Origin of the sequence: Pseudomonas sp. RIT-562 (assembly GCF_026241895.1) — a bacterium.
GTDB lineage: Bacteria > Pseudomonadota > Gammaproteobacteria > Pseudomonadales > Pseudomonadaceae > Aquipseudomonas > Aquipseudomonas mandelii_F.
The window spans coordinates 55,902-162,322 of the sequence record NZ_JAPJIV010000015.1; the positions used below are offsets into that span (position 1 = coordinate 55,902).

96 protein-coding genes and 1 riboswitch (1 of these 97 only partly in view) are annotated in these 106,421 nt (G+C 60.5%); of the genes, 44 read left to right on the forward strand and 52 right to left on the reverse strand.

Annotated elements, in window-relative coordinates:
* A protein-coding gene (gene prmB, locus ORL50_RS18395) for a 50S ribosomal protein L3 N(5)-glutamine methyltransferase (RefSeq protein WP_266017062.1) crosses the window boundary here: on the forward strand, positions 1-403 show its end. 506 nt of this gene lie to the left of the window's left edge; only the last 403 of its 909 coding nucleotides appear in the window; its start codon lies beyond the left edge, outside the window; it ends in the stop codon at positions 401-403.
* Positions 404-474: 71 nt separating this feature from the next.
* Here the strand turns inward: prmB and ORL50_RS18400 are convergent, their stop codons facing one another.
* Entirely contained in the window at positions 475-1,266 is a 792-nt protein-coding gene (locus ORL50_RS18400; protein ID WP_266017063.1) for a hypothetical protein, read from the reverse strand.
* 99 nt (positions 1,267-1,365) lie between these two features.
* Positions 1,366-2,319 carry an alpha/beta hydrolase gene (locus ORL50_RS18405; RefSeq protein WP_266017185.1) on the reverse strand — a complete coding sequence of 318 codons (954 nt, stop codon included), beginning with the start codon at positions 2,317-2,319 and terminating at the stop codon, positions 1,366-1,368.
* Between the two features lie 129 nt (positions 2,320-2,448).
* On the opposite strand from ORL50_RS18405, the gene aroC reads away from it, so the two are divergent.
* Genes aroC through mtnC form a run of 5 tightly spaced genes read left to right on the forward strand, consistent with a single transcriptional unit; the run spans position 2,449 to position 6,597 of the window.
* Positions 2,449-3,540 (forward strand): chorismate synthase, encoded by a 1,092-nt coding sequence (gene aroC, locus ORL50_RS18410; protein WP_266017064.1) that lies wholly within the window; start codon positions 2,449-2,451, stop codon positions 3,538-3,540.
* 28 nt (positions 3,541-3,568) lie between these two features.
* Entirely contained in the window at positions 3,569-4,720 is a 1,152-nt protein-coding gene (locus tag ORL50_RS18415) for an MFS transporter (RefSeq protein WP_266017065.1), read from the forward strand.
* On the forward strand, positions 4,717-5,343 hold the full coding sequence (locus ORL50_RS18420) for a methylthioribulose 1-phosphate dehydratase (protein WP_266017066.1): 627 nt from the start codon (positions 4,717-4,719) through the stop codon (positions 5,341-5,343). The genes ORL50_RS18415 and ORL50_RS18420 overlap by 4 nt, the downstream gene beginning before the upstream one ends.
* A 20-nt stretch (positions 5,344-5,363) precedes the next feature.
* The gene (locus tag ORL50_RS18425; RefSeq protein WP_045059159.1) at positions 5,364-5,909 is read left to right on the forward strand and encodes a 1,2-dihydroxy-3-keto-5-methylthiopentene dioxygenase; all 546 of its coding nucleotides are present in this window, start codon (positions 5,364-5,366) and stop codon (positions 5,907-5,909) included.
* A 4-nt stretch (positions 5,910-5,913) separates the two neighbouring features.
* Positions 5,914-6,597: an acireductone synthase gene (gene mtnC / locus ORL50_RS18430; protein WP_266017067.1), complete on the forward strand. Its 684-nt coding sequence runs from the start codon at positions 5,914-5,916 to the stop codon at positions 6,595-6,597.
* A 184-nt stretch (positions 6,598-6,781) separates the two neighbouring features.
* Here mtnC and ORL50_RS18435 read toward each other — a convergent pair whose 3' ends face one another.
* Positions 6,782-7,060, reverse strand: a complete 279-nt coding sequence (locus ORL50_RS18435) for a DUF3509 domain-containing protein (RefSeq protein WP_045059161.1) — start codon at positions 7,058-7,060, stop codon at positions 6,782-6,784.
* A gap of 343 nt (positions 7,061-7,403) precedes the next feature.
* Here ORL50_RS18435 and ORL50_RS18440 point away from each other — a divergent pair, with 343 nt between their 5' ends.
* On the forward strand, positions 7,404-9,242 hold the full coding sequence (locus ORL50_RS18440) for a long-chain-acyl-CoA synthetase (protein WP_266017068.1): 1,839 nt from the start codon (positions 7,404-7,406) through the stop codon (positions 9,240-9,242).
* Between the two features lie 98 nt (positions 9,243-9,340).
* Complete coding sequence (locus ORL50_RS18445) at positions 9,341-9,859, forward strand: ankyrin repeat domain-containing protein (RefSeq protein ID WP_266017069.1); 519 nt, start codon at positions 9,341-9,343, stop codon at positions 9,857-9,859.
* 110 nt (positions 9,860-9,969) lie between these two features.
* Here the strand turns inward: ORL50_RS18445 and ORL50_RS18450 are convergent, their stop codons facing one another.
* Together ORL50_RS18450 and xthA are read right to left on the reverse strand one after the other, a co-directional pair.
* Positions 9,970-11,310, reverse strand: a complete 1,341-nt coding sequence (locus ORL50_RS18450; protein ID WP_266017070.1) for a substrate-binding domain-containing protein — start codon at positions 11,308-11,310, stop codon at positions 9,970-9,972.
* A 99-nt stretch (positions 11,311-11,409) separates the two neighbouring features.
* A complete protein-coding gene (xthA, locus tag ORL50_RS18455; RefSeq protein WP_266017071.1) occupies positions 11,410-12,222 on the reverse strand; it encodes an exodeoxyribonuclease III in 813 nt (270 codons plus the stop codon).
* A gap of 220 nt (positions 12,223-12,442) precedes the next feature.
* Here xthA and ORL50_RS18460 point away from each other — a divergent pair, with 220 nt between their 5' ends.
* From ORL50_RS18460 to ORL50_RS18490, 7 genes are all read left to right on the forward strand, one after another.
* Positions 12,443-13,093, forward strand: a complete 651-nt coding sequence (locus ORL50_RS18460) for a GNAT family N-acetyltransferase (RefSeq protein ID WP_266017072.1) — start codon at positions 12,443-12,445, stop codon at positions 13,091-13,093.
* Positions 13,094-13,158: 65 nt separating this feature from the next.
* Positions 13,159-14,892: an autotransporter assembly complex protein TamA gene (locus ORL50_RS18465; RefSeq protein ID WP_266017073.1), complete on the forward strand. Its 1,734-nt coding sequence runs from the start codon at positions 13,159-13,161 to the stop codon at positions 14,890-14,892.
* Positions 14,889-18,563, forward strand: coding sequence for a translocation/assembly module TamB domain-containing protein (locus ORL50_RS18470; RefSeq protein ID WP_266017075.1), 3,675 nt, complete (start codon positions 14,889-14,891; stop codon positions 18,561-18,563). The genes ORL50_RS18465 and ORL50_RS18470 overlap by 4 nt, the downstream gene beginning before the upstream one ends.
* Positions 18,564-18,774: 211 nt before the next feature.
* A complete protein-coding gene (locus ORL50_RS18475) occupies positions 18,775-19,248 on the forward strand; it encodes a MarR family winged helix-turn-helix transcriptional regulator (protein WP_266017076.1) in 474 nt (157 codons plus the stop codon).
* Entirely contained in the window at positions 19,245-20,708 is a 1,464-nt protein-coding gene (locus ORL50_RS18480; RefSeq protein WP_266017078.1) for an efflux transporter outer membrane subunit, read from the forward strand. The genes ORL50_RS18475 and ORL50_RS18480 overlap by 4 nt, the downstream gene beginning before the upstream one ends.
* A 15-nt stretch (positions 20,709-20,723) precedes the next feature.
* A complete protein-coding gene (locus ORL50_RS18485; protein WP_266017080.1) occupies positions 20,724-21,926 on the forward strand; it encodes an HlyD/EmrA/EmrK family protein in 1,203 nt (400 codons plus the stop codon).
* 164 nt (positions 21,927-22,090) lie between these two features.
* Positions 22,091-23,620, forward strand: coding sequence for a DHA2 family efflux MFS transporter permease subunit (locus tag ORL50_RS18490; protein WP_266017082.1), 1,530 nt, complete (start codon positions 22,091-22,093; stop codon positions 23,618-23,620).
* A 96-nt stretch (positions 23,621-23,716) separates the two neighbouring features.
* On the opposite strand, the gene lpxH is transcribed toward ORL50_RS18490, so the two are convergent.
* Together lpxH and ORL50_RS18500 are read right to left on the reverse strand one after the other, a co-directional pair.
* A complete protein-coding gene (gene lpxH / locus ORL50_RS18495; protein ID WP_266017084.1) occupies positions 23,717-24,445 on the reverse strand; it encodes a UDP-2,3-diacylglucosamine diphosphatase in 729 nt (242 codons plus the stop codon).
* On the reverse strand, positions 24,442-24,945 hold the full coding sequence (locus tag ORL50_RS18500; protein ID WP_266017086.1) for a peptidylprolyl isomerase: 504 nt from the start codon (positions 24,943-24,945) through the stop codon (positions 24,442-24,444). Before ORL50_RS18500 ends, lpxH begins: the two co-directional genes overlap by 4 nt.
* A 281-nt stretch (positions 24,946-25,226) precedes the next feature.
* Between ORL50_RS18500 and ORL50_RS18505 the strand changes: the two genes are divergently transcribed.
* Positions 25,227-26,927 (forward strand): glutamine--tRNA ligase/YqeY domain fusion protein, encoded by a 1,701-nt coding sequence (locus ORL50_RS18505; RefSeq protein ID WP_266017087.1) that lies wholly within the window; start codon positions 25,227-25,229, stop codon positions 26,925-26,927.
* 18 nt (positions 26,928-26,945) lie between these two features.
* A complete protein-coding gene (gene cysS, locus ORL50_RS18510) occupies positions 26,946-28,328 on the forward strand; it encodes a cysteine--tRNA ligase (RefSeq protein ID WP_266017088.1) in 1,383 nt (460 codons plus the stop codon).
* Positions 28,329-28,402: 74 nt separating this feature from the next.
* Here cysS and ORL50_RS18515 read toward each other — a convergent pair whose 3' ends face one another.
* Complete coding sequence (locus ORL50_RS18515; RefSeq protein WP_266017090.1) at positions 28,403-30,232, reverse strand: sigma-54-dependent Fis family transcriptional regulator; 1,830 nt, start codon at positions 30,230-30,232, stop codon at positions 28,403-28,405.
* Positions 30,233-30,610: 378 nt separating this feature from the next.
* On the opposite strand from ORL50_RS18515, the gene ORL50_RS18520 reads away from it, so the two are divergent.
* Genes ORL50_RS18520 through ORL50_RS18545 form a run of 6 tightly spaced genes read left to right on the forward strand, consistent with a single transcriptional unit; the run spans position 30,611 to position 36,550 of the window.
* Positions 30,611-31,705: an ABC transporter ATP-binding protein gene (locus ORL50_RS18520; protein WP_266017092.1), complete on the forward strand. Its 1,095-nt coding sequence runs from the start codon at positions 30,611-30,613 to the stop codon at positions 31,703-31,705.
* Complete coding sequence (locus ORL50_RS18525; RefSeq protein ID WP_266017093.1) at positions 31,705-32,802, forward strand: ABC transporter ATP-binding protein; 1,098 nt, start codon at positions 31,705-31,707, stop codon at positions 32,800-32,802. The genes ORL50_RS18520 and ORL50_RS18525 overlap by 1 nt, the downstream gene beginning before the upstream one ends.
* Positions 32,799-33,665, forward strand: a complete 867-nt coding sequence (locus tag ORL50_RS18530) for a carbohydrate ABC transporter permease (RefSeq protein ID WP_033057091.1) — start codon at positions 32,799-32,801, stop codon at positions 33,663-33,665. The genes ORL50_RS18525 and ORL50_RS18530 overlap by 4 nt, the downstream gene beginning before the upstream one ends.
* Positions 33,666-33,675: 10 nt before the next feature.
* Positions 33,676-34,476 (forward strand): carbohydrate ABC transporter permease, encoded by an 801-nt coding sequence (locus ORL50_RS18535; protein WP_266017097.1) that lies wholly within the window; start codon positions 33,676-33,678, stop codon positions 34,474-34,476.
* Positions 34,477-34,486: 10 nt separating this feature from the next.
* Positions 34,487-34,759, forward strand: coding sequence for a DUF2160 domain-containing protein (locus ORL50_RS18540; RefSeq protein WP_247291608.1), 273 nt, complete (start codon positions 34,487-34,489; stop codon positions 34,757-34,759).
* Positions 34,760-34,807: 48 nt separating this feature from the next.
* Positions 34,808-36,550, forward strand: a complete 1,743-nt coding sequence (locus tag ORL50_RS18545; RefSeq protein WP_266017099.1) for an ABC transporter substrate-binding protein — start codon at positions 34,808-34,810, stop codon at positions 36,548-36,550.
* A gap of 1,705 nt (positions 36,551-38,255) precedes the next feature.
* Here the strand turns inward: ORL50_RS18545 and nuoN are convergent.
* The 22 genes from nuoN to ORL50_RS18655 form a co-directional block, all read right to left on the reverse strand.
* A complete protein-coding gene (nuoN, locus tag ORL50_RS18550) occupies positions 38,256-39,719 on the reverse strand; it encodes an NADH-quinone oxidoreductase subunit NuoN (protein WP_266017100.1) in 1,464 nt (487 codons plus the stop codon).
* A gap of 7 nt (positions 39,720-39,726) precedes the next feature.
* A complete protein-coding gene (nuoM, locus tag ORL50_RS18555; protein WP_266017101.1) occupies positions 39,727-41,259 on the reverse strand; it encodes an NADH-quinone oxidoreductase subunit M in 1,533 nt (510 codons plus the stop codon).
* A 40-nt stretch (positions 41,260-41,299) separates the two neighbouring features.
* Positions 41,300-43,153 (reverse strand): NADH-quinone oxidoreductase subunit L, encoded by a 1,854-nt coding sequence (gene nuoL / locus ORL50_RS18560; protein ID WP_266017102.1) that lies wholly within the window; start codon positions 43,151-43,153, stop codon positions 41,300-41,302.
* Positions 43,150-43,458 (reverse strand): NADH-quinone oxidoreductase subunit NuoK, encoded by a 309-nt coding sequence (gene nuoK / locus ORL50_RS18565; RefSeq protein WP_007905077.1) that lies wholly within the window; start codon positions 43,456-43,458, stop codon positions 43,150-43,152. Before nuoK ends, nuoL begins: the two co-directional genes overlap by 4 nt.
* A 2-nt stretch (positions 43,459-43,460) precedes the next feature.
* Positions 43,461-43,964 (reverse strand): NADH-quinone oxidoreductase subunit J, encoded by a 504-nt coding sequence (nuoJ, locus tag ORL50_RS18570; RefSeq protein ID WP_266017107.1) that lies wholly within the window; start codon positions 43,962-43,964, stop codon positions 43,461-43,463.
* Positions 43,965-43,973: 9 nt separating this feature from the next.
* A complete protein-coding gene (gene nuoI, locus ORL50_RS18575; RefSeq protein ID WP_028623952.1) occupies positions 43,974-44,522 on the reverse strand; it encodes an NADH-quinone oxidoreductase subunit NuoI in 549 nt (182 codons plus the stop codon).
* Between the two features lie 9 nt (positions 44,523-44,531).
* Positions 44,532-45,539, reverse strand: coding sequence for an NADH-quinone oxidoreductase subunit NuoH (nuoH, locus tag ORL50_RS18580; protein ID WP_028623953.1), 1,008 nt, complete (start codon positions 45,537-45,539; stop codon positions 44,532-44,534).
* On the reverse strand, positions 45,536-48,250 hold the full coding sequence (nuoG, locus tag ORL50_RS18585) for an NADH-quinone oxidoreductase subunit NuoG (protein ID WP_266017111.1): 2,715 nt from the start codon (positions 48,248-48,250) through the stop codon (positions 45,536-45,538). The genes nuoH and nuoG overlap by 4 nt, the downstream gene beginning before the upstream one ends.
* Before the next feature lie 137 nt (positions 48,251-48,387).
* Positions 48,388-49,743: an NADH-quinone oxidoreductase subunit NuoF gene (nuoF, locus tag ORL50_RS18590; protein ID WP_266017113.1), complete on the reverse strand. Its 1,356-nt coding sequence runs from the start codon at positions 49,741-49,743 to the stop codon at positions 48,388-48,390.
* On the reverse strand, positions 49,740-50,237 hold the full coding sequence (gene nuoE / locus ORL50_RS18595) for an NADH-quinone oxidoreductase subunit NuoE (RefSeq protein ID WP_008020715.1): 498 nt from the start codon (positions 50,235-50,237) through the stop codon (positions 49,740-49,742). Before nuoE ends, nuoF begins: the two co-directional genes overlap by 4 nt.
* Positions 50,238-50,239: 2 nt before the next feature.
* A complete protein-coding gene (gene nuoC, locus ORL50_RS18600; RefSeq protein ID WP_266017117.1) occupies positions 50,240-52,024 on the reverse strand; it encodes an NADH-quinone oxidoreductase subunit C/D in 1,785 nt (594 codons plus the stop codon).
* A gap of 72 nt (positions 52,025-52,096) precedes the next feature.
* Positions 52,097-52,771 carry a NuoB/complex I 20 kDa subunit family protein gene (locus ORL50_RS18605; RefSeq protein WP_007946424.1) on the reverse strand — a complete coding sequence of 225 codons (675 nt, stop codon included), beginning with the start codon at positions 52,769-52,771 and terminating at the stop codon, positions 52,097-52,099.
* Between the two features lie 10 nt (positions 52,772-52,781).
* Positions 52,782-53,195 carry an NADH-quinone oxidoreductase subunit A gene (locus ORL50_RS18610; RefSeq protein WP_003223812.1) on the reverse strand — a complete coding sequence of 138 codons (414 nt, stop codon included), beginning with the start codon at positions 53,193-53,195 and terminating at the stop codon, positions 52,782-52,784.
* A gap of 551 nt (positions 53,196-53,746) precedes the next feature.
* A complete protein-coding gene (gene aceA / locus ORL50_RS18615; protein WP_008032724.1) occupies positions 53,747-55,072 on the reverse strand; it encodes an isocitrate lyase in 1,326 nt (441 codons plus the stop codon).
* A gap of 475 nt (positions 55,073-55,547) precedes the next feature.
* A complete protein-coding gene (locus tag ORL50_RS18620; RefSeq protein ID WP_266017122.1) occupies positions 55,548-56,309 on the reverse strand; it encodes a secretin N-terminal domain-containing protein in 762 nt (253 codons plus the stop codon).
* Positions 56,310-56,525: 216 nt separating this feature from the next.
* Positions 56,526-56,951 carry a GNAT family N-acetyltransferase gene (locus tag ORL50_RS18625; RefSeq protein ID WP_266017123.1) on the reverse strand — a complete coding sequence of 142 codons (426 nt, stop codon included), beginning with the start codon at positions 56,949-56,951 and terminating at the stop codon, positions 56,526-56,528.
* Positions 56,944-58,113: a ribosomal protein uL16 3-hydroxylase gene (locus ORL50_RS18630; protein WP_266017125.1), complete on the reverse strand. Its 1,170-nt coding sequence runs from the start codon at positions 58,111-58,113 to the stop codon at positions 56,944-56,946. Before ORL50_RS18630 ends, ORL50_RS18625 begins: the two co-directional genes overlap by 8 nt.
* Before the next feature lie 86 nt (positions 58,114-58,199).
* Entirely contained in the window at positions 58,200-59,570 is a 1,371-nt protein-coding gene (gene purB / locus ORL50_RS18635; RefSeq protein ID WP_017339599.1) for an adenylosuccinate lyase, read from the reverse strand.
* Positions 59,571-59,696: 126 nt separating this feature from the next.
* Positions 59,697-60,320, reverse strand: coding sequence for a high frequency lysogenization protein HflD (hflD, locus tag ORL50_RS18640; RefSeq protein WP_266017126.1), 624 nt, complete (start codon positions 60,318-60,320; stop codon positions 59,697-59,699).
* On the reverse strand, positions 60,317-61,450 hold the full coding sequence (gene mnmA, locus ORL50_RS18645; protein ID WP_266017127.1) for a tRNA 2-thiouridine(34) synthase MnmA: 1,134 nt from the start codon (positions 61,448-61,450) through the stop codon (positions 60,317-60,319). The genes hflD and mnmA overlap by 4 nt, the downstream gene beginning before the upstream one ends.
* 59 nt (positions 61,451-61,509) lie before the next feature.
* Complete coding sequence (locus ORL50_RS18650; protein ID WP_266017128.1) at positions 61,510-61,956, reverse strand: NUDIX hydrolase; 447 nt, start codon at positions 61,954-61,956, stop codon at positions 61,510-61,512.
* 223 nt (positions 61,957-62,179) lie between these two features.
* Complete coding sequence (locus tag ORL50_RS18655; RefSeq protein ID WP_266017129.1) at positions 62,180-64,405, reverse strand: NADP-dependent isocitrate dehydrogenase; 2,226 nt, start codon at positions 64,403-64,405, stop codon at positions 62,180-62,182.
* Positions 64,406-64,899: 494 nt separating this feature from the next.
* Between ORL50_RS18655 and icd the strand changes: the two genes are divergently transcribed.
* On the forward strand, positions 64,900-66,156 hold the full coding sequence (gene icd / locus ORL50_RS18660) for an NADP-dependent isocitrate dehydrogenase (RefSeq protein WP_266017130.1): 1,257 nt from the start codon (positions 64,900-64,902) through the stop codon (positions 66,154-66,156).
* A gap of 82 nt (positions 66,157-66,238) precedes the next feature.
* On the opposite strand, the gene cspD is transcribed toward icd, so the two are convergent.
* On the reverse strand, positions 66,239-66,505 hold the full coding sequence (gene cspD / locus ORL50_RS18665) for a cold shock domain-containing protein CspD (protein ID WP_266017131.1): 267 nt from the start codon (positions 66,503-66,505) through the stop codon (positions 66,239-66,241).
* Between the two features lie 225 nt (positions 66,506-66,730).
* Between cspD and clpS the strand changes: the two genes are divergently transcribed.
* The gene (clpS, locus tag ORL50_RS18670; protein WP_266017132.1) at positions 66,731-67,114 is read left to right on the forward strand and encodes an ATP-dependent Clp protease adapter ClpS; all 384 of its coding nucleotides are present in this window, start codon (positions 66,731-66,733) and stop codon (positions 67,112-67,114) included.
* A gap of 30 nt (positions 67,115-67,144) precedes the next feature.
* Positions 67,145-69,415: an ATP-dependent Clp protease ATP-binding subunit ClpA gene (clpA, locus tag ORL50_RS18675; protein ID WP_045062279.1), complete on the forward strand. Its 2,271-nt coding sequence runs from the start codon at positions 67,145-67,147 to the stop codon at positions 69,413-69,415.
* A gap of 244 nt (positions 69,416-69,659) precedes the next feature.
* Here clpA and infA read toward each other — a convergent pair whose 3' ends face one another.
* The 3 genes from infA to aat form a co-directional block, all read right to left on the reverse strand.
* On the reverse strand, positions 69,660-69,878 hold the full coding sequence (gene infA / locus ORL50_RS18680) for a translation initiation factor IF-1 (RefSeq protein ID WP_002553999.1): 219 nt from the start codon (positions 69,876-69,878) through the stop codon (positions 69,660-69,662).
* 111 nt (positions 69,879-69,989) lie between these two features.
* Positions 69,990-70,697, reverse strand: coding sequence for an arginyltransferase (locus ORL50_RS18685; protein WP_266017133.1), 708 nt, complete (start codon positions 70,695-70,697; stop codon positions 69,990-69,992).
* Between the two features lie 56 nt (positions 70,698-70,753).
* The gene (gene aat / locus ORL50_RS18690) at positions 70,754-71,434 is read right to left on the reverse strand and encodes a leucyl/phenylalanyl-tRNA--protein transferase (RefSeq protein WP_266017134.1); all 681 of its coding nucleotides are present in this window, start codon (positions 71,432-71,434) and stop codon (positions 70,754-70,756) included.
* A 467-nt stretch (positions 71,435-71,901) separates the two neighbouring features.
* Here aat and ORL50_RS18695 point away from each other — a divergent pair, with 467 nt between their 5' ends.
* From ORL50_RS18695 to cysG, 6 genes are all read left to right on the forward strand, one after another.
* Positions 71,902-74,313 (forward strand): DNA translocase FtsK, encoded by a 2,412-nt coding sequence (locus ORL50_RS18695; protein ID WP_266017135.1) that lies wholly within the window; start codon positions 71,902-71,904, stop codon positions 74,311-74,313.
* Between the two features lie 66 nt (positions 74,314-74,379).
* Positions 74,380-75,003 carry an outer membrane lipoprotein periplasmic chaperone LolA gene (gene lolA, locus ORL50_RS18700; protein WP_266017137.1) on the forward strand — a complete coding sequence of 208 codons (624 nt, stop codon included), beginning with the start codon at positions 74,380-74,382 and terminating at the stop codon, positions 75,001-75,003.
* A 142-nt stretch (positions 75,004-75,145) separates the two neighbouring features.
* Complete coding sequence (locus ORL50_RS18705) at positions 75,146-76,468, forward strand: replication-associated recombination protein A (RefSeq protein WP_266017138.1); 1,323 nt, start codon at positions 75,146-75,148, stop codon at positions 76,466-76,468.
* Positions 76,468-76,842: a fluoride efflux transporter CrcB gene (gene crcB / locus ORL50_RS18710; RefSeq protein WP_266017139.1), complete on the forward strand. Its 375-nt coding sequence runs from the start codon at positions 76,468-76,470 to the stop codon at positions 76,840-76,842. Before ORL50_RS18705 ends, crcB begins: the two co-directional genes overlap by 1 nt.
* 15 nt (positions 76,843-76,857) lie before the next feature.
* Positions 76,858-78,138 carry a serine--tRNA ligase gene (gene serS / locus ORL50_RS18715; RefSeq protein ID WP_266017140.1) on the forward strand — a complete coding sequence of 427 codons (1,281 nt, stop codon included), beginning with the start codon at positions 76,858-76,860 and terminating at the stop codon, positions 78,136-78,138.
* Entirely contained in the window at positions 78,139-79,533 is a 1,395-nt protein-coding gene (cysG, locus tag ORL50_RS18720) for a siroheme synthase CysG (protein WP_266017141.1), read from the forward strand.
* A gap of 142 nt (positions 79,534-79,675) precedes the next feature.
* Here the strand turns inward: cysG and ORL50_RS18725 are convergent, their stop codons facing one another.
* From ORL50_RS18725 to ORL50_RS18765, 9 genes are all read right to left on the reverse strand, one after another.
* Positions 79,676-80,677: a glutathione S-transferase family protein gene (locus tag ORL50_RS18725; protein ID WP_266017143.1), complete on the reverse strand. Its 1,002-nt coding sequence runs from the start codon at positions 80,675-80,677 to the stop codon at positions 79,676-79,678.
* Positions 80,678-80,767: 90 nt separating this feature from the next.
* Positions 80,768-81,769, reverse strand: coding sequence for a glycosyl transferase family protein (locus tag ORL50_RS18730; RefSeq protein ID WP_266017144.1), 1,002 nt, complete (start codon positions 81,767-81,769; stop codon positions 80,768-80,770).
* Complete coding sequence (locus ORL50_RS18735; protein WP_266017145.1) at positions 81,766-82,101, reverse strand: TusE/DsrC/DsvC family sulfur relay protein; 336 nt, start codon at positions 82,099-82,101, stop codon at positions 81,766-81,768. Before ORL50_RS18735 ends, ORL50_RS18730 begins: the two co-directional genes overlap by 4 nt.
* Positions 82,098-82,391, reverse strand: a complete 294-nt coding sequence (tusB, locus tag ORL50_RS18740; RefSeq protein WP_266017147.1) for a sulfurtransferase complex subunit TusB — start codon at positions 82,389-82,391, stop codon at positions 82,098-82,100. Before tusB ends, ORL50_RS18735 begins: the two co-directional genes overlap by 4 nt.
* Positions 82,391-82,747 carry a sulfurtransferase complex subunit TusC gene (gene tusC / locus ORL50_RS18745; protein ID WP_266017148.1) on the reverse strand — a complete coding sequence of 119 codons (357 nt, stop codon included), beginning with the start codon at positions 82,745-82,747 and terminating at the stop codon, positions 82,391-82,393. The genes tusB and tusC overlap by 1 nt, the downstream gene beginning before the upstream one ends.
* Position 82,748: 1 nt before the next feature.
* A complete protein-coding gene (gene tusD, locus ORL50_RS18750; protein WP_266017149.1) occupies positions 82,749-83,138 on the reverse strand; it encodes a sulfurtransferase complex subunit TusD in 390 nt (129 codons plus the stop codon).
* Positions 83,139-83,325: 187 nt separating this feature from the next.
* A complete protein-coding gene (locus ORL50_RS18755; RefSeq protein ID WP_266017150.1) occupies positions 83,326-84,030 on the reverse strand; it encodes a YoaK family protein in 705 nt (234 codons plus the stop codon).
* Between the two features lie 25 nt (positions 84,031-84,055).
* Complete coding sequence (locus tag ORL50_RS18760; protein WP_266017152.1) at positions 84,056-84,385, reverse strand: DUF6388 family protein; 330 nt, start codon at positions 84,383-84,385, stop codon at positions 84,056-84,058.
* Positions 84,386-84,404: 19 nt separating this feature from the next.
* Positions 84,405-84,653: a hypothetical protein gene (locus ORL50_RS18765; protein ID WP_266017154.1), complete on the reverse strand. Its 249-nt coding sequence runs from the start codon at positions 84,651-84,653 to the stop codon at positions 84,405-84,407.
* 161 nt (positions 84,654-84,814) lie between these two features.
* Here ORL50_RS18765 and ORL50_RS18770 point away from each other — a divergent pair, with 161 nt between their 5' ends.
* Positions 84,815-85,165 carry a hypothetical protein gene (locus tag ORL50_RS18770; RefSeq protein ID WP_266017155.1) on the forward strand — a complete coding sequence of 117 codons (351 nt, stop codon included), beginning with the start codon at positions 84,815-84,817 and terminating at the stop codon, positions 85,163-85,165.
* 98 nt (positions 85,166-85,263) lie between these two features.
* Here ORL50_RS18770 and ORL50_RS18775 read toward each other — a convergent pair whose 3' ends face one another.
* The gene (locus ORL50_RS18775) at positions 85,264-85,695 is read right to left on the reverse strand and encodes a GNAT family N-acetyltransferase (RefSeq protein ID WP_266017157.1); all 432 of its coding nucleotides are present in this window, start codon (positions 85,693-85,695) and stop codon (positions 85,264-85,266) included.
* A gap of 148 nt (positions 85,696-85,843) precedes the next feature.
* On the opposite strand from ORL50_RS18775, the gene ORL50_RS18780 reads away from it, so the two are divergent.
* From ORL50_RS18780 to ORL50_RS18815, 8 genes are all read left to right on the forward strand, one after another.
* A complete protein-coding gene (locus tag ORL50_RS18780; protein ID WP_266017159.1) occupies positions 85,844-86,290 on the forward strand; it encodes a hemerythrin domain-containing protein in 447 nt (148 codons plus the stop codon).
* A 126-nt stretch (positions 86,291-86,416) separates the two neighbouring features.
* Positions 86,417-88,144: a gamma-glutamyltransferase gene (ggt, locus tag ORL50_RS18785; RefSeq protein ID WP_266017160.1), complete on the forward strand. Its 1,728-nt coding sequence runs from the start codon at positions 86,417-86,419 to the stop codon at positions 88,142-88,144.
* Positions 88,145-88,335: 191 nt separating this feature from the next.
* Positions 88,336-88,869: a cysteine hydrolase family protein gene (locus tag ORL50_RS18790; RefSeq protein ID WP_266017162.1), complete on the forward strand. Its 534-nt coding sequence runs from the start codon at positions 88,336-88,338 to the stop codon at positions 88,867-88,869.
* A 73-nt stretch (positions 88,870-88,942) separates the two neighbouring features.
* Positions 88,943-90,079 (forward strand): sterol desaturase family protein, encoded by a 1,137-nt coding sequence (locus ORL50_RS18795; protein ID WP_266017163.1) that lies wholly within the window; start codon positions 88,943-88,945, stop codon positions 90,077-90,079.
* The gene (locus tag ORL50_RS18800; protein WP_266017164.1) at positions 90,046-91,065 is read left to right on the forward strand and encodes a helix-turn-helix transcriptional regulator; all 1,020 of its coding nucleotides are present in this window, start codon (positions 90,046-90,048) and stop codon (positions 91,063-91,065) included. The genes ORL50_RS18795 and ORL50_RS18800 overlap by 34 nt, the downstream gene beginning before the upstream one ends.
* A 151-nt stretch (positions 91,066-91,216) precedes the next feature.
* Positions 91,217-93,076 carry an amidohydrolase gene (locus ORL50_RS18805; RefSeq protein WP_266017166.1) on the forward strand — a complete coding sequence of 620 codons (1,860 nt, stop codon included), beginning with the start codon at positions 91,217-91,219 and terminating at the stop codon, positions 93,074-93,076.
* Positions 93,077-93,096: 20 nt separating this feature from the next.
* Positions 93,097-94,839 (forward strand): amidohydrolase, encoded by a 1,743-nt coding sequence (locus ORL50_RS18810; protein ID WP_266017167.1) that lies wholly within the window; start codon positions 93,097-93,099, stop codon positions 94,837-94,839.
* A gap of 108 nt (positions 94,840-94,947) precedes the next feature.
* Complete coding sequence (locus tag ORL50_RS18815) at positions 94,948-95,688, forward strand: TorF family putative porin (RefSeq protein WP_266017168.1); 741 nt, start codon at positions 94,948-94,950, stop codon at positions 95,686-95,688.
* Positions 95,689-95,907: 219 nt separating this feature from the next.
* Here the strand turns inward: ORL50_RS18815 and ORL50_RS18820 are convergent, their stop codons facing one another.
* A complete protein-coding gene (locus ORL50_RS18820) occupies positions 95,908-96,300 on the reverse strand; it encodes a hypothetical protein (protein ID WP_266017169.1) in 393 nt (130 codons plus the stop codon).
* A 119-nt stretch (positions 96,301-96,419) separates the two neighbouring features.
* Here ORL50_RS18820 and ORL50_RS18825 point away from each other — a divergent pair, with 119 nt between their 5' ends.
* Entirely contained in the window at positions 96,420-96,878 is a 459-nt protein-coding gene (locus ORL50_RS18825) for a GNAT family N-acetyltransferase (RefSeq protein ID WP_266017170.1), read from the forward strand.
* Between the two features lie 3 nt (positions 96,879-96,881).
* On the opposite strand, the gene ORL50_RS18830 is transcribed toward ORL50_RS18825, so the two are convergent.
* The gene (locus ORL50_RS18830; RefSeq protein WP_266017171.1) at positions 96,882-98,294 is read right to left on the reverse strand and encodes a M15 family metallopeptidase; all 1,413 of its coding nucleotides are present in this window, start codon (positions 98,292-98,294) and stop codon (positions 96,882-96,884) included.
* Between the two features lie 81 nt (positions 98,295-98,375).
* Between ORL50_RS18830 and ORL50_RS18835 the strand changes: the two genes are divergently transcribed.
* Complete coding sequence (locus ORL50_RS18835) at positions 98,376-99,047, forward strand: DUF2268 domain-containing putative Zn-dependent protease (RefSeq protein WP_266017172.1); 672 nt, start codon at positions 98,376-98,378, stop codon at positions 99,045-99,047.
* A gap of 1 nt (position 99,048) precedes the next feature.
* Here ORL50_RS18835 and ORL50_RS18840 read toward each other — a convergent pair whose 3' ends face one another.
* Positions 99,049-99,357, reverse strand: coding sequence for an NIPSNAP family protein (locus tag ORL50_RS18840; protein ID WP_266017173.1), 309 nt, complete (start codon positions 99,355-99,357; stop codon positions 99,049-99,051).
* Positions 99,358-99,436: 79 nt separating this feature from the next.
* The gene (locus ORL50_RS18845) at positions 99,437-100,333 is read right to left on the reverse strand and encodes a DMT family transporter (RefSeq protein ID WP_266017174.1); all 897 of its coding nucleotides are present in this window, start codon (positions 100,331-100,333) and stop codon (positions 99,437-99,439) included.
* An 82-nt stretch (positions 100,334-100,415) separates the two neighbouring features.
* Between ORL50_RS18845 and ORL50_RS18850 the strand changes: the two genes are divergently transcribed.
* Entirely contained in the window at positions 100,416-101,747 is a 1,332-nt protein-coding gene (locus ORL50_RS18850; RefSeq protein WP_266017176.1) for an aminotransferase-like domain-containing protein, read from the forward strand.
* A gap of 230 nt (positions 101,748-101,977) precedes the next feature.
* On the opposite strand, the gene ORL50_RS18855 is transcribed toward ORL50_RS18850, so the two are convergent.
* The 4 genes from ORL50_RS18855 to ORL50_RS18870 all read right to left on the reverse strand — a co-directional run bounded on the left by ORL50_RS18855 (position 101,978) and on the right by ORL50_RS18870 (position 105,879).
* Positions 101,978-102,751, reverse strand: coding sequence for an ABC transporter ATP-binding protein (locus tag ORL50_RS18855; RefSeq protein ID WP_266017177.1), 774 nt, complete (start codon positions 102,749-102,751; stop codon positions 101,978-101,980).
* A complete protein-coding gene (locus ORL50_RS18860) occupies positions 102,748-103,764 on the reverse strand; it encodes a FecCD family ABC transporter permease (protein ID WP_266017178.1) in 1,017 nt (338 codons plus the stop codon). Before ORL50_RS18860 ends, ORL50_RS18855 begins: the two co-directional genes overlap by 4 nt.
* Positions 103,761-104,774 (reverse strand): ABC transporter substrate-binding protein, encoded by a 1,014-nt coding sequence (locus ORL50_RS18865; protein ID WP_266017180.1) that lies wholly within the window; start codon positions 104,772-104,774, stop codon positions 103,761-103,763. The genes ORL50_RS18860 and ORL50_RS18865 overlap by 4 nt, the downstream gene beginning before the upstream one ends.
* Before the next feature lie 144 nt (positions 104,775-104,918).
* A riboswitch (cobalamin riboswitch) is annotated at positions 104,919-105,113 on the reverse strand.
* Between the two features lie 46 nt (positions 105,114-105,159).
* Positions 105,160-105,879 (reverse strand): SDR family NAD(P)-dependent oxidoreductase, encoded by a 720-nt coding sequence (locus tag ORL50_RS18870; RefSeq protein ID WP_266017181.1) that lies wholly within the window; start codon positions 105,877-105,879, stop codon positions 105,160-105,162.
* Positions 105,880-106,421 lie beyond the last annotated feature (542 nt).

Below are 106,421 nucleotides of genomic sequence, written 5' to 3' on the forward strand. Positions count from 1 at the left end.
CGAGCGCCATGGCGTAGATGAGCGCGTGTACACGGTGCAGGGTGATGGGTTTGACGGACTGCCAGGGCAGCGTTTTGACCTGATCGTGTCGAACCCGCCTTATGTCGATGCCGAAGATTTTGCCGACATGCCGGACGAGTACCAGCACGAGCCCGAGCTCGGCCTGGCCTGCGGCGACGATGGTTTGAACCTGGTGCGCCGGATGCTCGCCGAAGCGGCTGAGCATTTGACCGAGAAGGGTTTGCTGATAGTCGAAGTGGGCAACAGCCAGGTGCACGTCGAAGGGTTGTACCCGGAAGTCGACTTCGCCTGGCTCGACTTCGAGCGCGGAGGGCATGGGGTGTTCATGCTGACGGCCGAGCAGTGCCGGGAGCATCAGGCGCTATTCGCGTCCCGCGTCTGACCTGAGGACGCCATCGCTGGCTTGCCAGCGATGGCGGCATCACAGCCCCAAGCGCCTATCTATCTATCTATCTATCTATGTGTAGCAATCCAGATCAACAGCCCCGCCTGAAACACCGCAAACGCCACCAGGCATGAAATGGTAAACCGCAGTGCAGTGTCCTCGCGCCGGTACTTGCTGACCTTTTCCTCGTGCTGCTTGAGTTTGACTTCCTGCTCGGCCAGGTTCTGTTCGGCCTGCTGGAGCATCTGCGCCGCCTCCAGAACTTCCACCACCTGCACCTTCTCGCTGTTCCACTGCGCCTTCAAGTCGCTGACCAATACGCCCTTGACGCTGCCCTTGAGGTGCTGGGCATCGGCGTAGACCACTTCGAAACCATGCCCCTTGAGGAAATCATCACGCCGCAGGCGGGTGTCCTCGTTCAGCGCGTCCTTGTTATTGAGGTTGCGGCCGTTGACCGTGTACCCGGGCCAGCGCTGCTTCAGCCAGCTGATGCCATGAGTCGCCATGAAGCGGCCGACGCCACGGTTCATCGGTTCGATCTGCAAACCGTTGTCGGGCCCCAGGGCCACGCTTTTGTCCTGGTGATCGACCCACACATCCAGCAGATTCTGCTCTTTGCGCACTCGCTGGCCGGGCAGGGTGATGCTCATGCGCAGCAGGCTGCGGTCCTTGTCATGACGTTCAGCGTAGCCGAACTCGACAAAGCGCAGCGGTCGCCCGCCGGTGTTACGGTCGGTCTGCAGCGGTGCCAGGCGCAGCATCTGGCGATGCTCGGCGTGCACGTCGGCCCAAGGCAGCTCGACCGCTGGCGGTGCGTCCTGTTCGGCTGGGGTGGCGGGTGAAGTCGCAGTGTCAGTCATAACGGCAAGGTCCTGTCCAAGCTCGGCATGTCGCCAGGCTTAATGCTGGCGACACCGGCTTATCGGCCGTTTTCTGCAGGACTGGAGGGAAAATAGCGCTTAACTGGCACGAAGTCCGTCAATAAACCCGAGGATCCGTGAACCCAGCTCGGCGGCCAGCGGCAAATTCGGATCCTTGTACGAGGCCAACTGGCGCTTCACGTCGTTGGGCACGATGCGCATCACGTGGTTCATGCCCTCGATCAACGCCAGTTCGGCATCGGGCTTGGCTTGCTTAAGCAGCTTGGCGTCACCGACGCCGACCTGGATGTCGTTACTGCCCTGGATGATCAGGGCCGGCATCTTCAGCCTGGCAAACGCCGCCGCCGGGTCCTGGCGAAACAGTGAAATCAGATACGGCTGCACGCTCGGGCGGAAAATCACCTGCAATTGCGGCGGCACATTGGCGTCGGTGTGGCCAGCCTTGAGGCTGTCGAGCAATTCGTTGGCGCGCAACATCAAGGGGGGCGGCAGGCGGTTGCCCAATTGCTGACGCAGTACCTGGTCTATCGGCCGGGCGCTGCCAGACATGGAGATAACCCCGGCGACATCGATATCGGGCGCTGCGAGGCTGGCGATCAAGGCGCCTTCGCTGTGCCCCAGCAGAATCAGCTGACCGAATCGCGGATCGGCCTTGAGCTTGCGGCCCCACGCCTGGGCGTCGGACACGTAGCCTTCCACCGACAGATTGCGTTCGTCCGGGGTGGCAGGCAGGCTCGCGGCGACTCCACGCTTGTCATAACGCACGCTGGCGATATTGTGCTTGGCCAGCACCCAGGCCAGGCGCTTGAGGCTGTCGTTGCGCCCGCCGTCCGGGTTATTGCCGTCGCGATCGGTCGGCCCGGAGCCGGAAATAATCAGCACCACGGGCACCGGTGTGTCGGATTTGGGCAGCAACAGCGAGCCAAACAGTTCGCCGTTGCCGGTATCCAGCGAGATGGGACGTTGCAGCACAGTGGCCTGCACAAATCCGGTAAACAAGGTAAGACTCAAGGCTAGAACTCGCAGCATCATCACGCCATCATTCACAAAGGTGCCGGTTGGACTCGCGCGCACCCATAAGGTTCGAGGATGAACTACTTGGGTAGCCTGCGTATACTGGCGCGCATTACGTATTCAGGTTCAATTCACGGAGCGTCCTGCATGTCCGGCAATACCTACGGCAAGCTGTTCACTGTCACCACCGCGGGCGAAAGCCATGGTCCGGCGTTGGTCGCCATTGTCGACGGCTGCCCGCCGGGCCTGGAAATTTCCCTGGAGGATTTGCAACGCGACCTCGATCGCCGCAAACCCGGCACCAGCCGCCACACCACGCAGCGCCAGGAAGCCGACGAAGTCGAAATCCTCTCCGGCGTATTTGAAGGTCGCACCACCGGTTGCGCCATCGGCCTGCTGATTCGCAACACCGACCAGAAGTCCAAGGACTACTCGGCGATCAAGGATCTGTTCCGCCCCGCCCACGCCGACTACACCTATCACCACAAGTATGGCGAGCGCGATTACCGCGGCGGCGGTCGCAGCTCGGCGCGGGAAACTGCCATGCGCGTGGCGGCCGGCGCGATTGCCAAGAAATACCTGGCCACCCAGGGCATCGTCATTCGCGGTTACATGAGTCAGTTAGGCCCAATCGAAATCCCGTTCAAGACCTGGGATTCGGTGGAAGACAACGCGTTTTTCAGCCCTGACCCGGATAAGGTCCCGGAGCTGGAAGCCTATATGGACCAGCTGCGCCGCGATCAGGATTCCGTTGGCGCGAAGATCACCGTCGTTGCCGAAGGCGTGATGCCAGGCCTCGGCGAGCCGATTTTCGATCGCCTTGATGCCGAACTGGCCCATGCGCTGATGAGCATCAACGCGGTCAAGGGCGTGGAAATCGGCGCCGGTTTCGCCAGCGTTGCCCAGCGCGGCACCGAACACCGCGACGAAATGACCCCGGAAGGTTTCCTCAGCAATAACGCCGGCGGCATTCTGGGCGGCATCTCGTCCGGCCAGCCGATTGTCGCGCACCTGGCGTTGAAGCCGACTTCGAGCATCACCACGCCGGGCCTTTCTATCGACGTTCATGGCAATCCGGTGGATGTCATCACCAAGGGGCGTCACGACCCGTGCGTGGGCATCCGCGCCACGCCGATCGCCGAAGCGATGATGGCCATCGTGCTGATGGATCACCTGCTGCGCCACCGCGGGCAGAACGCCGATGTGCGCGTCAGCACGCCGGTGCTGGGTCAGCTTTAATGGCTGACCTGATGGCCGCTGCAGTCTGATGACGACAGCGGCGCTCCCGTACTGGCGGCTCTCCAGTTTTTATCTGTTCTATTTCGCCTTGCTCGGTTCGACAGCGCCGTTCCTGGCGCTGTACTTCGATCACCTGGGTTTTTCCAGTGCGCGCATCGGCGAGCTGGTGGCGATTCCGATGCTGATGCGCTGCGTGGCGCCGAACATCTGGGGCTGGCTGGGGGACTACACCGGCCGGCGCCTGGCCATCGTGCGCTTTGGCGCGGTGTGCACCCTGCTGTCGTTTGCGCTGATTTTCGTCAGCAAGACCTACGCCTGGCTGGCGATGGTCATGGCCTTGCACGCATTCTTCTGGCACGCGGTGCTGCCGCAGTTCGAAGTCATCACCCTGGCACACTTGCAAGGCCAGACCTCGCGCTACAGCCAGATCCGCTTGTGGGGTTCCATCGGTTTCATCATCACCGTGGTCGCGCTGGGACGCTTGTTCGAGTGGTTGAGCCTGGACATTTATCCCCTGGCGCTGGTGCTGATCATGGCCGGGATCGTGGTCAGCAGCCTGTGGGTGCCCAATGCCCAGCCGGTGCAGGGTGAACGCATCGCCGGCGAAGGTTTTGTGCAACAGTTGCGCAGTCCCGGGGTCCTGGCGTTTTATGCCTGTGTGGCCCTGATGCAACTGAGCCACGGCCCGTACTACACCTTCCTGACGTTGCACCTGGAGCAATTAGGCTACAGCCGTGGGCTGATCGGCCTGCTCTGGGCGCTGGGGGTGGTGGCCGAAGTCCTGATGTTCCTGGGCATGAGCAAGATTCTTGCGCGTTTTTCCGTGCGCCGGGTACTGCTGGCGAGTTTTCTCCTGGCGGCGCTGCGCTGGTTGTTGCTGGGCTCGTTCGCCGAATATGTGTGGGTGCTGCTATTTGCCCAGGTGCTGCACGCCGCAACTTTCGGCAGTTTTCATGCAGCTGCCATCCAGTTCGTGCAACGTAGTTTCGGTTCGCGCCAGCAAGGGCAGGGCCAGGCGTTGTACGCAGCGCTGGCCGGCACCGGCGGCGCACTGGGCGCTTTGTACTCCGGCTACAGCTGGAATGCCCTCGGGGCCACGTTCACCTTTAGTATCGCCAGTCTCGCAGCCTTCGCCGCTGCCGTTATCATAGCCACACGCATGCAAGAGGACAGGCCATGAGCCTTACCCGTGAACATCTCGCCCAGGAAATCATCGATGCCGGGCGCTTCCTGTATGGCCGCGGCTGGTCGCCGGCCACCAGCAGCAACTATTCGGCGCGCCTGTCGCCGACCGAAGCGCTGCTGACCGTGTCCGGCAAGCACAAAGGCCAGTTGGGCCTGGATGATGTGCTGGCCACCGACCTGTCGGGCAACAGCCTGGAACCGGGCAAAAAACCGTCCGCCGAAACCTTGCTGCACACCCAGCTCTACAGCTGGTGCGCGGACATCGGCGCGGTGCTGCACACCCATTCGGTGAATGCCACGGTGCTGTCGCGCCTGACCCCGCAGGATTTCATCGAGTTCGAGGATTACGAGCTGCAAAAGGCCTTCAGTGGCATATCGACCCACGAATCCCGGGTGCGAGTGCCGATTTTCGACAATGACCAGGACATTGCGCGCCTCGCCGCCAAGGTGCAGCCTTGGTTGGAGGCTCACCCCGATTGCGTCGGCTACCTGATTCGCGGCCATGGCCTCTACACCTGGGGCGCGCGTATGAGTGACGCGTTGCGGCAGATCGAGGCCTTCGAATTTTTGTTTGAGTGCGAGTTGAAGATGCGCTCGCTCTCCAACCGTAACGCATGAACCGTTAAGGAGTTGCCCTGATGAGCAGCCTGTCCGTTTACCACGTCTCAAGCCCTGACATTCCGAACAAGGTGCTAACGCATTTCGAAGACATCGCTTCGACCCTGGCCGAGCAGGGTGTGCGCTTCGACCGCTGGCAAGCCGCAGCGAAAATCCAGCCCGGCGCCAGCCAGGAAGAAGTGATCGCGGCTTACCAGGAACAGATCGACAAGCTGATGACCGAACGCGGCTACGTGACGGTCGACGTCATCAGCCTGAACAGCGATCACCCGCAAAAAGCCGAACTGCGCGCCAAGTTCCTCGACGAGCACCGGCATGGTGAGGACGAAGTACGCTTTTTTGTCGCCGGCCGTGGGCTGTTCACCCTGCACATCGACGATTACGTTTATGCCGTACTGTGCGAGAAGAACGACCTAATCTCGGTGCCTGCCGGTACCCCGCACTGGTTCGACATGGGTGAACATCCGCACTTCGTGGCGATACGCCTGTTCAACAACCCTGAAGGCTGGGTGGCTAACTTCACCGGCGAAGACATCGCCAATCGCTTCCCGCGACTGGAGGATTGAGCCGATGCCGATCAAAGCGATCCTCACCGACATCGAAGGCACCACCAGCGCCGTGAGCTTTGTGTTCGACGTGCTGTTTCCCTACGCTGCCAAGCACCTGCCGGACTTCGTTCGGCAACAGGCCGGGCGCGCCGATGTGGCCGAGCAACTGGACGCGGTGCGCCGCGACAGCAACGAGCCAGAGGCGGATGTCGAACGGGTCATCGAGATTCTCCTTGGCTGGATTGCCGAAGACCGCAAGGCCACGCCGTTGAAGGCGTTGCAAGGGATGGTCTGGGAGCAGGGCTACCAGGCGGGGCAGTTGCAGGGGCATGTGTACCCGGATGCCGTCGAAGCGCTCAAGGCATGGCATCAGGCCGGCTTTAAACTTTATGTTTACTCGTCAGGCTCGATTCAGGCGCAGAAGCTGATTTTCGGCTGTTCGGAAGCGGGGGATTTGTCTGCGCTGTTTAGCGGCTATTTCGACACCACTTCAGGTCCCAAGCGAGAGGCGCAGTCGTACCAGCGGATCACCCAGGCGATTGGCCTTGACGCTGCACAGATACTGTTTCTGTCGGATATCGTCGAAGAACTGGATGCTGCGCGGGCAGCTGGAATGGCTACGTGCGGTTTGGCGCGAGAAGGAGGGGAGTTGCCTGGTCACGTGACCGTCGACAGCTTCAAAAACATCGACCCGGCAAAATTCTAAAACAACTGCTGGAAGAACGTTGTAGCAGCACAAACACCTGTGGGAGCAAAGCTTGCTCGCGATTCTTTGGCGTCAGTTGAACAACCGTTCCTGACACATCGCAATCGCGAGCAAGCTTTGCTCCCACAGTATTTACAGCTTTAGAACATTTACAGCTCTAAACCCGCTGAAGCATTCGAACAATTTACGCCGAATGATAAGTCGGCAAAGCAAACCGTTGCTGGCTTTGCAGCATCGAAATCTGCGGTAGTTCGCTGGCCTGTTCAGCCAGGTCGCGGCGGATCGCACTGATCACCCACGACAACTGGTCACCAGCATGCAGCTGCTGGTAGGAAATCGAGCGTTTGAAGACTTTGCCTTCCTGACTGCGCAGTGTCAGCAGGATGCCGCCGTCGGGGCGTGGCTGAGTGTTCACTTCGAAGTTGGAGAACAGGGAGGTAAATTTTTCTTGGATCAGGCTCATGTCTATCAGCTCCGTTAGCACTTGATTAGCAAGCATGGAGAGGTAGTTGCACCCTTTGTGCCAGTATTCTAAATATAAAAAACCCTTATAAATCAATGAGATGAAAAATCTGGCATTTTTGCCTCTCGTGCAATCTGCATGAAAGGCCATCGTGCATCCTGCATTTTGCGAGATTGCTTCGGTTTCAACGGAACCATTCGCACATTCCGCGCTCACGCTGCCACCGAGGTGATAGGCGGATACAAAACATTGCAAAAACCGCGTGTACAGCCCCTGAACCACTCACGTACTTTCGGCCTCAGACACCGCCACCCGACAATAAAAAGATCGAACGGGAGCAACCATGAGCCGCGCGCTGAACCACACGATTACCTGGGGCATGATGCTCCGCAAACTGCCTTCCATCGCCAAGGCGCTACCTCGAGTGGTGCGGGGCATGAAGGCCGCCAACGTCAAGGATCCGACCCAATCATGTGGTCTCGGCTGGAGCTTCGAGCAAGCGACGCTGCGCAATCCCGACGGCCCGGCGTTACTTCAGGGCGATGTGCTGCTGACCTACGCCGAGGTCAACCAGTGGGCCAATCGCATTGCCCACCACCTCAGCTCCCAGGGCATCCGCAAGGGCGATGTGGTAGCGGTGTTCATCGAGAATCGCCCGGAACTGCTGGTGACTATCCTCGCGGTGGCCAAGACGGGTGCGATCAGTGCCCTGCTCAATACCTCGCAAACCCGTGACACCCTGGCCCACAGCCTGAACCTGGTGACACCTGCAGCCATCATCGTCGGCGGCGAATTGGTGCCGGCGTTTTGCGCGGTCAGCGAGCGCGTGGCGATCGATCCGGCGCGCACCTGGTACGTCGCGGATCAGGATACTTACCGCCACCCGGGTATTGCGCCCGATGGTTTCATCAACCTGATGGCGGCGATCGCCGACAGCCCCAGCGAAAACCCGGCGACCAGTCAGCAGATCTTTTTCGACGATCCCTGCTTTTACATCTACACCTCGGGCACCACCGGGTTGCCCAAGGCGGGGGTGTTCAAGCACGGGCGCTGGATGCGCAGCTCCGCCAGTTTCGGCATGATTGCGCTGGATATGGGCCCGGATGACGTCGTCTACTGCACCCTGCCGCTGTACCACGCCACTGGGCTGTGCGTGTGCTGGGGCTCAGCCATCAGCGGCGCGTCGGGGTTCGCCATTCGCCGCAAGTTCAGCGCCAGCCAGTTCTGGAACGATGTGCGCAAGTACCGCGCCACGACCCTGGGCTACGTCGGTGAATTGTGCCGCTACCTGGTCGATCAGCCGCCCACTGCCGAAGACAGCCAGCACCGGGTCACCAAGATGATCGGCAACGGCCTGCGCCCCGGCGCCTGGGCTGAATTCAAGACGCGCTTTGCGGTTGATCACATCTGCGAGCTGTACGCCGCCAGTGACGGCAATATCGGTTTTACCAACGTGCTCAACTTCGACAACACCGTAGGTTTTTCCCTGATGTCCTGGGAACTGGCCGCCTACGACCATGACACTGGCGAGCCTCTGCGAGACGGCAGGGGGTTCATGCGCAAGGTTGCCAAGGGCGAGCAGGGCTTGTTGCTGGCAAAGATCGACGACAAGGCGCCACTGGACGGCTACACCGACTCGCAGAAGACTGCAAAAGTGGTGCTGCACGACGTGTTTGAGAAGGGTGATCGTTACTTCAACACCGGAGACCTGTTGCGCAACATCGGCTTCGGTCACGCGCAATTTGTCGATCGGCTGGGCGACACCTATCGCTGGAAGGGCGAGAACGTCTCGACCACGGAGGTGGAAAACATCCTGCTGCGGCATCCGAATATTTCCGAGGCCGTGGCCTACGGAGTGGAAGTGCACAATACCAACGGGCGGGCCGGAATGGCGGCGATCACCCCGGCCGAATCCCTGGCGACCCTGGATTTCAGCGAGTTGCTGACGTTCGCGCGCGAGCACATGCCTGCGTACGCGGTGCCGTTGTTCCTGCGAGTCAAAGTAAAAATGGAGACCACCGGCACCTTCAAATACCAGAAGACCCGGCTCAAGGACGAAGGCTTTGACCCTGGCAAAACCGGTGACGATCCCATTTATGCCTGGCTGCCGGGAACTCACACCTATGTGCAGGTGACTGAACAGGTGCTGGCCGAGATTCACGACGGCAAATACCGTTATTAAATCTGGCTATGACCCTTGATCAAAAAAAGCAAGTGACAGCCCCGAGGCTGCTCGGGAAACTGTCGCCTTTTGCACCTACACAGAAAAGTGGAGCCACCATGTCAGACCAAAGCCGCCAGATGACCCCCGAAGAAGCCGCTGAATTTGCCGAACAGGTATTCAACAAGGCGCGCGAGGGCGATGCGGCCATGATGGCAGCGTTGCTGTCCAAGGGCCTGCCGCCAAACTTGCGCAACCATAAGGGTGACACCTTGTTGATGCTGGCTGCCTACCATGGGCATGTCGAGACGGTAAAAGTACTGCTCGAGCACAAGGCTGACCCGGAAATCCGCAACGACAATGGCCAGAGCCCGATTGCTGGCGCAGCGTTCAAGGGCGACCTGGCGGTAGTCAGCGCGCTGGTCGACGGTGGCGCGCAGGTTGAAGGCTCGTCCTTCGACGGCCGTACCGCACTGATGATGGCGGCCATGTTCAACCGAGTTGCCATCGTCGACTATCTGATCAGTAAAGGCGCAGATCCGAAGGCCAAGGATGCCAATGGCGTATCGGCGCTGGATGCAGCCAGGACCATGGGTGCGGTGGATACCACGGCGCAGCTGGAGAAATTGCAGGGCTGATTAGCCGCGTGCGGCCACCTGGAAAACTGCAAGGCTAGTTACGCGATTGCGGCCACTTGGGAAAATTGCAAGGCTGGCCACTCTGTAGCAGCTGCCACTGCATCCAGCCGTCAGTACACCCAGACCTCAACCCTTCGGTTTCTGATCCGTCCCTCATCGGCGCTGTTCGCCGCCACTGGCATCTGGGCGCCAAAGCCGCGGACCTCGCGCAGTACCACGCCGCTTTTAGCCAGTTCCCGGCGCACTGCCATGGCACGCAGTTTCGACAACAGATCGGCGCGCCCCGGCTCAGCCTTGGCATCGCCAAACCCCACCAGTGTCACCTGCCGATCGGTCTTGTTGCGCTGCTTTATATAGTCGAGCACCCGCGACAGGTCCTGGCGTGCCTTGCTGTCCAGCGTCGCGCTGCCTTCTTCGAAGCGAAAATTCACGGTCAGGCGCTGCGCATGGCGGCTGAGGGTTTGATATTCCTCCGGCATCAGCGCATTGGGTGCGACAGCCATGGCCTGGACGGTCTGCGCGATAAACCCGCTGGCTGCGACGATCTCCTGGCCCTGTTTGCCTTGGGCAAATTTTACCAATGCCTGGGCCCAGGGGTTGCCGCCCTTGGGTGGCAGGTAGAGGAACAGCCGGCGTGACAGCGGATAGTCTTCCGTGGCGATCAGGTTGTTCAACGGCAACATCGCCTGGGAAGCGCCATCGGCAATCGCCACGGCTTTGGCCTGGCGCACATAGGGCAAGCCGATGAAGCCGATGGCTTGAGGATCCTGGCTGACGGCGTCGGACAATTGCTCGCTCGACTCAAAGCGTTTTGCGCTGGTGCTGAGGGTTTTTCCACGGCCGCTGAGCACCAGTTCCTTCAAGGTATCGTAGGTGCCGGAGTGATCATCGCGGGCATAAAGATGAATGGTCCCACCACTGCCGCCGACTTCCTCCCACGTCCGGATGTCGCCACTGAAGATGCTCGCCAGTTGAGTGGTGGTCAGTTGTTTCAGCGGATTATGCGGGTGGAGGATGATCGCCAGGCCGTCGATGGCGATAACCTGCTCGGCGCCCGGGCTCTTGAGGTCGCCGAGGGACTGCAGGCCGGCTAGCTCGCTGTCCCTGATCGGGCGCGAGGAGGCGGCAAGATCGGCAGAGTCGTTCTGCAATGCAGTGAAACCGGTGCTGGAACCATGCGCAGCGATCTCCACCTCGACCCGACGGCCCTCGACAGTTTCGCCGACGATCCGTAGTTCGTTGGTCTTGTCCGGCGGTTCGCGATGAATCTTCAGCAAACCCTGCTCGCGCATCAAGCCTTCGACCAGCGCCGGGCCTAATGCCGCGCCAATGGTGTTGGAACCCTGGATGCGCAATACCGGGCCGTGCTCGGCCAGCGGTAATGCGCCAGCGAACACCGATGCGGGCATGAGCATGCCTAGCGTCAACAGCAACAAAACGCGCAGCATCATGCCGGCACCCTACAAGACAAAGGAAGTGCCGGAAGATTAAGTCAGTAGGGTTTCACAAAGATGACAGCAGGCTCACACCTACCGGGAAATGCTCAAGGATCAGCTCAATTCAAGCCAGATCGGCGCATGATCCGAGGGCTTTTCCATCCCGCGCAATTCATAGTCCACACCGGCATCCTTCACCCGTGGCAACAAGCCATGCGAAGCCATGATCAGGTCAATCCGCAGCCCGCGCTTGGGCTCATCTTCAAATCCGCGGCTGCGGTAGTCGAACCAGCTGAAGCGATCAGCGACGTCTGGGTTCAGATGCCGGAAGCTGTCCACCAGGCCCCAATTCTTCAACCGCGCCATCCACTCGCGCTCCTCCGGCAGGAAGCTGCATTTGCCGGTCTTCAACCAGCGCTTCATGTTGTCCGGGCCGATGCCGATGTCGCAATCCTCTGGAGAGATGTTGACGTCACCCATCACCACGACCGGCTGCTCGTTGCTGAACTGGCTTTCGAGCAGTTGCTGCAAGTCACTGTAGAAGCGTTCCTTGGCCGGGAACTTGGTGGGGTGGTCGCGGCTTTCCCCTTGTGGGAAATAGCCGTTCATGATTGTTATGGGCAGGCCATTGGCGTCGGCAAACTTGCCCCAGATGAATCGGCGCTGAGCGTCTTCGTCATCAGTGGTGAAGCCTTTGTGCAGCTCCAGGGGTTCCTGGCGAGAGAGCAGGGCAACCCCGTAGTGGCCTTTTTGCCCATGGAAATACACGTGATAACCCAGCGCTTGAACCTCGGCCAGCGGGAACTGGTCATCGTGGACCTTGGTTTCCTGCAGTCCGATCACGTCGGGCTGATGCTTTTCAATCAGCGCCGCCAGCTGATGCGGGCGAGCACGCAGCCCGTTGATGTTGAAGGAGACGATCTTCATGGTCGGCAGTCCTGGCGCAAAAGCGCGATGCTAACTGACATGGTTGCAGGGGACCAGCCGTTGGCTGCTTTTTCGGGTGCCCCGACCCAATTGGTCTATACATTGTTAGACCCAGCCCGACCGCTGTTTTCAACTCAGCAAGGAACTGTGCCCACGCCCAGAGGCTCGTACCAACAAGAGCGCCGCCATTTTGAGCGGTGCCCCGGGGAGATTTACCGTTATGCCCGAAACCTCGACCGCCATCGCCGATATCCACATGCTCGACAGTGGCTACTCTCGCGAAGCCCGCTCGCTGCTGTACCAGGCCTACCGCCATGAGCCGACGTTCAGCTATCTGTTCGAATCCGAGCGCCCCGGCTATGAACAGCGAGTGCGCGCTACCGTGCGTGAACTGGTCAAGCAGCATTTCCTCCAGGACCTGCCCGCCATTGGCCTGCTGGTCAACGACCGCCTGATAGGCATTGCCCTGATCGCGCCGCCGCAGCGTCGCCTGGGGATCACCGAAAGCTGGGCCTGGCGTTTGCGCATGGTGCTCAGCACCGGTTTCCGCTGCACTCGCCGCTATCTGGAATACCACGGTGCGGTGATGGCGTGCGTGCCGTCCGACTCGGTGCACCTGCTGCCATTGCTCGGCATCCACCCGCAATTTCAGGGCAAGCACTTCGGCGAACAATTGTTACAGGCTGTGCACAACTGGTGTGCCGTCGATGAACACTCCCAAGGAGTCGTCCTCGACACCGGTAACCCGCGTTACCTGGAATTCTACAAGCGCCAGGGCTATGAAGAGATCGGTGAAGTCGCCATTGGCCCGGTACGTGAACACGTATTTTTCCACGCCAATCCCCAAGTGTTGCAAACCGCAACCGCATAAAGGACGAACTTTGCGCGCAAACCAGGCTCTATCACGCTCCCAAGCTCGTGATAGCATCCGCGCCTATGAAGTTTCCAGGAAGAATTACCAGTAGCGTGCTGATGCTGTTAACCAGCTGCGCAGCGCTGGCGCAAAGTGAATTGGATGTGCGGGTCAAACCGTCCAACGATGAACTCAAGGCCAATATAGAGGGCTATATCGGCAGCCTCGGCGATCGTGACGAAGAAGCCTTGTTGCGCTTCAGTCGCGGTGCCGAGGAACAGGCGCGCAAAGCTGCCCAGGCCTTGGGTTATTATCAGCCGCAGATCGAAACGGACGTGGACGTAAAGGGCGGCAAGAACCCTCGGCTGATCCTCAACATCGATCCTGGCGAGCCTATCCACCTGCGTAATGTCACCATTCGAGTCGAAGGCCCGGCGGCGTCGCTCAAATCCTTTCGTGTGCCTAAAAGTGCTGCGCTGAAAACCGGCGCAGTGCTCAACCATGGCAATTACGAAGACGCCAAGCGCCTGATCCAGAACCAGGCTTCGCGTTTCGGTTTTTTCAGTGGGCATTTTTCCCGCCAGACTCTGTCGGTCGACCCGCGGGCCGGGGTGGCCGATATCGATCTGGTTTACCAGAGCGGTCCGCGTTACGCCCTGGGCAAAGTCAGTTTCGAAGGCGACACGCCGTTCGATGAGGATTTGCTCAAACGCATGGTGCCCTTCAAGGAAGGGGCGCCCTACGACTCCGAGCTGATTGCCGAACTCAATCAGGCCATGCAATCCAGTGGCTATTTTGAAAGTGTGCGGGTTGACGCCGCTCCCACTGCATCGAAAAACAATGTGATCCCGGTCGACGTCAAGCTCGACACCCGCAAGCCTCGCACCATGGGCCTCGGCCTGGGTTATTCGACCGACGTCGGCCCTCGAGTCAAGGCCAACTGGACCCGCCACTGGGTCAATCCCCAGGGCCACAGCTATGGCTGGGAAACCGAAATATCGGCACCGCGGCAGAACGTCGGGATTTTCTACGACATCCCCCTGGATCCGCCATTGACCGACAAGTTGCGTTTTGCCGGCGGCTACCAGAGCGAAGAAATTGCCGACAAGGACTCACTCAGCAAGCTGCTGACGATCGGTCCGGAGTGGCACAGCAAGTTGCCCAGCGGCTGGCAGCGCGTGGTGTCGCTGAAGTGGCAGCGCGAGGAGTATCGACTCGGCGACGACTCGGGCCTCAGTACCCTGCTGATGCCCGGGGTCAGTTATTCCTATCTGAAAAGTGACAACCGCATCGACCCGCACAACGGCTATCGCCTGCAGTTCGAGACCAAGGTGGCCAAGGAAGGATTGGGCTCGGACAACAACCTGCTGTACGGCACGGCGCTGGTCAAAGGCCTGACCACGGTGTTCGACAAACACCGCTTCCTTGGTCGCGTACAGGTCGGGGGCAGCGCCACCAACGGCTATAAATCGATTCCGCCGTCGCTGCGCTTCTTCGCCGGTGGCGATCAGAGCGTACGCGGTTACGACTACCAGAGCCTGTCCCCGGAAAACTCCGAGGGCGACCGGATCGGTGGCCGCTACATGGTCACCGCCAGCGCCGAGTACCAGTACTCGGTCGCGGAAAAATGGCGGGTGGCGACCTTCGTCGACCAGGGCAACTCCTTTAATACGCTCGAACTGCCAAACCTCAAGACCGGCGTCGGCATCGGTGTGCGCTGGATCTCGCCGGTGGGCCCGATCCGCCTCGACCTGGCCCATGCGCTGGATGACGACGGTGGCGTTCGATTGCACTTTTCCATGGGGCCCGAGTTGTGAAGCGTGGTTTGAAGATAACGCTGCTGGCCATTCTTGGTCTGTTGCTGCTGATTGTTCTGGCAGTCTCCACCGTGCTCGGTACGGCGGCGGGCAGTCGCTGGGCATTGGGTTTTGTGCCGGGCCTGAGCGTGGACAATTTCCAGGGTCGCCTGGGCGGACAATGGAGTGCCGATCACCTGGTGTGGCAGCAGGACAGCAGCCGGGTGGAGCTGAGCCGGGCAATCTTCGCCTGGTCTCCCTGGTGCCTGGCGCGTCGGACCCTGTGCATCGAGCAGCTGCAGGCTGATCAAGTCAGCCTGCAGTTTCCACCAGGTACCGATGAAGACAGCAGCGGCGCGCTCATGCTGCCGGACCTGGACTTGCCGCTGGCCATCGAGCTGGGCGATGTCAAAGTCGGCAGCCTGCTGTTCAACGGCAGCGAAGAACTCAGGGGCCTGCAGCTGGCCGCGCACTGGACCGCCCAGGGCTTGAAGATCGACTCGCTCAAGCTGCAGCGCGAGGAGCTGAGCCTGAATCTGTCCGGGCTGCTGCAACCCAGCGGCAACTGGCCACTGACCGCCGAAGGAGCCCTGACTCTGCCTGCGCCGGGCACTGGCCCGTGGGCGCTGGCGTTGAAAGTCGATGGCGACTTGCTGAAAACCCTCAACCTGAAGGCTGACAGCAGCGGCTACCTCAATGGCCAGCTGACCGGCGAGTTGCAACCGCTGGTGGAAAACCTCCCGGCCAAGGTGCGCATCACGGCTGATGGCTTCAAGGCCAGCGCCGATCTCCCGGACACCCTGCAACTCAATCAGCTCGAACTCTCGGGCGCTGGCGACCTGAAAAACGGTTACCAACTAATCGGCAAGGCCACGCTCCCGGCGGAACAAGGTCCGGTCGCACTGGCGCTGCAAGGCAAGGTCGACGCCAACGGCGCGCAGATCGCCGGCCTCGACCTGAGCGCAAGCGACCAGCAGCACCTCAATCTCACCGGTCAGGTGGACTGGAGCAAAGGCCTCAGTGCCGATGCAAAGATCGACTGGCTGGACTTCCCGTGGCACCGCGTCTATCCGCTGATTGATGAGCCGCAAGTGGCGTTGCGCAGCTTCAATGGCGAAGTCTCCTATACCGATGGCAAATACCTGGGCCACTTCAAGGCCGCACTGGATGGTCCGGCCGGGGCCTTCAGCCTGCAGAGCCCGTTCGCTGGCGACCTGAGCAAAATCTACCTGCAGCAAATCCAGCTGGAAGCGGGGCAGGGCAAGGCCCAAGGGCACTTGAACCTGCAATTTGCCGACGGCATCGCCTGGGATACGGCCCTTGATCTATCGGCAATTGATCCGGCGTACTGGGTCGCCGAGTTGCCGGGCACCTTGGCCGGTCCGCTGCGCAGTACCGGGGAGATGAAAAACGACAAGCTCAGCCTCAATGCCGACCTCGACCTCAAGGGCAAGCTGCGCGGCCAACCGTCGATCATCCAGGCCAAGGCCGATGGCGGCGGCGAGCAGTGGAACCTCAGCGCCTTGCAGATTCGCCTGGGCGATAACAGCATCAGTGGCAAGGGCAGCCTGCAGCAGAAGCTCGCCGGCCAGATCGAGATCAAGATGCCGCGGCTGGCCCAGCTGTGGCCACAACTGCGCGGCCAGCTCAATGGCCGGGTGGACGTCGCCGGTACGCTGAAGGCCCCGCAAGGCAAGCTCGATTTGCAAGGGACACAGCTGGCCTTCCAGGAAAATCGCCTGCAAAGCCTCAACCTCGATGCGACGCTGGATAGCGCGCAGCGGGCGAAAATCGACCTCAAGGGCAGCGGCATCCGCGCCGGTGACACTGCGCTGGGCACATTGACCGCCAGTGGCCAGGGCGATATCAAACAGCAGAAACTCAGCCTCGACCTGCAAGGGCCGCAACTCAAGCTCGCCCTGGGGCTGGACGGCGCGTTGGCTCAAGGCAATTGGCGCGGACGCCTGGCCACGGGTGATATCCAGGCTGGCGGTCAGGACTGGAAGCTGCAGGCGCCGGCGAAGCTCGAGCGCCTGGCCGATGGCAAGATCAACTTCGGCGCCCATTGCTGGCGTTCGGGTCCGGCCAGCCTGTGCGGTGAAGACCAGCGCCTGATGCCCGAGCCCAAGCTGCGTTATCACCTCAAGCAATTCCCGATCGACAGCCTGGCGCAGTGGTTGCCCAAGGACTTCGCCTGGAAAGGCGCGCTCAATGCCGACCTGCAGCTGGACCTGCCCGCGAGTGGGCCGAATGGTCAGATCAGCATCGATGCCAGCGGCGGCACCCTGCGAGTGCGCGACAAGGACCAGTGGCTGGACTTTCCGTACCAGACTCTGCTGCTCACCAGCAAGATGACCCCCAAGCGCATCGACACCGACCTGAATTTCGTCGGCGGCAAGCTGGGTGAGTTGCGGGTGCAGGCACAGATCAACCCGTTGCCGGCGAACAAGCCCATGAGCGGCACGTTCCGCCTAAGCGGTTTGGACTTGTCCGTGGCGCGGCCCTTTGTGCCGATGGTCGAGAAAATCACCGGTCGCCTGAATGGCAGCGGCACGATCGGCGGCACCCTGATGGCGCCTCTGGTCAACGGCAATCTGCTGCTCAGCGATGGCGAAGTGTCCGGGCCGGAACTGCCAATCGAGTTGCAGGCCTTGCAGCTCCAGGCAGTGATCGCCGGCGAAACCGTGCAGTTGAACGGCGGCTGGAAGAGCGGCAAGACCGGGCAGGGCACGCTCAACGGCAACATCGCCTGGGGCCAGGCCCTGGTGGTCGACCTGGCACTCAAGGGCTCGCAACTGCCCGTGTCCGTCGAACCCTACGCCAAGCTGGAAGTCGCCCCGGACCTGAAGATCTCGATGAAAGGCGATGAGCTGGCGGTTGCCGGCAAGGTGCTGGTGCCCAGAGGCGACATCACCGTGCGCGAGTTGCCGCCGTCGACGGTCAAGGTCTCCGATGACACCGTCATCGTTGGCCAGCAGACCGAGCAAGGCAAACCGCCGCTGGCGATGAAAATGGACATCGATGTGGAGGTTGGCTCCGACAAACTCAGCTTCACTGGGTTTGGCCTGACCGCCAATCTGCAGGGCCACGTGCATATCGGCGACAACATGGACACCCGTGGTGAGCTCTGGCTCAACGATGGCCGTTATCGCGCCTACGGCCAGCGCCTGACCGTGCGCCGCGCGCGGTTGCTGTTTGCCGGGCCGCTGGATCAGCCGTACCTGGACATCGAGGCTATTCGCCAGACCGACGACGTCATCGCCGGCATCCGCCTGAGCGGCAGCGCCGAGCAGCCGACCACGCAGATCTTCTCGGAACCGGCGCTGAGCCAGGAGCAGGCATTGTCCTACCTGGTGCTGGGGCGGCCGTTGAGTACCGATGGCGGCGACAACAACATGCTCGCCCAAGCGGCGCTTGGCCTGGGCTTGATGGGCAGTTCCGGGGTGACCGGCGGGTTGGCGAAGAACCTGGGTATCCAGGATTTCCAGCTCGACACCCAGGGCAGCGGCGACCAGACCGCCGTGGTTGCCAGCGGCAACATCTCGGAAAAACTCAGCTTGCGATATGGGGTGGGGGTGTTCGAGCCGGCCAATACCATTGCGTTGCGTTACAAGCTGAGCAAGAAGGTCTATCTGGAAGCGGCGGGTGGGGTCGCGAGCTCGCTGGATATCTTCTACAAGCGGGATTTCTAGTTTCCCCAAAATCAAAAGATCGCAGCCTTCGGCAGCTCCTACAGGTGTTCACAGAACCTTGTAGGAGCTGCCGAAGGCTGCGATCTTTTCGCATTTAATCTCCCATTTATCAGTCAAATACAAAGCATCCTAACTATTACGTTGACATTCGCTGCCTAGGCAGTAACATCTCGTCATACATTCTCTGCCTAGGCAGCTAATCGGTGGCCAGATGAAACACTTCACCCCGGACGACTTCAAGAACTGCCATCTCGGGCTCCTGCTCGGGCGCGCCGCGCTGCTCAAGGACCGGATCATCGACACCCACATGGAACCCCACGGCATCACTGCCGCGCAGTTCAAGGTGTTGATCATCATGGCCCAGTTCGGCGTCGACACTCCCGCCGAGCTGTGCCGGCACCTGTCCCTGGACAGCGGTTCGATGACCCGGATGCTCGATCGCCTGGAACAGAAGGGGTTCCTCGCCCGCCAGCGTTCGGAAGCGGACCGTCGTCAAGTGCAACTGGTACTCACCGCGCAAGGCCAGCAGCTCGCTGACCGCCTGCCGGACATCGGCGCAGCCGCCATGAATGAATTGGCTGGCGCAATCACCGGGCAAGAGCTGGCGACCCTGGAGCAGATCCTGAAGAAAATTTTGGTCGCGGCGGGTGACTCGATCACCTTGCTGCGGGTAGGTGATAAATGAGCAGCACAACCTCGCGCACCGGCTTGAGCCTGGTGCTGGCGGCCATGACCCTGGCAGGCTGTGCCAGTTACAGTGGCCTGAAGACAGAAGGCGTCACTGTCGATGCCAAAAGCCTCAAGGCCGGGCAGTCCCTCACCGGCGTCACCCTGTCACCGGCGGCCTGGCCAGCCAGCGACTGGTGGAAAAGTCTGGGCGACGCGCAGCTTGATGGGTTGATTCGCGAAGCCCTGCAAGACAGCCCAGACATGCAGATTGCCCAGGCTCGCGCGCATCAGGCCAGCGCCGCAGCCTATGCCGCCGATGCCGAGCGCATGCCGACGCTCGATGCCAGTGCTGGCGTCAGTCGCTCGCGACTGGCTCGGGATCAAGACCCGCAGGGGCAGGGCGGTGCTTACTCAACCGTTCGCAACCTGAGTGCCAGCTTCAATTACAACTTCGACCTCTGGGGTGGCCAGCGTGACGCCTGGGAAGCTGCGCTGGGTGAGGCCCGTGCCGCCGAAGTCGACCAGCAGGCGGCGCAGCTGACCTTGTCCGCCGACGTTGCCCGGGCCTACAGCGATCTCGGCCAGGCCCACATCATCCATGACCTGGCCAGCGAAGACCTCAAGCGCACCCGGCAGATGCTCGACCTGAGCAAGCGCCGGCTGAGTTCGGGTATCGACAGCCAGTACCAGTTCCAGCAGACCGAAAGCCTGGAAGCCAGTTCGCAGGCCAGCCTGATCGACGCGGAAAAGCGCCTGAACAGCGCGAAAATTGCCCTGGCGGTGCTGCTCGGCAAAGGCCCGGACCGTGGCAATGAAATCGCCCGGCCGAAAGTCCTTCAGGCCGGCGCCGTGGCGCTGCCATCGGTGCTGCCTGCCGAATTGCTCGGGCGTCGACCAGACCTGATCGCCGCGCGCTGGCGGGTCGAAGCGGCAAGCAAGAATATCGCCGCCGGCAAGACTCGCTTCTACCCCAACCTCAACCTGAGCGCCGCCGCCGGCTTCGAGTCGTTGCTGGGTGATGCAATGTTCGGTTCGGCCAGTCGGTTCTTCAACGTCGGGCCGACCATTTCTCTGCCGATTTTCGACGGCGGCCGCCTGCGCGCCGACCTCGATTCCCGCGACGCCGACTACGACCTGGCGGTGGCGCAGTACAACAAAAGCCTGGTGAAAGCCCTTGGCGATGTCAGCGACTCGATCAATCAGCTGCGCGATATCGGCCGGCAGATTGGCGCGCAGCAGCACGCCACCGACATCGCCCAGGATTCCTACAACACCGTGGTCCAGCGCTACGGTTCCGGTATCGGTAACTACCTGGACGTGCTCAGCATCGAGCAGCAGCTGCTCCAGGCCCAGCGTCAGCTGGCCAACCTGAATGCCGAGCAGATCGACCTGTCGATCCAACTGATGCAGGCGCTGGGCGGCGGCTTCCAGGGTGAAACCCTGGCGGCCGCCCCTTCAGCCACGCAGAACAACTAATTCAAGGTAACTGTCATGGCCACTGCCGAAAATACTCAAGCCCCTGATTCCCCGCAGGACACCGGCAATCCGCGCAAGCGCAAGATCATGTTGGTGATTCTGGCCATTGTCGTGGTCCTCGGCTGCGTCGGCGTCTGGGCTTATCACGAACTCTACGGGCGCTGGAACGAGAGCACCGACGATGCCTATGTGAACGGCAACGTGGTGGAAATCACCCCGCTGGTCACCGGCACCGTGGTCAGCATCGGAGCAGATGATGGCGACTTGGTGCATGAAGGCCAGGTGCTGATCAATTTCGACCCGAACGACGCCGAAGTCGGGCTGCAAAGTGCCCGGGCCAACCTGGCCCGCACCGTGCGCCAGGTTCGCGGCCTGTACAGCAATGTCGACGGCATGAAAGCCCAGGTCAACGCCCAGCAGGCGGAAGTGCAGAAGGCTCAGGACAACTTCAATCGACGCAAGAATCTGGCAGCCGGCGGTGCGATCTCCCAGGAAGAGCTGTCCCACGCCCGGGACGACCTGACCTCGGCACAAAACGCCCTGGCCAATGCCCGCCAGCAACTGAAAACCACCAGTGCGCTGGTGGATGACACCGTGGTCTCTTCGCACCCGGACGTGATGTCCGCCGCTGCGCAATTGCGCCAGGCTTACCTGACCAATGCCCGCAGCACCTTGATCGCGCCGGTCACCGGTTATGTCGCCAAACGCACGGTGCAGTTGGGCCAGCGAGTCCAGCCGGGCACTGCGCTGATGGCGGTGATTCCCCTGGATCAACTGTGGATCGACGCCAATTTCAAGGAAACCCAATTGCGCGATATGCGCATCGGCCAGCCGGTGGACATCGAGGCCGACCTCTATGGCAGTGACGTGAAATACAGCGGCACCATCGACAGTCTCGGCGCCGGTACCGGCAGCGCGTTTGCCCTGCTGCCGGCGCAGAACGCCACCGGTAACTGGATCAAGATCGTCCAACGGGTGCCGGTGCGGATTCACATCAACGCCCAAGAGCTGGCCAAACATCCGCTGCGCGTAGGGCTGTCGACCCAGGTCGAGGTGAACCTGCACGACCAGAGTGGTCCGGTACTGGCGCAACAGCCGCCGCAAAAGGCCTCGTTCAGCACCAACGTCTACGACCGTCAGTTGGCCGAAGCCGATGCGATGATCACCCAGCTCATCCACGACAACAGCGCCGCCGTCAGCAAGACCGCGCAACGCTGATCGCCATCACCTCGACCCTGTAGGAGTGAGCCTGCTCGCGATAGCGGTGGGCTGACCAACAAAGATGTTGAATGTAAGTCCGCCATCGCGAGCAGGCTCACTCCTACAGGGGTCAGCGGCGTCTGTAACAGGCGCGGCGCCAATCAGGTTTCAAAGGATTCGCGATGAGCAATAACGCGTCTTTCACGCCGCCCAGCCTGCTGCTCAGCACCATCGGCCTGTCGCTGGCGACTTTCATGCAGGTACTCGATACCACCATTGCCAACGTGGCCCTGCCGACGATCTCCGGCAACCTGGGGGTGAGTTCGGAGCAGGGCACCTGGGTGATCACTTCGTTCGCGGTGAGCAACGCCATCGCGCTGCCGCTGACCGGCTGGCTCAGTCGGCGATTCGGTGAGGTGAAGCTGTTTCTCTGGGCCACCATCCTGTTCGTGATCGCCTCGTTCCTGTGCGGTATTTCCACCTCGATGCCGGAGCTGATTCTGTTCCGGGTGATCCAGGGGTTGGTGGCCGGGCCGTTGTACCCGATGACCCAGACGTTGCTGATTGCCGTTTATCCCCCCGCGAGGCGCGGCATGGCCCTGGCGTTGCTGGCGATGGTCACGGTGGTGGCGCCGATTGCGGGTCCGATCCTTGGCGGCTGGATCACGGACAGCTACAGCTGGCCGTGGATCTTTTTTATTAACGTGCCGATCGGCATCTTTGCGGTGATGGTGGTGCGCCAGCAGCTCAAAGCGCGCCCGGTGCAGACCAGCCGCCAGCCCATGGATTACGTCGGCCTGATCACCTTGATTATTGGGGTCGGCGCCTTGCAGGTGATCCTTGATAAGGGCAATGACCTGGACTGGTTCGAGTCCAACTTCATCATTATCGGCGCGGCCATTTCGGTGATCGCCCTGGCGGTGTTCATCATCTGGGAAATGACCGACCAGCACCCGGTGGTCAACCTGCGCCTGTTTGCCCACCGAAATTTTCGCATCGGCACGCTGGTGCTGGTGCTGGGGTATGCCGGGTTCTTCGGGATCAACCTGATCCTGCCACAATGGCTGCAAACCCAGATGGGCTACACCGCCACCTGGGCCGGCCTCGCGGTAGCGCCGATCGGCATCCTGCCGGTGATCCTGTCGCCGTTCGTCGGCAAATATGCGCACAAATTCGACCTGCGCCTGCTCGCGGGGCTGGCGTTCCTGGCGATTGGCCTAAGCTGCTTCATGCGCGCCGGCTTCACCAATGAAGTGGACTTCCAGCACATTGCCCTGGTGCAGTTGTTCATGGGGATCGGCGTGGCGCTGTTCTTCATGCCGACGCTGAGCATCCTGATGTCGGACCTGCCCCCGAGCCAGATCGCCGATGGCGCCGGGCTGGCTACCTTCCTACGCACCTTGGGCGGCAGCTTTGCGGCGTCACTGACGACCTGGATCTGGATTCGCCGGGCGGATCAGCATCACGCCTATATGAGCGAAAGCATCAGCACCTACGAACCGGCCACCCGTGAGGCGCTCAATGCCCTCGGCGGTCCGGGCAACCCGGCCTACGCGCAGCTCGATCACGTGCTGACCAGCCAGGCGTACATGCTGTCCACGGTGGATTACTTCACGCTGCTGGGATGGGGGTTCATGGGCTTGATACTGATCGTGTGGCTGGCAAAACCGCCGTTTGCCGCCAAGGCCGGGCCAGCGGCCTCCGGCCATTGATTTAGCGGTGCCCGTTAAAAGATCGCAGCCTTCGGCAGCTCCTACAGGACTATGTGTACACCTGTAGGAGCTGCCGAAGGCTGCGATCTTTTGATCTCAAGAGGCTGCGAAATCGAACGGCGCTAACGCAAACCCATTCTCATCCACCTGCAACGCCCACCCCTGGCGATCCCAGTCCCCCAGCACAATGCGCCGGGCCGCCTGCTCGCCGATCTGCAGTTTGTGGATCGCCGGACGGTGGGTGTGCCCGTGGATCAAGGTCTTCACGCCATATTGCTGCATCACCCGTGGCACTTCCTCGGGGGTCACATCGACAATGTCATTGGCCTTCATGCGGGTCTGCGCCCGGCTTTCGCGGCGAAGCTTGCGCGCGAGTTTATGCCGGGTGCCGAGGGGCAGGTGGCGCAGGATAAACAGGGTGACGGGGTTACGCAGGTAGCGCCGCAGCTTCATATAAGCTTCGTCGCGGGTGCACAGGCTGTCACCGTGCATCAACAGCACCGGTTCGCCTGCGAGTTGCACGACGCTCGGGTCCTGCAACAACGTGCAGCCGGCTTGTTTGCAGAAGGCCTGGCCGAGCATGAAGTCGCGGTTACCGTGCATCAGGAAAATGGCCGTGCCGCTGTCGCTGAGATCGCGCAGGGCCTGGCAGATGGAGCGCTGGAAGGCGGTCATGGCATCGTCGCCAATCCACGCTTCGAAAAAGTCGCCAAGAATGTATAACGCACTTGCCGAGCGGGCCCGCCCGGCAAGCAAATCCAGAAACGCCCGGGTAATGTCCGGGCGCTCCTCTTCCAGATGCAAGTCTGAAATCAGCAATATCACTCAATGATCTCGGCTTTCTCGATGATCACGTCTTCTGCTGGTACGTCCTGGTGGCCGGACTTGCTGGTGGTGGAAACACCTTTGATCTTGTCCACGACTTCAGTGCCGGAAACCACTTTGGCGAATACTGCGTAGCCCCAGCCCTGGGTGGTCTTGGCGCTGTGGTTGAGGAAGCTGTTGTCAGCCACGTTGATGAAGAACTGCGCGGAGGCCGAATGCGGCTCCATGGTACGGGCCATGGCGACGCTGTACTTTTCGTTCGGCAGGCCGTTGTCGGCTTCGTTCTGGATGCTTGGGCGCTTGTCTTTCTTCTCTTTCATGCCTGGCTCGAAACCGCCGCCCTGGATCATGAAGTTACCGATGACGCGGTGGAACACAGTGTTTTCGTAGTGGCCGGCCTTGACGTACTCGATGAAGTTGGCAACGGTCAGCGGTGCCTTTTCAGCGTTCAGTTCCAGGACGATGTCGCCATGGTTGGTGGTCAGTTTGACTTGGGTCATGATCGGTACTCTTGATGAATTAAAGCTTCATGAGATAAAGCGTTTTCAATGAATTCGTGGTTTTGGGCATTAGCGCCTGCAACCGGTTCAGCCTGATGTTGGCCAAGAAACGCAGTTTAGCGCGACAGGCGCGAATTTCGAGGCTGTTTTTCATTTGCAGGCGATTAAATGCAGCCGTTTTCCGGCCTGCTCTGTCAGCAGCTTGACGGCATCGGCTATGATAGCGGCTTTGTTTTGTCAGGCCCCGTCTGCGGCCGCGCACTTGTACGTTCAAGGATCCTATGAGCAAGCCCACTGTCGAACCTACCTCGAATGCCAAGACCGGCCCTGCCGTGCCGGTCAATTTCCTGCGCCCGATCATCCAGGCGGACCTGGACTCGGGTAAGCACACGCAGATCGTCACCCGTTTCCCGCCTGAGCCCAACGGTTACCTGCACATCGGTCACGCCAAGTCGATTTGCGTGAACTTCGGCCTGGCCCAGGAATTCGGCGGCGTCACACACCTGCGCTTCGACGACACCAACCCGGCCAAGGAAGACCAGGAATACATCGATGCGATCGAAAGCGACATCAAGTGGCTGGGCTTTGAATGGTCCGGCGAAGTGCGCTACGCCTCGCAATATTTCGACCAGTTGCACGACTGGGCCGTCGAGCTGATCAAGGCCGGCAAGGCCTACGTCGATGACCTGAGCCCGGAACAAGCCAAGGAATACCGTGGCACCCTGACCGAGCCGGGCAAGAACAGCCCGTTCCGTGACCGCTCCGTGGAAGAAAACCTCGACTGGTTCGCGCGCATGAAAGCCGGCGAATTCCAGGACGGTGCACGGGTACTGCGGGCCAAGATCGACATGGCCTCGCCGAACATGAACCTGCGCGATCCGATCATGTATCGCATCCGCCACGCTCACCACCACCAGACCGGTGACAAGTGGTGCATCTATCCCAACTACGACTTCACCCACGGTCAGTCGGACGCCATCGAAGGCATTACCCACTCGATCTGCACCCTGGAATTCGAAAGCCATCGTCCGCTGTACGAGTGGTTCCTGGACGCGCTGCCAGTGCCGGCGCACCCGCGCCAGTACGAATTCAGCCGCCTGAACCTGAACTACACCATCACCAGCAAGCGCAAGCTCAAGCAGCTGGTCGATGAAAAGCACGTGTTCGGCTGGGACGATCCGCGCATGTCGACGTTGTCGGGCTTCCGCCGTCGTGGCTACACGCCTGCGTCGATCCGCAATTTCTGCGACATGGTCGGCACCAACCGTTCTGACGGCGTCGTTGATTTCGGCATGCTTGAATTCAGCATCCGCCAGGATCTGGATCAGAACGCTCCACGCGCCATGTGTGTGCTGCGTCCGCTGAAGGTGGTGATCACCAACTACCCTGAAGACCAGGTCGAAAACCTCGAACTGCCGCGTCACCCACAGAAAGAAGAGCTGGGCGTGCGCAAGCTGCCGTTCGCCCGTGAAATCTACATCGACCACGATGACTTCATGGAAGAGCCGCCAAAAGGCTACAAGCGCCTGGAGCCGAACGGCGAAGTGCGCCTGCGCGGCAGCTACGTGATCCGTGCCGACGAAGCGATCAAGGACGCCGCTGGCAACATCGTCGAACTGCGTTGCTCCTACGATCCGGACACCCTCGGCAAGAACCCTGAAGGCCGCAAGGTCAAAGGCGTGGTGCACTGGGTGCCGGCTGCGGCCAGCGTCGAGTGCGAAGTGCGTCTGTACGATCGCCTGTTCCGCTCGCCGAACCCCGAGAAGGCCGAAGACAGCGCCAGTTTCCTGGACAACATCAACCCTGACTCGCTGCAAGTTCTCACCGGTTGTCGTGCCGAGCCTTCGCTGGGCAATGCACAGCCGGAAGACCGTTTCCAGTTCGAGCGCGAAGGTTACTTCTGCGCGGATATCAAGGACTCGAAACCAGGTCATCCGGTGTTCAACCGTACCGTGACCTTGCGTGATTCGTGGGGCCAGTGATTCAAGGAAACGACTAAAGTGCTATCGATCTACAACACGCTCACCAAGAGCAAAGAAGTGTTCAAGCCGCTGGATGGCAACAATGTGCGCATGTACGTCTGCGGGATGACCGTGTACGACTATTGCCACATTGGTCACGGCCGCAGCATGGTTGCGTTCGACCTGGTGACCCGCTGGTTGCGGTTCAGCGGGTACAACCTGACCTACGTGCGCAACATCACCGACATCGAAGACAAGATCATCAACCGTGCGCGCGAGAACGGTGAACCGTTCGACGTGCTGACCGAGCGCATGATAACTGCGATGCACGAGGACGAGGCGCGCCTCAACATCCTCAAGCCGGACATGGAGCCGCGCGCCACGGATCACATCCCGGGCATGCTGAGCATGATCCAGACCCTGATCGACAAGGGTTACGCCTACGCCCCTGGCAATGGCGACGTGTACTACCGCGTCGCCAAGTTCATGGGCTACGGCAAGCTGTCACGCAAGAAGATCGAAGACCTGCGCATCGGCGCGCGCATCGAAGTCGACGAGTCGAAACAGGACCCGCTGGACTTCGTCCTGTGGAAGGCCACCAAGCCGGGCGAGCCAAGCTGGCCTTCGCCGTGGGGCGAGGGTCGTCCGGGCTGGCACATCGAGTGCTCGGTGATGTCCACCTGCTGCCTGGGCGAGACGTTCGACATTCATGGCGGCGGCAGTGACCTGGAGTTCCCGCACCATGAAAACGAAATCGCCCAGAGCGAAGCGGCCACCGGCAAGACCTACGCCAACGCGTGGATGCATTGCGGCATGATTCGCATCAATGGCGAGAAGATGTCCAAGTCCTTGAATAACTTCTTCACCATTCGCGACGTGCTGGCAAAGTACCACCCGGAAGTCGTGCGTTACCTGCTGGTATCGAGCCACTACCGCAGCGCGATTAACTACTCGGAAGACAACCTCAAGGACGCCAAGGGCGCACTCGAGCGTTTTTACCACGCCTTGAAAGGGCTGCCGAGTGTTGCTCCGGCTGGCGGTGAAGCCTTTGTCGAGCGCTTCACCCAGGTGATGAACGACGACTTCGGCACGCCTGAAGCCTGCGCGGTGCTGTTCGAGATGGTGCGCGAGATCAACCGCCTGCGCGAGAGTGATCTCGACGCGGCGGCGGGTCTGGCTGCGCGCTTGAAGGAACTGGCCAGTGTGCTGGGTGTGTTGCAGCTCGAAGCGGATGACTTTTTGCAGGCCGGTGCCGAAGGGCGGGTTGATGCCGCCGAAGTCGATGCGCTGATTGCTGCACGCCTGGCAGCTCGGGCTGGCAAGGACTGGGCCGAATCGGACCGCATCCGCGACCAGCTCACCGCCATGGGCGTGGTGCTGGAAGATGGCAAGGGCGGGACGACCTGGCGCTTGGCTGACTGATCGCGTTTTTAGCTACAAAACAAAACCCGCCTTGTGCGGGTTTTTGTTTTTTTAAAGTCAAAAGATCCTGGCTGCTAAGGCTGGCGTAACCGCTTGTACAAGGTATTGCGACTAACCCCCAACCGCCGAGCCAGATGCGAAATATTTCCCCCCACCGCCTGCAACTGCCGATTTAAATCCTCGACATTATCAAGATCCACCGCCAGCGGCTCCGGCGAATCCACCGGCTCCATCTCCAGATCGACAAAAAAATCATCCGGCAGATGCTCCGGCCGTACCGGCTGTTCCTCGGCCATGGCCAGCGCCACCTGCATCACGCTGCTTACCTGGCGCAGATTTCCCGGCCACGGGTGGCGAGCAAACAACTCCAGCACCTCACGACTCAACCCCGCCCACTGCGAAGGCTCGCGGTGCTGTTCCCACAACCGCTTGAATAACTCCTGCTTGTCACTGCGCTCTCTCAACGGCGGCAACTCAAGGGTCAAGCCGCCGATTCGGTAATACAAGTCTTCGCGAAACCGCCCCAATTGAACTTGCTCGCGCAACGAGCGGTTGGTCGCCGAAATAATCCGGATATCCACCGGAAACAATTCACTGCTCCCGACCGGTTGCACGCAACGCTCCTGCAAAACGCGCAGCAGCCGAGCCTGGGTCGGCAGCGGCATGTCGCCGATTTCATCAAGGAACAGTGTGCCTTTGTCGGCCTTGCGAATCAGCCCGATGCTGCCTTTCTGGTTTGCGCCGGTGAACGCGCCTTTTTCGTAGCCAAACAGCTCCGACTCCACCAGTTCGGCGGGGATCGCTGCACAGTTCACCGCGATAAACGCTTGTTTGCTGCGCGAGCTTGCGTGGTGCAAAGCCTTGACGAAAACTTCCTTGCCCACACCGGTCTCACCGTGAATGAGCAGCGGAATGTCCTTCTCCAGCAACCGCTCGGCCTGGCGCACGGCTTTTTCCACCCGGCTGTCGCCAAAGTGCAAGGTATTGAGACTGATGGCGGCCGATGGCACTGCTGGTTGCTCGACGAACACTCGAGCCTTGACCGGTACTTGCTTGGGCCGTTTCAACAGACACTGAAAGCGATTGCGTCCCGAGGTCTGCAGGGCGAATGGCAGATCATCCGGCTGATTCAACAGTTCCAGCAATGACACCTTGAACAGGCTTTCAACGCTCACTCGCGACAGACTGATGCCCAGCAGATTGTCCGCCCGGCGATTGGCCGACAGCACCTGGCCGCTCTCGTCGAAAATCAGCAAGCCGGCCCACTGACTGTCTAGATTGTTTAAACCGGTGTTGAAGGTCAGTTGGAAGTGCTGGCCGTGGAACAGGTTGAGAATCAGCCGGTTCTCCACGGTCTGACTCATCATCTTAACCATGCCCAGGGTGTGTGACGGCGGCAGGTAGCTGTCACTGGACACGTCCAGCACGGCGATTACTTTGCGCTCGGCATCGAAGATCGGCGCGGCGGAACCGGTCATGAAGCGGTTGGCCTTGAGGAAATGCTCATCGTGTTCAATATGCACCGCTTGCTCGCAAGCGAGGGCGGTGCCGATCGCATTGGTTCCGCTGCAGCGTTCCATCCAGCTGGCGCCGGCGCTGAACCCCCGGGTCAGTTTCGGCTCGATAAACCGTTGGGTACCCCAGGACGTCAGCACTTGGCCCTGGTTATCGGCGAGCATGATCAGGCAATTGGAGTTGCTGAGGATGTTCTCGTAGTAGGGCAGCACTTCCTGATGGGTGGTCTGCACCAGTGAATGCTGGCTCTCCAGCAATTGGGCGATGCCTGCAGCGGGCAGTTGATCGAATGCCGGGGTGCTCTGGTGATCGAGACCGAACGCGCGGCAGCGTGACCAGGAGTCCTGGATGATGGCGTCGTGGGAGAGCGGCGAGGCGGGTGCGGCCATGGCAGTCGATCTCTGAGCAGAGCTTTTATTGTTTTTGTTATGGGTAACGCATTGTGCGTTTTTTACCGGTTGTTTCGGCCTGATGCAATTACGACGACTGCGTCGCCGGACGCAGCCTTCGGCAGCTGCTACAAGGCGGTGTGCAATTGGGGATTTTGCGCAGTAAAAGCATCCGTAGAGTGTTGTTCACTATTGTTCATTGTCAACGGCTGAAGTGTTCAATTGTTCAGCTGCGATTGTTCATTTCTGTTCAGCAACGAACGCAATTTTTCGCTGTTTCCAAAGATTTTCAAACCAGATCAACCACTTGTGATTTCTGGCACGAATGTCGCTCTATCGCTACGGTCGCTTGACTCCAAAAATAAAAAAGGCCGAGCCATGTCATTAACCCTGGAGCACGTCAGCCGCACCGTCGAGGGCCAGACCTGGATCGACGATGCGTGCCTGAATTTCGAACCCGGTTCTTTCAACGTTCTGCTCGGTCGCACGCTGTCCGGCAAAACCAGCCTCATGCGCCTGATGGCCGGTTTGGACAAGCCCGACAGCGGGCGCATCCTGATGAATGGCGTCGACGTCACCCAGCGCCCGGTGCGCCTGCGCAACGTGTCGATGGTCTACCAGCAGTTCATCAACTACCCGACCATGACCGTCTTCGAGAATATCGCCTCGCCCTTGCGCCAGGGCGGAGTGTCCCGGGAGGTGATCGAGAGCAAGGTGATGGAAACGGCAAAGATGCTGCGCATCGAGAAATTCCTCCAGCGCCACCCACTGGAACTCTCCGGTGGCCAACAACAGCGCACCGCCATGGCCCGCGCCCTGGTCAAGGACGCTGAACTGATCCTGTTCGACGAACCACTGGTCAACCTCGACTACAAGCTGCGCGAAGAGCTGCGCCAGGAAATGCGCGAGCTGTTCAAGGCCAGGCACACCATTGCGATCTATGCCACCACCGAACCCAACGAAGCGCTGGCACTGGGCGGCACCACGACCATCCTTCACGAAGGCCGGGTGATCCAGAGTGGCAAGTCGTCCGAGGTCTATCACCAGCCGCAGACCGTGCTGGCGGCCGAGCTGTTCTCCGAGCCGCCAATCAACCTGATGCCCGGGCGCATTGCCGGCAACGAAGTGAGCTTCGCCAACTTTGTGCATTTCCCATTGAACGTCGATTTGCGGCCGGTCGGCGAGGGCGAGTACCGCTTTGGCGTGCGGCCCAGTCATATTTCGCTGGTGCCGAGCAACGACGATGACCTGGAGCTGGCGGTGACGGTGGAGGTGGCGGAAATCAGCGGCTCGGAAACCTTCCTGCACGTGCGCAACGAACACTTCCTGCTGGTGCTGCACTTGCCCGGAGTTCATGAATACGACGTCGATGCGCCGATACGCATCTATATCCCGACCCATAAACTGTTTGTGTTCGATGCCCAGGGCCGGTTGGTCCAGGCGCCCGGACGGCGTATCGCGAGGGTTGCCTGATGGCCGAGATCCGTTTGCAGAACCTCGCTCACAGCTATACCCGCACGCCGAGCGGTCCCGAGGACTACGCGATCCGCGAGATGGATCACATCTGGGAGCAGGGAGGGGCCTATGCCTTGCTCGGACCTTCGGGCTGCGGCAAGTCGACCTTGCTCAACATCATTTCCGGCCTGCTCAGCCCGTCCCAGGGCCAGGTCCTGTTCGACAGCAAAGTGGTCAACGACCTCACCCCGGAGAAGCGCAACATCGCCCAGGTGTTCCAGTTCCCGGTGGTCTACGACACCATGACGGTGTTCGATAACCTGGCCTTTCCCTTGCGCAACCAGGGCATGGCCGAGGCGAAAATTCACAGCAAGGTGCAGGAGATTGCCGAGGTCCTCGACCTGCAGGCGCTGCTGGGCAAGAAGGCGCGCAACCTCACTGCCGACGAAAAACAGAAAGTCTCCATGGGTCGTGGGCTGGTGCGCGACGATGTCTCGGCGATCCTGTTCGATGAGCCGCTGACGGTGATCGATCCACACCTGAAGTGGAAGCTGCGGCGCAAGCTCAAGCAGATTCACGAACAGTTCAACATCACCATGGTCTACGTCACCCACGATCAGCTGGAGGCCTCGACCTTTGCCGACAAGATTGCCGTGATGTACGGCGGCCAGATCGTGCAGTTCGGTACTCCGCGGGAACTGTTCGAACGGCCGAGCCACACCTTTGTCGGCTACTTTATCGGCAGCCCCGGGATGAACCTGATCGACGTGCAGCCCCAGCCCGGGGGCGTTGGGTTTGCCTCGACCCACTTGCCGTTGTCCGAAGCGCAACAGCAGCGTATCGCTGAATCGGAATGGCACACTCTGAAAGTTGGCATCCGCCCGGAGTTCATCCATGTATGGGACGAGCCATTCGATGATGCGATGCAGGCAAAAGTCGTACACGTCGAGGACCTTGGCACCTACAAGATCATGACCCTGAACCTCGACGGCGCGCCGCTGAAAGTGCGCCTGGCCGAAGACAAGCCGGTGCCGCAAGGCACTGCCTACATCAGTTTCCCGGCCCAGTGGTTGATGGTCTACGCCGATGATTACCTGCTGGAGACGCAGCCATGAACAAGGTGCAGAACAACAAGGCCTGGTGGCTGGTGTTGCCGGTATTCCTGCTGGTGGCCTTCAGCGCGGTGATCCCGATGATGACCGTGGTCAACTATTCGGTGCAGGACATCTTTGATCAATCCAGCCGCTACTTCGTCGGGGCCGATTGGTACAAACAGGTGCTGCTGGACCCGCGGCTGCATGACTCGCTGCTGCGCCAGTTCATCTACTCCGGGTGTGTGTTGCTGATCGAAATCCCCCTGGGCATTGCTATCGCCCTGACCATGCCGACCAAGGGCCGCTGGTCGTCACTGGTACTGATAATCCTGGCGATTCCGCTGTTGATCCCGTGGAACGTGGTGGGCACCATCTGGCAGATTTTCGGCAGGGCGGACATCGGCTTGCTGGGGTCGAGCCTCAACGCCATGGGCATCAGCTACAACTATGCGGCGAATACCATGGACGCCTGGGTGACCGTGCTGGTGATGGACGTGTGGCACTGGACTTCGCTGGTGGCGCTGCTGTGCTTCTCAGGCTTGCGGGCGATTCCGGACGTGTACTACCAGGCGGCACGGATTGATCGGGCCTCGGCCTGGGCGGTGTTCCGGCACATCCAGCTGCCCAAGCTGAAAAGCGTACTGCTGATCGCGGTAATGCTGCGCTTCATGGACAGCTTCATGATCTACACCGAGCCGTTCGTGCTGACCGGCGGCGGCCCGGGCAACGCCACCACCTTCCTCAGCCAGACCCTGACCCAGATGGCGATCGGCCAGTTCGACCTCGGCCCGGCTGCAGCTTTCTCGCTGGTGTACTTCCTGATCATCCTGTTGGTGTCCTGGCTGTTCTACACCGCCATGACTCACTCTGACGCCAACCGCTGAGGCCCGCGCCATGAGCAAAAGAAAGCTGATACCTCTGTTGATCTACATCCTGTTCCTGCTGGTGCCGATCTACTGGCTGCTGAACATGTCCTTCAAGAGCAACACCGAAATCCTCAGCGGGCTGACCCTGTTTCCGCAGGACTTCACGTTCGCCAACTATAAGGTCATCTTCACGGACCCGGCCTGGTACACCGGTTACCTCAACTCGCTCTATTACGTCAGCCTGAACACGGTGATTTCCCTGAGCGTGGCCTTGCCCGCGGCCTATGCGTTCTCGCGGTATCGCTTCCTCGGCGACAAACACCTGTTTTTCTGGCTGCTGACCAACCGCATGGCACCCCCTGCGGTGTTCCTGCTGCCGTTCTTCCAGCTGTATTCCTCGATCGGCTTGTTCGATACCCACATTGCCGTGGCCCTGGCGCACTGCCTGTTCAACGTGCCGTTGGCGGTGTGGATTCTCGAAGGTTTCATGTCCGGGGTGCCCAAGGAAATCGACGAAACGGCCTACATCGACGGCTACAGTTTTCCCAAGTTCTTCGTGAAGATCTTCATCCCGCTGATTGGCTCCGGCATCGGTGTCACGGCGTTTTTCTGCTTTATGTTCTCCTGGGTCGAGCTGTTGCTGGCGCGCACCCTGACTTCGGTGAACGCCAAGCCGATCGCGGCGGTGATGACCCGCACCGTCTCGGCGTCCGGCATCGACTGGGGAGTGCTGGCGGCGGCGGGGGTGTTGACTATCCTGCCTGGCATGCTGGTGATCTGGTTCGTGCGCAACCACGTGGCCAAGGGCTTTGCCCTGGGTCGGGTATAAGGAGCTGATGATGGAATGGATGAGCTGGACTGTCCCCACTGCGGCGTTTTTCATCGTCATTGGTCTGATCCTGGTGGGCATGACGACTTGGGAATTGCGTTCGCCGAGTGTCCTCCGAAGGGGTTTTTTACCGATTGCCACCACCCGTGGCGATCGGCTGTTTATCGGTCTTCTCGGCAGCGCCTACCTGCATTTGCTGGTGATTGGCGCCACCGACTGGAGCATCTGGGTAGCGTCCGCGTTGTCCCTGGTGTGGCTGTTGGCTGTGATGCGCTGGGGCTAGTCGACATCGCTCGGCATGGTTGCTCCAAAACTCAAACAGGAGGTCTCTATGTTCAACAAAAACAATAAGCTGCGACATAGCGTTTCATTGGCAGCCATGCTGGCACTCAGCGGGTTGAGCGCTGCGGCCTGGGCCGATGCCTATGAAGATGCCGCGAAGAAGTGGATTGGCAGCGAATTCAAGCCGTCTACCCTGACGCCAGAGCAGCAGCTTGAAGAGCTGAAATGGTTTATCAAGGCTGCCGAGCCCTTTCGCGGGATGAACATCAAAGTGGTCTCGGAAACCATCGCCACCCACGAATACGAGTCCAAGGTGCTGGCCAAGGCCTTCACCGAAATTACCGGGATCAAGCTGACCCATGACTTGCTGCAGGAAGGCGATGTGGTGGAGAAGCTGCAAACCGTGATGCAGTCGGACAAGAGCATCTATGACGGTTGGGTCAACGACTCCGATCTGATTGGTACACACTTTCGCTACGGCAAGACTGAATCGATCACCGACCTGATGGCCAACGAAGGCAAGGACTTCACCTCGCCGACCCTGGATATCAAGGACTTCATCGGCATCTCCTTTACCACTGCGCCGGACGGCAAGATCTACCAACTGCCCGACCAGCAGTTCGCCAACCTTTACTGGTTCCGGGCCGACTGGTTCGAACGCGCGGACCTCAAAGCCAAGTTCAAGGAGAAATACGGCTATGAACTCGGCGTTCCGGTGAACTGGTCGGCGTATGAAGACATCGCCAAGTTCTTCAGTGAAGACGTCAAGGAAATCGACGGCAAGCGGATCTACGGGCACATGGACTACGGCAAAAAAGACCCGTCCCTCGGCTGGCGCTTCACCGATGCCTGGTTCTCCATGGCCGGTGGCGGCGACAAGGGTATCCCCAATGGCTTGCCGGTGGACGAGTGGGGGATCCGCGTCGAGGACTGCCATCCGGTCGGCTCCAGTGTGACCCGTGGCGGCGATACCAACGGGCCGGCGGCGGTGTTCGCCACCACCAAGTACGTGGACTGGATGAAAAAATATGCACCACCGGAAGCGGCGGGCATGACCTTCTCCGAATCCGGGCCGGTGCCGTCCCAAGGCAACATCGCCCAACAGATCTTCTGGTACACCGCGTTTACCGCCGACATGACCAAGCCGGGCCTGGCGGTGATGAACGCCGATGGCACGCCGAAATGGCGCATGGCGCCGTCGCCGCGCGGGCCGTATTGGGAGGAGGGCATGAAGCTGGGTTATCAGGACGTGGGCTCCTGGACGTTCATGAAGTCCACGCCCGAGAAGCAAAAACTCGCGGCCTGGCTGTACGCACAGTTCGTGACTTCGAAAACTGTCTCGCTGAAGAAAACCATCGTCGGCCTGACCCCGATCCGCGAGTCGGACATCAACTCGCAAGCCATGACCGACCTCGCGCCGAAACTTGGCGGTCTGGTTGAGTTTTACCGCAGCCCGGCCCGCGTGCAATGGACCCCGACCGGCACCAACGTGCCGGATTATCCGCGTTTGGCGCAGTTGTGGTGGAGCCATATCGCCGAAGCCGCCAGCGGTGAGAAAACCCCGCAACAGGCACTCGATGGCCTGGCCAAGGACCAGGACGCGATCATGACCCGACTGGAACGCTCGAAGGCCCAAGCTACTTGCGCCCCTAAAATGAACCCGGAACGCGATGCGCAGTACTGGTTCGATCAGCCGGGTGCGCCGAAACCGAAACTGGCGAACGAGAAGCCGCAGGGTGAAACCGTAAGTTATGCCGAATTGCTCAAATCGTGGGAGGCGGCGCGTAAGTAAAACCTGAGGATGTGAAATGCGAACGGCACCGGAAGGTGCCGTTTTTTCGTTGTGCTTGAAAAGCCGCCATCGCGGGCAAGCCTTGCTCCCACAGCATTATGTGTCGCTGACAGATCCAGCGATCACCGCTGGTCCTTGTAGGAGTGAGCCTGCTCGCGATGGCGTCAGGTCAGTCACCACCATTGCTGGCTGAACCACCGCCATCGCGAGCAGGCTCACTCCTACAGGGTTATCGCCGGTCACAGAACTTGAGCACCAACACGGCCATCGCGGGCAAGCCTTGCTCCCACGGATTATGTGTCGCTGACAAATCCAGCGATCACCGCTGGTCCTGTAGGAGTCAGCCTGCTCGCGATGGCGTCAGGTCAGTCAACATCATTGCTGGCTGAACCACCGCCATCGCGAGCAGGCTCACTCCTACAGGTTTATCGCCGGTCACAGAACTTGAGCACCAACACGGCCATCGCGGGCAAGCCTTGCTCCCACGGATTATGTGTCGCTGAGAAATCCAGCGATCACCGCTGGTCCTGTAGGAGCGAGCCTGCTCGCGATGGCGTCAGGTCAGTCAACATCATTGCTGGCTGAGCCACCGCAATCGCGAGCAGGCTCACTCCTACAGGGTTTTCGCCGGTCACAGAACTTGAGCACCAACACGGCCATCGCGGGCAAGCCTTGCTCCCACGGATTATGTGTCGCTGAGAAATCCAGCGATCACCGCTGGTTCTTGTAGGAGTGAGCCTGCTCGCGATGGCGTCAGGTCAGTCAACATCATTGCTGGCTGAGCCACCGCCCTCGCGAGCAGGCTCACTCCTACAGGGTTTTCGCCGGTCACAGAACTTGAGCACCAACACGGCCGTCGCGGGCAAGCCTTGCTCCCACGGATTATGTGTCGCTGACAAATCCAGCGATCACCGCTGGTCCTGTAGGAGTGAGCCTGCTCGCGATGGCGTCAGGTCAGTCAACATCATTGCTGGCTGAGCCACCGCCCTCGCGAGCAGGCTCACTCCTACAGGGTTTTCGCCGGTCACAGAACTTGAGCGCCAACACGGCCTTCGCGGGCAGCCTTGCTCCCACGGATTATGTGTCGCTGAGAAATCCAGCGATCACCGCTGGTTCTTGTAGGAGTGAGCCTGCTCGCGATGGCGTCAGGTCAGTCAACACCATTGCTGGCTGAGCCACCGCCCTCGCGAGCAGGCTCACTCCTACAGGGTTCGGCGCCAGTTCGGCCATTGTGGGAGCCGGGCTTGCTCGCGATAGCGTCAGGTCGGTCGACATTATTTCTGCATGAAGCTCAGGCCAGAATGGCCTTTCCCCCATATTCTGGACAAATATAGAATTCGGTCGAGCAGCAAAGGTGTATGACTCTTCGCAGATAGCAGGGGACCAAGAACAAGGTTTCATTGGGTAGGCTCGTGGCGCGACAGTGCCCCGGCGATTGACTGACAAGGAGTCAAACCCCTCTACCAGTTCGGTAAAAATCTCACGGTTCATCGGTCGCCCTCTGGTTGGCCGCTCACTAAGGAAGACACACAGGATAGAGCCAGACACCCCCGCGCCGAATGTATGACGAGACGGCGAGATCAGCGAGAGATTTCGGAAGATTTGGGAGGAGGGAAGGCAGCGGTAAAAAATCCTACAGATCTCTCAAACGCAAAAACGGCACCCGAAGGTGCCGTTTCTGTTTTTACCGATTACCAACAGGTGATCAGCCCGCCAATACCGCCTGCTGAACCAGCGTCAGCAATGGCTGCGGGTAAACGCCGAGGAAGAACGCGACCAAAGCGATAGCCAGCAGCATCACGCCGCCTGCACGTTGTTCCCAGTGCAGTTGCGCATCGTGGCGACGCAGGTTGGGTTCGATCAGGTACAGAGTAACCATGACACGCAGGTAGTAGAAGACGCCGATGGCGCTGCCCAGTACCAGGGAGCCGACCAGCCACCATTGATGCGACTCGACACCGGTGGCAATGATGTAGAACTTGCCGATGAAGCCCGCGGTCAGCGGGATGCCGGCCAGGGACAGCATCATCACGGTCAATACGGCAGTCAGGTACGGACGGCGCCAGAACAGGCCGCGGTATTCGTACAGGGCATCAGCGTCACGGCCGTTGTACGGCGAGGACATCAGCGTGATCACGCCGAAGGCGCCGAGGCTGGTGATCACGTAGGTGACCAGGTACACGCCGATGGCTTCCACGGCCAGGCCTTTGCTCGCCACCAGGGCGATCAGCAGGTAGCCGAAGTGGGCGATGGACGAGTAACCCAGCAGACGCTTGAGGTTGCTCTGGGTCAGGGCCAGCAGGTTACCGAACAGGATCGACGCAATGGCGATGATGGTCAGCACGTCGCTCAGGACACCGCTGCTTGCGGCAGGCGAGATCTGGAACAACCGCACCATCACGGCGAATACAGCGACTTTCGAAGCGGTGGCCAGGAAGGCTGCCACCGGTGCTGGAGCACCTTCGTAGACGTCCGGAGTCCAGAGGTGGAACGGTACCAGCGACAGCTTGAACGCCAGGCCGACCAGCATCATGCCCAGGCCCAGTTGCGCCAGCGAGCTTGGCAGGCCGGTAGCCGCGATGGCCTGGCCGATACCGACAAAGCTCAGGCTGCCGGAGTCGGCGTAGAGCAGGGCCATACCGAACAACAGGAACGCGGAACCGGCAGCCGACAGCACCATGTACTTGATGCCGGCTTCCAGCGAACGCTTGTTGAAGAAGGCATAGGCCACCAGGCCGTAGACCGGTACCGAGAGCAGTTCCAGACCGATGAACAACCCGGCCAGGTGCTGCGCGCTGACCAAGACCAGTCCGCCCAGGGCGGACATCAGGATCAGCAGGTAAAGTTCTTCACGGTTGCCCGGGTAACCCGAGCCGCCATCGCCCAGGTAGGCGTGGGCGAGGGTCACACAGGCGAGGGTGGCTACCAGGATCAGCGCCATGTACAGGCAGGCGAAGCTATCGATCTGCAGCAATGGAGTCACGGCCAGGGGCGCGACTTTCAGGGCAGGGAGGATCGACAGCAGCGCCAGGTTCAGACCTGCCACGGAAATCAGGAAGGTCTGCGAGTGGTTGCGGCGCCAGGCAATTGCCAGCATCACCACGATGATCGTGACGGTGGTGATCAACAGCGGCGCCAGCGCGATAAAGTGTTGAGTCGTGAATTCCATAGCGCTCTTACCGGGCCGAAGCGAGTTGAGTGAAGGCGGTACTGAGCCATTGCTGCACGCCATGCATCGTGGCGGCAGAGGTGTCGAGGAACGGTTGCGGGTACACGCCAAGGTAAATCAGCAGTACCGCAAGTCCCAGCACCATGATCAGTTCGCGAGCATCCATGCCATGCAGCACCGCGTCCGACTTGGACGGGCCGAAGTAGGCACGGTGAATCATGATCAGCGAGTAGACCGAACCGAACACCAGGCCGGTGGTAGCAATCGCGGTGATCCATGGAGCGCTGGCGAAGGTGCCGATCAGGATCAGGAACTCACCGACGAAGTTACCGGTACCCGGCAAGCCCAGGGACGCTGCTGCGAAGAACAGGCTGATGGCGGGCAGGTAGGCGATCTTCGACCACAGGCCACCCATCTGCCGCATGTCGCGGGTGTGAGTACGCTCGTACAACTGGCCACTGAGGATAAAGAGCGCAGCTGCCGAAACACCGTGCGCCAGCATCTGCATGACTGCGCCCTGCAGCGCGAGTTGGCTGCCGGAGTAGATGCCGATCAGGACGAAGCCCATGTGGGAAACGGACGAGAAGGCAATCAGACGCTTGATGTCGGTTTGTGCGAACGCCAGGAATGCGCCGTAGAAAATCCCGATCAGACCCAGGGTCATGGCGATCGGCGCGAACTCGGCCGAGGCATTCGGGAACAGCGGCAGGGCGAAACGCAGCAGGCCGTAGGCAGCGGTCTTCAACAGGATACCGGCCAGGTCAACCGAACCCGCCGTTGGCGCCTGGGCGTGAGCATCAGGCAACCAGGAGTGGAACGGCACGACCGGCAGCTTCACCGCGAAGGCAATGAAGAAACCGAGCATCAGGATGTACTCGGTAGTGAGCGACATCTTGGTTTTCAGCAGGTCGGCGTAGTTGAACGTGATCACGCCGGTGCTGTTGAAGTTGACCAGCACCAGGCCCAGGATCGCCACCAACATGATCAGGCCGGAAGCCTGGGTGAAGATGAAGAACTTGGTCGCCGCGTAGATCCGGGTTTTCTTGCCATCCGAAGAACTGTGACCCCAGAGCGCGATGAGGAAGTACATCGGCACCAGCATCATTTCCCAGAAGAAGAAGAACATGAACAGGTCGAGGGCGAGGAACACGCCAACGACACCGCCCAGGATCCACATCAGGTTCAAGTGGAAGAAGCCAACGTGACGTTGAATCTCTTTCCACGAGCACAGTACCGAGAGGATACCCAGCAGACCGGTCAGCAGGATCATCAACAGCGACAGACCGTCGAGAGCCAGGTGCACGCTGATGCCGAAGCGCTGGATCCAGGTGTGCTTGAACTCAAGCGCCCAGGTCGGATCGGCGCCAGGCGCCGGGGCAAATGAATAGTTGCCGGTTGCCCACAGCCAGAGGCCGAGAGCGAGCAGCAGGGACATGGTGATCAGCGCAATCCAGCGCGGGAGGGTAGCGCCGAAGCGCTCACCCATCCAGCACAGCAAGCCGCCGATGAAGGGGATCAGGATTAGCCAAGGCAGAATCATGACGGGCTCAATTCCTTTCGCAAGTTCGCAAGGTTCATATTCAGACCGCTACCAGCACGATGGCGCCGATGACCAGCACGGAGCCGGCTGCCATCGATGCCGCGTACCAACGCAGTTGACCGGTTTCGGTACGGCTGAGGGCGGTATGACCGCCTTTGGCCATACGCGGGATCAGGCCAATGGTCTGGTCCAGCGGGTCTTTGCGCAGTACGTGGCTGATCGCCAGGTATGGCTTGACGAACAGTTTGTCGTAGATCCAGTCGAAGCCCCAGGCAGCGAACCACCAGGCCGAAAGGAAGCGGCCGATGCCACTGTTGGCGATCGCAGTCACGAAGCGACGCTTGCCGAGGAACAGCAATGCGGCCAGCAGGATACCGGCCAGGGCGATGGCGCCCGAGGCGATTTCCAGACTGTGCTTGGCTTCGCCGCCGGCATGCCCGACGCTTTCCGGCAGGACACCGTGCAGTGGCGGAACGATCATCGCGCCGATGGCGGTGGACAATACGATCAGCACCGACAGGGGCAGCCAGTGGGCGATGCCATGACCCGCGTGCGCTTCGGTCTTCGCTTCACCGTGGAACGCGATGAAGATCAGGCGGAAGGTGTACAGCGAAGTCATGAACGCGCCGACCAGGCCGGCATACAGCAAACCGTGGTTGCCGCTGGCAAACGCTTCCCAGAGGATTTCGTCCTTGGAGTAGAAGCCCGCAGTCACCAGTGGCAGGGCCGCCAGTGCGGCGCCGCCGACGATGAAGCTGGCGTAGGCCAATGGCAGTTTTTTCCACAGGCCGCCCATCTTGAAGATGTTCTGCTCGTGGTGGCAGGCAACGATCACCGCACCGGATGCAAGGAACAGCAGCGCCTTGAAGAAGGCGTGGGTCATCAGGTGGAAAATCGCCCCATCCCATGCGCCAACGCCCAGGGCCAGGAACATGTAGCCGATCTGGCTCATGGTCGAGTAGGCGAGGATACGCTTGATATCGGTTTGCACCAGGGCGGCAAAACCTGCCAGCACCAGGGTCACGCCGCCGACGATGCCGACCAGCTGCAGGATGTCCGGCGCTAGTGCAAACAGGCCATGGGTACGGGCAATCAGGTAGACACCGGCGGTGACCATGGTTGCGGCGTGGATCAGTGCCGAAACCGGGGTCGGGCCGGCCATCGCGTCCGCCAGCCAGGTTTGCAGTGGCAGTTGCGCGGATTTACCGACAGCGCCGCCCAGCAGCATCAGGGTCGCCAGGACGATCCAGAAATCACCGACCTGGAACTTCTGCGGTGCCAGCACCAGCAGCTCCTGAACATTCAGCGTGCCCAGTTGCACGAACAGGATGAACAGGCCGATGGCCATGAACACGTCGCCGATGCGGGTCACGATGAAGGCCTTGAGGGCCGCGTTACCGTTGTTGCGGTTGCTGTAGTAGAAACCGATCAACAAGTACGAGCACAGGCCCACGCCTTCCCAGCCGAAGTACAGGAACAACAGGTTATCGCCCAGGATCAGGAACAGCATGCTGGCGATGAACAGGTTGGTGTAGGCGAAGAAGCGCGAGTAACCGTCCTCACCACGCATGTACCAGGACGCGAACAGGTGGATCAGGAAGCCAACGCCAACCACCACGCCGAGCATGGTCACGGACAGGCCATCCAGGTACAGCGCGAAGTTCGGCGTGAAGCCGTCAACCGCCATCCACTGCCACAACACCTGGGTGTAGTGACCGCCTTCAGGAGGTGCGACGTTGAACTGCCAGATTACATAGGCAGTGACGATCGCCGACAGGCCGATGGAGCCGACGCCAATCAGCGCCGAAAGGTTTTCCGAAAAGCGTCCCCGGGAGAACGACAGCAGCAGGAAACCGATGAGAGGGAATACGAAAGTCAGATAGAGAAGATTCATCCGCGCATCTCGCTGGCAGCGTCGATATCGAGAGTGTGGAAGCGGCGATACAGCTGCAACAGAATCGCCAGGCCAATACTGGCCTCGGCGGCTGCCAGGCTGATCACCAGGATGAACATGATCTGTCCATCCGGCTGACCCCAGCGGCTACCGGCGACGATGAACGCCAACGCGGAGGCATTCATCATGACCTCCAGGCTCATCAGCACGAAGAGAATGTTGCGGCGGACCATCAGGCCGACCAGACCGAGGCAGAACAGGATGCCGGCAACCGCCAGACCATGCTCCAAAGGGATAGCAGGCATCGTCATTGCTCCTTGGCTTCGTTACGGCCCAAGTGGAACGCCGTGACGGCTGCGGCAAGCAGCAGCATCGAGGCAAGTTCGACCACCAGCAGGTACGGACCGAACAGGCTGATGCCCACGGCCTTGGCGTCTACGGTGGTGTGGCCGATGGCCTCGCCGCTCTGGTGAGCGAACAGCACATACAGCAGTTCAACCAGCAGCAGTACGCCGAGGATGGTCGGGCCGAGCCAGATGCCGGGCTTGAGCCACACGCGCTCCTGCTGAACCGAGGCCGGGCCCAGGTTGAGCATCATCACCACGAACACGAACAGCACCATGATGGCGCCAGCGTAGGCGATCACTTCCAGAACACCGGCAAACGGTGCGCCGAGGGCGAAGAACGTCATGGCCACGGCGATCAGCGAAATGATCAGGTAGAGCAGGGCGTGCACAGGGTTGGTGTGGGTGATCACGCGAAGCGTGGACACCACAGCGATACCCGATGCGAAATAGAAAGCGAATTCCATCTTTCTTCCTTAAGGCAGCAAGCTCTTCACGTTGATCGGTTCGGCTTCATTCTGCGCGGCGCCTTTTGGCTTACCGGCAATCGCCATACCTGCAACACGATAGAAGTTGTAATCAGGGTTTTTGCCGGGGCCGGAGATCAGCAGATCTTCTTTCTCGTAAACCAGGTCCTGACGTTTGAACTCGGCCATCTCGAAATCCGGTGTCAGCTGGATCGCGGTGGTCGGGCAGGCTTCCTCGCAGAGGCCGCAGAAAATGCAGCGCGAGAAGTTGATGCGGAAGAAGTCCGGGTACCAGCGACCGTCTTCGGTTTCAGCTTTCTGCAGCGAGATGCAACCCACCGGGCACGCCACGGCGCACAGGTTGCAGGCTACACAACGCTCTTCGCCATCCGGGTCGCGGGTCAGGACGATACGGCCACGGTAGCGCGGCGGCAGGTAGACCTGCTCTTCCGGATACTGCAGCGTGTCGCGCTTGCGGAAGGCATGGCCGAAGATCATCACCAGGCTGCGAAGCTGGGTGAAGAAGCCATGCACGATGTCAATTATGTACTTCATGATTCTCTATCCTCACTGAGCCGCGACGGCGGGCGTGTTGAGCAACACGATCGCAGCGGTCACCAGCATGTTGACGAGGGTCAGCGGCAGGCAGAACTTCCAGCTGAAATCCATCACTTGGTCATACCGTGGGCGCGGAATCGAGGCGCGCAGCAGGATGAAGATCATGATGAAGAACGCGGTTTTCAGCGCGAACCAGATGAACGGGATCTGCGGCAGAATGCCGAACGGGCCATGCCAGCCACCGAAGAACAGGGTCACCAGCAGCGCCGAAATCAGCACGATGCCGATGTACTCACCGACGAAGAACATGCCCCATTTCATGCCGGCGTATTCAATGTGGTAACCGTCGGCCAGTTCCTGTTCCGCTTCCGGTTGGTCGAACGGGTGACGGTGAGTCACGGCGACGCCGGCGATGAAGAAGGTCAGGAAACCGAAGATCTGCGGAATGATGAACCACAGGTTCTGCGCTTGATATTCAACGATGTCGCGCATGTTGAACGAGCCGACCTGGATCACGATGCCCATCAGCGACAGGCCCATGAACACTTCGTACGACACGGTCTGCGCCGAGGCCCGCAAGCTGCCCAGCAGGGCGAACTTGTTGTTACTCGACCAACCGGCGAACAGCACCGCGTAGACCGACAGGCCAGCCATGGCGAAGAAGAACAGGATGCCGATGTTGATGTCCGCCACGCCCCAGGTCGGGGTGATCGGGATGATCGCGAAGGCAATCAGCAGCGCGCTCATGGCCACGACCGGCGCCAGGGTGAAGATCATCTTGTCGGCGAACGGTGGAGTCCAGTCTTCCTTGAAGAACATCTTGATCATGTCGGCCGCGATCTGGAACGCGCCGAACGGGCCGACGCGGTTCGGACCATAACGGTCCTGCCAGAGGGCGAGCAGACGACGCTCGACCCAGCTCAGCAGCGCGCCGCACACCACTACGGCGAGCAGGATCACGATGGCCTTGAGGACCGCGATGATCACGTCAATCACTTCAGGCGTGAACCAGGTCATTGAGCTGCCTCCTGCAGACCGTCAACGGATTTGCCAAAGATCGCTGGCGGAATACCGGCGATACCCGCTGGCAAGGCCACCAGACCGGCACCCAGCTCTTCGTTGATGCGCAGCGGCAGACGCAGGGTCTGGCCGGCCACGTTCAAGCTGAGCAGGGCGCCGTCATTGACACCCAGGCGATCGGCTTCGGATTTGGCCAAAGCGACATAGGCAGCCGGAATGCGCTCTTGAACCGGCGCGGCTTTGGAAGAGTTCTCTTCGCTGCCGAACAGGTGGAAGAACGGCACGACCTGCCAGGTGCCTGGAGCCGGGTTGAACGCACGTGGAACAGCGGCGAACCAGTTCAGCGAATCACCGCTGCTTTCGATCAGGCGGGTGCCCGGGTCGCCAGCGCGGATGTGACCACCGACTTCGTCCTGGAATTTGTTCCAGGCTTGCGGCGAGTTCCAGCCCGGAGACCAGGCGAATGGTACTTGCTGACGCGGTTCAACCGAGCCCGAGTAACCTTCCATGGAGAAGTTGAACGCGGTGTCGTTGTCTTGCGGGGTACGCGGTTCGTGCACGCTGATGTCGGCGCGCATGGCGGTACGACCGGAGTAACGCAGCGGTTCGCGGGCCAGTTTCATGCCCTTGATGCGGAACGCGGCGGACGGTGCGGCATCGACGATACGGTTCAGTTGCGGCGTGCTTGCAGCAACGGCAGCGGTCACGTGGTCCAGCTGGGTCCAGTCGATCGGCTGGTTCAGCAGGGTGGCGCGCAGGGCATGCAGCCAGCGCCAGCCTTCGTGAACCAGGATGCTGGCGTCCATGTATTTCGGGTCGAAGACCTGGAAGAAACGCTGGGCGCGGCCTTCCTGGCTGACCAGCGTACCGTCGCCTTCAGCGAAGCTGGCGGCTGGCAGGACCAGGTGCGCGCGATCGCTGGTGGCGGTCTTCTGGTGATCGGCGACGATCAGTACTTTCGCAGCGTTCAGGGCTGCATCGACCAGCGCCTTGTCGGTACGGGTGTACAGATCGTTTTCCAGCACGACCAGAGCGTCGGCCTTGCCATCGATCACAGCCTGCAGCGCTTCGTCGACCGAGTCGCCACCGAGCATGGCCAGGCCGAGGCTGTTGGCCTCTGGCACGATCAGGCTGATGGAACCGTTCTTCTCGCGCAGCTTCAGCGCTTTGGCGATGTTGGCAGCGGCTTCGATCAACGCTTTGGAACCCAGGGAGGTACCAGCGATGATCAATGGACGCTTGGCGGCGAGCAGAGCGTCGGCAATGCGTTGGGCCAGTTCGAGCGCTTCGGTGTCCAGGCCTTCAACCGCAGGGGCGCTGGCGTCGAGGGCGTGAGCCACGGCGAAACCGATGCGCGCCAGGTCATCTGGAGCCGCGTGAACGCACTCTTCAGCGATGTCGTCGAGCTTGGTTTCAGCCAGGCTGGCGATGAACAGCGGATTGAGCGCGTGCTGGCCGATGTTCTTCACGGCGGCGTCGAGCCAAGGCTGAACGCGCATGGCGTCGGCCATGTCTTCGGCCTTGCCCTTGACCGACTGACGCAGCGACAGCGCCATGCGGGCGGCGGTCTGGGTCAGGTCTTCACCGAGGACGAAGATCGCGTCGTGGTCTTCGATGTCGCGCATGTTCGGGATTGGCAGCGGGCTGTCTTTCAACACCTGCATGACCAGGCGAATGCGTTCCAGCTCGGCAGCTTCGATACCCGAGTAGAAGTGCTCGGCGCCAACCAGTTCGCGCAACGCGTAGTTGCTTTCGAGGCTGGCACGGGGCGAACCGATGCCGACGATGTTGCGACCGCGCAGCAGGTCTGCGGCTTTGTCCAGCGCTTCGTCGAGGCTCAGCTTGGCGCCGTTGGCCAGCAGAGGCTGACGCGGGCGGTCTTCGCGGTTGACGTAGCCATAGCCGAAACGGCCACGGTCGCACAGGAAGTACTGGTTTACCGAACCGTTGAAACGGTTTTCGATCCGACGCAGCTCACCGTAGCGTTCGCCCGGGGAGATGTTGCAACCGCTGGAGCAGCCATGGCAGATGCTCGGCGAGAACTGCATGTCCCACTTGCGGTTGTAGCGCTCGGAGTGAGTCTTGTCGGTGAACACACCGGTCGGGCAGACCTCGGTGAGGTTGCCGGAGAACTCGCTTTCCAGGGTGCCGTCTTCAACGCGACCGAAGTACACGTTGTCGTGGGCGCCGAATACGCCGAGGTCGGTGCCGCCAGCGTAGTCTTTATAGAAGCGCACGCAGCGGTAGCAAGCGATGCAGCGGTTCATCTCGTGGGAGATGAACGGGCCCAGTTGCTGGTTCTGGTGGGTGCGCTTGGTGAAGCGATAACGGCGCTCGTTGTGGCCGGTCATCACGGTCATGTCTTGCAGATGGCAGTGACCGCCTTCCTCACAGACTGGGCAGTCGTGAGGGTGGTTGGTCATCAGCCATTCAACGACGCTGGCACGAAACACTTTCGCTTCTTCGTCGTCGATGGAGATCCAGCTGCCGTCGGTGGCAGGCGTCATGCACGACATGACGATCCGACCACGCTTGTCGTTCTCGTCGGTGTACTGCTTGACCGCGCACTGGCGGCAAGCGCCAACGCTGCCTAGGGCGGGGTGCCAGCAGAAATACGGAATATCGAGGCCTAGCGACAGACATGCCTGTAACAGGTTGTCTGCCCCATCGACTTCGAGCTCTTTGCCGTCTACGTGGATAGTGGCCATGGTTCAAAGTTCTTCGTTGGCCCGGTGTCAGCGGGCGTGGCTAATGGAATCTTGTTGTTCGCGTGAATCAACACAGCCGTTCAAGGCGTCATCACACGAGAAGACGAAGGGCACGGACCCTTCGCCTTTTTAAGCGTTTACGCGCCGACTACGATCGGCCTTGCCAGAGGCGGGACGACGGCGCTGGTAGGCGCGATGCCGGCTTCGAACTCATGGCGGAAGTATTTGATTGCGCTGCCCAACGGCTCCACGGCGCCCGGTGCGTGAGCACAGAAAGTCTTGCCTGGGCCGAGGAAACCGACCAGACCCAGCAGGGTCTCGATATCGCCGGCTTGCCCTTCACCGTTCTCGATCGCGCGCAGCAGCTTGACGCTCCACGGCAGACCGTCACGGCAAGGGGTGCAGAAACCGCAAGACTCACGGGAGAAGAACTCTTCCATGTTGCGCAGCAAGGACACCATGTTGACGCTGTCGTCCACCGCCATGGCCAGGCCGGTACCCATCCGGGTGCCCACCTTGGCGATGCCGCCGGCGTACATTTGAGCGTCGAGGTGTTCCGGCAACAGGAAACCGGTACCGGCGCCGCCTGGCTGCCAGGCCTTGAGCTTGAAGCCGTCGCGCATGCCGCCGGCGTAGTCTTCGAACAACTCGCGACCGGTGATGCCGAATGGCAGCTCCCACAGGCCCGGGTTCTTGACCTTGCCGGAGAAGCCCATGAGCTTGGTGCCCATGTCTTCGCTGCCTTCACGGGCCAACGATTTGTACCAGTCGACGCCGTCGGCAATGATCGCCGGCACGTTGCACAGGGTTTCAACGTTGTTCACGCAAGTCGGCTTGCCCCACACGCCAACGGCGGCAGGGAAGGGCGGCTTGGAGCGCGGGTTGGCGCGGCGGCCTTCGAGGGAGTTGATCAGTGCGGTTTCTTCACCGCAGATGTAACGCCCGGCGCCGGTGTGGACGAACAGCTCGAAATCGAAGCCGCTGCCCAGGATGTTTTTACCCAGCAGGCCGGCGGCCTTGGCTTCTTCCACGGCACGGTTGAGGTGCTTGGCGGCGGTGGTGTATTCGCCACGCAGGAAGATGTAGCCACGGTAGGTTTTCAGCGCGCGAGCACTGATCAGCATGCCTTCGATCAGCAGATGGGGCAGTTGCTCCATCAGCATGCGGTCTTTCCAGGTGTTCGGTTCCATCTCGTCCGCGTTGCACAGCAGGTAGCGGATGTTGATGGATTCGTCCTTGGGCATCAGGCCCCACTTCACGCCCGTGGGGAAGCCTGCACCGCCGCGGCCTTTGAGGCCGGCGTCTTTCACGGTCTGGACGATGTCGTCCTGGGCCATGTCGGCGAAGGCTTTGCGCGCAGCGGCATAACCGTTCTTGGCCTGGTACTCGTCGAGCCACACGGCTTCGCCGTCGTCACGCAGGCGCCAGGTCAGCGGGTGAGTCTCGGCCGACCGCTGGATGCGGTTGGCAGGACCGAAGGAAGTCAGGGTCATACGTAGCCCTCGAGCAATTTGGCAACGCCGGCAGGCTGCACATCACCGAAAGTGTCGTCGTCGATCATCAACGCCGGTGCCTTGTCACAGTTGCCGAGGCAGCAGACCGGCAGCAGGGTGAATCGACCGTCGGCGGTGGTTTGACCCAGGCCGATGCCAAGCTTGCTCTGGATTTCGCTGACCACCGATTCATGGCCGCCGATGTAGCAGACCATGCTGTCGCAGACGCGAATGATGTGGCGGCCAACCGGCTGACGGAAGATCTGGCTGTAGAACGTCGCCACGCCTTCAACGTCGCTGGCCGGGATGCCGAGGATTTCGCCAATGGCGTACAAGGCGCCATCCGGCACCCAGCCACGTTCCTTCTGGACGATCTTCAAGGCTTCGATCGACGCCGCGCGCGGGTCTTCGTAGTGATGCAGCTCGTGCTCGATGGCCGAGCGCTCGGTTTCACTCAAGGTGAAACGGTCTGTCTGGATAAGCGTGCTGTTCATGCTTAGCGGTCCACGTCGGCCATAACGAAATCGATACTACCCAGGTACGCGATCAAGTCCGCGACCATGCTGCCTTTGATCACCGAGGGGATCTGCTGCAGGTGCGGGAAGCTTGGGGTGCGAATCCGGGTGCGGTAGCTCATGGTGCCGCCATCGCTCGTCAGGTAATAACTGTTGATGCCCTTGGTCGCTTCGATCATCTGGAAGGATTCGTTGGCCGGCATGACCGGGCCCCACGAAACTTGCAGGAAGTGCGTGATCAGGGTCTCGATGTGCTGCAGCGTGCGTTCTTTCGGCGGCGGCGTGGTCAGCGGGTGATCCGCCTTGTACGGGCCTTCCGGCATGTTGCGCATGCACTGCTCGATGATCTTGATGCTCTGGCGCATTTCTTCGACACGCACGATGCAACGATCGTAGGCATCGCCATTGGCAGCCAGCGGCACTTCGAACTCGAAGTTCTCGTAGCCGGAGTACGGGCGGGCCTTACGCAGATCGAAGTCGCAACCGGTCGAACGCAGGCCTGCACCGGTGACGCCCCATTCCAAGGCTTCCTTGGTGTTGTAGGCGGCAACGCCGATGGTCCGGCCTTTGAGGATGCTGTTGTCCAGTGCGGCTTTCTGGTATTCGTCCAGACGCTTTGGCATCCACTCGACGAAGTCTTTGACCAGTTTTTCCCAGCCACGCGGCAGGTCGTGGGCGACGCCACCGATGCGGTACCAGGCCGGGTGCAGACGGAAACCGGTAATGGATTCGATCACCGTGTACGCCTTCTGACGGTCGGTGAACGTGAAGAACACCGGGGTCATGGCGCCGACGTCCTGGATATAAGTACCCAGGAACAGCAGGTGGCTGGTGATCCGGAAGAACTCGGCCATCATGATGCGGATGACGTCGACCTTCTCGGGCACCTTGATGCCGGCCAGCTTCTCGACCGAGAGCACGTACGGCAGGTTGTTCATCACGCCGCCGAGGTAATCGATACGGTCGGTGTACGGGATGAAACTGTGCCAGGACTGACGCTCGGCCATTTTCTCGGCACCACGGTGGTGGTAACCGACGTCCGGCACGCAGTCGACGATCTCTTCACCGTCCAGCTGCAGGATGATGCGGAACGCACCGTGCGCGGAAGGGTGGTTAGGGCCGAGGTTGAGGAACATGTAGTCCTCATTCGCCCCGGAACGCTTCATGCCCCAGTCTTCAGGCTTGAAGCGCGCGGCTTCTTCCTCAAGCTGTTGCTTGGCGAGGGTCAGGCTGAACGGGTCGAACTCGGTGGCACGAGCCGGGAAGTCCTTGCGCAGCGGGTGACCTTCCCAGGTCGGCGGCATCATGATGCGGGTCAGGTGCGGGTGACCTTTGAAGTCGATCCCGTACATGTCCCACACTTCACGCTCGTACCAGTTGGCGTTCGGCCAGATGCTGGTGACGGTCGGTACGCTGAGGTCGCTCTCGGACAAGGCGACCTTGATCATCACGTCACTATTACGTTCGATCGACATCAGGTGATAGAACACGGTGAAGTCGGCGCCGCTTGGCAGCCCTTGACGCTTGGTGCGCAGGCGCTCGTCCACGCCGTGCAGGTCATAGAGCATGACGTACGGCTTGGGCAGGTTGCGCAGGAAGCTCAGGACTTCAAAAAGTTTGGCACGGGCAACCCAAAGCACCGGCATGCCGGTGCGGGTCGGCTGGGCGGTGAACGCCTCGGGGCCAAAACGGTTGTTCAGTTCGACGACCACATCCTGGTCGTCTGCCTTGTAAGGCGGGATGTACAGAGCACTGCCTGTAGTCATGGTTATTTATCGCTTTCGGTCAACGTAAAGAATGAAGCCAGTTTCTCGTTCTATAAAAGAAGCAGATCTGGATCAGACTTCGTCGGGGCTGCGCAGGTTGGTGACTGCGATTCGCTGTTCGCGGCGCTTTTCCTTCTCGGAAGGCATCTCGGCGCGATAGACGCCTTGATCACCAACGACCCAGGAAAGCGGACGACGCTCCTGTCCAATCGACTCCTGCAACAGCATCAAGCCTTGCAGGAAAGCTTCAGGACGGGGCGGGCAGCCAGGCACGTAGACGTCCACGGGCAGGAACTTGTCCACCCCTTGAACGACTGAGTAGATGTCGTACATGCCACCGGAGTTGGCGCACGAACCCATGGAGATAACCCATTTAGGTTCGAGCATTTGCTCGTAGAGACGCTGGATGATCGGCGCCATCTTGATGAAGCAGGTGCCGGCGATAACCATGAAATCCGCCTGACGCGGCGATGCCCGGATAACCTCGGCGCCAAAGCGCGCGATGTCGTGGGGCGCCGTGAAGGCGGTGGTCATTTCCACGTAGCAGCACGAAAGGCCGAAGTTATACGGCCACAGGGAGTTCTTGCGCCCCCAGTTGATCGTGCCGTTAAGCACGTCTTCGAGCTTGCCCATGAAGATGTTTTTGTGGACTTGATCTTCTAACGGATCGGAAACGGTTTCCCGCTCGCCAATCGGATACTGCTCGTTAGGAGCATCGGGGTCGATCCTGGTGAGATTGTATTGCATTGCCAAAGCCTCATTGTTTCAGCTTCGCCTGCCGCTTGCGCCGCGCTTCTGGAGCCCAGTCAAGGGCGCCCACTCGGAACAGGTAGACAAGACCTGCCAACAGAATTGCTATGAAAACGAGAGCTTCGACGAATCCGGTCCAGCCGCTTTCGCGGACGGACACAGACCAGGCAAAGAGAAAGAGGGCTTCGATATCGAAGATCACGAAGAGCATCGCGACCAGATAGAATTTGGCTGAGAGCCGCAAGCGGGCGCCACCTGTAGGTAGCATGCCGGACTCGAACGGTTCGTTTTTGCTGCGGCCCCAGGCTTTTGACCCGAGGAGGCTGGAAACGCCAAGCATGAAGGCGCAGAGGCCGACGACGCCCAGAAGGAAAATGGCAAAGCCCCAGTTGTGGGCCATGAGTCCTGTCGCTTCGGGCATGCTGGAAATCCTTAACAGAGAGCAAAGGTCTCTGAGCTTGAATAAGAAACAACGCAGTGACGATATGTCGCAGCAATCAATCACGCTGATTTTATGGCACAACACCCCGCAAGTAAAATTCCTATAGCGAAATTATTTATAAGAATAAGGACATAGCGCATGCCAAAAGCGCCGTAGGCCATGCATTGCGGGCATTAGCAGGCTTTTCATCAATATTGTTTTGTTATGAATGTAACGAACAAAGGCATTCACTAAATGATAATCAATATTGTTTGCGCTGGTTTTCAAACTGTTTATCGGGTTTATGCTTGGGAAGTTGTCTTATATGCGCGTAACTGTAGGAGCTGACGAGTGAAACGAGGCTGCGATCTCTTGGCTTTTTTTGCGGCAAGATCAAAAGATCGCAGCCTTCGGCAGCTCCTGCGAGGTTTTGTGGTGTCAGGTAAATCCCGGGCAAAAAAACGCCCCGAACCAGTCGGGGCGTCAGATGTGAGGCGTAGCGGTTAGGTTTGTCGACGGTCCGCTACGGCCGCTTGTGCAGATGAATCAGATCAGTGGAACTGTTCTTCTTCAGTCGAACCGGTCAGCGCGGTAACCGAAGACGAGCCACCCTGGATCACGGTAGTCATGTCGTCGAAGTAGCCGGTGCCCACTTCCTGCTGGTGAGCCACGAAGGTGTAACCCTTGGCGGCGTCAGCGAACTCTTGCTCTTGCAGTTTCACGTAGGCGGTCATGTCGTTGCGGGCGTAGTCGTGCGCCAGGTTGAACATGCTGTGCCACATGTTGTGAATGCCGGCCAGGGTGATGAACTGGTGCTTGTAGCCCATGGCGGACAGTTCGCGCTGGAACTTGGCGATGGTCGCGTCGTCCAGGTTTTTCTTCCAGTTGAAGGAAGGCGAGCAGTTGTACGACAGCAGTTGGTCCGGGTATTCCTTCTTGATCGCTTCAGCGAAGCGACGAGCCTCGTCCAGATCCGGCTTGGCGGTTTCGCACCAGATCAGGTCGGCGTACGGCGCGTAGGCCAGGCCGCGAGCGATAGCCTGGTCGAGGCCGGCGCGTACTTTGTAGAAGCCTTCCTGGGTACGTTCGCCAGTTACGAACGGCTGGTCGTACGGGTCGCAGTCGGAAGTCAGCAGGTCAGCAGCGTTGGCGTCGGTACGGGCCAGGATGATGGTCGGAGTACCAGCAACGTCAGCAGCCAGGCGAGCAGCGGTCAGCTTCTGTACGGCTTCCTGGGTAGGAACCAGTACCTTGCCGCCCATGTGGCCGCATTTTTTCACGGAGGCCAACTGGTCTTCGAAGTGAACGCCGGCGGCGCCTGCTTCGATCATGCTCTTCATCAGTTCGTAGGCGTTCAGTACGCCACCGAAACCGGCTTCGGCGTCAGCCACGATTGGCGCGAAGTAGTCGATGTAGCCTTCGTCGCCCGGGCCTTTGCCGGCTTTCCACTGAATCTGGTCAGCGCGACGGAACGAGTTGTTGATGCGCTTGACCACGGTTGGAACCGAGTCCACCGGGTACAGCGACTGGTCCGGGTACATCGATTCGGCGGAGTTGTTGTCCGCAGCAACCTGCCAGCCAGACAGGTAGATCGCCTGGATACCGGCTTTGACTTGTTGTACAGCCTGGCCGCCGGTCAGGGCGCCCATGCAGTTGACGAAATCTTTCTCTGGGCGGAAGGACGGCTTGGCACCCTGGGTGACCAGGTTCCACAGCTTCTCGGCGCCGAGTTTTGCAAAGGTGTGCTCAGGTTGAACCGAGCCACGCAGGCGGACGACGTCAGCAGCGGAGTAGGCGCGTGTCACACCTTTCCAGCGCGGGTTTTCAGCCCAGTCTTTTTCGAGGGCTGCAATTTGCTGTTCGCGTGTCAGTGCCATGGAGATAAACCTCGTCGCGTCTTTTACGGAAAGTTGTTCTGCGGTGGAAAATTCATGCGCTCGCAGACCAGAAGCTTAGGCGGTCAAGTCGAATTCGGCGGGGTTGGCGACGGGATGAACGATAGGCTCGAGGGGAAGTGAGCAGGTAAGGGCGAACTGGCGAACGCATTCGGGCATCGTGGGCCTTAGTGCAGACTTCAGTGTGGAGCCGGGTTACCTAATTACGCTTCCGTCCCTCGGGACAACTTCGTTCCAGTCGGCAACCTCGTCAAACACACCTTGTGGGCGGTACAGACACGAAACGGTTCGCGGGGTAGGTGCGAACATCGCTTCGAAGGCCCTTGCCAGGGCCCCTGATTAGCGGGAGCGAGGCCATCATGCCTTTGCTTTTTTCCCTCGTCAAACGTTTTGTAGTGCTTTTTTTCGAGCACTACATCTTTGGTCTAATACGACTAATCAGTCAGTTTTCGGTGGTTTAGTCCAAAGTATCGACTTTCACCCGCAGGGTCATATCATCGCGGCCCTGAGTCGAGTAGCTGCGGGTCAGGCCCTGTTTGTCGGCCTGGGTCTGGCGGTTGACGCCGGCCAGGGTGATCCACTCGCCAAGGCGGCCGGTGACCGTTGTGTCGGTGCTTTGCACGTTCACTACATCAGGACGTTCCTGGCTCATGCGGTCACGGTTGGTACTGATGTCCAGGTGAACGATGTCGCCGGTGACGCTTGCGGTCACGTAGAAACCCTGGGTGACGTTGCGGTACTCGGTCTGGCTGCGCAGGTCGCCGTAGGAATCGCTTTGGCTGCTGGTCAGCGGCACGCTCTGGCCGACCTGGATCAATGCGGGCGCACCTTCGCTGGCCTGAATCTGCTGGATACCACCATCACGGCTGTCGGTGCTGCGGTTGATGATGCGGGTCTGGTTGGGCTTGGCACCGTTGACCGAGTAGCCCTGGTCAGCCTGGAAGTTGTTTTCGCTGGTGTCGACGGTAATCAGCAGGCGCTTTGGTGCAGTGTCCAGCTGGTTGATTAACGCTTTAAGTTCGTCGATCTTGCGCTGATCTGCGTTGACGATCAGCTGGTTGCCGTAGGCGCTGACCTGACCGTCCTTGCCGATGAAATCCTGCGCCATGGGCAGCATGTCGGCGCTGGTGTGGTAGTTCAGCGGCACGATCTCGGTGGCCGCGCTGAGCGAAAAACTGCAGGTCAGCAGCAGCGTGGTGAGCAGGGTGCGTAGGGACATGTCCGTTATCTCCGGCATTTTGATGTGTTGATATTGCCAGTTTGTCGGCCTGGAGGGGGGCAAGTTGAATTGCAGACAGCAAAACGCCCCGGCATCGGTGGATGGCGGGGCGTTTTGTGGTGTCTTTGATGGCCTCTTCGCGAGCAAGCCCGCTCCTACATGGTCCGGCGCTATCCCTGTAGGAGTGAGCCTGCTCGCGATGGGGTTACCTCGGTCTCAAGCCGAATGCCGAACCATGTCCACATGCGGAATCCCGGCTTCCAGGAATTCCTCACTGACCAGACGAAAGCCCAGGCGCTCGTAGAACGCCGTGGCCTGCACCTGCGCGCTGAGCATTTGCTGCTTCAGTCCGCGCTCTTCGGCTTCGCCGATCACCGCTTGCATCAGTGCGTCACCGACTTTCAAACCGCGCCAGTCCTTGAGCACCGACACCCGCCCGACGTGGCCGTCAGGCAGCAGGCGTGCAGTGCCAATCGGGAAGTCACCCTCGAAGGCCAGGAAATGCACCGCTGTCGCGTCATCAGCATCCCATTCCAGCTCGGGCGGAACGGATTGCTCGGCGATGAACACCGTCTCACGAATGCGCCGGATCTCGGCGTTGTCCTTTAGCCAGTCTGCGACACGTACGTGAATTTTATTCATCGGCAAACCCCAGGCTTCCTTGCTTGATCAGTTCGCACAGCAGGCCACGACCATCCTCGTCGCTCAGCCACTGACCCAGGTTATCGATATGCAGCGCATCGGCGGAGCAGATCAATTTCAGCAGTTCGCGCAGCTTGCCTGGCAGATAACGGCTCTGGCCACTGGCGAACAGCAACAGGTCGTCATCGACTTCAGACCAGGCCAGGCGTGCGCTCGGATTACGAATCACCACAGCGCCCTGTTCAAGGCTGGCGAGCAGGTCGTCTTCTTCAATCTCTTCTGGGCCGACCACCAGCTCCGGGTAGCGCGGCTCGGTCATGAACTGGCCAAACCAGGTCAGCAACAGGCGCTCGTCGCTCATGTGTTCGGCCAGCAGACCCTTGAGGCGGCCGAGTGCGTCATGCTGGATCTGGTGTGGATCGCTCACCGGCTGGGCATCGGCGTCGGTGTAGCGTTCTTCGTCCGACAGGAACTGGCTGAGGAAGTCGGTGAAGTGGGTCAGCACTTCGGCGGCACTTGGCGCACGGAAGCCGACCGAGTAGGTCAGGCAATCATCCACGGCTACGCCGCAATGGGCAAGGCGCGGTGGCAGGTAGAGCATGTCGCCCGGTTCCAGGACCCACTCATCGGTGGCTTCAAATTCGGCCAGGATGCGCAGGTCGGCGTGTTGCAGCAGCGGGCTCTCGGAATCGCACATCTGGCCGATTTTCCAGTTGCGCTTGCCGTGGCCTTGCAGCAGGAACACGTCGTAGTTGTCGAAGTGCGGGCCGACGCTGCCACCCGGGGCGGCAAAGCTGATCATTACGTCATCGACGCGCCAGCTCGGCAGAAAGCGGAAGTTTTCCAGCAGTTCAGCGACTTCCGGGACGAACTGGTCAACGGCTTGAACCAGCAGGGTCCAGTCCTGCTCCGGCAGTTTGCTGAATTCGTCTTCGGCGAACGGGCCGCGGCGCAATTCCCATGGGCGCTCGCCATTTTCGATCACCAGGCGCGACTCTACTTCTTCTTCCAGCGCCAGGCCGGCCAGTTCATCGGCGTCGATCGGGCTTTCGAAATCAGGAATCGCCTGGCGGATCAGCAGGGGTTTTTTCTGCCAGTAGTCGCGCATGAATTCGCGCGCCGTGATGCCGCCCAGAAGTTGAAGAGGAATGTCAGGATTCATGTGTAACCTATTGAAAAAAAGCACTTTTCAGACGGGAATAAAAACGCCCGGCGCTGCCGGGCGTCTCAAACGGGTACAGCGGTCGATCAGATGCGCTTGGCTTGCTCTACAGCGTTGCCGATGTAGTTCGCCGGAGTCAGCAGTTTCAGCTCGGCCTTGGCCGCGGCTGGCATGTCCAGGCCGTCGATGAAAGTTTGCAGCGCTTCAGGGCTGATGCCCTTGCCGCGGGTCAATTCTTTCAGCTTTTCGTAAGGGTTTTCGATGTTGTAGCGACGCATGACGGTCTGGATCGGCTCGGCCAGTACTTCCCAGCAAGCGTCCAGGTCGGCGGCGATCTTCTGGGCGTTGAGCTCCAGCTTGCTGATGCCTTTGAGGCTGGCTTCGTAGGCGATCACGCTGTGGGCGAAGCCGACACCGAGGTTGCGCAGTACGGTGGAGTCGGTCAGGTCGCGCTGCCAGCGGGAAATCGGCAGCTTGCTGGCCAGGTGCTGGAACAGCGCGTTGGCGATACCCAGGTTGCCTTCGGAGTTTTCGAAGTCGATTGGGTTGACCTTGTGCGGCATGGTCGACGAACCGATTTCGCCAGCGATTGTGCGCTGCTTGAAATAACCCAGGGAGATGTAGCCCCAGATATCGCGGTCGAAGTCGATCAGGATGGTGTTGAAACGGGCGATCGCGTCGAACAGCTCGGCGATGTAGTCGTGCGGTTCGATCTGCGTGGTGTACGGGTTGAAACCCAGGCCCAGCTCGTCTTCGATGAAGGCGCGGGCGTTTTCTTCCCAGTCGATCTCAGGATAGGCCGACAGGTGAGCATTGTAGTTGCCCACGGCACCGTTGATCTTGCCCAGCAGCGGCACGGCCGCCACCTGTGCGATCTGGCGCTCCAGACGGTAAACCACGTTGGCCAGTTCTTTGCCCAGGGTGGTCGGCGAGGCCGGTTGACCGTGGGTGCGCGACAGCATCGGCACGTCAGCGAAGCGGATCGCCAGCTCGCGGATGGCTTCGGCGGTCTGGCGCATCAGCGGCAGCATCACATCATCACGGCCTTCGCGCAGCATCAAAGCGTGGGACAGGTTGTTGATGTCCTCGCTGGTGCAGGCAAAGTGGATGAATTCGCTGACAGCCGCCAGCTCAGGCAACTTGGCCGCTTGCTCTTTGAGCAGGTATTCGATGGCTTTGACGTCGTGGTTGGTGGTGCGCTCGATCTCTTTGACGCGTTCGGCGTGTTCCAGAGAGAAATTTTCCGCCAGGGTGTTCAACACAGCGTTGGCTTCGGCGGAAAACGCCGGCACTTCGCTGATGGCAGGGTGAGCGGCCAGGCGCTGGAGCCAGCGCACTTCAACCAGAACACGGGCACGGATCAGGCCGTACTCGCTGAAAATAGGGCGCAGGGCCTGGGTTTTGCCGGCGTAGCGGCCGTCAACAGGGGAAACCGCAGTGAGCGAAGAAAGCTGCATGGGGTGTTCTCGGACAGTCGGGCAACGAAATGGGGCGCGTATCATACATGAAAAAATCCGCCGGTCCGTTGCCAACTGACCGGCGTATTACGCGTTACAGATCAAAAACTGTGTGGCGGGCGCGGTTCAGCTGCTGCGCATCAGCGGGTAAAGCTCTTTGAGCAATTTGCGTCGGCTGATCACCAGTTGCCAGCGATGGCCGCCCAGCTGGCGCCACAGGCGCGCCGAACGAATCCCGGCCAGCAGCAGGGCGCGAATCTTCGAGGCATTGCTTGGCTGCTGCAGGTTGCGCATGTCGCCGTGCACCTGGATGCGTTGGCGCAGGGTACTCAAAGTATCCTGGTACAACCCGCCACAGGCGGCAATCACGTTCTCGTGGGCCGGACCGAAGTGCTCGACCTGGGACTGGATCTGCGGCAGGCGCTTGCCGATCACTTCCAGCAAATCGTCACGCTTGGCCAGCTGACGCTCCAGGCCCAGCATGGCCAGGGCGTAACGCAGCGGTTCGCGCTGCAGGGTGCTGGGGTCGCGTTCCAGGGCGCCGATCAGGGCACGGTAGCCTTCGCGCAGGTTGATGTCGTCGCCGCCGTAGACCTCCAGGGTGTCCTTGGGGTCGCGAATCAGCAGGCTGCCCAGCATGCAGGTCAGGCCGGCTTCAGTGGTCTGGCCGGTCTTGGCGATCTTGTCGACCAGGACTGCGGCAAGAAATACCCCACCTAGCGCGGTCAGTTGCTCCTGGGTCGGGGTCATTGCTGCTGGCCTTTGCTCGTCCAGGGCTCGGCAACTTCAATAACGCCGCCCCCCAGGCAGATTTCGCCGTCGTAGAACACTACGGACTGGCCGGGGGTGACCGCGCGTTGCGGGTCATCGAAGATGGCGCGGTAGCCGGTAGCGGTCTTTTCCAGCGTGCATGGCTGGTCGCCCTGGCGATAACGAACCTTGGCGGTCAGCTTGCGTGGCTCGCTCAGGTCGATCGGGTTAACCCAATAGATGTCCGAGGCGAGCAGGGCGCGGGAGAACAGGTAAGGGTGATCATTGCCCTGGCCGACGATCAGTTCGTTGTGCTCCAGGTCCTTGATCAGCACATACCACGGCTCGTCACCGGCGTCTTTCAGGCCGCCGATGCCCAGGCCCTGGCGTTGGCCGATGGTGTGGTACATCAGGCCGTGGTGGCGGCCGATCACTTCACCTTCGGTGGTCTTGATCTCGCCGGGTTGCGCCGGCAGGTACTGCTTGAGGAAGTCGCTGAAGCGGCGCTCGCCGATAAAGCAGATCCCCGTCGAGTCTTTCTTCTTCGCGGTGGCCAGGTCGTGCTTCTCGGCGATCGCACGCACTTCGCGCTTCTCCAGCTCGCCCACCGGGAACAGGGTCTTGGCGATCTGTTCGCCGCCAACGGCGTGCAGGAAATAGCTCTGGTCCTTGTTCGGGTCCAGGCCCTTGAGCAGCTCGGTGCGCCCGTCGATGTCGCGGCGGCGCACGTAATGGCCAGTAGCGATCAGGTCGGCGCCGAGCATCATGGCGTAGTCGAGGAACGCCTTGAACTTGATCTCGCGGTTGCACAGGATGTCCGGGTTCGGCGTGCGCCCGGCCTTGTATTCGGCCAGGAAATGCTCGAACACGTTGTCCCAGTACTCGGCGGCGAAGTTGGCGGTGTGCAGCTTGATGCCAATCTTGTCGCACACCGCCTGGGCGTCCGCCAGGTCATCCATGGCGGTGCAGTATTCCGTTCCATCGTCTTCTTCCCAGTTCTTCATGAACAGGCCTTCCACCTCGTAACCCTGCTCGATCAGCAGGAGAGCGGAAACGGAAGAGTCCACGCCGCCGGACATGCCGACAATGACGCGCTTCTTTTGTGTGTCAGAAGGGGCTGGATCACGCATAGGGATTTAATGAGTGTCTTGAAAAAGGACGCGATTCTAGCAGGCCCAAGGCCACAAGGCTAAAGAGAAGGACGGATCAATTCCAGACCGAAGCGCAGGCCGCCCAGATAGTCGTCGATGCAACGGATGATCAGTTCGCTGCGCCAGTTGTCGCGCTGCTCGATTAATTCCTCGCGGGTCAACCACTTGGCGCCGATGATGCCGTCGTCCAGCTGATATTCGGGGTGGTGTTTCAACGCCTTGGCGATGAAGCAGACCCGCTGGTAGGTCACGCCATTGCTCGGGGCGGTATACAAATAAATGCCCACTACGCCGGTGGGCTCGACGTCCCAACCGGTTTCCTCGAGGGTTTCGCGAATGGCGGCATCGATCAGGGTTTCATTCGGATCCAGGTGACCGGCGGGTTGGTTGAGTACCGCTCGTCCGCCTTTGGATTCTTCGACCATCAGGAAGCGGCCGTTGTCTTCGACGATGGTGGCGACGGTGATGTGGGGTTTCCAGTCCATGAAGCTTCCTCGATTTTGCTTTTCAAAGATTTCAATGCAGGAGCCGGCCCCTGTGGGAGCGGGCTTGCTCGCGAAAGCGGCTTATTATTCAACATCCCTATTGACTGACCCACCGCTTTCGCGAGCAAGCCCGCTCCCACATTGGTCCGGTGTTTACAGAGTGATGTGCGCCAAAAACAGAAACCCCGGCACATGGCCGGGGCTTCTTTGCATCCTTACAACCTTACACCAGCGCAGCAATCGCTGCGTTGAAGGTGTTGCTTGGGCGCATGGCCTGGCTGATCAGCTCGGCATTGGCGTGGTAGTAACCGCCAATTTCCACTGGCTTGCCCTGGACTGCGTTGAGCTCGGCAACGATGGTCGCTTCGTTCTCGGTCAGGGTTTTAGCCAGCTGGCCGAACTGCGCTTGCAGCGCAGCGTCTTCGGTCTGGGCCGCCAGGGCTTGTGCCCAGTACAGCGCCAGGTAGAAGTGGCTGCCGCGGTTGTCGATGTTGCCGACTTTGCGCGATGGCGACTTGTTGTTGTCGAGGAACTGGCCGGTGGCCTGATCCAGGGTCTTGGCCAGCACCAGCGCTTTAGGGTTGTTGTAGGTAACACCCAGGTGCTCAAGGGAAGCGGCCAGGGCCAGGAACTCGCCCAAGGAATCCCAGCGCAGGAAGTTTTCTTCCAGCAGTTGCTGCACGTGCTTCGGTGCCGAACCGCCAGCGCCGGTTTCGAATAGGCCACCGCCGTTCATCAGTGGCACGATCGACAGCATCTTGGCGCTGGTGCCCAGTTCCATGATCGGGAACAGGTCGGTCAGGTAGTCGCGCAGTACGTTACCGGTCACCGAGATGGTGTCCTTACCTGCACGGGTGCGGTCCAGGGTGAACTTCATCGCGTCGACTGGCGCCATGATCTGGATGTCCAGGCCGGCGGTGTCGTGATCCTTCAGGTAAGCCTGAACTTTCTCGATCACCACGCCATCATGGGCGCGCATCGGGTCCAGCCAGAAAATAGCCGGAGTGCTGCTTGCGCGAGCCCGGTTAACGGCCAGTTTGACCCAATCTTGGATCGGCGCGTCTTTGGTCTGGCACATGCGGAAGATGTCGCCGGCTTCAACCGCTTGCTCCAGCAGCAGGCTGCCTTTGCTGTCGGTGACGCGAACAACGCCGTTGGCCTTGATCTGGAAAGTCTTGTCGTGCGAGCCGTACTCTTCGGCTTTTTTGGCCATCAGGCCAACGTTTGGCACGCTGCCCATGGTGGTCGGATCGAATGCGCCGTTAGCCTTGCAGTCTTCGATCACCGCCTGGTAGATGGTGGCGTAGCAGCGATCCGGGATCACTGCCTTGGTGTCGTGCAGCTGGCCGTCAGTGCCCCACATCTTGCCGGAGTCACGGATCATCGCTGGCATCGAGGCGTCGACGATCACGTCGCTCGGCACGTGCAGGTTGGTGATGCCTTTGTCGGAGTTGACCATGGCCAACGATGGACGAACAGCGTAGACCGCCTGGATGTCCGCTTCGATCGCAGCTTGCTGATCGCTAGGCAAAGCCTTGATGCGAGCGTACAGGTCGCCGATGCCGTTGTTCAGGTTGAAGCCGATCTGTGCCAGCACTTCAGCGTGCTTGGCCAGTGCGTCTTTATAGAACTCGGCAACGATCTGGCCGAACATGATCGGGTCGGAGACCTTCATCATGGTCGCTTTCAAGTGCACCGAGAGCAGCACGCCCTTGGCCTTGGCGTCTTCGATCTCGGCGGCGATGAAGCTGCGCAGGGCGTTCTTGCTCATGACCGCGCAATCGAGGATCTCACCGGCTTGCACGGTGGTTTTTTCTTTCAGGACGGTGGTGGTGCCGTCTTGAGCGATCAATTCGATTTTCACGGCGTCAGCGGCGTCGATCAGGGCAGCTTTTTCGCTGCCGTAGAAATCGCCGGTGCTCATGTGCGCTACGTGGGACTTGGAGTCCGCAGCCCAGGCGCCCATTTTGTGCGGGTGCTTGCGGGCGTAGTTCTTGACCGACAACGGTGCGCGGCGATCGGAGTTGCCTTCGCGCAGAACCGGGTTCACGGCGCTGCCCTTGATCTTGTCGTAGCGCAACTTGGCGAGCTTGTCGGCGTCGCTGGTCACGGTTTCCGGATAGTCCGGCAGCGCGAAGCCCTGGGCTTGCAGCTCTTTGATTGCGGCTTGCAGCTGCGGAACCGAAGCACTGATGTTCGGCAGCTTGATGATGTTGGCTTCAGGCGTGACGGCCAGGTCGCCCAGTTCGGCGAGGTGGTCGGCTACGGCTTTGTCACCCAATTGCTCGGGGAAGCTGGCCAGGATGCGCCCTGCAAGAGAGATATCGCGGGTTTCCACGGCGATATCAGCGGAGGCAGTGAAAGCCTCTACGATAGGCAACAGTGAATAGGTGGCGAGGGCGGGAGCTTCGTCGGTGAAGGTATAGATGATCTTCGAGCGGGTGGGCATATTCGGATTAACTCTCTCTTCTTTGCTAAAGCGTGCGCAGAAACTCGAGGGGCGCCGGGTAAGCGCGTTCGTTCAAAGTCGTCCATGAGCCGAATGTCGAGATTTGTGCGCGGTGATGTTGGGTGCATCAGTCGAGCGGCAAGCGGGTGGACTGCGGTAGCGGTCCTGCTTTTTCGGGCCGGAGCTCTCGCATTAGAGGGATCGGCCGTCGTGACTCTGTGGTCAGCGGGCGGCATTATACATAGGTAGCTGGCAATCTGCCGATGGTTCATACACAACGTGCGTCGTCCATTGGTCTAAAGGTCGCAGGGGAGTGTGGGGCGTAGAGTCTTGCACCGTGCTTGAGTTTGGCGCTTTTCCCTTTGCATTCAGGCTTGTAGAACCGCAGCCGGACAGCTTTACGGCAGTTGGGTGGAACATGGGGTTTGCGCGCTGAATTAACTGGGGTACGCTCGAACCAAGCCAGATGTTCAATCCAAACAATGGAGTTCAGCATGGGATACAAGAAGATTCAGGTTCCGGCAGTCGGCGACAAAATCACCGTCAACGCGGACCATTCTCTCAATGTTCCTAACAACCCGATCATCCCCTTCATCGAAGGCGATGGTATCGGCGTTGATATCAGCCCGGTCATGATCAAGGTTGTCGATGCTGCTGTTAAGAAGGCTTACGGCGGCGATCGCAAAATTTCCTGGATGGAAGTCTACGCCGGGGAGAAAGCGACTCAAGTTTACGATCAGGACACCTGGCTACCTCAGGAAACCCTGGACGCGGTCAAGGATTACGTGGTTTCCATCAAGGGCCCCCTGACCACGCCGGTCGGCGGCGGCATCCGTTCGCTGAACGTGGCCTTGCGCCAGCAGCTGGACCTTTATGTGTGCCTGCGCCCGGTGCGCTGGTTCGAAGGCGTGCCTAGCCCGGTGAAGAAGCCAGGCGACGTCGACATGACGATCTTCCGCGAGAACTCCGAGGACATCTACGCCGGTATCGAGTGGAAAGCCGGTTCGCCGGAAGCGACCAAGGTCATCAAGTTCCTGAAAGAGGAAATGGGTGTCACCAAGATCCGGTTCGACGAAAACTGCGGTATCGGCATCAAGCCGGTGTCGCTGCAGGGCACCAAGCGCCTGGCACGCAAGGCGCTGCAGTATGTGGTCGACAACGATCGCGACTCGCTGACCATCGTGCACAAAGGCAACATCATGAAGTTCACCGAAGGTGCCTTCAAGGAATGGGCCTACGAAGTGGCGGCTGAAGAGTTCGGTGCGACCCTGCTCGACGGCGGTCCGTGGATGCAGTTCAAGAACCCGAAAACCGGCAAGAACGTCATCGTCAAGGATGCCATCGCCGACGCCATGCTCCAGCAGATCCTGCTGCGCCCGGCCGAATACGATGTGATCGCGACCCTGAACCTGAACGGTGACTACCTCTCCGACGCCCTGGCGGCTGAAGTGGGCGGCATTGGTATTGCGCCGGGTGCGAACCTGTCCGACACCATTGCGATGTTCGAAGCCACCCACGGTACCGCGCCGAAGTACGCCGGCAAGGACCAGGTCAACCCGGGTTCGCTGATCCTGTCCGCAGAGATGATGCTGCGCCACATGGGTTGGACTGAAGCTGCGGATCTGATCATCAAGGGCACCAATGGCGCGATTTCCGCCAAAACCGTGACCTATGACTTCGAACGCCTGATGGACGGCGCCAAGCTGCTGTCCTCCTCGGCATTCGGCGATGCGCTGATTTCGCACATGTAAGAAGCACCCTGTAACGAAAAAACCGCCCGTCTCAAGTCATGAGCCGGGCGGTTTTTTTGCAGCTGCAGGGTGGGCGCGAAAACTATGCAGTTACAGTTTGTTGCTCGGTGGCGCTGGTAGCCTTTGCGGGATCCGTAGGCAGTCCTATATTTACTGCGTGCAAGCCCTTGGGCCCCTGGATGATCTCGAACACCACAGCCTGGCCGGCCTTCAGGCTCCTATATCCCTCCATCTGGATGGCCGAATAATGGGCGAACAGATCCTCGCTCTTGCCGTCTTCATTGATGAAGCCGTACCCCTTGGCGTTGTTGAACCATTTGACTTTGCCGCTGACCTTCACACCTGACATACCCATATCCCTCTGCAACTGACTCCATCACTGGAGTATCATCCAGTTAATCCGCAGTCGAATCTCATAAATAAGATTGACTCCGCGGACCTTTTTTACCCACTGTGGGCTCTATTGGTTGTAACACCGTTTTGCCGATAGTCAAGGTGACCGGGCAGTCGCAGTTGAAATCGTCCATAACCGCCCCCACCACTGTATTCGCACAACTGACGAACCATTCTTTCCATGCATGCAATCAGCCAGATTCGACTAACATTCAATCAGGATCATACGGTTCTCCAGCAAGACGGTCCGGAGACCCACGACGACGATTCCGCAGGCATTGCTGTTCAGGAGGCAAAGCCTGCTTTACAGGCGCCACCGATGTACAAGGTGGTTTTGTTCAATGATGACTACACACCGATGGATTTCGTCGTCGAAGTGCTCGAGGTGTTTTTTAACCTGAATCGGGAGCTGGCGACCAAGGTCATGTTGGCCGTCCACACAGAAGGACGGGCAGTATGTGGAGTGTTTACCCGCGACATCGCCGAGACCAAGGCCATGCAGGTCAACCAGTACGCCAGGGAAAGCCAGCATCCGCTACTCTGTGAAATCGAGAAGGACGGTTAATCGCCGACCACTTGGGTATGAGGTGAAGCTATGTTAAACCGCGAGCTCGAAGTCACCCTCAATCTAGCCTTCAAGGAGGCTCGTTCGAAACGTCATGAGTTCATGACCGTCGAACATCTCCTGCTGGCCCTATTGGATAATGAGGCTGCCGCCACCGTATTGCGTGCGTGCGGCGCCAACCTCGACAAACTCAAACATGACCTGCAGGAGTTCATTGACTCCACCACGCCACTGATCCCCGTGCATGATGAGGATCGTGAGACCCAGCCAACCCTGGGCTTCCAGCGTGTGCTGCAGCGCGCCGTGTTTCACGTACAGAGCTCGGGCAAACGCGAAGTGACCGGCGCCAATGTGTTGGTTGCCATCTTCAGTGAGCAAGAGAGTCAGGCAGTGTTCCTGCTGAAACAGCAGAGCGTTGCGCGCATCGATGTCGTCAACTACATCGCCCACGGCATCTCCAAGGTGCCAGGGCATGGCGATCACTCTGAAGGTGAGCAAGATATGCAGGACGACGAGGGCGGCGAGTCTTCTTCTTCTGGCAATCCCCTGGATGCTTATGCCAGCAACCTCAACGAACTCGCGCGCCAGGGTCGTATCGATCCGCTGGTAGGTCGCGAGATGGAAGTCGAGCGCGTCGCGCAGATCCTCGCGCGTCGTCGCAAGAACAATCCGCTGTTGGTGGGCGAGGCGGGCGTGGGTAAAACCGCGATTGCCGAAGGTCTGGCCAAGCGCATTGTCGATAACCAGGTGCCGGACCTGCTGGCCAACAGCGTGGTGTACTCGCTTGATCTGGGCGCGCTGCTCGCCGGGACCAAATACCGCGGTGATTTCGAGAAGCGCTTCAAAGCGCTGCTCAACGAGCTGAAAAAGCGTCCGCAGGCGATCCTGTTCATCGACGAAATCCACACCATCATTGGTGCGGGTGCTGCGTCCGGTGGCGTCATGGATGCCTCGAACCTGCTCAAGCCGCTGCTGTCGTCGGGCGATATCCGTTGCATCGGCTCGACCACGTTCCAGGAATTCCGCGGGATCTTCGAGAAGGACCGTGCCTTGGCGCGGCGCTTCCAGAAAGTCGATGTGTCGGAGCCTTCGGTGGAAGACACCATCGGTATCCTCCGCGGCTTGAAGGGGCGTTTCGAAGCGCACCATAGCATCGAGTACAGCGATGAGGCCCTGCGTGCCGCTGCTGAGCTGGCGTCACGCTACATCAACGACCGGCACATGCCGGACAAGGCCATCGACGTGATAGACGAGGCAGGCGCCTACCAGCGCCTGCAGCCGGTCGAGAAGCGCGTGAAACGCATCGAAGTGCCTCAGGTCGAGGACATCGTGGCGAAAATCGCGCGGATTCCGCCAAAGCACGTCACCAGCTCCGACAAGGAGTTGCTGCGTAACCTGGAGCGCGACCTCAAGCTCACGGTGTTTGGCCAGGATGCCGCAATCGACTCGCTGTCGACTGCGATCAAACTGTCCCGTGCCGGCCTCAAGTCGCCTGACAAGCCAGTCGGTTCATTCCTGTTCGCCGGACCTACCGGTGTCGGTAAAACCGAAGCGGCGCGTCAGCTGGCCAAGGCGTTGGGTATCGAGCTGGTTCGTTTCGACATGTCTGAATACATGGAGCGTCACACCGTATCGCGTCTGATCGGTGCGCCTCCAGGCTATGTCGGGTTTGACCAGGGCGGTCTGCTGACCGAAGCCATCACCAAGCAGCCACACTGCGTGCTGTTGCTCGATGAGATCGAGAAGGCGCATCCGGAAGTCTTCAACCTGCTGCTGCAGGTGATGGACCACGGGACGCTCACCGATAACAACGGGCGCAAGGCGGACTTCCGTAACGTGATCGTCATCATGACGACCAACGCCGGTGCCGAGACTGCAGCCCGCGCTTCGATCGGTTTCACCCATCAGGACCACTCGTCCGATGCGATGGAAGTGATCAAGAAGAGCTTCACGCCAGAGTTTCGCAACCGCCTGGACACCATTATCCAGTTTGGTCGCCTCAGCCATGAGGTTATCAAGAGCGTGGTGGACAAGTTCCTTACCGAGCTTCAGGCGCAGCTGGAAGACAAGCGCGTGCAGCTGGAAGTGACCGACGCTGCGCGCAGCTGGCTGGCGGCGGGTGGCTACGACTCGGCGATGGGTGCTCGACCAATGGCGCGCCTGATCCAGGACAAGATCAAGCGTCCGCTGGCGGAAGAGATCCTGTTTGGCGAGCTGGCCGACCATGGCGGCGTGGTGCACATCGACCTGAAGGACGGCGAGCTGACCTTCGAGTTCGAGACCACGGCAGAAATGGCCTGACGTTAACCGCTACAAAGCAAAAGGCGCCGTGAGGCGCCTTTTTGCTGTCTGCCAGGCCCTGAATCCATGAAAGCCTCCTGTTGGAGTTCCTCCTGTGGGAGCAAAGCTTGCTCGCGATGGCGATTCCGAGGGCGCCATCGCGAGCAAGCTTTGCTCCCACGGGGGGGGCATTTCGCAATAGAGACCTTAAATCCCGCACAAACAAAAACGCCCGGCATAAGCCGGGCGTCTTGTATTGACCTGATTAGCGAGCGCGGTAAGTAATGCGCCCTTTGCTCAAGTCATAGGGCGTCAGCTCGACGCGCACTTTGTCACCGGTAAGAATACGGATGTAGTTCTTGCGCATCTTGCCGGAGATATGCGCGGTTACGACGTGCCCATTTTCCAACTCCACACGAAACATGGTGTTGGGCAGGGTGTCGACGACAGTGCCTTCCATTTCGAAGCTGTCTTCTTTCGACATGCAGTAAAGCCCTCGGTGTCCAATGAATGGCCCGGTGCAACTGCGCCAGGCAAAAGCGGCGTGCATTGTGCCCGAAAAATGGTGTTTACGCCAAGGGGTTTAGGGTTTGCTCTAACTTAGAAGAACCCAGCGCTGGTTAATCAGCAGTTCGATGGGCCGATATTGCGTCTTGTAACTCATTTTTTTGCAGTTTTTTATCCAGTAGCCCAGGTACACCGCATCCAGCCCCAGGCGCCGGGCTTCGGCGATTTGCCACAGGATGGCGTAGCGGCCGAGGCTGCGGCGCTCTTCGGCAGGTTCGTAAAAGGTGTAGACCGCCGACAGTCCATTGGGTAGCAAATCCGTGACCGCCACTGCCAGCAGCCGGCCGTCGCGACGAAATTCGTAGAAGCGCGAAAAAGGCAGGTCGCGTACCAGGAAAGTGGAAAACTGATCGCGGCTGGGCGGGTACATGTCGCCATCGGCGTGCCGTTGTTCGATGTAGCGCTGGTACAGATCGAAATATTCTTCACTGAACTGCGGCTTGGCCGGGCGCACCTGCAGATCCAGGTTGCGTTTGAAAATGCGTTTCTGTTGGCGATTGGGCGCAAATTGCGCCACGGGGATGCGCGCGGGCACGCAGGCATTGCAATTCTGGCAATGCGGGCGGTAGAGGTGATCACCACTGCGCCGAAAACCCATCTCCGACAGGTCTGCGTAGACATGCACATCCATGGGCTGGCTAGGGTCGAGGAACAGGGTGGTGGCCTGCTCTTCGGGCAGATAACTGCAAGAGTGGGGCTGAGTGGCATAAAACTTCAAGCGCGCCAACTCGGTCATGATCAACCCTCGGGGATAAACTTTAAATAAGTGTAAGCCAAGCGCGCGAAAGCCGCTCAGCAAACCCAACTGGCGCGGCTGGGTTGATCCAGGTGGCGCGCCAGGTAACCGGCGAATTCGCTGCGGGAAATCGCCCGGGCGCCAAGACTGTGCAAGTGGTCGGTGGGCATCTGGCAGTCGATCAACACAAAGCCCGAATCTTTCAGATGCCGCACCAGGGTGGCAAAGCCATATTTGGAGGCGTTATCGGCGCGGCTGAACATCGACTCGCCGAAAAACAGCTGTCCCATCGCCAGGCCATAAAGACCGCCGACCAGCACACCCTGGTCCCACACCTCCACCGAATGAGCGAAGCCGCGCTTGTGCAGTTCAAGGTACGCGTTCTGCATCGCGGTGGTGATCCAGGTGCCGTCGGCGTAATCGCGCGGCGCCGCGCAAGCCTGGATGACTGCGGCGAAATCCTGGTCGAAGCTCACCTGATAGCGCTGTTGACGCAGCAGTTTGTTCAGGCTGCGCGAGACATGCAGTTCGTCGGGAAACAGCACTGTGCGAGGGTCCGGCGACCACCAGAGAATCGGCTGGCCCTCGGAGAACCACGGGAAGCACCCATGGCGATAAGCCTGGATCAGCCGATCGGCGGACAAGTCGCCGCCCGCCGCCAGGAGGCCGTTGGGGTCGCGCATCGCTCGTTCCAGCGGCGGGAAGGTCAGTGAGTTGCGTTGTAACCAAGTCAGCATGGCATCCAGGCTTTGCAGAAGGGGAGGGCGGTAGTGGGCGCGTGACCCACCCTCAAGTTTGCCGTCAAACGCTGAAAATGTCGTCGATGTATTTTGCGCTGGTGCGTGGCCTCTTACTGCTGCTGCACCCCTGGGCTGCCTGTGCAACTCGGCGATGTGAATGTGGTCTTAGATGAATCCCTCATAAGCCTTTGTCACGAAAGACAATGCATGCTCAAATTGGACCGCAGGTCGCACGCCATTGGCTATGCTTGAAACTGCAGTTGCCAGCATGGCATCGGCCGTACAAACCCGTACAATGCGGGGCTGCTAGATGATGTTGAGCTTGCGCCGTATTTATAAAATGCGCGATGCAGTGTTAAAAGTAGTCCCGGTTGCGCCTATCACCTTTTTTTGCCTGTCCGGATTGGGCAGTTTTATAGTCATTCAACAGATGGACGCGCCTCAGGCGCAGGAAAAGTAGCGTTTTGAAGAAATCCACCGCAGCACCTAAAACAGTCGTCGTTCCGCTCTGGCGGCAACAATTGCACTACCGACTCAAGGAAGGTGCATTGATCGCCATCGGTGCCTTGTGCCTGTTCCTGATGATGGCCTTACTGACCTACGGCAAGGACGATCCGGGCTGGAGCCACAACAGCAAGATCGACGACGTGCAGAACTTCGGCGGTCCTGCCGGCTCCTACAGCGCCGATATCCTGTTCATGGTGCTGGGTTACTTCGCCTATATCTTTCCGCTGTTGCTCGCGGTCAAGGCCTACCAGATCTTCCGCCAGCGTCACCAGCCGTGGGAATGGAGCGGCTGGCTGTTTTCCTGGCGCCTGATTGGCCTGGTGTTCCTGGTGCTGTCGGGTGCGGCCCTGGCGCATATCCATTTCCATGCGGCCACCGGACTCCCGGCGGGTGCGGGTGGCGCGCTGGGTGAAAGCCTTGGCGACCTGGCCCGCAATGCGCTGAACATCCAGGGCAGTACCTTGCTGTTCATCGCGTTGTTCCTGTTCGGCCTGACCGTGTTCACCGACCTGTCGTGGTTCAAGGTGATGGACGTCACAGGCAAGATCACCCTCGACCTGTTCGAGCTGTTCCAGGGCGCCGCCAATCGCTGGTGGGCTGCCCGGGTGGAGCGCAAGCAACTGGTCGCGCAACTGCGTGAAGTCGACGACCGCGTGCATGACGTAGTGGCGCCGACCGTCACTGACAAGCGCGAGCAGGCCAAGGTCAAGGAGCGCCTGATCGAACGGGAGCAGGCCCTGAGCAAGCACATGTCGGACCGCGAGAAGCAGGTACCGCCGGTGATTGCCCCAGCGCCGCCCAAGCCGGCTGCGCCGAGCAAGCGAGTGGAAAAAGAGAAACAGGCGCCGTTGTTCGTCGACAGCGCCGTCGAAGGCACCTTGCCGCCGATCTCGATCCTCGACCCGGCGGAAAAGAAACAACTCAATTATTCGCCCGAATCCCTGGCTGCGGTTGGCCACTTGCTGGAAATCAAGCTCAAGGAATTCGGCGTTGAAGTGTCGGTGGACTCGATTCACCCCGGCCCGGTCATTACCCGTTACGAAATCCAGCCGGCAGCCGGCGTCAAGGTCAGCCGCATCTCCAACCTGGCCAAGGACCTTGCCCGCTCCCTCGCGGTGACCAGCGTGCGGGTCGTGGAAGTGATTCCGGGCAAGACCACCGTGGGTATCGAGATTCCGAACGAGGACCGCCAGATCGTGCGCTTCTCCGAAGTACTCTCGACCCCGGAATACGACAACTTCAAGTCACCGGTGACCTTGGCCCTGGGCCACGACATCGGTGGCAAGCCGGTGATCACCGACCTCGCGAAGATGCCGCACCTGCTGGTCGCCGGTACCACCGGTTCCGGTAAGTCCGTGGGCGTGAACGCAATGATCCTGTCGATCCTGTTCAAGTCTGGCCCGGAAGACGCCAAGCTGATCATGATCGACCCGAAGATGCTCGAACTGTCGATCTACGAAGGCATTCCGCACCTGCTGTGCCCGGTCGTTACCGACATGAAAGACGCCGCCAACGCCCTGCGCTGGAGCGTGGCGGAGATGGAGCGTCGCTACAAGCTGATGGCGAAGATGGGCGTACGAAACTTGTCTGGCTTCAACGCCAAGGTCAAGGAAGCCCAGGATGCTGGCGAGCCGTTGACCGACCCGCTGTACAAACGCGAGAGCATTCACGATGAAGCGCCGCTGTTGACCAAGCTGCCGACCATTGTCGTGGTGGTCGACGAATTTGCCGACATGATGATGATCGTCGGCAAGAAGGTTGAAGAACTGATCGCTCGTATCGCCCAGAAAGCCCGTGCTGCCGGTATCCACCTGATCCTCGCGACTCAGCGTCCGTCGGTTGACGTGATCACCGGCCTGATCAAGGCCAACATCCCGACGCGCATGGCGTTCCAGGTGTCGAGCAAGATCGACTCGCGGACCATCATCGACCAGGGCGGCGCCGAGCAACTGCTGGGCCATGGTGACATGTTGTACATGCCGCCCGGCACCAGCCTGCCGATCCGCGTTCACGGCGCGTTCGTTTCCGATGACGAGGTTCATCGGGTGGTTGAAGCCTGGAAACTGCGCGGTGCGCCGGAATACAACGATGACATCCTGGCCGGTGTCGAAGAAGCTGGCAGCGGTTTTGAGAATGGCGGCGGTGGTGGCGGTGATGATGACGCAGAAACCGATGCGCTGTACGACGAAGCGGTGCAGTTCGTGCTGGAAAGCCGTCGTGCGTCCATCTCTGCGGTCCAGCGCAAGCTGAAGATCGGCTACAACCGCGCCGCGCGCATGATCGAAGCCATGGAAATGGCCGGGGTCGTGACGTCCATGAATACCAACGGTTCCCGCGAAGTCCTGGCACCAGGCCCGGTTCGCGACTGATCGGATTTTTGCACGGGTGGCGTCCTGGGCGTCGCCCGCACTCCCACGAATATCAAGAGGACTCCCATGCGTCTTATCCGCATGCTGTTGCTGCCGGTACTGGCTTTGACCACGCTTTCGGCCCACGCCGATGACAAGGACGTGGCGCGCCTGACCCAACTCCTGGAAAAATCCCAGACGCTGAGCGCACGCTTCTCCCAGCTGACCCTGGATGGCGGCGGTACCCAATTGCAGGAAACTGCCGGGCAGATGTCCCTGCAACGCCCTGGCCTGTTCTACTGGCACACCGACGCACCGCAGGAACAGCTGATGGTTTCCGACGGCAAGAAAGTCTCCCTGTGGGACCCGGACCTGGAGCAGGTCACCATCAAGAACCTCGACCAGCGCCTGACCCAGACCCCGGCCCTACTGCTGTCCGGTGACGTGTCCAAGATCAGCCAGAGCTTCGACATCAGCGCCAAGGAAGCCGGCGGCGTGATCGACTTCACTTTGAAGCCCAAGACCAAGGACACGCTGTTCGACAGCCTGCGCCTATCGTTCCGCAACGGCCTGGTCAATGACATGCAACTGATCGACAGCGTCGGCCAGCGCACCAATATCCTGTTCACCGGGGTGAAGGCCAACGAACCGATCCCGGCGTCCAAGTTCAAGTTCGACATCCCCAAAGGCGCCGATGTAATCCAGGAGTAATGCAGTGCTCTTGTAGGAGTGAGCCTGCTCGCGATAGCGCCGGGCCAGTCAACATTGATGTTGAATGTAATGCCGTCATCGCGAGCAGGCTCACTCCTACAGGGGTCTGCAGTGCCCAAGTAGCAAGGTTTCAGAGGTACTAATGGACCTGTTCAGCAGCGCCCCGATAGCTCAACCCCTGGCCGCCCGCCTGCGTGCAGCCAATCTGGATGAGTACGTCGGCCAGGAACACCTGCTGGCTCGCGGCAAGCCTTTGCGCGAAGCCCTGGAGCAGGGTGCGCTGCATTCGATGATTTTCTGGGGCCCGCCGGGTGTGGGCAAGACTACCCTGGCGCGACTCCTGGCCGAGGTCTCGGACGCGCATTTCGAAACCGTCTCGGCGGTGCTCGCCGGCGTCAAGGAAATCCGTCAGGCGGTGGAGATCGCCAAGCAACAAGCCGGCCAGTACGGCAAGCGCACGATCCTGTTCGTCGATGAAGTGCATCGCTTCAACAAATCCCAGCAGGATGCATTCCTGCCGTATGTTGAAGACGGCACGCTGATTTTCATCGGCGCGACTACCGAAAACCCTTCATTCGAACTCAACAACGCCTTGCTGTCCCGGGCTCGCGTCTACGTGCTCAAAAGTCTCGACGAGGCGGCCCTGCGCAAACTGGTGCAGCGTGCGCTGACCGAGGAACGTGGTCTGGGCAAACGTCAGCTGAGCCTCAGTGACGAAGGCTTCCAGATGCTGCTGAGCGCCGCCGATGGCGATGGCCGGCGCCTGCTTAACCTGCTGGAAAACGCCTCGGACCTCGCAGAAGACCACAGCGAAATCGGCGTCGACCTGCTGCAAAGCCTGCTCGGTGATACCCGTCGGCGCTTCGACAAGGGTGGCGAAGCGTTTTACGATCAGATTTCCGCATTGCATAAATCCGTGCGCGGTTCCAACCCAGACGGTGCGCTGTACTGGTTCGCGCGCATGATCGACGGCGGTTGCGACCCCTTGTACCTGGCGCGGCGCGTAGTGCGCATGGCCAGCGAAGACATCGGCAACGCCGACCCCCGCGCCCTCAGCCTGTGCCTGGCAGCGTGGGAAGTGCAGGAGCGCCTGGGCAGTCCGGAAGGCGAGCTCGCCGTGGCCCAGGCCATCACCTACCTGGCCTGTGCGCCGAAAAGCAACGCGGTGTACATGGGCTTCAAGGCCGCGATGCGCAGCGCCACCGAACATGGCTCCCTGGAAGTGCCGCTGCACTTGCGCAACGCACCGACCAAGCTGATGAAACAGCTGGGCTATGGCGACGAATACCGTTATGCCCACGATGAGCCAGACGCTTACGCCGCCGGCGAAGACTACTTCCCCGACGAGCTCGAGCCGCAGCCGTTCTACCAGCCAGTGCCCCGTGGCCTGGAGTTGAAGATCGGCGAGAAGCTCAATCACCTGGCCCAACTTGATCGTCTGAGCCCCCGGCAGCGGAGAAAATAGTGATTGCACTGGTTATCGGCGTCTCGCTCGGCGGCATTGCCGGCACGTTGTTGCGCTTTGCCACCGGTAATTGGGTCAATGCAAATTGGCCGCGGCACTTCTATACCGCTACGCTGGCCGTTAATATCGTGGGCTGTCTGCTGATCGGCGTGTTGTACGGCCTGTTTCTGATACGCCCGGAAGTGCCAATTGAGGTGCGTGCCGGGTTGATGGTCGGCTTCCTTGGGGGGCTGACGACTTTTTCATCTTTTTCACTGGATACGGTGCGCCTGCTGGAAAGCGGGCAAGTGTTGCTAGCCTTGGGCTATGCGGCCATCAGCGTATTCGGCGGGCTGCTCGCCACCTGGGCCGGCCTGTCCCTGACCAAACTTTGATAACGAGAGACCGACATGCTCGATTCCAAACTGTTACGTAGCAACCTCCAGGACGTAGCGGACCGCCTGGCATCCCGTGGCTACGCCCTGGATGTTGCGCGCATCGAAGCGCTGGAAGAACAGCGCAAGACCGTCCAGACCCGCACCGAAGCACTGCAGGCTGAACGTAACGCGCGCTCCAAGTCCATCGGTCAGGCCAAGCAGCGCGGCGAAGACATCGCGCCGCTGATGGCGGACGTCGAGCGCATGGCCAACGAGCTGGGTGCCGGTAAAGTCGAACTCGACGCCATTCAGACCGAGCTGGACTCGATCCTGCTGGGCATCCCCAACCTGCCGCACGAGTCCGTGCCGGTCGGCAAGGATGAAGACGACAACGTTGAAGTGCGCCGTTGGGGCACTCCGACCGCGTTCGATTTCCCGGTCCTGGACCACGTCGCCCTGGGCGAGAAGTTCGGCTGGCTGGATTTCGAAACCGCCGCCAAGCTGTCCGGCGCACGCTTCGCCCTGTTGCGCGGGCCGATTGCTCGTCTGCACCGCGCCCTGGCGCAATTCATGATCAACCTGCACACCAGCGAGCATGGCTACGAAGAGGCCTATACGCCTTATCTGGTTCAGGCGCCGGCGTTGCAAGGCACCGGCCAGCTGCCGAAATTCGAGGAAGACCTGTTCAAGATCGCCCGCGAAGGCGAAGCGGACCTGTACCTGATCCCGACGGCCGAAGTGTCGCTGACCAACATCGTTGCCGGCGAAATCGTCGACTCGAAACTGCTGCCGATCAAGTTCGTCGCCCACACCCCATGCTTCCGCAGTGAAGCCGGCGCGTCGGGTCGCGACACCCGCGGCATGATCCGCCAGCACCAGTTCGACAAAGTCGAAATGGTCCAGATCGTCGAACCATCGACTTCCATGGAAGCGCTGGAAGGCCTGACCGCCAACGCCGAGAAAGTCCTGCAACTGCTCGAGCTGCCATATCGCACCCTGGCGCTGTGCACCGGCGACATGGGCTTCAGCGCGGTCAAGACCTACGACCTGGAAGTGTGGATCCCGAGCCAGGACAAATACCGCGAGATTTCGTCGTGCTCCAACTGTGGCGACTTCCAGGCCCGGCGCATGCAGGCGCGTTTCCGCAATCCGGAAACCGGCAAGCCTGAGCTGGTGCACACGCTCAACGGTTCCGGCCTGGCGGTCGGTCGTACGTTGGTTGCCGTGCTGGAAAACTACCAGCAGGCCGACGGTTCGATCCGCGTGCCGAACGTGCTGAAGCCGTACATGGGTGGCCTTGAGGTCATCGGCTAAATGGACTATCTGCCGCTGTTTCACAACCTCCGCGGCAGTCGTGTGTTGGTCGTCGGTGGGGGGGAGATTGCCTTGCGCAAATCCCGCCTGCTGGCCGAAGCCGGTGCTCTGCTGCGAGTGGTTGCACCTGATATCGAACCGCAATTGCGCGAACTGGTGGCCGGTAGCGGCGGCGAGTGCGTGCTGCGCGGTTACGTCGAGGCGGATCTGCACGGTTGCGGGCTGATCATTGCCGCCACCGATGATGAGCCGCTGAACGCGCAAGTCTCCGCCGATGCCCATCGGCGTTGCGTGCCGGTCAACGTGGTGGACGCGCCGGCGCTGTGCAGCGTGATCTTCCCGGCGATCGTCGATCGTTCACCCTTGATCATCGCGGTCTCCAGCGGCGGCGATGCGCCGGTGCTGGCGCGGTTGATCCGGGCCAAGCTGGAAACCTGGATTCCGTCCACCTACGGCCAGCTGGCCGGTCTGGCGGCGCGTTTTCGCAGCCAGGTCAAAGGGCTGTTTCCGGACGTGCAGCAACGCCGGGCGTTCTGGGAAGACGTGTTCCAGGGCCCGATTGCCGACCGGCAACTGGCCGGGCAGGGCGCCGAGGCCGAGCGTCTGCTGCAGGCGAAAATCGCTGGCAAAGCCACGGTGGCTACCGGTGAAGTGTATCTGGTGGGTGCAGGCCCCGGCGATCCGGACCTGTTGACCTTCCGCGCACTGCGCCTGATGCAGCAAGCCGATGTGGTGCTGTATGACCGCCTGGTAGCGCCGGCGATTCTCGATTTGTGCCGCCGCGATGCCGAGCGCGTCTACGTTGGCAAGCGCCGAGCCGATCACGCGGTGCCCCAGGACCAGATCAACCAGCAACTGGTGGACCTGGCCAGGCAGGGCAAACGAGTCGTGCGGTTGAAGGGCGGTGACCCGTTCATCTTCGGCCGTGGTGGTGAAGAAATCGAGGAACTGGCCGCCCATGGCATCCCGTTCCAGGTCGTGCCAGGCATTACTGCCGCCAGCGGTTGCGCGGCGTACGCAGGCATCCCGCTGACTCACCGTGATTACGCGCAGTCAGTGCGCTTTGTCACCGGTCACCTCAAGGACGGCTCCACCGATCTGCCGTGGGCCGACCTGGTCGCGCCGGCGCAGACCCTGGTGTTCTACATGGGACTGGTGGGCTTGCCGATCATCTGCGAACAGCTGATCAAGCATGGTCGCGCAGCAGATACCCCGGCGGCGTTGATCCAGCAGGGTACTACCATCAACCAGCGGGTGTTTACCGGCACCTTGGCCGATCTTCCACGGCTGGTGGCTGACCATGAAGTGCATGCTCCGACCCTGGTGATCGTTGGGGAAGTGGTGCAATTGCGCGAGAAGCTGGCGTGGTTTGAAGGGGCTCAGGCGCAGGTCTGAAGTCCGAGTTGCTCCCATCGCGAGCAGGCTCACTCCTACAAGATTGGTGTTTGCCACAGATTTGTGGTTGAACACGATTCGCTGTAGGAGTGAGCCTGCTCGCGATTGGGCCTTACAATCCAAAGCAGAACCCAGATCAGACTCAGCTCCGCTGCCAAACCCCTTTCCCACTCAACCTCGCCCGGTCATGCCCGGCAGTAAAATCCTGCTGCGGCCCCTTAGGCACAATCCCGGTCGGATTGATGGTCTTGTGACTGCCATAGTAGTGATTCTTGATGTGAGTAAAATCCACGGTCCCGGCGATCCCCGGCCACTGATACAGCTCGCGTAACCAATTCGACAGGTTCGGGTAATCGGCAATCCGCCGCAGATTGCACTTGAAGTGCCCGTGATAAACCGCATCAAACCGAATCAAGGTCGTAAACAGCCGAACATCCGCCTCGGTCAGGTATTCACCTGCCAGGTAGCGATTGGCGTCTAACAACGCTTCCAGCCGATCCAGCTGCGCAAACACTTCGTCGAACGCTTCCTCGTAAGCCTGCTGCGAGGTGGCGAACCCTGCGCGATACACGCCGTTGTTCACCGCTGGATAAATCTGCTCGTTCAGCGCATCGATCTCGCCACGCAGCGGGGCCGGGTAGAAGTCCAGGTCGTTGCCGGTGAGATCATCGAACGCACTGTTGAACATGCGGATGATCTCCGCCGATTCGTTGCTGACGATGCGTTGCTGCTGTTTGTCCCACAGCACCGGAACCGTGACCCGGCCGGTGTAGTTCGCTGTATCAGCGGTGTAGCGCTGGTGCATGAACTCGAAGTGATCGAGCGGGTCACCGGTTGAGCCGAGGTTCTGGTCGAAGGTCCAGCCGTTCTCCAGCATCAGCCAGCTGACGACCGACACGTCGATGAGGTCTTCCAGACCTTTGAGCTTGCGCAGAATCAGGGTGCGATGGGCCCAGGGACAGGCAAGGGAAACGTAGAGATGATAGCGCCCGGCTTCGGCTGCAAAGCCACCGACTCCGCTAGGGCCAGGCTGGCCATCGGCAGTCACCCAGTTGCGACGCTGCGCCTGCTCGCGCTGGAATGCGCCGTCCTTGCTGCTTTCGTACCACTGGTCGTGCCAGCGACCTTCGACTAACAAACCCATGTTCAAGACTCCTCAACCAATATGCGTTGGAGAGGAGTCTATTCCGATAGGTTCGAACAAAAAGCGCAAAGGTTGGGCGGTTATGATCGGTTAAATCGATCTGTCCCGAGCTTCCCAGTACTGCCGGGCGGTTTCGAAGGCTTGCTCCCGGGGTTGGCCGAGACCGCGCAGGGCCAGGGCCATGGTCGCAATCAGGGCCATCTGCGGATAACTGTCGACCACGTCGCCGCGCCAGACTGCTTGCAGGTGCCCAGGGTCAAGTGCCGCAGGCTTAACGTGGCGCTGGCTGGACATCTGCGGCCATTCCTCGTCCCAGCTTACGCCGCCGGTGGTGCCGTAGAGGTGGCTGTCGGCGTCCGGGTTGATCTCGATTTCGCCGCCGTCACCCTTGACCACGATTGCGTTGTCGCCGAGCAGGCCGCTGGCATCGCGGTGCACCGCCTGGTAGCCGGGATGGAAGATGCTTTGCAGGCCACAGCGCGCACCCAGCGGATTGAGAATGCGGGTCAGGGAATGGATCGGCGAACGCAGGCCCAGGGTGTTGCGCAGGTCGATCATGCGCTGCAATTGCGGCGCCCAGTCCACCAGCGGCATGAACGCCAGGCCGCCATTATCGAGCGCGGCACCCACCTGCTGCCAGTTGCGGCACAGCGGAATACTCAAGCCTTGCAGCAGCTGCTCGCTGTACATCCGACCGGCCGTGTGTGCGCCGCCGCCGTGCATGAAGATTCGCACTCCGTTCTGCGCCAGGCACTTGGCTGCCAGCAAGTACCAGGGCAAGTGGCGCTTTTTACCGGCGTAGGTCGGCCAGTCCAGGTCGACGTGCAACTGCGGTGCCTGCAAGCGCTGACGCAAGGCTTCGGTAAAGCCGGCCATTTCCTCGGCGCTTTCTTCCTTGTGCCGCAACAGCATCAGAAACGCACCCAGTTGGGTGTCCTCGACCTTGTCGTCGAGCACCATGCCCATCGCTTCTCGCGCTTCCTCGCGGGTAAGGTCGCGGGCGCCGCGCTTGCCTTTGCCGAGGATCCTCACGAACTGGGCGAACGGGTGTTCGGCGGGCGTTTCGAGGGTCAGCACTGGGTAGTCGGTCATAGGCAATTCGTCGGTTTGGGCAGGCCCGCCAGTTTCGCGGCGAGTTTGGCAGGGGTGCCTTTGAACAGTCGGTTGAGGTGCAGGCTGTTGCCTTTTTCCGGACCGAGCTTCAACGCGGTGTACTTGATCAGCGGCCGGGTGGCCGGGGACAACTGGAATTCGGCATAAAAACTGCGCAGCAGTTCGAGGATCTCCCAGTGCTCTGGGCCGAGCTCTATATCTTCGGCGGCGGCCAGGGCGCTGGCCACTTCGGCGGACCAGTCGCCGAGTTCGACCAGGAAGCCGTCCTTGTCCACTTCGATGGCGCGGGCGCCGACAGTCAGCGTCTTCATAGCCAAGTGTTGACCTTGTCGTAGCGGATCGACAATCCGACGAAGGCCGGGTAGTCGATGCTGGTGGCCCAGCCTGGAACGCTCACCGCCCGTGCCTGGGCGTCTTCGGCCAGGACGAACAGGTTCAGTTCACGAGTGTTCAACGCGTCGAAAGGCGCAGTCCCCGGTTGCAGGGCATAGACCGCATCGCCACTGAGCAGCAGTCCGTCGTTTGCACCGATGATGCGCAGGCAACTGGTCAGGCGGTCGTCGCCGAACGGGGAATGAGACAACACATGCAAGGTCGACATCAGAGGGTGATCACCTGGTCGTAACGGTCAATGAGTGCGGTGACTTCGTGGCTGCCCAGCACTTGGGCCTCGTCCAGGGCAAAACTGCCCAGGCCCCGCGCGGCGGCACTGTCGGCGCAGACGAACAGGTCGTCGACACCGAACATCGGCAGCGCCTGCAGGTTGGCACTGAGGTCTTTCTGCTGCAGGGCCCTGGCGTCCTGTCCGGCGGCAAGCTGGAACACTCCGTCATCGAGAAACAGCAGGCCGATAGGCAGGTCGAAGGCGCCGCCGGCGAGCACGATGTCCAACGCTTCCCGGGCACTGGGCCCGGACCAGGGCGACTGGCGGCTGATGATCAACAAGGATTTGGCCATGTTACGCGCCTCCGAAACAGATCAATCGGTCGGCGTCCTGGACCGCGTCGTGCAACTGGCCAAGGCCGGACAGCTCCCACGGCGCACCGACCGCGACCGAGCGCTGGTAACGATTGGCTTCTTCTTCGTTCAACACACCACGGCGTAGCGCGGCGGCGATGCACACCACGCCGTCGAGCTGATGCTCGGCGACAAATTCGCGCCATTGCCGCGGCAGGTCCAGCTCGTCCTGGGCCGTCACCACGCTGGTCGATGCGTTGTAGACGCCATCCTGATAAAAAAACAGCCGAACAATCTCATGCCCCCCGGCCAGCGCGGCCTGGGCAAACAGCAGTGCACGGCGCGAGGAGGGCGCATGGGCGGCGGAAAACAGCGCGATGGCGAACTTCATGACGGACTCGATCAGCGAAACTGCGAGCATGATAAAGCTTTATGGGGGTTTAGGTTAAGACTGTGTCGCGGCCTTCGCGAGCAAGCCCGCTCCCACAGTTGACCGCATTCCCCAGTGCGTACTCGATCAAAATGTGGGAGCGGGCTTGCTCGCGAAAGCGGCCTTGGTATCGACACCAATACCGGATCTACCGCGGCATATACCCCAACTGCCACCGCCGTGGAATCTTCAATGCCAACAACCCAATCACCCCGGCGAGCAACCCGCTCACATACAGCGCCTGGAGCCCCAGGTAGTGTTCCAGCACCGCCCCCAGCACCGCGCCGACGAACATCCCGGTCCAGGGAATCAGTTGCACCCGCCAACCGTTGCGCCGTTCCCCGAGCATCCAGCGGCCCAGGCCGCGGCCAAAACGCGACAGGGCACCGGTCACATAGGTCAGGCCGACCGGCAGGCCGTTCACTTCTTCCACAGCGGCGTTGAGCATGCCCATGGCAATAATCGCCGCCAGCAGGGCGGGCAACTGTTCTTCATAAGGCCAGGCCGCAGCGCCGCACAGCAGCATGGCGATGCACATCAACAACGGCAACGCCCGACGACCGCCGAGCCGGCTGACCACGATCCCCAGGGCATTGCCGATGACGAAGGTGGCGACCAGGATCAGCAGGCGCAAGGTCAGGCTGAAATCGCCGTCGCTGATGGCCACCGCGAGGCGGGTGGTGTTGCCGCTCATGAACGAGACGAAATCGCCACTGGCCATGAAGCCAATGGCATCAGTCATGCCGGCGAGCACCGAAAGGCTGGCAACCAGCGACAGGCCGATGCGCCCGCGCCATTTACGAGCGTGCAGATGACCGTCGCTGGCGCGGTTACTGGAGGGCGAGGGCAACATCGGTGCTGGCATCCTTGAGCATGGGTTATTTACCCAACCCATATAACTCGCAATATTCCAGCCAGTCCATGCCCGCCATCTCGGCCACTTCGCGGTGCACTTCCAGGCGCTGTGCCTGATAGTCCGCCTCACTGGCGGCGGTCAGTTGCAGCGTCAGCTCCCAGGCAAACAAACCAAGGTTTTCAGCCTCGGCCTCGAAAGCCTCGTGCAGGCGTTCCTCGCGATACTGCGCGGCAGTCTCGCCCTTGGCCTGGGCCAACAGCGGGTTGAGGTTGTCGAGTTCGACGCGCAATTGCGGGCGCTGGTCGAGAAACTTCTTCAGTGCCTGCTCGTGTTGCTGTTCAGATGCCGCCATGGTTGCTCCTTTGCAAGGGTTACGCGTTCTGTTTCTTGCTGGCCTTGGCCGCAGCCGCCAGGCATTCGAGGGCAAATTGCTCGGGGTAAGTCATCTGGATCGGGGTGGTCTCGCCCTTGACGGTGCGTTCGCCATCAAGGATGTAGCGAATGCGCTTGTCGGTGACGCCGATGCGCTTGGCGATCCAGGACGGCGTCTGGCCAATCTGGCTGATCAGCTTGTCGGCGTATTCGGCGGTAGGTTTGTAGTATTCGGCGTTAGGTGTCATGGCCTTTCCAGAAAATGCGCCCGCAAATCGGGGCAATGCGACGTTTATGGCGCGACAGGGTGCGCGAATCATCACGCGGTGTCGCGGTATAAATAAAGTAAAGCAGAATGAAACGCAGTGCCTGGATGATACAGTCGGCTTTTTCCTGATGAGTGAACGCAATGCGAATTCTCCTGCTGGCCCTGGCCGCTACCCTGCTGACGGGCTGCGCGGGCTCGGTGATGAACGATGCTCGAAGCAAAACCCCATACCGCACCCTGAAGTCGGACAAACCTGAAAAAGTCGTGGCCCAGTGCGTGCAGTTTTCCTGGCAGGACGAGGCGGTGTTCGGCGTCGACGCCGGCGCCTACCTGCAGGCGGGCGAGAAGGGCGGGTCGACCGTCTACACCCGTGCGGCGGAATCGTTCGTGGACGTGACCACCGATGCTTCGGGGACCGTGTTGAGCTATTACGCCCAGCAGGACGATTTCGTGGCCAAGCGCCGATTGGCGGCGTTGGCGACCTGCCTGTAGATGAAGCCCCCCCTGTGGGAGCAAAGCTTGCTCGCGATGAACGATAACGCGGTACGCCATCGGCGATGCCATCGCGAGCAAGCTTTGCTCCTACAGGGTCAGGCGGCGTTGATCAGGCGCTTCTGAAAAAAGAAGCGCTTGTGCCCCGGTGGGTAATCGGCGATATGCCCGAACTCGCTATAACCCATCTTGCGGTAGAACCCCGGCGCCTGGAACTCGAAGGTGTCGAGCCAGATCCCCAGGCATCCCTTCTCCCTGGCGTGATCCTCGGCCATGCGCATCAGCCGTGATCCAAGGCCCTGTCCCCGGGCGCTTTCCGGCACCGACAGCAGCTCGATATACAACCACTGGTAAAACACCCGGCCATACAGGCCGCCGAGGATCTGCCCGTGCTCGTCGCGCACCAGCAGGGCGATCGGCTGCGGTTTGGAGACGCCCGCCTTTAAGGCGTTGTAGGCGCGCAGCGGCAGGAGAATCGCCTGGTGCTCTTCTTCAGTGGGGTTTTGCGTGGCTTCAATGCGTAGCGTCATCAGCTAAATCCTTATGGCCATAGTGAATCGGCCTGCAGCGTAGCGCGGCGCGGGGAAGTTGATCCAGCCCTGCAGTGGAACTGTCGCGCAAGCGCAAATGTCTAGCCTTAACAGCGTCATTTGAGAACGCAGCCGATGAGGACCACCCGTGAATATTTTTGAAGCCTTGCGTGAAAGCCACGAACGTCAACGTACCTATGCCGATGCGCTGATCCAGACCAGTGGCGATACCCCTGAGCGGGCCGAGGCCTACAAGCGCCTGAAGGCCGAACTGCAGGCTCACGAAACTGCCGAGGAGCGGCATTTCTACATCCCGTTGATGGAATTCGACAACGGCGTTGACCTCAGCCGTCACGCAATTTCCGAGCATCACGAGATGGACGAGATGATGGAGACCCTCGACGAGACCGAGATGTCCAGCCCGTCCTGGCTGGCTACGGCGAAGAAACTGTCGGAGAAGGTCCATCACCACTTGAAGGAAGAGGAGCAGAAATTCTTCCAGAGCGCCGGGAAACTGCTGAGCGAGACGCAGAAGAAAACACTGGCAGGCAAGTATTTGAAAGAGTTCGACGAGCAGCTCGAGCAGGCTTCCTGAGGAGGTTCCGACAAAGGATACCGCGGCGCCGGGGAGGCGCAATTCGCGATCGCGACCATACTTCGTACTGCTCTTGAAACGTTCCTCTGTTTGCTCCCGAACCTTAAAACAAAAAGAGACCGAATCATGAAGTTCGAACCCTTTGCCAAATCGCTCATAGCGACCTCCCTGGCGCTCAGCTGCCTTTCTACCTATGCCGCCTCCGTGGCCCCGGTCGCGGCCGAAAACGGCATGGTTGTCACCGCCCAGCACCTGGCCAGCCACATTGGTGTCGACGTGCTCAAGAACGGTGGCAACGCTGTCGATGCCGCCGTCGCAGTCGGCTATGCGTTGGCGGTGGTTTATCCCGCAGCGGGCAACCTCGGCGGCGGTGGCTTCATGACCATCCAGCTGGCCGACGGACGCAAGACCTTCCTCGACTTCCGGGAAAAAGCGCCGTTGGCCGCGACTGCCGACATGTACCTGGATAAAGAAGGCAATGTCGTTCCGGACCTGAGTACCCGCGGCCATTTGGCAGTCGGCGTGCCGGGCACCGTCTCGGGCATGGAGTTGGCCCTGTCGAAATACGGCACCAAGCCGCGCAAGGAGGTCATCGCCCCGGCGATCAAGCTCGCCGAAGACGGTTTCACCCTGGAGCAGGGCGATGTCGAGCTGCTCGAATACGCCACCGACGTCTTCAAGAAAGACATGAAGGATTCCGGCTCGATCTTCCTGAGCAACGGCGAACCGATGCAGGTCGGGCAGAAACTGGTGCAAAAGGACCTGGGCAAAACCCTGCGGGAAATCTCCGAAAAGGGCGCCGACGGTTTTTATAAAGGCTGGGTGGCCGACGCCATCGTCACCTCCAGCCAAGCCAACAAGGGCATCATCACCCAGGCCGACCTCGACAAGTACAAGACCCGCGAACTGGCCCCGGTGGAGTGCGATTACCGCGGTTATCACGTGGTTTCGGCGCCACTACCCAGCTCTGGCGGCGTGGTGATCTGCGAGATCATGAACATCCTCGATGGCTATCCGATGAAGGATCTGGGTTATCGCTCGGCCCAGGGCATGCACTACCAGATCGAAGCCATGCGTCATGCCTACGTGGACCGCAACAGCTACCTGGGCGACCCGGACTTCGTGAAGAATCCGATCGAGCACCTGCTCGACAAGAATTACGCGACCAAGGTCCGCGCCGTCATCGACCCGAAAAAGGCCGGCGTGTCCCGCGAGATCAAGCCCGGCGTTGCGCCTCATGAAGGCAGTAACACCACCCATTACTCGATTGTCGATAAATGGGGCAATGCGGTCTCGGTGACCTACACCCTCAACGACTGGTTCGGCGCGGGCGTCATGGCCAGCAAGACCGGGGTCATCCTCAACGATGAAATGGACGACTTCACCTCCAAGATCGGCGTGCCGAACATGTACGGTCTGGTGCAAGGCGAGGCCAACGTCATCGCTCCCGGCAAGGCGCCGCTGTCGTCGATGAGCCCGACTATCGTGACCAAGGATGGCAAGGTGGTGATGGTCGTCGGCACCCCCGGCGGCAGCCGCATCATTACCGCGACCCTGCTGACCATCCTCAACGTGATCGACTACGGGATGAACATCCAGGAAGCGGTGGACGCCCCGCGGTTCCATCAGCAATGGCTGCCGGAAGAAACCAACCTGGAGACCTTCACCACCAGCCCCGACACCGTGAAGATGCTCGAAAGCATGGGCCACAAATTTGCCGGTCCCCAGGACGCCAACCACGTCGCAGCGATCCTCGTCGGCGCGCCTTCGCTTGAGGGTAAACCAGTTGGCAACAACCGCTTCTACGGCGCCAACGACCCGCGACGCAACACCGGCTTATCACTCGGTTACTGATCTTCAAAAGGGCACAGAATTATTTTTCTGTCCTGTAGCAGCTGCCGAGCCCCGCGAGGCTGCGTCGATCGCGCAGCGGTTGCTGTCCAGTTAACATGCTGCGACCGCCGACGCAGCCTCGCGGGGCTCGGCCGCTGCTACAACGCACGGCGGATGTGCCGCCTGTCTCCACACATCAAGGAAGGACAATCATGACCACCGCACTGCTGATCATCGACGTACAGCACGCCTTGTGCACCGGCCAGTACGAATGCTTCGACATCCAACGAGTGATCGCCAGCATCAACACGCTCAGTGCCAGGGCCAGGGCGGCCAAGATTCCTGTGGTGCTGGTCCAGCACGAAGAACCGGGCGATTTGCTGCAACGGGGCTCCGAAGGTTGGCAACTGGCGAAGGAGCTGGTCACCTCATCCGAAGACCTGCGCGTACGCAAGACCACCGGGGATTCCTTCCACAAGACTCCACTCAAAGATTTGCTGCAAGAGCGGGAAGTCGATCGCCTGATCATCTGCGGCCTGCAAACCGATTACTGCGTGAACGCCACCGTGCGCCAGGCGCATGACCTGGGCTACGACGTGGTACTTGCCGCCGACGCGCATTCCACGGTCGACAACGGCAATCTGACTGCCGAAGACATCATCGCCGAGCACAACCAGACCCTGGCCCACCTGACCGGCCCGGTGGGTCGCATCGACGTCACGCCCGCCAACGAAATCAAGCTCTGATCTCGATCCACAGCTACACTTATCGCCTGTTCCATCAACCCCACGTCCTTCCTTTGGCTGAGGCGAACCTGTCGTGGAAGTTGTCGAGATTTTCTCTGGCTACCTGAAGGCGTGGGTGATCGAACCGGTCGTCCAGCAGTTCCTGGGCATCTTCGACCTTAACGGGCGCTTCGGCCTGCTGTTCCTTGGCGTGTCCTACGCGGTCGCCTACAGCCTGTTTCGCTATCGCAAGCAACGCGGTTTGACGGATGCACAAACCTTCTGGCAATTCATCGGTGCCAACCAGGTGCACTTCCACCCCTCTGCATTGCTGGATTACCGCTACTTCTTTGTACGCGCCATCCTCAAGGTCGCGCTGGTGCTGCCCATCGTGGGCCTGGTCGACCCCTACATCCTGCGCTCGGCCGACTATGTTGGGTTTTTCAGCAACCTGTGGGGAGCGCGCGTGCAGGTGCAGCAACACCTCGGGTTGTCCATGCTCTATGGGTTGGGCGTGTTTCTGATGCGCGACTTCACCCACTACTGGACCCACCGCGCCTTTCATACTCGCTGGCTGTGGGCTTTTCACAAGGTCCACCATTCGGCGCAAGTGCTTGTGCCCGCCACGGCCAGCCGCGTGCATTTTCTGGAAAAGGTCGTGGAGAAACTCTCCATCAGCCTGAGCGTCGGCGCCTGTGCCGGCGTGGTCTGGTATGCCTGTGGCGGCGAAGTCAGCCGCTATACCCTGTTCGGCGTGACCTACCTGGTGTTCATCCTCAACGGCCTGGCGGCGAACCTGCGGCACAGCCACGTATGGTTATCGTTTGGCCCGGCCATCGAGCACGTGCTCAACAGCCCGGCCCAGCACCAGATTCATCACAGCAATGCGCCGCGCCATTTCGACAAGAATTTTGGCGTTAACCTGTCACTGTGGGACTGGATGTTCGGCACGCTGTACCTCACCACTTCAAAGCCTGAAACACTGCAGTTTGGCCTCGCGGGCGAGGGCCCTGGGCGCTACCACTCGCTCGGCGACCTGATCTTCACGCCTTTGCGCGAGATCGCCAGCAAGGTCTTTACGCCCAGGCCATCGGCGCAAACCCCGCGCTGGCGTCAGCTCGTGATGAACTGGACGCAACAGCCAAGGCTATGGCATCGTCAAAGCAATACGTTGTGTAATGATCAGGATAAAAACCAATGGAGGAGGGAGACGAGGGCGGCGCCAAGGTAGCGGTGGCAACGCTGAAGGCGTTCAATCTTTGCGTACTGGAACTGGGTCGGCTGGCCCGCGATCTTCGTTCATCCCGATTCATCGAAGACGGCCTGCAGGCGTTCCGTGCACTGGTGCCTTTTGCGTCGGCCTGGTGGGGCGAGATGTCGGTGTCGGGCGTCAATATCCCTCCGAAAAGCTGGATGCACGGGCGAATCGACCTGCCCGAATCCTTCGCCGTGGAATGGCACAAGGGTGCCGATGCGGACAGTTTTTCCCATGACACTTTGAGCCAGCCCGGCACCGTCGTGCGCGACAGCGGTTATGACGATCTGGACGAAGTAGTGAGTGCCTTTGCCCGGCGGCACGACCTGTTCCATGCGATGTGCATCACCTTCGAGTTGCCCGAAAGCGGGTTGATGTTTTTTGTGTGCCTGTATCGCGGCCAACATGAACTCGCGTTCGAACAGGGCGAGGCGGCTTTGTTCAGCGCCTTCTGTGATCATCTGCTGCAGCTGTGGCGGTTCCAGGTGCAGGACATGATCCGCGTCGACACCGGCAATGGCGCGAGCGACTTCGGCGTCGCCCGCATGGATGGCAGCCTGCTGTACATCGGTGCTGCCCTGGGCGCGGCGATCCAGCGCGAATTGCCGCAATGGGACGGGTCGACCCTGCCCCTTGAGGTAATTGCCCAGCTGGCCAAGGCGCCGTGCGTGATGCGCCTGGGGCGCTGCGCCCTGACACTTTCGCCTAACGGCGAGCATGTGATCCTGTCCTTGGAATCCCTGTCACGCGGGGTGGTGCTCGCACCCCGGGAGCGCACGGCGGCCATGTTGTTTGCCGCCGGCCATTCCTACAAGGAAATCGCCAAGATCCTCGCCTTGAGTCCGGCAACCGTGCGCACCTACTTGCGTAATTGCTATGTGCAGCTTGGGGTGAAGAGCAAGGTCGAGCTCGGATCGGCGCTGCGCTCACCCTCTGCCAACACGCTGGCCAAATCCGGCTGAAGCGCGCGCAAGCGCAACTATTTCCCTCACCCTCCTCATTTGTAGAGGTCCATTCAAACGCCGCGCCCTATAGGGTAGGCCCTGCAAATACGGGGCTGGCACGGCAGTTTGAGCGGGCGCTTCGAAAACTATAAAAACAGAGGTGAGGCAGGTGAAATTCTCCAGGCTGGGTATCGCGGTAGCGGCATTTTCCTTCATGTCACTGGTGGGCTGTCAGACCCAGGCTTCCAACGGCGCCGACATGGTCATGCGCAACGGTTATGTCTACACCGTCGATGGTCAGAATGCCGTACAACAGGCGATCGCGGTTACGGCCGGCAAGATCGTCTATGTCGGCAGCGACCAGGGGGCTGCAGCGTACATTGGCAAACAGACCCAGCTGATCGACCTGGCCGGGCGCATGCTGATGCCGGGCTTCGTCGATGCACACATGCACCCCGGTGACGGTGGCCGGGCCATGACCTTGTGCGACCTGAAATACCAGACCATGACCCGCAAGGTATTCCAGGAACGGATTCAAGCCTGCCTGGATGCCGAGCCGGACAAAGGACCGGATGTCTGGCTGGAGGTCGGCAGCTGGGACCGCATGGGCATGGACGGGCTCGATGGCGACCCGGACAAGTCGACGCTGGACGCGCTCAAGACCAAACGTCCGATCCAGGTGCGCTCCAGCGACTTCCATACCGTGCTGGTCAACTCACGCGGGCTGGCGCTCGCTGGCATCGACAAGCAGACGGTTGATCCCAGCGACGGCAAGTACGCCCGTGACAGCGCTGGCAATCCCACGGGTATCTGCGAAGACGGCGCCGCCGAATCGATGGCCGCCGTGATACCACCTGCCAGCGATGCACAGAAGTTGCTGCAGATACGCGCCGCACTCGACGCCATGCGCCAGCAAGGCATCACCAGTTTCTTCGATGCCTTGTCGGGGGCGGAAACTGCCCGGGCATTCACCCAACTGCAACACTCGGGCGAGCTTACCGCCCGCGCGCTGTTGGCCATCAAGCTGGACCCGGCGGCCGCCGCAGCAGACCCTACCAAGACCATCGCCGAAGCGAAGGCCCTGGCCGCCACCTACGACCAGGGCGAAGCCCAACCGACGCCGGGCGTGAGCATGCGCCACGTTAAATTGTTCATGGACGGCATCATCAATGCGCCTGCGGACACCGGTGCGATGTTGACGCCTTACCTGCAAAACAGCGGGACCGAGAAGGCCCCCAAGTGGACCCCGGGCAAAAATCTCGGCGAGTTGTATTTCCCCTCGCAGACGCTCAACCCGTTGTTGCTCAAGGCTGTCGAGGCGGGTCTGGATCCGCACCTGCATGCAACCGGCGAGCGGGCCGTGCGCGCCTCGCTGGACAGTGTCGAATACGTGCGCCGGCAGCTGCCCGGCAGCGATTTCCGACCTGCCATCGCCCACGCCGAATCGGTGGACCCCGCCGACTATCCGCGCTTCAAGGCGCTCGATGTGACGGCAACCATGTCCTTTCAGTGGGCGCAGCAGGCACCGTCCACCGTTGACGGCACCAACGAACATCTGGGGCCGGCACGTTTTGCCCGCATGGAACCGTCCGGCAGCATCGCCAACGCCGGTGGGCGCATTGCCTATGGCAGCGACTGGCCGGTCGATCCGCTGGACGAGTTTCTCGCGCTGAAAATTGGCGTCACCCGCTCTGGCGATCCGCTGAACCCTCACAGCTATGGGCCCGACTATGCCGGCAAGCTCAATGCCGACCCGGCCCTGTCGCGCAGCGCTGCGCTGCGAGCCATCACCCTGAATGCCGCCCAACAGCTGAAGCTGGAGAGCGTCACCGGCTCGCTCGAAGTCGGCAAGTTCGCCGACCTTATCGTCCTCAACCGTAACTTCATGCAGGTGCCGGAAGCAGAACTGGGCCGCAATGAGGTGCTGTTGACCGTCGTCGGAGGCAAGGTGGTGTGGGCCAAGGCGCCTTTTGTAGGCCTTGACCCGCAAGCGTTGTCCCAAGCTTCAGTCACCCCGACCGCTCAATAAAAAAACCAGAGAGCACTCCCATGCAACGATTTTTTCCCAACCTGTTGGCTGCCGCGCTGGCTGTGACCTCGCTGCAAGCGCTGGCTGCCGCCGACCTGGTGTTGTTCAACGGCAAAGTATTCACCGCCGAACCGGGGCAGGGGCTGGCCCAGGCCGTGGCCGTGCAAGATGGCAAGATTCTTCAGGTAGGCAGCGATGCCCAGATCAACGCTTTGGCCGATGAGCGTACCCAGCGCATCGACCTGGCGGGCAAGGTGTTGATGCCCGGCATGATCGACAGCCACAGTCACCCGGTGGTGGCGGCGTTCGACAGCATGGGCGCGACGCTGCTGGATGAGGTCAAGCCGCTGCCGGAACTTGAGCAATGGATCATCGAGCAGGACCAGGCCGGACGCGCTCGTGCCGGTGACGTCATCAGCATCGCCGGGGTCAGCTCGGCCTATTGGGAGAACAGCCGGGAGCTCGGCGAGCGCTTCAATCAGGGCCGCTGGGCCGATCAACCGTTGGTGCTGAGCGGCATCGACGGGCATACCGGCTGGGCCAACAACGCCATGCTCAAGCGCCTGAAGATCGACGCCGCGCTGGTGCAGAGCCTGTCGGAATCCGAGCGCAGCTACGTCGGCCACGAGAAGGACTTCACGCCCACCGGTTACTTTGCCGAGTCGCGTTGGGACCAGGTCCGCAGCCAGATTCCGCCACCCAGCCAGCAGGTCATGCTGCAGGCGGCGCGAGAAGCTGTCAGGGTCAATAATCAATACGGCGTCACTGCCTGGATGGACGCTGCGGCGAACGCCGGCAGCGCTGACTCGCTGTTCGATTTTAACGCCACCGAGCAGAGCTTCGGCGTGCTGCCGCTATACCGCGAACTGGCTGAGAAGGGCGAACTGACGGCGCATGTGGCGGCCTTGCTGCTGACCAATCCGAAGAGCAAACCGGCCGACCTGGCAGTGCTGGACAAGGTCGTGCAGAAATTTGCCGGCGTGCCCAACCTGACCTTCCCGGGCCTGAAGATTTTTGCTGATGGCGTGCTGGAGTTCCCAGGTCAGACAGCCGCGGTGATCGTGCCATTCAAGAACAGTGGCAAAGACGGTCAACTGCTGATTGATCCCGCCCGCTTCGGCGACTTGGTGGTGGCCGCAGAACAGCGCGACTGGATAGTGCACATGCATGCCGTCGGGGACCGCGCGGTGCGTGAATCGCTCAATGCCTTTGAGTATGCACGCAAGCTCAATCCGACGCCCATGCCGCACAGCATCAGCCACCTGCAGCTGGTCAACCCCAAGGAATTTGCCCGCTTCAAGCAACTGGGGGTGATCGCTTCCATGCAATTACTGTGGGCCACGGGGGAGAGCTATACCGTGGAACTGGTCAAGCCGTACATCAGCGCGTTTGCCTATGGCTACCAATATCCTGCGCGCTCATTGCATGACGCTGGCGCGCTGATCGCCGGCGGCAGTGACTGGCCGGTATCCAGCCCCAATCCGTGGAATGCCATCGCCCAGGCCAGCACCCGAAAAGGCCCGCTTGGGGTGTTGAATGCCAAGGAAAGCCTCGACCGCCAGAGCATGTTTTATGCTTACACGATCAACGCCGCCAAAGCCTTGCGCCTGGAGAAACAGATCGGCTCGCTGTTACCCGGCAAACAGGCTGACCTGATCATCCTCGACCGCGACGTGTTCAAGGTCAGCGACGATGAGCTGTTCGACACCCAGGTGTTGAAAACCTTCTTCGCCGGCAAAGAGGTCTACGCCCCGGCGTCCTGACCGCGGCTTTACCACCCCTGAAAAAACCCCCCTGGCTCCTCGCCCCACGAGGAGCTCGGCATCCGCACGCCCGAAATTCCTGCCACCCCATAACAACAAGAGAATCGTATGAACTTGCGCGCATTGTTCACCCTCGCCAGCCTGGCCCTGGCGCCCTTGACGTCCCAGGCCATGGCGCTCGATGAAGACTTCAGCCTGGACCTGAGTCTGGCCGCCGTCAGCGACTACCGTACTCGCGGGATTTCCCAGACCTTGGGGGATCCGGCGCTCCAGGCCGGCGCCACGCTAGTCCACAGCAGCGGCCTGTACGTTGGCGCCTGGACTTCAAACGTGGATTTCGGCGGCCCGTTCAAGACTCGCCAGGAGCTCGAGTATTTCGCCGGTTACTACTGGCAGGCGACCGATGCCATCAGCCTCGACCTGGGTTATCTCAAGTACGATTATCCAAAGGAGGGGCAATTCAACTTCAGTGAGGCGTACGGCATTCTCGACGTCTACGGGGTCAAGCTCGGCGTCTACTACTCCAACGACACGCCCAACGTGTTTGGCGAAGACCAGGATACGCTCTACACCTACCTCGCCTATAAAATCGAATTGCCAGCTGATGTGGGGCTGGACCTGCGCGTGGGTCGCGGCGACGTCAAGGACCCGGCCTACTGGTCCGGCAGCGGCGATAACCGCGACGCTTACTACGAATGGGAAGCCAAACTCAGCCGCGATTTTGTCGGCGTGACCTGGGGGCTGAGCTACGTAGATACCGACCTGTCGCAAAGCGAATGCGCAAGCTGGTATGGCTATGGTGATCTGTGCACGGCTACGGTGGTCGCGAGCGTCAGCAAGACATTCTAGATTGCCGGACGCTTCGTAGGAGCTGCCGAGTGAAACGAGGCTGCGATCTGTTGACCCTGAAAAGCCAGATCAAAAGATCGCAGCCTCGTTTCACTTGGCAGCTCCTACAGGGTATCTGCGGTGAACAAGGGTTTTACAACGACGCACATTCCTGTGGGAGCGGGCTTGCTCGCGAAGGTATTGAGGGCGCCGCGTTCATATGGAATACACGCTTAATCTTTATCCAGCGCCCTTGATCGCAGCCGTCATATGAGGCACCGCATAAGCCTTGTACCAATGATTCATTCCTTCAATGGCAGTCTTCGCCGGCGCACTGTCGCGGGCCCCCACGAGCTCTGCGCATGCCTGCGCCATGGCCACCAGGATCCTTGCCGCCTCGGGCACGTAGGGCAGGTCATCCCTGGTTTCGTGGCGCTCACGAATGATCTGGTAGCGGATGTTTTCCGGCAAGGTCCAGGCACTGATCAGAAACTCCTGAACCGTGCAATCGATACCGTTGACGTGCACGGTCACATCGCGATGTTCCTCGCGCAAACCCGCTGCTTCGAGCTGTTCGCAGGTATCGATGACGGTGTTCATCATGTCGCGGATTTGTTGCCAGTCGGTTTTCATTTGAGGTCCATTTCAAGAGGCGGGTCGTAGGGGCTGAGGAGAGAATCGAGGCTGCGATCTTTTGATCTATCCTTGCCTACCAACAATACCCCAATCCACCCCCACAGAGACAACCGACCATGTCCCTCCAGGCCCTGCGTGCTGACGCCAGCCATCTCGAACTGATCGCTCCATTGTTCGACGCCTATCGCGTTTTCTACCGCCAACCCTCCAACCTGGCGCAATCGCGTGCTTTCGTCGCCGAGCGCATCGCCCGGGACGAATCGGTGATTTTCCTGGCCCAGGACGACACCGGCGAGGCGTTGGGATTCGTCCAGCTGTTCCCGACGTTTTCCTCCATCGACGCCCACCGCACCTGGCTGCTCGGGGACCTGTTCACCACGCCCAATGCCCGCGGTCGCGGGGTGGCCACCTTGCTGATGAACACCGCACGCTCCTATGTCGTGTTGTCGGGCGGCAAAGGCATGGTGCTGGAAACCGCCACCGACAACCTCAACGCCCAGCGCCTGTACGAATCGCTGGGTTACGTGCGCGACAGCGGTTACTACACCTACTGCCTCGATTTGCAGCAGCGCTGAAAGTCAGCGCTCCGGCAGGCCCCAGGCTGAGCGAACTTGTTGGTATTGCGCTTCGGGCATTTGCACCAGCAGCGGAGATTGACCAGGGTCCAGCCAATCCAGCAGACGGGTAATGTCCGCCGTGTCCATGGCCGTGCACCCCGCTGTCGGCGAAGTGGGGCCGCGCCAGATGTGGAAGAAGATGCACGAGCCTGCGCCGGAGGTTGCCGGGGTGTTGTGCTGGATGAAAATGCCTCTGCGATACAGCACATCCTCGCTGCGCATGTGCTCGGAGCTGTTCCAGTCCTTGGCAATGGCAGCGCCGTCCACCAGTTCGTTGTAGCGCGTGGACTGGCTGTCATCCACGCATTCGATGGACGGCGTCAGTGCCAGGTACGGCAGTTTCGTCGATGCGCTCGAATCAAACCCGAACGCCGTGCCCAAGGGGAATACGCCCGCAGGTGCCTTGCCGTCGCCCTCACGTTTGACCGGGCCGGCGCCGGGTTCGAACGTGCCCTTGCCCCAGGCCATCCCGTGCTTGCCGACAACTACGGCAAAGGCGTCGCCGGATTTGCGAAAAGTGCTGCCATCGCGTTCATAGCGCTGGGCGCGACCCTGAATGTCGTCCCAATTGTTGCTGGTGACCACCACCAACTGCTGACTGGCGTCGATCAGGTCGCGGGTGCTCAGGGCAGTGATCGGGAAATCCATCACCTGCTTGTTTCCCCCTTCGCCAGTGTATGTGAAGTGCCACCACTCCTTCGAATAGCCGGTAAAGCCGGCTTTCTCCATGGCGCTGGTGAGCCGCTGGCGATTGGCTTGTGCCGTGGCATTGATCGCCGTGCTCGCTGTGTGGGCGCGCTCATCGAAGCAGTCAAAACCGGTGCCCATATCGAGCGCGCCGTCGGGCCAACGCTGGTCAACGGGTGCAGTGCAGTCGACCGGCGTGGCCGCAGGGGTCCATTTGGCCGCCGGCAACGCCGCAGGTCCAGTCAGGGTCAGGTCGACGGTCGAGCCTTTGGAATGCCCCGAAACCCGCGCCACATAACCCAGTCGCCAGAAGTCCTGTTTGTCCACCCGCGGATAGAACTCGGCCTTGCGCGGGTCACCCGGCTGAGTCGCGAAGCGACCCATGTCGGCCACCGCACGGCTGGGGCGATAGCAGTCGAAGACCTTCAAGCCATAACCCTCCGCGCGCAGGGTCTTCTGCACTTGGGCCAGGGCCTGGGCGGTTTCCAGGGACAACAGGCACTCGGCGGCGAGATACCCATCAAGTGCGTGACCGGTAAAGTTATGGGCACTGGCGTAACGGATGTCCTGCTCGATGCTCGGGTCTATGGTGCGCAAATACACCATGTGCCCGGGCCGGGGCTCGGCGCTGGCCGTGGTCAATATGGCAAGGTTCAGGAGGGCGAGGATTGCAGTTCTCAGGCGCATGGTCAGACTGGCTTCCGCTGGATATGATTGGCCGCTTGGCTGGCTGAGCTTAGCTTCCACCACGATTGAAGGGATAGATGAATGGACTCATGGACACTGCACTGGCTGCAAGCCTCGGGCGACCTGGCCGAGTTTCGCGCCGAGTTGACCGGCGAATTCGCTGCGGCTTACCAGACTCTCTCGCGCCTGCGGCCGCCGCCCAGGCTGGATATTCTGATTCAGGTACTGCCCGGCGAAACCATCCCGGAAATGGGCATCGTCGGGCGCGCATACCGCAGCAGCATGTTTTCCATGACTGTCGATCCGCACAATCCGAATTTCCTCGCGAGCTTGCGCAACGGCACCCTGCATCGGCAGATCATCCATGAGGTGCATCACTGCCTGCGCATGGCGGGTCCCGGATACGGCTGGACCCTTGGTGAGGCATTGATCAGCGAGGGTCTGGCCGGCCAGTTCGTGCGGCAGTTGCTCGGCAGCGAAGCGGAACCGTGGGAGAGGGCGGTGAGCAGCGCCGACCTGCTGTGTACTCCGGTCGAGCGCCAAGCCCTGGACGCCACGTACTACGATCACAACGCGTGGTTTTTCGGCACCGGAATTCACCCGAAATGGCTGGGCTACACGCTCGGTTATCAGATGGTGGAACAGTGGCTGGCGGGGGCAGGCGACATTGACGCGGCAACCTGGATCAATGTCCCCGCCAGCTTGATCATCGATTCGGCAGTCGAAGCAGGATTTGTTTCACAAAAAGCCTGAGTTAATCCCCAAACACCGGCCGGAAAAAACTGCGCTCATAACTGAGAATGCACTTGGTTTCCTCGGCATATTTGAAGGCAGCCATGCACTCCGGGTCTTGCATTGAGTCGTGGCGATAACGCTCGTACTCCGCCAGGCTCGGGAACGTGAACATCGCCAAGGCGATATTGTTCGCGCCCTCCGAAGGCAGGAAATAGCCGTGATGCTGGCCACCAAATTTTTCCACCAACGGAATCCACAGCTTGGCGTAGTACTCGAACGCTTTCAGTTGGTAAGGATCAAGCACGTACTTCAGATAACAAGTAACCACGATGTTTCCTCAATAATTGCCAGTCAAGGTGCTATGAAATCACGAATCGCTGCATGAGTGGGAGCTGGCGCCGACACTGTCACCTGGCAAATTTTTTCGCCCCGGCCACACACACAATCACCGCCACCGTCACCCCCAGCATCGCCGGGCTGACCTGCTCATGCAGCAGCGTGGCCGCCAGAGCCAGGCCGAAAAACGGCTGCAGCAACTGCAGCTGGCCGACCGCCGCGATACCACCCTGGGCCAGTCCGCGATACCAGAACACAAAGCCCACCAGCATGCTGAAAATCGACACATACCCCAGGCACACCCAGGCCGACGGAGTAATGCCCGAGAAGGTCGGTGGCGCCAGCCACCAGGCCAATGGCGCCATTACCGGCAACGACAACAGCAGCGCCCAGCAGATTACCTGCCAGCCGCCAAGGGTCCGGGACAGCTTTGCGCCTTCGGCATAACCAAGGCCGCAGGCGAGGATCGCCGCCAGCATCAGTAAGTCGCCGACAGGCGAAGCGCTCACTCCTTGGGACAGGGCAAAACCGACTACCAGCAGGCTGCCCAGAATCGAGAACAACCAGAACACCGGGCGCGGACGTTCGCCGCCGCGCAATACGCCAAATATCGCCGTGGCCAGTGGCAGCAGGCCGACGAAGACGATCGAGTGGGCGGACGTCACGTACTGCAACGCCAGTGCGGTCAGCAACGGGAAACCGACCACCACGCCCAGCGCGACGATGGCCAGGGGCATCAGTTGCTGCCGGGCAGGGCGCCGTTCCCTGAATAGCCAGAGCATGCACAGCGCCAGCACCCCGGCGATGCTGGCGCGGACGACGGTGAGGAACACCGGATCGAACTCCAGCACGGCCAGGCGGGTGGCGGGCAGCGAGCCGCTGAAGATCAACACGCCGATGAATCCGTTCAGCCAGCCGCTGCTGGTTTTTTCCAGGCCGGTGTTTTGCAGGTTCGATGCACGTTCCATTTAGTCACACTCAAATTTGCAGAAATCCATCCTAGGGTCGAGAATCGATAACAATCAAAAAATTGTCATGGATACATCGCCCATGCCGCGCTCACGCTACAAATCTCTGGTGGATGCCTTCGCCGCCGATATCCGCGCCGGTCGCCTGTTGCCTGGCACCCGCTTGCCGACTCACCGCCAACTGGCGAGCCGTGAAGGGCTGGCGCTGGTGACGGCGAGCCGCGTCTATGGCGAGCTTGAAGCCATGGGCCTGGTCAGTGGCGAAACCGGACGCGGCACCTTCGTGCGGGAGACCTCGCTGCCACCGAATCTGGGGATCGATCAGCAGGACGTCGCGGCCGGCATGATCGATCTCAACTTCAACTATCCGTCGCTACCGGGGCAGGGCGAGATGCTGCGCAGTGCGTTGCGCCAGCTGGCCGCTGGCGGTGATCTGGAGGCGCTGTTGCGTTACCAGCCGCACGCGGGCCGTCTGCACGAGCGTGCATCGGTAGCGCGACATCTGGGCGCGCGAGGGTTGAGTGTCGACGCGCAGCAAGTACTGATGGTCAGCGGCGCCCAACATGGCCTGGCGGTGACCATGATGGCGTTGCTCAAACCAGGCGATGTGATCGCCGCAGACGCCTTGACCTACTCAGGCTTCAAGGTGCTGGCCGAAGCCTTGCACCTGGAAATCGCGCCGATTCCTGGCGGTGCCGGCGGTCCGGATCTCGATGCCCTGGAAAGACTCTGCAGCAGTCGGCGAGTGCGCGCGGTGTACAGCATGCCGACGCTGCACAATCCCCTGGGCTGGGTGATGCCTGCCGCGCAGCGTGAGCAATTGGTGGCGATTGCGCGCAAGCACGGGCTGCTGATTATCGAGGACGCGGCCTACGCGTTCCTCGCTGAAAACCCGCCGCCACCACTGTTTACGCTGGCGCCGGAACGGACCGTTTACGTGTCCGGTTTATCCAAGAGCATTGCCACCGGGCTGCGAGTCGGCTTCGTCGCCGCGCCGCTGGACAAGGTGCCTGCTATTGAACGAGCCATCCGCTCCACCACCTGGAACACCCCGGGGGTGATGACCGCGATCGCCTGCGCCTGGCTCGACGATGGCACGGTGATGCAGTTGGAAGCCGAGAAGCGTGCGGACGCCCAGGCCAGGCAAATCGTCGCGTTGCGTGCGCTGGATGGGCTGCGTTGTGTGACCCATCCTTCATCTTATTTTCTGTGGCTGCCGCTGGCCGAAGATGCCCGCGCCGACCAGATTACCAAGGCGTTGATGGGGGCGAATATTGCTGTGTCGACGGCTGAGCCGTTTGCCACATCGGCGCATGTGCCCCATGCGATTCGGTTGGCGTTGGGGTCGGTGGATATCGATACGCTTGAGATGGCGTTGGCGCGGGTTAAGTGGATGGTTGGAGCGTATTCGTAAGAGGGGCTGCCACATTCAACAGCTGTGTCAAATGACCCAGCGCAATCGCGAGCAGGCTCACTCCTACATTTGCACCATGGTTGTCCGCAGATCCATCGCCCATCGCAGCCCCCTGTAGGAGTGAGCCTGCTCGCGATGAGGCCGTCAAATCCAACATCTATGTCAACTGACCCAGGGCAATCGCGAGCAGGCTCACTCCTACATGGCCACTCTTGTCCGCAGATGTCCCCTTAACCGCGAAATCGCAGAATCTGCTTACCATCGAACGGGTCCACCAGGTAATGCGCCTGCACCCCAAAAGTGGCCTGCAGGCGCTCGGGAGTGAGCACCTCCAAGGGCTTGCCCAGCGCCACCAGCTGACCCCGCTCCAGCACAGCCAGCCGATCACAAGTCAGGGCCTGGTTGAGGTCATGCAGGGCGATCACCGTAGTCACCGGCAGCGCGTGTACCACTTGCAAAATGGCCAGCTGATGCTGGATGTCCAGGTGGTTGGTGGGCTCATCCAGCAGCAGGATCTGCGGCCGTTGCGCCAGGGCGCGGGCGATGTGCACGCGCTGGCGCTCACCGCCGGAAAGGCTGCGCCAGGTGCGGTTTTTCAAGTGCGCGGCGTCGACATCAACCAACGCCTGCTGGACAATTTGCGCGTCCTCCCGGGACCACGGACGCAACGCTGACAGCCAGGGTGTGCGGCCCAGGGACACGGCGTCCAGCACGCTGATGGCGTCATCGGTGTCCGCCTGCTGTTCGACCACCGCCAGGGTTTGCGCAATCGTGCGCCGTGGCAAATTGCCCAGGCGTGTGCCGCCCAGAATGACTTCGCCCCGGGAAGGCTCGCGCACCCCGGCGAGCAACTTGAGCAAGGTTGATTTGCCAGACCCGTTGGGCCCGACGATGCCCAAGGTTTCCCCGCATTGAATCTGCAGCTGAACGTCGTGCAGCAGCCGCGCCTCGCGAACATCGAAGCCCAGCCCGGAGCAGCTCAGTACCGCCTCGGCGAGACTCATCGGGCATTCCTCCGCCCGACCAGGATCAACGCAAACACCGGCGCGCCCACCAGCGCGGTAATCACCCCGACCGGGATCACCTGGCCCTTGATCAAGGTTCGCGACAACACGTCTGCGGCGATCAGGAACAGCGCGCCGCCCAGTGCACTGGCGGGCAGTAGGCGCGCATGGCGAGTGCCCAGCAACAGGCGCACGGCGTGGGGAATGACCAGCCCGACGAAACCGATCGAGCCGACGATCGACACCATCACCGCCGTCACCAGCGCCGCGCTGCCCACCAATATGAATTGCACGCGCCGCACCGGGATGCCGAGGGACGCTGCCGAGTCAACCCCGAACGTGAACGCGTCCAGCGCCCGCCGGTGCCACAGGCACACCGCCAGGCCAAGCAGCGCCACGGGCACCGATAACCACACCGACGGCCAGCGCACGCCACTGAGATTGCCCAGCAGCCAGAACAGGATGCCGCGCGCCTGCTCGGAACTGGCGGACTTGGTGATCAGGAAAGCCGTCAGCGCGTTGAACAGCTGCGACCCGGCAATCCCCGCCAGAATAATTTGCCCGGTGCCGCTGGCCGAGCCGCTGACCCGCGCCAGCAGAATCACCAGGGCGAAGGCTGCGACTGCCCCGGCAAACGCGCCGACAGACAACGAAATCGCCCCGGCACCCAGCCCCAGCAACGCCACCAGTACCGCCCCGGTGGACGCCCCCGCGGAAATACCCAGCAGGTAGGGATCGGCCAGTGGATTGCGCAGCAGCGACTGCAGGATCACCCCACAGGTTGCCAGCCCTGCGCCGCACGCAGCGGCCACCAGGGCGCGGGTCAGGCGGTAGTTCCAGACAATGCCCTCGTCGATCGGGTCGAGTACATGACCGGCCGCCCACAACTTGTTGGCCAACACCTGGAAAACCACGCCCGGCTCGATCGGCGTTTCGCCAATGGCCACGCCGGCGATTACCGCCAGCAGTAGGGTGACAAAGGCCAGCAGGGTGCGAATCAGCGTTGCGCTCATTTCGGCAGGTCGTAGCCGTTGATGGCGGTAGCCAGCGTTTCCAGGCCATCGAACATCCGCAGGCTGGCCTGCATCGCCATGGCGTCGAGGATGATGATGCGGTTGTTTTTCACAGCATCCATGTTGCGAGTGACCGGGTCACTGCGCAGGAAGGCCAGTTTCTTTTCATGGTCGTCGGCGGGGAAGCGGCGGCGATCCATCCGCGCGATCACCAGGAAAGTCGGGTTGGCCTTGGCGATGGTTTCCCAGCCGACCGTTGGCCATTCTTCATTGGACTGCACCACGTTGCGCACGCCCAGGGTGTTAAGCATAAAGTCGGGAATGCCCTTGTGGCCGGCGACATAGGGGTCGATATCGAGGCTGGCGCTGGAGAACCAGAACAGCGCGCTGGTGTGCTTGAGGTCCTTGTCCTGCACAAGGGCAATGGACTTCGCCAGGCTGGCCTTGAGCTCGGCGGTCAGCTGTTCGCCACGGTCCTGTACATCAAAGATCTGCGCCAGCTGGCTGACGCTCTTGTACAGGCTGTCGATGCGAAACGCCTCCAGCCGAGTGCCGTCGGCCCCCACCAGGTTGTCCTTGGCTTCGCAGTCGGAAGGCATGAGGTAAGTCGGGATGTTCAGTTCGTGGAACTGCTCGCGGGTGCCGACCGCGCCTTGCGGGCCGACCATCCACTCCAGTTCCACCGCCACCAGCTGCGGACGCTTGCCGATCACCGCCTCGAAACTCGGCTCGTTATCGGCCAGGCGTTCAACCTTGGCGTTCTCGCTCTGGTAGCGCCCCAGCACATCGTTGAACCACAGCGAGGTACCCACCAGGCGGTCACTCAAGCCCATGGCATAGAGCATTTCCGTGCCGGCCTGGCCGATGGTCACGGCGCGGCTTGGCGCCTGCTGGAAAGTCAGGGTGCTGCCGCAGTTTTCCACGGTCAGGGGGTATTGAGTCGGTGCCGCCTGGGCAAGGGCACACAATCCCAGGCCCATGAAGAGGGTGGCGAAGCGGGGCAGCAGCATGGGGCGATCTCCAGTAGAACCGTATACGGAGCAGAGGTATACGGTCTGGAAACACATCATCGAACGCTGCCGGAAATGCAGTGCACTGCTGATCACCAGGGTGACCCACACGCCAAGGATGTCCTTCCCGGACACCCCGCCGGTTAGTGATTTGCTTGGCCGGCAGGTCTCCTGACTGGTGCGTCATCACCCGGCTCCGGCCTTCCCGGGCGTGATCCCAGTGGCAGTCGTGGAGCAGGCTCAGCACCTACAGTTGCGGGGGCAGTTCCGTTTGATGCTGCGCGAGCATCACGGATTCCCTATTAATCCCATGTGGAAACCGGCGGCCGCATGGTAGTCGATCAGGCCGCCGTTGGGGAACCCGCGTTCGCCGAATCATATGTACTTAGAAACGCTCGTCGAGAATCGCCGGCAGTGTGATCTCCCTGACGAAACTGGCCGAAGACAAACTCAGGGCCATGCGCACCACCTGCACCACGTCGTGCACCGGAATCAGTTGCCCGTCGCCGCGCTGTTCGGCAGTTGACCTTGGGGTATTGAAGTCGTCTTCGGTATTGAGGTAACCCAGGTTCAGGCAGGTGACGCCCAGACGCTGCTCGCGGTAGCCTTCGCGCAACGCATCGGCCATCCCGCGCAGGGCAAACTTGGAGGCGCCGAACGCGACTTCCGGGCGACCGCTGCGGGCCAGACCGGAAGTCGATCCGGTGAGGATGATTCTCGGGTTGGCGCTTTTGAGCAGCACCGGCAGCAGGCGTTTGATCAGCATGATAGGCGAGGTGATATTGCAATTGACGATGGCCTGCAATTGCTCATCGTCATCGGCCAGAAACGCGTAGGCAGGGTCGAACGCCAGGGTTTCCCAGATCCCGAGGTTGTAGATCAGGGTGTCCAGTCCGTCCTCGGCCACCGCGTGTTCAAGGGCCCTGGCTGCCGTGATGGCATCACCCAGATCGGCCTCCACCCAGTGCACTTGCACCCCCTCCTGGGGCTTGATGTGGTCGGGACGCGTGCGGGAAACGCCGATCAGCGTGTCGCCTGCACCACCCAGACCTTCGACCAGGGCTTTGCCCAGACCTTTGCTTGCACCCACCACCATGGTTTTCATCATTGGTCTCCTTGACCGCACTGCTACGAGGAGGGGTATGCAAGCAAATGGGCAGCGGTTTGGCAACCGCTAACGATCCCCCGCCCCCCGTAGGAGCTGGCTTGCCAGCGATGGCGGAGTGTCAGCCGACAAATTCTCCAGCCGAAAGACCATCGCGAGCAGGCTGACTCCTGCAGGGATCTGCATTTGATTCAATACTTGCGTACGACGAAGTCCCACTGCAGGAGCGAGCCTGCTCGCGATGGCGGAGTGTCAGCCAACAAATTCTCCAGCTCAAAGACCATCGTGAGCAGGCTCACTCCTACAGGGATCTGCATTTGATTCAATATTTGCGTACGACGAAGTCCCACTGCAGGAGCGAGCCTGCTCGCGATGGCGGAGTGTCAGCCAACAAATTCTCCAGCTGAAAGACCATCGCGAGCAGGCTCACTCCTACAGGGATCTGCATTGGATTCAATATTTGCGTACGACGAAGTCCCACTGTAGGAGCGAGCCTGCTCGCGATGGCGGAGTGTCAGCCAACAAATTCTCCAGCTGCAAGA

Bases quoted from the DNA above. Each gene is read 5' to 3' on its own strand.
- ORL50_RS18400 (WP_266017063.1), bottom strand. From the start codon at position 1,266: ATGACTGACACTGCGACTTCACCCGCCACCCCAGCCGAACAGGACGCA.
- ORL50_RS18405 (WP_266017185.1), bottom strand. From the start codon at position 2,319: ATGATGCTGCGAGTTCTAGCCTTGAGTCTTACCTTGTTTACCGGATTT.
- aroC (WP_266017064.1), top strand. From the start codon at position 2,449: ATGTCCGGCAATACCTACGGCAAGCTGTTCACTGTCACCACCGCGGGC.
- ORL50_RS18415 (WP_266017065.1), top strand. From the start codon at position 3,569: ATGACGACAGCGGCGCTCCCGTACTGGCGGCTCTCCAGTTTTTATCTG.
- ORL50_RS18420 (WP_266017066.1), top strand. From the start codon at position 4,717: ATGAGCCTTACCCGTGAACATCTCGCCCAGGAAATCATCGATGCCGGG.
- ORL50_RS18425 (WP_045059159.1), top strand. From the start codon at position 5,364: ATGAGCAGCCTGTCCGTTTACCACGTCTCAAGCCCTGACATTCCGAAC.
- mtnC (WP_266017067.1), top strand. From the start codon at position 5,914: ATGCCGATCAAAGCGATCCTCACCGACATCGAAGGCACCACCAGCGCC.
- ORL50_RS18435 (WP_045059161.1), bottom strand. From the start codon at position 7,060: ATGAGCCTGATCCAAGAAAAATTTACCTCCCTGTTCTCCAACTTCGAA.
- ORL50_RS18440 (WP_266017068.1), top strand. From the start codon at position 7,404: ATGAGCCGCGCGCTGAACCACACGATTACCTGGGGCATGATGCTCCGC.
- ORL50_RS18445 (WP_266017069.1), top strand. From the start codon at position 9,341: ATGTCAGACCAAAGCCGCCAGATGACCCCCGAAGAAGCCGCTGAATTT.
- ORL50_RS18450 (WP_266017070.1), bottom strand. From the start codon at position 11,310: ATGATGCTGCGCGTTTTGTTGCTGTTGACGCTAGGCATGCTCATGCCC.
- xthA (WP_266017071.1), bottom strand. From the start codon at position 12,222: ATGAAGATCGTCTCCTTCAACATCAACGGGCTGCGTGCTCGCCCGCAT.
- ORL50_RS18460 (WP_266017072.1), top strand. From the start codon at position 12,443: ATGCCCGAAACCTCGACCGCCATCGCCGATATCCACATGCTCGACAGT.
- ORL50_RS18465 (WP_266017073.1), top strand. From the start codon at position 13,159: ATGAAGTTTCCAGGAAGAATTACCAGTAGCGTGCTGATGCTGTTAACC.
- ORL50_RS18475 (WP_266017076.1), top strand. From the start codon at position 18,775: ATGAAACACTTCACCCCGGACGACTTCAAGAACTGCCATCTCGGGCTC.
- ORL50_RS18480 (WP_266017078.1), top strand. From the start codon at position 19,245: ATGAGCAGCACAACCTCGCGCACCGGCTTGAGCCTGGTGCTGGCGGCC.
- ORL50_RS18485 (WP_266017080.1), top strand. From the start codon at position 20,724: ATGGCCACTGCCGAAAATACTCAAGCCCCTGATTCCCCGCAGGACACC.
- ORL50_RS18490 (WP_266017082.1), top strand. From the start codon at position 22,091: ATGAGCAATAACGCGTCTTTCACGCCGCCCAGCCTGCTGCTCAGCACC.
- ORL50_RS18500 (WP_266017086.1), bottom strand. From the start codon at position 24,945: ATGACCCAAGTCAAACTGACCACCAACCATGGCGACATCGTCCTGGAA.
- ORL50_RS18505 (WP_266017087.1), top strand. From the start codon at position 25,227: ATGAGCAAGCCCACTGTCGAACCTACCTCGAATGCCAAGACCGGCCCT.
- ORL50_RS18515 (WP_266017090.1), bottom strand. From the start codon at position 30,232: ATGGCCGCACCCGCCTCGCCGCTCTCCCACGACGCCATCATCCAGGAC.
- ORL50_RS18520 (WP_266017092.1), top strand. From the start codon at position 30,611: ATGTCATTAACCCTGGAGCACGTCAGCCGCACCGTCGAGGGCCAGACC.
- ORL50_RS18525 (WP_266017093.1), top strand. From the start codon at position 31,705: ATGGCCGAGATCCGTTTGCAGAACCTCGCTCACAGCTATACCCGCACG.
- ORL50_RS18530 (WP_033057091.1), top strand. From the start codon at position 32,799: ATGAACAAGGTGCAGAACAACAAGGCCTGGTGGCTGGTGTTGCCGGTA.
- ORL50_RS18535 (WP_266017097.1), top strand. From the start codon at position 33,676: ATGAGCAAAAGAAAGCTGATACCTCTGTTGATCTACATCCTGTTCCTG.
- ORL50_RS18540 (WP_247291608.1), top strand. From the start codon at position 34,487: ATGGAATGGATGAGCTGGACTGTCCCCACTGCGGCGTTTTTCATCGTC.
- ORL50_RS18545 (WP_266017099.1), top strand. From the start codon at position 34,808: ATGTTCAACAAAAACAATAAGCTGCGACATAGCGTTTCATTGGCAGCC.
- nuoN (WP_266017100.1), bottom strand. From the start codon at position 39,719: ATGGAATTCACGACTCAACACTTTATCGCGCTGGCGCCGCTGTTGATC.
- nuoM (WP_266017101.1), bottom strand. From the start codon at position 41,259: ATGATTCTGCCTTGGCTAATCCTGATCCCCTTCATCGGCGGCTTGCTG.
- nuoL (WP_266017102.1), bottom strand. From the start codon at position 43,153: ATGAATCTTCTCTATCTGACTTTCGTATTCCCTCTCATCGGTTTCCTG.
- nuoK (WP_007905077.1), bottom strand. From the start codon at position 43,458: ATGCCTGCTATCCCTTTGGAGCATGGTCTGGCGGTTGCCGGCATCCTG.
- nuoJ (WP_266017107.1), bottom strand. From the start codon at position 43,964: ATGGAATTCGCTTTCTATTTCGCATCGGGTATCGCTGTGGTGTCCACG.
- nuoH (WP_028623953.1), bottom strand. From the start codon at position 45,539: ATGACCTGGTTCACGCCTGAAGTGATTGACGTGATCATCGCGGTCCTC.
- nuoG (WP_266017111.1), bottom strand. From the start codon at position 48,250: ATGGCCACTATCCACGTAGACGGCAAAGAGCTCGAAGTCGATGGGGCA.
- nuoF (WP_266017113.1), bottom strand. From the start codon at position 49,743: ATGACCCTGACTTCCTTCGGTCCTGCCAACCGCATCCAGCGGTCGGCC.
- nuoE (WP_008020715.1), bottom strand. From the start codon at position 50,237: ATGAACAGCACGCTTATCCAGACAGACCGTTTCACCTTGAGTGAAACC.
- nuoC (WP_266017117.1), bottom strand. From the start codon at position 52,024: ATGACTACAGGCAGTGCTCTGTACATCCCGCCTTACAAGGCAGACGAC.
- ORL50_RS18605 (WP_007946424.1), bottom strand. From the start codon at position 52,771: ATGCAATACAATCTCACCAGGATCGACCCCGATGCTCCTAACGAGCAG.
- ORL50_RS18610 (WP_003223812.1), bottom strand. From the start codon at position 53,195: ATGCCCGAAGCGACAGGACTCATGGCCCACAACTGGGGCTTTGCCATT.
- aceA (WP_008032724.1), bottom strand. From the start codon at position 55,072: ATGGCACTGACACGCGAACAGCAAATTGCAGCCCTCGAAAAAGACTGG.
- ORL50_RS18620 (WP_266017122.1), bottom strand. From the start codon at position 56,309: ATGTCCCTACGCACCCTGCTCACCACGCTGCTGCTGACCTGCAGTTTT.
- ORL50_RS18625 (WP_266017123.1), bottom strand. From the start codon at position 56,951: ATGAATAAAATTCACGTACGTGTCGCAGACTGGCTAAAGGACAACGCC.
- ORL50_RS18630 (WP_266017125.1), bottom strand. From the start codon at position 58,113: ATGAATCCTGACATTCCTCTTCAACTTCTGGGCGGCATCACGGCGCGC.
- purB (WP_017339599.1), bottom strand. From the start codon at position 59,570: ATGCAGCTTTCTTCGCTCACTGCGGTTTCCCCTGTTGACGGCCGCTAC.
- hflD (WP_266017126.1), bottom strand. From the start codon at position 60,320: ATGACCCCGACCCAGGAGCAACTGACCGCGCTAGGTGGGGTATTTCTT.
- mnmA (WP_266017127.1), bottom strand. From the start codon at position 61,450: ATGCGTGATCCAGCCCCTTCTGACACACAAAAGAAGCGCGTCATTGTC.
- ORL50_RS18650 (WP_266017128.1), bottom strand. From the start codon at position 61,956: ATGGACTGGAAACCCCACATCACCGTCGCCACCATCGTCGAAGACAAC.
- ORL50_RS18655 (WP_266017129.1), bottom strand. From the start codon at position 64,405: ATGCCCACCCGCTCGAAGATCATCTATACCTTCACCGACGAAGCTCCC.
- icd (WP_266017130.1), top strand. From the start codon at position 64,900: ATGGGATACAAGAAGATTCAGGTTCCGGCAGTCGGCGACAAAATCACC.
- cspD (WP_266017131.1), bottom strand. From the start codon at position 66,505: ATGTCAGGTGTGAAGGTCAGCGGCAAAGTCAAATGGTTCAACAACGCC.
- clpS (WP_266017132.1), top strand. From the start codon at position 66,731: ATGCATGCAATCAGCCAGATTCGACTAACATTCAATCAGGATCATACG.
- clpA (WP_045062279.1), top strand. From the start codon at position 67,145: ATGTTAAACCGCGAGCTCGAAGTCACCCTCAATCTAGCCTTCAAGGAG.
- infA (WP_002553999.1), bottom strand. From the start codon at position 69,878: ATGTCGAAAGAAGACAGCTTCGAAATGGAAGGCACTGTCGTCGACACC.
- ORL50_RS18685 (WP_266017133.1), bottom strand. From the start codon at position 70,697: ATGACCGAGTTGGCGCGCTTGAAGTTTTATGCCACTCAGCCCCACTCT.
- aat (WP_266017134.1), bottom strand. From the start codon at position 71,434: ATGCTGACTTGGTTACAACGCAACTCACTGACCTTCCCGCCGCTGGAA.
- lolA (WP_266017137.1), top strand. From the start codon at position 74,380: ATGCGTCTTATCCGCATGCTGTTGCTGCCGGTACTGGCTTTGACCACG.
- ORL50_RS18705 (WP_266017138.1), top strand. From the start codon at position 75,146: ATGGACCTGTTCAGCAGCGCCCCGATAGCTCAACCCCTGGCCGCCCGC.
- serS (WP_266017140.1), top strand. From the start codon at position 76,858: ATGCTCGATTCCAAACTGTTACGTAGCAACCTCCAGGACGTAGCGGAC.
- cysG (WP_266017141.1), top strand. From the start codon at position 78,139: ATGGACTATCTGCCGCTGTTTCACAACCTCCGCGGCAGTCGTGTGTTG.
- ORL50_RS18725 (WP_266017143.1), bottom strand. From the start codon at position 80,677: ATGGGTTTGTTAGTCGAAGGTCGCTGGCACGACCAGTGGTACGAAAGC.
- ORL50_RS18730 (WP_266017144.1), bottom strand. From the start codon at position 81,769: ATGACCGACTACCCAGTGCTGACCCTCGAAACGCCCGCCGAACACCCG.
- ORL50_RS18735 (WP_266017145.1), bottom strand. From the start codon at position 82,101: ATGAAGACGCTGACTGTCGGCGCCCGCGCCATCGAAGTGGACAAGGAC.
- tusB (WP_266017147.1), bottom strand. From the start codon at position 82,391: ATGTCGACCTTGCATGTGTTGTCTCATTCCCCGTTCGGCGACGACCGC.
- tusC (WP_266017148.1), bottom strand. From the start codon at position 82,747: ATGGCCAAATCCTTGTTGATCATCAGCCGCCAGTCGCCCTGGTCCGGG.
- tusD (WP_266017149.1), bottom strand. From the start codon at position 83,138: ATGAAGTTCGCCATCGCGCTGTTTTCCGCCGCCCATGCGCCCTCCTCG.
- ORL50_RS18755 (WP_266017150.1), bottom strand. From the start codon at position 84,030: ATGTTGCCCTCGCCCTCCAGTAACCGCGCCAGCGACGGTCATCTGCAC.
- ORL50_RS18760 (WP_266017152.1), bottom strand. From the start codon at position 84,385: ATGGCGGCATCTGAACAGCAACACGAGCAGGCACTGAAGAAGTTTCTC.
- ORL50_RS18765 (WP_266017154.1), bottom strand. From the start codon at position 84,653: ATGACACCTAACGCCGAATACTACAAACCTACCGCCGAATACGCCGAC.
- ORL50_RS18770 (WP_266017155.1), top strand. From the start codon at position 84,815: ATGCGAATTCTCCTGCTGGCCCTGGCCGCTACCCTGCTGACGGGCTGC.
- ORL50_RS18775 (WP_266017157.1), bottom strand. From the start codon at position 85,695: ATGACGCTACGCATTGAAGCCACGCAAAACCCCACTGAAGAAGAGCAC.
- ggt (WP_266017160.1), top strand. From the start codon at position 86,417: ATGAAGTTCGAACCCTTTGCCAAATCGCTCATAGCGACCTCCCTGGCG.
- ORL50_RS18790 (WP_266017162.1), top strand. From the start codon at position 88,336: ATGACCACCGCACTGCTGATCATCGACGTACAGCACGCCTTGTGCACC.
- ORL50_RS18800 (WP_266017164.1), top strand. From the start codon at position 90,046: ATGGAGGAGGGAGACGAGGGCGGCGCCAAGGTAGCGGTGGCAACGCTG.
- ORL50_RS18810 (WP_266017167.1), top strand. From the start codon at position 93,097: ATGCAACGATTTTTTCCCAACCTGTTGGCTGCCGCGCTGGCTGTGACC.
- ORL50_RS18815 (WP_266017168.1), top strand. From the start codon at position 94,948: ATGAACTTGCGCGCATTGTTCACCCTCGCCAGCCTGGCCCTGGCGCCC.
- ORL50_RS18820 (WP_266017169.1), bottom strand. From the start codon at position 96,300: ATGAAAACCGACTGGCAACAAATCCGCGACATGATGAACACCGTCATC.
- ORL50_RS18825 (WP_266017170.1), top strand. From the start codon at position 96,420: ATGTCCCTCCAGGCCCTGCGTGCTGACGCCAGCCATCTCGAACTGATC.
- ORL50_RS18830 (WP_266017171.1), bottom strand. From the start codon at position 98,294: ATGCGCCTGAGAACTGCAATCCTCGCCCTCCTGAACCTTGCCATATTG.
- ORL50_RS18835 (WP_266017172.1), top strand. From the start codon at position 98,376: ATGGACTCATGGACACTGCACTGGCTGCAAGCCTCGGGCGACCTGGCC.
- ORL50_RS18845 (WP_266017174.1), bottom strand. From the start codon at position 100,333: ATGGAACGTGCATCGAACCTGCAAAACACCGGCCTGGAAAAAACCAGC.
- ORL50_RS18850 (WP_266017176.1), top strand. From the start codon at position 100,416: ATGCCGCGCTCACGCTACAAATCTCTGGTGGATGCCTTCGCCGCCGAT.
- ORL50_RS18855 (WP_266017177.1), bottom strand. From the start codon at position 102,751: ATGAGTCTCGCCGAGGCGGTACTGAGCTGCTCCGGGCTGGGCTTCGAT.
- ORL50_RS18860 (WP_266017178.1), bottom strand. From the start codon at position 103,764: ATGAGCGCAACGCTGATTCGCACCCTGCTGGCCTTTGTCACCCTACTG.
- ORL50_RS18865 (WP_266017180.1), bottom strand. From the start codon at position 104,774: ATGCTGCTGCCCCGCTTCGCCACCCTCTTCATGGGCCTGGGATTGTGT.
- ORL50_RS18870 (WP_266017181.1), bottom strand. From the start codon at position 105,879: ATGAAAACCATGGTGGTGGGTGCAAGCAAAGGTCTGGGCAAAGCCCTG.